Annotated in this window: 102 protein-coding genes and 4 tRNA genes; 34 read left to right on the top strand and 72 right to left on the bottom strand. The window is 59.2% G+C overall.

Features of this window, described 5'->3' with window-relative positions; all coding sequences use genetic code 11:
- Positions 1-91 precede the first annotated feature (91 nt).
- From eat to fic, 9 genes are all read left to right on the top strand, one after another.
- Complete coding sequence (gene eat, locus HYE77_RS14640) at positions 92-1540, top strand: ethanolamine permease (RefSeq protein ID WP_008436523.1); 1449 nt, start codon at positions 92-94, stop codon at positions 1538-1540.
- Between the two features lie 64 nt (positions 1541-1604).
- On the top strand, positions 1605-2999 hold the full coding sequence (locus HYE77_RS14645; RefSeq protein ID WP_177068918.1) for an ethanolamine ammonia-lyase subunit EutB: 1395 nt from the start codon (positions 1605-1607) through the stop codon (positions 2997-2999).
- On the top strand, positions 2996-3844 hold the full coding sequence (eutC, locus tag HYE77_RS14650) for an ethanolamine ammonia-lyase subunit EutC (protein ID WP_177068919.1): 849 nt from the start codon (positions 2996-2998) through the stop codon (positions 3842-3844). Before HYE77_RS14645 ends, eutC begins: the two co-directional genes overlap by 4 nt.
- Positions 3845-3936: 92 nt before the next feature.
- Positions 3937-4395, top strand: a complete 459-nt coding sequence (locus tag HYE77_RS14655; protein ID WP_003219389.1) for an N-acetyltransferase — start codon at positions 3937-3939, stop codon at positions 4393-4395.
- A 240-nt stretch (positions 4396-4635) separates the two neighbouring features.
- Positions 4636-5292, top strand: a complete 657-nt coding sequence (locus HYE77_RS14660) for a DedA family protein (protein ID WP_008436520.1) — start codon at positions 4636-4638, stop codon at positions 5290-5292.
- A 6-nt stretch (positions 5293-5298) separates the two neighbouring features.
- Positions 5299-6129 (top strand): zinc-dependent peptidase, encoded by an 831-nt coding sequence (locus HYE77_RS14665; protein WP_003219385.1) that lies wholly within the window; start codon positions 5299-5301, stop codon positions 6127-6129.
- A gap of 93 nt (positions 6130-6222) precedes the next feature.
- Complete coding sequence (ppa, locus tag HYE77_RS14670; RefSeq protein ID WP_003219382.1) at positions 6223-6750, top strand: inorganic diphosphatase; 528 nt, start codon at positions 6223-6225, stop codon at positions 6748-6750.
- Between the two features lie 214 nt (positions 6751-6964).
- On the top strand, positions 6965-7741 hold the full coding sequence (locus tag HYE77_RS14675; RefSeq protein WP_177021485.1) for an XRE family transcriptional regulator: 777 nt from the start codon (positions 6965-6967) through the stop codon (positions 7739-7741).
- A 506-nt stretch (positions 7742-8247) separates the two neighbouring features.
- A complete protein-coding gene (gene fic / locus HYE77_RS14680; protein ID WP_177068920.1) occupies positions 8248-9369 on the top strand; it encodes a protein adenylyltransferase Fic in 1122 nt (373 codons plus the stop codon).
- Positions 9370-9492: 123 nt separating this feature from the next.
- Here the strand turns inward: fic and HYE77_RS14685 are convergent, their stop codons facing one another.
- Positions 9493-9804: a DUF6124 family protein gene (locus tag HYE77_RS14685; RefSeq protein WP_003219377.1), complete on the bottom strand. Its 312-nt coding sequence runs from the start codon at positions 9802-9804 to the stop codon at positions 9493-9495.
- Positions 9805-10207: 403 nt separating this feature from the next.
- Here HYE77_RS14685 and HYE77_RS14690 point away from each other — a divergent pair, with 403 nt between their 5' ends.
- The 7 genes from HYE77_RS14690 to HYE77_RS14720 all read left to right on the top strand — a co-directional run bounded on the left by HYE77_RS14690 (position 10208) and on the right by HYE77_RS14720 (position 18001).
- Positions 10208-10852, top strand: a complete 645-nt coding sequence (locus HYE77_RS14690; protein ID WP_177068921.1) for an NAD(P)H-dependent oxidoreductase — start codon at positions 10208-10210, stop codon at positions 10850-10852.
- Positions 10791-11183 carry a MerR family transcriptional regulator gene (locus tag HYE77_RS14695; protein WP_177068922.1) on the top strand — a complete coding sequence of 131 codons (393 nt, stop codon included), beginning with the start codon at positions 10791-10793 and terminating at the stop codon, positions 11181-11183. The genes HYE77_RS14690 and HYE77_RS14695 overlap by 62 nt, the downstream gene beginning before the upstream one ends.
- Positions 11184-11599: 416 nt before the next feature.
- On the top strand, positions 11600-12739 hold the full coding sequence (locus tag HYE77_RS14700; RefSeq protein ID WP_177068923.1) for a Fic family protein: 1140 nt from the start codon (positions 11600-11602) through the stop codon (positions 12737-12739).
- A gap of 88 nt (positions 12740-12827) precedes the next feature.
- Positions 12828-13070: an exodeoxyribonuclease VII small subunit gene (locus HYE77_RS14705; protein ID WP_003209964.1), complete on the top strand. Its 243-nt coding sequence runs from the start codon at positions 12828-12830 to the stop codon at positions 13068-13070.
- Positions 13067-13954, top strand: coding sequence for a (2E,6E)-farnesyl diphosphate synthase (gene ispA, locus HYE77_RS14710; protein ID WP_008436503.1), 888 nt, complete (start codon positions 13067-13069; stop codon positions 13952-13954). Before HYE77_RS14705 ends, ispA begins: the two co-directional genes overlap by 4 nt.
- Positions 13955-14064: 110 nt before the next feature.
- The gene (gene dxs, locus HYE77_RS14715; RefSeq protein ID WP_177068924.1) at positions 14065-15963 is read left to right on the top strand and encodes a 1-deoxy-D-xylulose-5-phosphate synthase; all 1899 of its coding nucleotides are present in this window, start codon (positions 14065-14067) and stop codon (positions 15961-15963) included.
- Positions 15964-16105: 142 nt separating this feature from the next.
- Entirely contained in the window at positions 16106-18001 is a 1896-nt protein-coding gene (locus HYE77_RS14720; RefSeq protein WP_177068925.1) for a TonB-dependent receptor domain-containing protein, read from the top strand.
- Positions 18002-18108: 107 nt separating this feature from the next.
- On the opposite strand, the gene HYE77_RS14725 is transcribed toward HYE77_RS14720, so the two are convergent.
- The 10 genes from HYE77_RS14725 to nrdR all read right to left on the bottom strand — a co-directional run bounded on the left by HYE77_RS14725 (position 18109) and on the right by nrdR (position 25527).
- Complete coding sequence (locus tag HYE77_RS14725) at positions 18109-18906, bottom strand: cobalamin-binding protein (RefSeq protein WP_177068926.1); 798 nt, start codon at positions 18904-18906, stop codon at positions 18109-18111.
- A complete protein-coding gene (locus tag HYE77_RS14730) occupies positions 18906-19325 on the bottom strand; it encodes a nuclear FMR1 interacting 1 family protein (protein ID WP_003209980.1) in 420 nt (139 codons plus the stop codon). The genes HYE77_RS14725 and HYE77_RS14730 overlap by 1 nt, the downstream gene beginning before the upstream one ends.
- Positions 19322-19939, bottom strand: coding sequence for a GTP cyclohydrolase II (ribA, locus tag HYE77_RS14735; protein WP_003209983.1), 618 nt, complete (start codon positions 19937-19939; stop codon positions 19322-19324). The genes HYE77_RS14730 and ribA overlap by 4 nt, the downstream gene beginning before the upstream one ends.
- Positions 19940-20067: 128 nt before the next feature.
- Positions 20068-21021 carry a thiamine-phosphate kinase gene (gene thiL / locus HYE77_RS14740; protein WP_102605737.1) on the bottom strand — a complete coding sequence of 318 codons (954 nt, stop codon included), beginning with the start codon at positions 21019-21021 and terminating at the stop codon, positions 20068-20070.
- Between the two features lie 18 nt (positions 21022-21039).
- A complete protein-coding gene (gene nusB / locus HYE77_RS14745) occupies positions 21040-21540 on the bottom strand; it encodes a transcription antitermination factor NusB (protein ID WP_003209985.1) in 501 nt (166 codons plus the stop codon).
- A complete protein-coding gene (ribE, locus tag HYE77_RS14750) occupies positions 21537-22013 on the bottom strand; it encodes a 6,7-dimethyl-8-ribityllumazine synthase (protein ID WP_003209986.1) in 477 nt (158 codons plus the stop codon). Before ribE ends, nusB begins: the two co-directional genes overlap by 4 nt.
- Before the next feature lie 90 nt (positions 22014-22103).
- Entirely contained in the window at positions 22104-23195 is a 1092-nt protein-coding gene (gene ribBA / locus HYE77_RS14755; protein WP_003209987.1) for a bifunctional 3,4-dihydroxy-2-butanone-4-phosphate synthase/GTP cyclohydrolase II, read from the bottom strand.
- 16 nt (positions 23196-23211) lie between these two features.
- The gene (locus HYE77_RS14760) at positions 23212-23889 is read right to left on the bottom strand and encodes a riboflavin synthase (RefSeq protein WP_003209988.1); all 678 of its coding nucleotides are present in this window, start codon (positions 23887-23889) and stop codon (positions 23212-23214) included.
- A 34-nt stretch (positions 23890-23923) separates the two neighbouring features.
- Positions 23924-25060 (bottom strand): bifunctional diaminohydroxyphosphoribosylaminopyrimidine deaminase/5-amino-6-(5-phosphoribosylamino)uracil reductase RibD, encoded by a 1137-nt coding sequence (gene ribD, locus HYE77_RS14765; RefSeq protein ID WP_003209989.1) that lies wholly within the window; start codon positions 25058-25060, stop codon positions 23924-23926.
- Positions 25057-25527: a transcriptional regulator NrdR gene (gene nrdR, locus HYE77_RS14770; protein ID WP_003209990.1), complete on the bottom strand. Its 471-nt coding sequence runs from the start codon at positions 25525-25527 to the stop codon at positions 25057-25059. The genes ribD and nrdR overlap by 4 nt, the downstream gene beginning before the upstream one ends.
- 139 nt (positions 25528-25666) lie before the next feature.
- Between nrdR and HYE77_RS14775 the strand changes: the two genes are divergently transcribed.
- The 4 genes from HYE77_RS14775 to trxA all read left to right on the top strand — a co-directional run bounded on the left by HYE77_RS14775 (position 25667) and on the right by trxA (position 28654).
- On the top strand, positions 25667-26125 hold the full coding sequence (locus tag HYE77_RS14775; protein ID WP_003209991.1) for a YbaY family lipoprotein: 459 nt from the start codon (positions 25667-25669) through the stop codon (positions 26123-26125).
- Positions 26122-26775, top strand: coding sequence for a methyltransferase (locus tag HYE77_RS14780; protein WP_177068927.1), 654 nt, complete (start codon positions 26122-26124; stop codon positions 26773-26775). Before HYE77_RS14775 ends, HYE77_RS14780 begins: the two co-directional genes overlap by 4 nt.
- A 269-nt stretch (positions 26776-27044) precedes the next feature.
- Positions 27045-27749, top strand: coding sequence for an Abi family protein (locus HYE77_RS14785; RefSeq protein ID WP_177068928.1), 705 nt, complete (start codon positions 27045-27047; stop codon positions 27747-27749).
- 32 nt (positions 27750-27781) lie between these two features.
- Complete coding sequence (gene trxA / locus HYE77_RS14790) at positions 27782-28654, top strand: thioredoxin (RefSeq protein ID WP_003209995.1); 873 nt, start codon at positions 27782-27784, stop codon at positions 28652-28654.
- Between the two features lie 3 nt (positions 28655-28657).
- On the opposite strand, the gene HYE77_RS14795 is transcribed toward trxA, so the two are convergent.
- A complete protein-coding gene (locus tag HYE77_RS14795) occupies positions 28658-29005 on the bottom strand; it encodes a hypothetical protein (RefSeq protein ID WP_102369989.1) in 348 nt (115 codons plus the stop codon).
- Between the two features lie 135 nt (positions 29006-29140).
- Here HYE77_RS14795 and HYE77_RS14800 point away from each other — a divergent pair, with 135 nt between their 5' ends.
- From HYE77_RS14800 to HYE77_RS14820, 5 genes are all read left to right on the top strand, one after another.
- A complete protein-coding gene (locus HYE77_RS14800) occupies positions 29141-29752 on the top strand; it encodes a DUF2796 domain-containing protein (RefSeq protein WP_177068929.1) in 612 nt (203 codons plus the stop codon).
- A gap of 148 nt (positions 29753-29900) precedes the next feature.
- A complete protein-coding gene (locus tag HYE77_RS14805) occupies positions 29901-30611 on the top strand; it encodes an ABC transporter ATP-binding protein (RefSeq protein WP_177035949.1) in 711 nt (236 codons plus the stop codon).
- Position 30612: 1 nt separating this feature from the next.
- The gene (locus tag HYE77_RS14810) at positions 30613-31878 is read left to right on the top strand and encodes an ABC transporter permease (RefSeq protein WP_003210004.1); all 1266 of its coding nucleotides are present in this window, start codon (positions 30613-30615) and stop codon (positions 31876-31878) included.
- Between the two features lie 11 nt (positions 31879-31889).
- Complete coding sequence (locus HYE77_RS14815; protein ID WP_177068930.1) at positions 31890-32411, top strand: DUF3299 domain-containing protein; 522 nt, start codon at positions 31890-31892, stop codon at positions 32409-32411.
- Between the two features lie 96 nt (positions 32412-32507).
- Entirely contained in the window at positions 32508-33206 is a 699-nt protein-coding gene (locus HYE77_RS14820) for an OmpW family protein (protein WP_102369992.1), read from the top strand.
- Positions 33207-33304: 98 nt separating this feature from the next.
- Here HYE77_RS14820 and HYE77_RS14825 read toward each other — a convergent pair whose 3' ends face one another.
- The 4 genes from HYE77_RS14825 to HYE77_RS14840 form a co-directional block, all read right to left on the bottom strand.
- On the bottom strand, positions 33305-33667 hold the full coding sequence (locus tag HYE77_RS14825) for a response regulator (RefSeq protein WP_102605740.1): 363 nt from the start codon (positions 33665-33667) through the stop codon (positions 33305-33307).
- A gap of 24 nt (positions 33668-33691) precedes the next feature.
- On the bottom strand, positions 33692-35134 hold the full coding sequence (locus tag HYE77_RS14830) for an ATPase domain-containing protein (RefSeq protein WP_177068931.1): 1443 nt from the start codon (positions 35132-35134) through the stop codon (positions 33692-33694).
- Between the two features lie 90 nt (positions 35135-35224).
- Positions 35225-36349, bottom strand: coding sequence for an ATP-binding protein (locus tag HYE77_RS14835; RefSeq protein ID WP_177068932.1), 1125 nt, complete (start codon positions 36347-36349; stop codon positions 35225-35227).
- A gap of 243 nt (positions 36350-36592) precedes the next feature.
- Complete coding sequence (locus tag HYE77_RS14840; RefSeq protein ID WP_008436463.1) at positions 36593-37483, bottom strand: sugar nucleotide-binding protein; 891 nt, start codon at positions 37481-37483, stop codon at positions 36593-36595.
- Positions 37484-37906: 423 nt separating this feature from the next.
- Between HYE77_RS14840 and HYE77_RS14845 the strand changes: the two genes are divergently transcribed.
- Positions 37907-42187 (top strand): DEAD/DEAH box helicase, encoded by a 4281-nt coding sequence (locus HYE77_RS14845; RefSeq protein ID WP_177068933.1) that lies wholly within the window; start codon positions 37907-37909, stop codon positions 42185-42187.
- A gap of 131 nt (positions 42188-42318) precedes the next feature.
- Here HYE77_RS14845 and HYE77_RS14850 read toward each other — a convergent pair whose 3' ends face one another.
- Positions 42319-44433, bottom strand: coding sequence for a mechanosensitive ion channel family protein (locus HYE77_RS14850; RefSeq protein WP_177068934.1), 2115 nt, complete (start codon positions 44431-44433; stop codon positions 42319-42321).
- Between the two features lie 177 nt (positions 44434-44610).
- On the opposite strand from HYE77_RS14850, the gene HYE77_RS14855 reads away from it, so the two are divergent.
- The 5 genes from HYE77_RS14855 (at position 44611) to HYE77_RS14875 (ending at position 49979) form a co-directional block, all read left to right on the top strand.
- Positions 44611-45813 (top strand): MFS transporter, encoded by a 1203-nt coding sequence (locus HYE77_RS14855; RefSeq protein WP_177035943.1) that lies wholly within the window; start codon positions 44611-44613, stop codon positions 45811-45813.
- A 213-nt stretch (positions 45814-46026) separates the two neighbouring features.
- Positions 46027-46953 (top strand): DUF72 domain-containing protein, encoded by a 927-nt coding sequence (locus HYE77_RS14860; RefSeq protein ID WP_177020918.1) that lies wholly within the window; start codon positions 46027-46029, stop codon positions 46951-46953.
- Positions 46950-47726 (top strand): endonuclease/exonuclease/phosphatase family protein, encoded by a 777-nt coding sequence (locus HYE77_RS14865; protein ID WP_008436458.1) that lies wholly within the window; start codon positions 46950-46952, stop codon positions 47724-47726. Before HYE77_RS14860 ends, HYE77_RS14865 begins: the two co-directional genes overlap by 4 nt.
- Positions 47723-49021: a cardiolipin synthase ClsB gene (clsB, locus tag HYE77_RS14870; protein WP_003210028.1), complete on the top strand. Its 1299-nt coding sequence runs from the start codon at positions 47723-47725 to the stop codon at positions 49019-49021. The genes HYE77_RS14865 and clsB overlap by 4 nt, the downstream gene beginning before the upstream one ends.
- On the top strand, positions 48999-49979 hold the full coding sequence (locus tag HYE77_RS14875) for a lysylphosphatidylglycerol synthase domain-containing protein (protein ID WP_177021471.1): 981 nt from the start codon (positions 48999-49001) through the stop codon (positions 49977-49979). Before clsB ends, HYE77_RS14875 begins: the two co-directional genes overlap by 23 nt.
- Here the strand turns inward: HYE77_RS14875 and HYE77_RS14880 are convergent.
- From HYE77_RS14880 to HYE77_RS14890, 3 genes are all read right to left on the bottom strand, one after another.
- Positions 49966-50718: a S9 family peptidase gene (locus tag HYE77_RS14880; protein WP_003210032.1), complete on the bottom strand. Its 753-nt coding sequence runs from the start codon at positions 50716-50718 to the stop codon at positions 49966-49968. The genes HYE77_RS14875 and HYE77_RS14880 overlap by 14 nt on opposite strands.
- Positions 50708-51817, bottom strand: coding sequence for a DUF3182 family protein (locus HYE77_RS14885; protein ID WP_177066971.1), 1110 nt, complete (start codon positions 51815-51817; stop codon positions 50708-50710). Before HYE77_RS14885 ends, HYE77_RS14880 begins: the two co-directional genes overlap by 11 nt.
- A 171-nt stretch (positions 51818-51988) precedes the next feature.
- Positions 51989-52969 carry a GlxA family transcriptional regulator gene (locus HYE77_RS14890; protein WP_177068935.1) on the bottom strand — a complete coding sequence of 327 codons (981 nt, stop codon included), beginning with the start codon at positions 52967-52969 and terminating at the stop codon, positions 51989-51991.
- Between the two features lie 95 nt (positions 52970-53064).
- Between HYE77_RS14890 and HYE77_RS14895 the strand changes: the two genes are divergently transcribed.
- Entirely contained in the window at positions 53065-53616 is a 552-nt protein-coding gene (locus tag HYE77_RS14895; protein WP_177068936.1) for a cysteine hydrolase family protein, read from the top strand.
- Between the two features lie 11 nt (positions 53617-53627).
- On the opposite strand, the gene tam is transcribed toward HYE77_RS14895, so the two are convergent.
- A complete protein-coding gene (tam, locus tag HYE77_RS14900; RefSeq protein ID WP_177068937.1) occupies positions 53628-54389 on the bottom strand; it encodes a trans-aconitate 2-methyltransferase in 762 nt (253 codons plus the stop codon).
- Positions 54390-54492: 103 nt separating this feature from the next.
- Here tam and HYE77_RS14905 point away from each other — a divergent pair, with 103 nt between their 5' ends.
- On the top strand, positions 54493-55401 hold the full coding sequence (locus tag HYE77_RS14905) for a LysR family transcriptional regulator (protein ID WP_177008886.1): 909 nt from the start codon (positions 54493-54495) through the stop codon (positions 55399-55401).
- Between the two features lie 91 nt (positions 55402-55492).
- On the opposite strand, the gene HYE77_RS14910 is transcribed toward HYE77_RS14905, so the two are convergent.
- Positions 55493-56011, bottom strand: a complete 519-nt coding sequence (locus HYE77_RS14910; RefSeq protein ID WP_003210042.1) for a single-stranded DNA-binding protein — start codon at positions 56009-56011, stop codon at positions 55493-55495.
- Between the two features lie 9 nt (positions 56012-56020).
- Positions 56021-57415, bottom strand: a complete 1395-nt coding sequence (locus HYE77_RS14915; RefSeq protein ID WP_177068938.1) for an MFS transporter — start codon at positions 57413-57415, stop codon at positions 56021-56023.
- 178 nt (positions 57416-57593) lie between these two features.
- Here HYE77_RS14915 and uvrA point away from each other — a divergent pair, with 178 nt between their 5' ends.
- The gene (gene uvrA, locus HYE77_RS14920) at positions 57594-60428 is read left to right on the top strand and encodes an excinuclease ABC subunit UvrA (RefSeq protein WP_003210046.1); all 2835 of its coding nucleotides are present in this window, start codon (positions 57594-57596) and stop codon (positions 60426-60428) included.
- 68 nt (positions 60429-60496) lie between these two features.
- Here uvrA and bfr read toward each other — a convergent pair whose 3' ends face one another.
- The 49 genes from bfr to birA all read right to left on the bottom strand — a co-directional run bounded on the left by bfr (position 60497) and on the right by birA (position 95914).
- A complete protein-coding gene (gene bfr, locus HYE77_RS14925; RefSeq protein WP_003210048.1) occupies positions 60497-60961 on the bottom strand; it encodes a bacterioferritin in 465 nt (154 codons plus the stop codon).
- A 155-nt stretch (positions 60962-61116) separates the two neighbouring features.
- Positions 61117-62565, bottom strand: a complete 1449-nt coding sequence (locus HYE77_RS14930; protein WP_008436430.1) for a catalase — start codon at positions 62563-62565, stop codon at positions 61117-61119.
- Positions 62566-62812: 247 nt separating this feature from the next.
- Positions 62813-63199 carry a 50S ribosomal protein L17 gene (gene rplQ, locus HYE77_RS14935; protein WP_003210053.1) on the bottom strand — a complete coding sequence of 129 codons (387 nt, stop codon included), beginning with the start codon at positions 63197-63199 and terminating at the stop codon, positions 62813-62815.
- Positions 63200-63240: 41 nt separating this feature from the next.
- Positions 63241-64242 (bottom strand): DNA-directed RNA polymerase subunit alpha, encoded by a 1002-nt coding sequence (gene rpoA, locus HYE77_RS14940; protein ID WP_003176403.1) that lies wholly within the window; start codon positions 64240-64242, stop codon positions 63241-63243.
- 22 nt (positions 64243-64264) lie between these two features.
- Complete coding sequence (rpsD, locus tag HYE77_RS14945; RefSeq protein WP_003210056.1) at positions 64265-64885, bottom strand: 30S ribosomal protein S4; 621 nt, start codon at positions 64883-64885, stop codon at positions 64265-64267.
- Between the two features lie 18 nt (positions 64886-64903).
- A complete protein-coding gene (rpsK, locus tag HYE77_RS14950) occupies positions 64904-65293 on the bottom strand; it encodes a 30S ribosomal protein S11 (RefSeq protein WP_002555466.1) in 390 nt (129 codons plus the stop codon).
- Positions 65294-65323: 30 nt separating this feature from the next.
- On the bottom strand, positions 65324-65680 hold the full coding sequence (gene rpsM, locus HYE77_RS14955; RefSeq protein ID WP_003210063.1) for a 30S ribosomal protein S13: 357 nt from the start codon (positions 65678-65680) through the stop codon (positions 65324-65326).
- Positions 65681-65809: 129 nt separating this feature from the next.
- On the bottom strand, positions 65810-65926 hold the full coding sequence (rpmJ, locus tag HYE77_RS14960; RefSeq protein ID WP_002555468.1) for a 50S ribosomal protein L36: 117 nt from the start codon (positions 65924-65926) through the stop codon (positions 65810-65812).
- Positions 65927-65953: 27 nt separating this feature from the next.
- Complete coding sequence (gene secY / locus HYE77_RS14965) at positions 65954-67282, bottom strand: preprotein translocase subunit SecY (RefSeq protein WP_003210064.1); 1329 nt, start codon at positions 67280-67282, stop codon at positions 65954-65956.
- Positions 67283-67720 (bottom strand): 50S ribosomal protein L15, encoded by a 438-nt coding sequence (gene rplO / locus HYE77_RS14970; RefSeq protein ID WP_003210066.1) that lies wholly within the window; start codon positions 67718-67720, stop codon positions 67283-67285.
- Positions 67721-67724: 4 nt separating this feature from the next.
- Positions 67725-67901 (bottom strand): 50S ribosomal protein L30, encoded by a 177-nt coding sequence (gene rpmD / locus HYE77_RS14975; protein ID WP_003186033.1) that lies wholly within the window; start codon positions 67899-67901, stop codon positions 67725-67727.
- A 2-nt stretch (positions 67902-67903) separates the two neighbouring features.
- Complete coding sequence (gene rpsE / locus HYE77_RS14980; protein WP_003186035.1) at positions 67904-68404, bottom strand: 30S ribosomal protein S5; 501 nt, start codon at positions 68402-68404, stop codon at positions 67904-67906.
- 3 nt (positions 68405-68407) lie between these two features.
- Positions 68408-68758, bottom strand: coding sequence for a 50S ribosomal protein L18 (gene rplR, locus HYE77_RS14985; RefSeq protein ID WP_003186037.1), 351 nt, complete (start codon positions 68756-68758; stop codon positions 68408-68410).
- A 10-nt stretch (positions 68759-68768) separates the two neighbouring features.
- Positions 68769-69302 carry a 50S ribosomal protein L6 gene (gene rplF, locus HYE77_RS14990; protein ID WP_003176412.1) on the bottom strand — a complete coding sequence of 178 codons (534 nt, stop codon included), beginning with the start codon at positions 69300-69302 and terminating at the stop codon, positions 68769-68771.
- Between the two features lie 12 nt (positions 69303-69314).
- The gene (gene rpsH, locus HYE77_RS14995; protein WP_003186040.1) at positions 69315-69707 is read right to left on the bottom strand and encodes a 30S ribosomal protein S8; all 393 of its coding nucleotides are present in this window, start codon (positions 69705-69707) and stop codon (positions 69315-69317) included.
- Positions 69708-69915: 208 nt separating this feature from the next.
- Positions 69916-70221: a 30S ribosomal protein S14 gene (gene rpsN, locus HYE77_RS15000; protein WP_003176414.1), complete on the bottom strand. Its 306-nt coding sequence runs from the start codon at positions 70219-70221 to the stop codon at positions 69916-69918.
- Positions 70222-70234: 13 nt separating this feature from the next.
- On the bottom strand, positions 70235-70774 hold the full coding sequence (gene rplE / locus HYE77_RS15005; RefSeq protein ID WP_003210069.1) for a 50S ribosomal protein L5: 540 nt from the start codon (positions 70772-70774) through the stop codon (positions 70235-70237).
- 20 nt (positions 70775-70794) lie between these two features.
- Positions 70795-71109: a 50S ribosomal protein L24 gene (rplX, locus tag HYE77_RS15010; RefSeq protein WP_003210072.1), complete on the bottom strand. Its 315-nt coding sequence runs from the start codon at positions 71107-71109 to the stop codon at positions 70795-70797.
- 11 nt (positions 71110-71120) lie between these two features.
- Positions 71121-71489, bottom strand: a complete 369-nt coding sequence (gene rplN, locus HYE77_RS15015; RefSeq protein WP_002555479.1) for a 50S ribosomal protein L14 — start codon at positions 71487-71489, stop codon at positions 71121-71123.
- Positions 71490-71512: 23 nt separating this feature from the next.
- Positions 71513-71779 carry a 30S ribosomal protein S17 gene (gene rpsQ, locus HYE77_RS15020; protein WP_003176419.1) on the bottom strand — a complete coding sequence of 89 codons (267 nt, stop codon included), beginning with the start codon at positions 71777-71779 and terminating at the stop codon, positions 71513-71515.
- 2 nt (positions 71780-71781) lie between these two features.
- Complete coding sequence (gene rpmC, locus HYE77_RS15025; protein WP_002555481.1) at positions 71782-71973, bottom strand: 50S ribosomal protein L29; 192 nt, start codon at positions 71971-71973, stop codon at positions 71782-71784.
- Positions 71973-72386: a 50S ribosomal protein L16 gene (gene rplP, locus HYE77_RS15030; protein ID WP_003210075.1), complete on the bottom strand. Its 414-nt coding sequence runs from the start codon at positions 72384-72386 to the stop codon at positions 71973-71975. Before rplP ends, rpmC begins: the two co-directional genes overlap by 1 nt.
- Before the next feature lie 12 nt (positions 72387-72398).
- Positions 72399-73085 (bottom strand): 30S ribosomal protein S3, encoded by a 687-nt coding sequence (rpsC, locus tag HYE77_RS15035; protein WP_003176422.1) that lies wholly within the window; start codon positions 73083-73085, stop codon positions 72399-72401.
- A 13-nt stretch (positions 73086-73098) separates the two neighbouring features.
- Positions 73099-73431 carry a 50S ribosomal protein L22 gene (gene rplV / locus HYE77_RS15040; RefSeq protein WP_003210077.1) on the bottom strand — a complete coding sequence of 111 codons (333 nt, stop codon included), beginning with the start codon at positions 73429-73431 and terminating at the stop codon, positions 73099-73101.
- A 13-nt stretch (positions 73432-73444) separates the two neighbouring features.
- Positions 73445-73720 (bottom strand): 30S ribosomal protein S19, encoded by a 276-nt coding sequence (gene rpsS, locus HYE77_RS15045; protein WP_002555486.1) that lies wholly within the window; start codon positions 73718-73720, stop codon positions 73445-73447.
- Between the two features lie 16 nt (positions 73721-73736).
- A complete protein-coding gene (rplB, locus tag HYE77_RS15050; RefSeq protein ID WP_003210080.1) occupies positions 73737-74561 on the bottom strand; it encodes a 50S ribosomal protein L2 in 825 nt (274 codons plus the stop codon).
- 14 nt (positions 74562-74575) lie between these two features.
- Positions 74576-74875, bottom strand: coding sequence for a 50S ribosomal protein L23 (gene rplW / locus HYE77_RS15055; RefSeq protein ID WP_002555488.1), 300 nt, complete (start codon positions 74873-74875; stop codon positions 74576-74578).
- Positions 74872-75474: a 50S ribosomal protein L4 gene (gene rplD, locus HYE77_RS15060; RefSeq protein ID WP_003210082.1), complete on the bottom strand. Its 603-nt coding sequence runs from the start codon at positions 75472-75474 to the stop codon at positions 74872-74874. The genes rplW and rplD overlap by 4 nt, the downstream gene beginning before the upstream one ends.
- A 12-nt stretch (positions 75475-75486) precedes the next feature.
- Positions 75487-76122 carry a 50S ribosomal protein L3 gene (rplC, locus tag HYE77_RS15065; RefSeq protein WP_003194649.1) on the bottom strand — a complete coding sequence of 212 codons (636 nt, stop codon included), beginning with the start codon at positions 76120-76122 and terminating at the stop codon, positions 75487-75489.
- An 81-nt stretch (positions 76123-76203) separates the two neighbouring features.
- Positions 76204-76515, bottom strand: a complete 312-nt coding sequence (gene rpsJ, locus HYE77_RS15070; RefSeq protein ID WP_003210084.1) for a 30S ribosomal protein S10 — start codon at positions 76513-76515, stop codon at positions 76204-76206.
- A gap of 141 nt (positions 76516-76656) precedes the next feature.
- Entirely contained in the window at positions 76657-77850 is a 1194-nt protein-coding gene (tuf, locus tag HYE77_RS15075; protein ID WP_003210085.1) for an elongation factor Tu, read from the bottom strand.
- Positions 77851-77880: 30 nt separating this feature from the next.
- The gene (fusA, locus tag HYE77_RS15080) at positions 77881-79986 is read right to left on the bottom strand and encodes an elongation factor G (protein ID WP_003210087.1); all 2106 of its coding nucleotides are present in this window, start codon (positions 79984-79986) and stop codon (positions 77881-77883) included.
- Positions 79987-80016: 30 nt separating this feature from the next.
- A complete protein-coding gene (rpsG, locus tag HYE77_RS15085; RefSeq protein WP_002555493.1) occupies positions 80017-80487 on the bottom strand; it encodes a 30S ribosomal protein S7 in 471 nt (156 codons plus the stop codon).
- Positions 80488-80605: 118 nt separating this feature from the next.
- Positions 80606-80977: a 30S ribosomal protein S12 gene (gene rpsL / locus HYE77_RS15090; RefSeq protein WP_002555494.1), complete on the bottom strand. Its 372-nt coding sequence runs from the start codon at positions 80975-80977 to the stop codon at positions 80606-80608.
- Between the two features lie 216 nt (positions 80978-81193).
- A complete protein-coding gene (rpoC, locus tag HYE77_RS15095; protein ID WP_003210090.1) occupies positions 81194-85393 on the bottom strand; it encodes a DNA-directed RNA polymerase subunit beta' in 4200 nt (1399 codons plus the stop codon).
- A gap of 64 nt (positions 85394-85457) precedes the next feature.
- Positions 85458-89531 (bottom strand): DNA-directed RNA polymerase subunit beta, encoded by a 4074-nt coding sequence (gene rpoB / locus HYE77_RS15100; protein ID WP_008436421.1) that lies wholly within the window; start codon positions 89529-89531, stop codon positions 85458-85460.
- Between the two features lie 220 nt (positions 89532-89751).
- Complete coding sequence (rplL, locus tag HYE77_RS15105) at positions 89752-90117, bottom strand: 50S ribosomal protein L7/L12 (protein ID WP_003210093.1); 366 nt, start codon at positions 90115-90117, stop codon at positions 89752-89754.
- A gap of 78 nt (positions 90118-90195) precedes the next feature.
- The gene (rplJ, locus tag HYE77_RS15110) at positions 90196-90696 is read right to left on the bottom strand and encodes a 50S ribosomal protein L10 (RefSeq protein ID WP_003210095.1); all 501 of its coding nucleotides are present in this window, start codon (positions 90694-90696) and stop codon (positions 90196-90198) included.
- A 198-nt stretch (positions 90697-90894) separates the two neighbouring features.
- Entirely contained in the window at positions 90895-91590 is a 696-nt protein-coding gene (rplA, locus tag HYE77_RS15115) for a 50S ribosomal protein L1 (RefSeq protein WP_003176434.1), read from the bottom strand.
- Positions 91590-92021, bottom strand: coding sequence for a 50S ribosomal protein L11 (gene rplK, locus HYE77_RS15120; protein ID WP_003210097.1), 432 nt, complete (start codon positions 92019-92021; stop codon positions 91590-91592). The genes rplA and rplK overlap by 1 nt, the downstream gene beginning before the upstream one ends.
- A gap of 117 nt (positions 92022-92138) precedes the next feature.
- On the bottom strand, positions 92139-92672 hold the full coding sequence (gene nusG / locus HYE77_RS15125; protein WP_003176436.1) for a transcription termination/antitermination protein NusG: 534 nt from the start codon (positions 92670-92672) through the stop codon (positions 92139-92141).
- A gap of 9 nt (positions 92673-92681) precedes the next feature.
- The gene (secE, locus tag HYE77_RS15130) at positions 92682-93050 is read right to left on the bottom strand and encodes a preprotein translocase subunit SecE (protein ID WP_003210099.1); all 369 of its coding nucleotides are present in this window, start codon (positions 93048-93050) and stop codon (positions 92682-92684) included.
- Between the two features lie 45 nt (positions 93051-93095).
- Positions 93096-93171: transfer RNA gene (locus HYE77_RS15135), tRNA-Trp, on the bottom strand.
- 163 nt (positions 93172-93334) lie between these two features.
- A tRNA-Thr gene (locus HYE77_RS15140) sits at positions 93335-93410 on the bottom strand.
- A 26-nt stretch (positions 93411-93436) separates the two neighbouring features.
- Positions 93437-93510, bottom strand: a tRNA-Gly gene (locus HYE77_RS15145).
- A 23-nt stretch (positions 93511-93533) separates the two neighbouring features.
- Positions 93534-93618: transfer RNA gene (locus HYE77_RS15150), tRNA-Tyr, on the bottom strand.
- 143 nt (positions 93619-93761) lie between these two features.
- Complete coding sequence (locus tag HYE77_RS15155) at positions 93762-94208, bottom strand: hypothetical protein (protein ID WP_177068939.1); 447 nt, start codon at positions 94206-94208, stop codon at positions 93762-93764.
- Positions 94209-94215: 7 nt separating this feature from the next.
- Complete coding sequence (locus tag HYE77_RS15160) at positions 94216-94965, bottom strand: pantothenate kinase (protein WP_087692333.1); 750 nt, start codon at positions 94963-94965, stop codon at positions 94216-94218.
- Positions 94955-95914 carry a bifunctional biotin--[acetyl-CoA-carboxylase] ligase/biotin operon repressor BirA gene (gene birA, locus HYE77_RS15165; RefSeq protein WP_003210105.1) on the bottom strand — a complete coding sequence of 320 codons (960 nt, stop codon included), beginning with the start codon at positions 95912-95914 and terminating at the stop codon, positions 94955-94957. Before birA ends, HYE77_RS15160 begins: the two co-directional genes overlap by 11 nt.
- Positions 95915-96054 lie beyond the last annotated feature (140 nt).

Here is a 96054-nt window from a genome sequence, read left to right on the forward strand (position 1 = left end):
CCCGCTCCCACACTTGATCTTCACAAGACCTTGCTACTCATTCGGCTTACTTAAGTAAGCCGGGATAAAACAATAAGAAAGGGATTCCATCATGCCCAGCGAACCGAATGGCGCTCCGGCGTCCGGGTCTTCCGTCGACTTTGAAAAGGTCGGCACCGAATACTTCCAACAACGGGAACTGAAAAAAGGCGCTGCCGGCTGGGTACTATTAGTCGGTCTCGGGGTTGCCTACGTCATCTCCGGCGACTACGCCGGCTGGAACTTCGGCCTCGCCCAGGGTGGCTGGGGCGGTATGTTCCTCGCCACACTGCTGATGGCCACCATGTACCTGTGCATGTGTTTCTCCCTGGCCGAACTGTCTTCCATGATCCCTACCGCCGGCGGCGGCTACGGTTTTGCCCGCAGCGCGTTCGGCCCCTGGGGCGGGTTCCTCACCGGCACCGCGATCCTTATCGAATACGCCATCGCCCCCGCCGCCATCGCGGTGTTTATCGGCGCCTATTGCGAGTCGCTGTTCGGCATTGGCGGCTGGATGATCTACCTGGCGTTCTACATCATCTTTATCGGCATCCACATCTTCGGCGTGGGTGAAGCGCTGAAGCTGATGTTTGTGATTACCGCCGTCGCCGCGATTGCCCTGGGTGTGTTCCTGGTGTCGATGGTGCCGCACTTCAGTGTCGCCAACCTGCTGGACATCCCGGTGACCGAGGCCAAGGGCGCCAGCACTTTCCTGCCCTTCGGTTATGTCGGCGTGTGGGCGGCGATTCCCTATGCGATCTGGTTTTTCCTTGCGGTCGAAGGCGTGCCCCTGGCCGCCGAAGAAACCAAGAACCCCAAACGCGACCTGCCCCGCGGCCTGATCGGCGCCATTGTGGTGCTGACCAGCTTCGCCCTGCTGATTTTGGTGATCGCCCCCGGCGGTGCTGGCGCCTACGCGCTGATGGCATCGGGCAATCCCCTGGTGGAAGCCTTGTCCAAAGCCTACGGCGGCTCCACGTGGATGGGCCACTTCGTCAATCTGGTGGGCCTGGCCGGGCTGATCGCGAGCTTCTTCTCGATCATCTACGCCTACTCCCGGCAGATCTTCGCCCTCTCCCGCGCCGGATACCTGCCGCGCAAGCTGTCGCAGACCAACAAAAGCAAGGCACCGGTACTGGCCCTGGTGATCCCCGGCATCATCGGGTTCGGCCTGTCGCTGACCGGCCAAGGCGATTTGCTGATCCTGGTCGCCGTATTCGGCGCGACCATTTCCTACGTGCTGATGATGGCCGCGCACATCACCTTGCGCATCCGCCGCCCCAAAATGGACCGCCCTTACCGTACTCCGGGCGGCATCTTCACCTCGGGCGTCGCCCTGGTACTGGCCTGCATCGCTGTTGTGGCGGGCTTTCTGGTGGATCCGCGCGTGGTGATTGGCGCCGCGATCATCTATGGAGTATTAATTGCTTACTTTGCTTTCTACAGTCGGCATCACTTGGTAGCAGGCACGCCGGAAGAAGAATTTGCGGCGATCCAGGCCGCAGAGGCCGCCTTGCACTAACTGCCATAAACCTCGACGCGGGCGCTTTACTCACATTCAGCCCGCGTCGACAAGGAGACTCTGTATGGCAAGCTTTTCCCACGCGGTCGGTGCATTGACCTACCGCTTCGACAGCCTCAAGGACGTGATGGCCAAGGCCAGCCCGGCCCGCTCCGGGGATTTTTTGGCGGGTGTTGCCGCCCAGAACGATGGCGAGCGGGTCGCGGCGCAAATGGCCCTGGCCAACATTCCGTTGAAGCACTTTCTCGAAGAAGTGTTGATCCCGTACGAAAGCGACGAAGTCACCCGGCTGATTATCGACACCCACGATAAACAGGCGTTTTCCGTGGTCAGCCACCTGACCGTCGGGGGCTTGCGAGATTGGCTGCTCAGCGACGCGGCCGACGAACAGAGCCTGCGCGCCCTGGCGCCCGGGCTGACACCGGAAATGGCCGCCGCCGTGTCGAAGATCATGCGCGTGCAGGATCTGGTACTGGTGGCGCAGAAAATCCGCGTCGTCACACAGTTCCGCGGCACGATGGGCCTGCGCGGGCGCCTGTCCACCCGCCTGCAGCCCAACCATCCCACCGATGAGCCGGCCGGTATCGCCGCGAGCATTCTTGACGGCCTGCTCTACGGCAACGGCGACGCCATGATCGGCATCAACCCGGCCACCGACAGCATCGCCTCGATCTGCGCGATGCTGGAAATGCTCGACGCGATCATCCAGCGTTATGAAATCCCGACCCAGGCCTGCGTGCTGACCCACGTCACCACCTCCATCGAAGCCATCAACCGTGGCTTGCCGCTGGACCTGGTGTTCCAGTCGATCGCCGGCACCGAGGCGGCCAATGCCAGTTTCGGCATCAGCCTGAGCGTGCTGCAGGAAGGCTACGATGCGGGCCTGAGCCTGAACCGCGGCACCCTCGGGCAAAACCTGATGTATTTCGAAACCGGCCAGGGCAGCGCCTTGTCGGCCAACGCACACTTTGGCGTCGACCAGCAAACCTGCGAAACCCGCGCCTATGCCGTTGCCCGGCATTTCAAGCCGTTTTTGGTGAACACGGTCGTAGGATTTATCGGCCCCGAGTACCTGTACAACGGCAAGCAGATCATCCGCGCCGGCCTCGAAGACCACTTCTGCGGCAAGCTGCTGGGCGTGCCCATGGGGTGCGACATCTGCTACACCAACCATGCCGAAGCCGACCAGGACGACATGGACACCCTGCTCACCCTGCTGGGCGTGGCCGGGATCAACTTCATCATGGGCATCCCGGGCTCCGACGACATCATGCTCAACTACCAGACCACTTCATTTCACGACGCGCTGTACGCCCGCCAAACATTGGGTTTAAAGCCGGCACCGGAGTTTGAACAGTGGCTGGCGAAAATGGGCATCTTCACGCAAGCCGACGGCAAGGTGCACTTCGGCAACAGCCTGCCACCGGCATTCCGCCACGCCTTGGCGCAACTGGGATGAAGAAGGAACCGCCCGTGCACATCGACACCCCGAAAAACAACGTGGACAACCCGTGGCTTGAGCTGCGGCGCCTGACCCCGGCGCGGATTGCCCTGGGCCGCACCGGCACCAGCATGCCTACCGGCGCTCAGCTGGATTTCCAGTTCGCCCATGCCCAGGCCCGCGACGCGGTACACCTGCCGTTTGATCATGCAGGACTCAGCAGCCAATTGGCGGAGCGCGGCCGCGACAGCCTGTTGCTGCACAGCGCCGCCGTCGACCGCCACAGCTACTTGCAACGCCCGGACCTTGGGCGCCGCCTCAGTGATGAATCCGTCCAGGCCCTGCGGGACTATGCCGAAGCCAACCCCGGCGGCGTGGACCTGGCGGTGGTGGTGGCCGACGGCTTATCGGCCCTGGCGGTGCATAAACATACGTTGCCGTTTCTTACACGCATGGAGGAACAAACCCACGCTGAAGGCTGGTCGCTGTCACCGGTGATTCTGGTGGAGCAGGGCCGTGTCGCCGTCGCGGATGAAGTCGGCCAGTTGCTCGGGGCAAAAATGGTGGTGATCCTGATCGGCGAGCGGCCGGGGCTCAGCTCGCCGGACAGCCTGGGGCTGTATTTCACCTACAACCCCAAAGTCGGCCTCACTGACGCCTACCGCAACTGCATCTCCAATGTGCGCCTGGAAGGCTTGAGCTACGGCATGGCCGCTCACCGCCTGCTTTACTTGATGCGGGAGGCCTGTCGCCGGCAGTTGTCGGGGGTCAACCTCAAGGATGAAGCGCAGGTACAAACTCTCGAGTCGGATGATCCCGACCTGATGAAAGGAAACTTCCTGCTCAGCCCACCGAAGGACTGATCCCTGCACGATTGCGCTTTTTCTCTGCTTTAGGCAGCATCGAGACACGGCCGCTTGTGTGGTCATACCCCATTTGGAAGTTGAGGCCTGGCATGCGGATTACTCAAGCGACCCTGGAACACCTGGACCTGTTGACCCCGCTTTTCGTCAAATACCGCGAGTTTTACGGCGCGCTGCCGTTTCCTGATTCGAGCCGCGCCTTCCTGGAAAAACGCCTGCGCCGCAAGGAGTCCGTGATCTACCTGGCGCTGGCCGACGATGACGACAAGAAACTGCTCGGTTTCTGCCAGCTGTATCCAAGCTTTTCATCGTTGTCCCTCAAGCGGGTGTGGATCCTCAACGACATCTACGTCGCCGAAGACGCACGCCGGCAGTTGGTGGCCGACAACCTGATGCGTACCGCGAAGAAGATGGCCAAGGAAACTCAAGCCGTGCGCCTGCGTGTGTCCACCAGCAGTGACAACCAGGTGGCGCAGAAAACCTATGAGTCCATCGGTTTTCGGGAAGACACCGAGTTCAAGAACTACGTGCTTGCGATCAGCGATGACTGACAACTATTAACCAAACCTCATACATCTGTTGTGGGAGCCCCCTCCCACACTGACGCTGTGTCTACAATCAGATCGAAGTCGCGACATTCCCCGCTACAAAACCAGCACGCTTTTCACAACTCTATCCGTATAATGCGGACCTTTCAGGGTCGTAAGAATTACGCCACAACCTTGTAGCCCTTATTACCCGAAGCCTCCGCACAGGCCCGCTGAGCCAGGCCATTCACACAGGTGCCCTCCATGGATTTCAACCCGCTCGACCTTATCCTGCATCTCGACGTGTACCTCGACATGCTGGTGAGAAACTACGGAGTGTGGATCTACGCCATTCTGTTCCTGGTTATCTTTTGCGAAACCGGCCTGGTGGTCATGCCGTTTCTGCCGGGTGATTCCTTACTGTTCATCGCCGGCGCTGTTGCAGCGGGCGGCGGCATGGACCCGATATTGCTGGGCGGCCTGCTTATGCTCGCGGCCATCCTGGGTGACAGTACCAACTACGTGATCGGACGAACGGCCGGGGAACGCTTGTTCAGCAACCCCAACTCGAAGATCTTCCGCCGCGACTACCTGCAAAAAACCCACGACTTCTACGACAAGCACGGCGGCAAAACCGTGACCCTGGCGCGCTTCCTGCCGATCCTGCGCACGTTTGCGCCGTTCGTCGCCGGTATCGCGAAAATGCCTTACCCGCGCTTCTTCGGTTTCAGCGTGTTCGGCACCGTCCTCTGGGTCGGCGGCCTGGTAACCCTGGGCTACTTCTTCGGCAACGTGCCGTTCATCAAGAAAAACCTGTCGCTGCTGGTGGTGTTCATCATCCTGCTGTCGCTGGTACCGATGATCATCGGTGTGTTCCGCAGCCGCTTTGGCCGCAATTCCACCGAAGCCAAGCCGCAGTAACCTGCGATGTGGTCCCTCAGCGCCTGGCGTCGCCGGCGCCTGCTGGCCAAGCACCCGATTGCCGATGAAACGTGGCAGCGGGTGCGCCATCACCTGACGTTCCTCGACGGCATCACTGCCGAGCAAGACCAGTGGCTGCGGGAAGCCTGCGTGGTGTTCCTCGCCGAAAAACACCTCACCGCCCTGCCCGGCGTCGAACTGCACCAGGAACAGCGCCTGCTGCTCGCCGCCCAGGCACAGCTGCCGCTGATGAACCTTGGCGACCTCGACTGGTACCAGGGCTTCCACGAGATCGTGCTGTACCCCGACGACTTCCTCAGCCCGCAGCGCCATCGCGACGCCAGCGGCGTGGAGCACGAGTGGGACGGCGAGCACAGCGGCGAAGCCTGGCAACAGGGCCCGGTGATCCTTGCGTGGCCCGGCGTACTGGCCAGCGGCAACTGGGAAGGCTACAACCTGGTCATTCACGAACTGGCCCACAAGCTGGACATGCTCAACGGCGACGCCAACGGCCTGCCACCCCTGCACCACGACATGCGCGTGCAGGAATGGGCCAGCGTCATGCAAAGCGCCTTCGACGACCTCAACCGCCAGCTCGACCGCAACCCAGACGCAGAGACTGCCATCGACCCCTACGCCGCGGAAAACCCGGCCGAGTTCTTTGCCGTCACCAGCGAATATTTCTTCAGTGCCCCGGATTTACTGGTCAGCAGTTATCCACAGGTGTACGAGCAACTGAGCCACTTCTACCGTCAGGATCCCCTGGCGCGCCTGCACCAACTGCAGGCCGGCGACGTGCGGTATCAGACGGAACGCCAAGCGCCCTACGACGTCTGACGCATGGCATCGGCGTCAGAATATGCCTATAATCGCCGCCACTTTTAGGCCAATCCGGCCATGTTCCATGGCCAACTACGGGGGCAACGCCCAATGAGCTACAGCAAGATTCCGGCTGGCAAAGACCTGCCGAACGACATCTACGTCGCCATCGAGATTCCGGCCAACCACGCGCCGATCAAATACGAAATCGACAAAGACAGCGACTGCCTGTTCGTTGACCGTTTCATGGCCACCCCGATGTTCTACCCGGCCAACTACGGTTTCATCCCCAACACCCTGGCAGACGACGGTGACCCCCTCGACGTGCTGGTCGTGACCCCTTACCCGGTTACCCCAGGCTCGGTTATCCGCGCCCGCCCGGTCGGCATCCTGAACATGACTGACGACGGCGGCGGCGATGCCAAAGTTATCGCAGTACCACACGACAAGCTGTCCCAGCTGTATGTCGACGTGAAGGAATACACCGATCTGCCGCCACTGCTGCTGGAACAGATCAAACACTTCTTCGAGAACTACAAAGACCTCGAAAAAGGCAAATGGGTGAAGATCGATGGTTGGGGCAATGCAGACGCCGCCCGCGCCGAGATCCTGAAGTCGGTCGCTGCCTACAAAGGCTGATACCGCTATTCGCTCTGAAAAAGCCCCGATTAATCGGGGCTTTTTTTGTGGGAAAAACATAAACATCCGGCTACTTTAATAAACATATTTACAGCAATTGTTTAACTAGCTTAATCAACTAGCAGAATAGTCCTGCGATAAGGAAACACCTACATACAGCAACTCAACGCATGGTTTATTTGATCTGATTTTACGGCCAGTAAACTCTGCGTTTATGAATACATCAGGTGATCGCTTAAGAGCGCTATTACGGGAAGTTCATCTTTCCGCTTCCGACTTCGCCAAGAACCGCGATGTTACGCCTCAACACGTAAACAACTGGTTCAAACGCGGCGTCCCCATGGGCCGGCTCAACGAGTTCGCAGAATTGTTGTGCGTCACCAGCCGTTGGCTGCGCACAGGCGAAGGCCCCAAACATCCACCCGCCAACTACCTGCTGGAAGGATCCGATGCAGACACCTCCCACCGTATCGCCCGCGAGACCAGCGGCAACTACATCACCCACCCGGTCTCGGGCCCGGTAAAAATCGACGTGGAGATCCCCCTCCACCCCACCTTCACCTCGACCGAAAGCATCCGCCTCTCCCTGCACACCCTTGAAGCCATCGGTGTAAGCCCGGAGCGGGCACTCGGGGCCTACATGGTCGGCAACAGCATGATCGACATCATCCAGGACGGAAGCACCCTTGCCATCGACTGTGGTCGCAAACAGATCATCGATGGCGAAATCTACGCGGTAGAGCACGACGGAATGCTGCGGATCAAATACCTCTACAACCGTCCAGGAGGTGGCCTGCGGATGCGCAGCCACAACAGCGCCGAGCATCCGGACGAGTTTTTGACCTATGAGCAGCGGCATGAGCAGAACTTTGAGATTCTGGGTTGGGTGTTCTGGTGGGCGACACTGAATAACCGCCGCCCGCCGGTGCCGCTGGATGAGCATTTATTGGGCTACGAAGGCTCTAAATCGGATCCGGAGCTGGGAAATTGAGGCGAATGTGGGTATTATCCGCCGCACATTTGGCAGGGGGTTGGCGTGAAGCCGGTCCGCCCTGCCTGGCGATGCGGAGGAGTTCCCGCTGATGCCCCTTATCATCTGGGTGCGAGCCTGGGTGAACGATTTGAAGGCTGGTGAGGTTTACCAAAAATAAGCTGAACCAGTCCCCGAGAAGCCGGCCACAAGCCGGCTTTTTAATGCCTGGAAGAAATGCGCTACACCTGCCAGGCATCGAGCTATTTGAGAACGCGCCAACCGCTCCAAGGCACGCAAGCCGTCTTTTCCATCCTCAGGACATTCGCCTGATACGTCGCTAAAAGCCCGTTCCAAGAACACGTTTCGCATACCTGTCGTTACCAACGACATGACATCAAGACGTGTCGCAAAAATCAAAATATAGCGACACGTAGTGCACGCATGTTTACACTGACGCCACGAAAGGGCGCCCTGATGAGCCCCTCTTACCTTTAGACGGATAAGTCAAAGACCGAGCCCCATCCATGACCGCATCCCACCTTCCCTGGCAGGCTGACAAGCCCTACAACCAGCTTCCCACTTTGCCACCGGCAACTGTTCTGGAAACCCATGCAGTGCTCAAACGCTGCATTGAGGCCCGCACAGCCCTGGCCGAATTGAAGCAAGCGGCTGAGCTGATCCCTAACCAGACAATGCTGATCAACACCATTCCATTGCTGGAGGCCAAGGACAGCTCAGAGATCGAAAGTATCGTCACCACCACGGATTTGCTCTTTCAGCATGCTCAGGATGGGGATAGCCACGCAGACCCAGCGACCAAGGAAGCACTGCGCTACCGCAAAGCCCTGCAGAAAGGTTATCAATCGTTGGCCGACCGCCCACTCTCCACCGGTACTGCAGTCGAAATCTGCCGCACGCTTAAAGGCGTGAACATGGATATACGCCGGGTGCCAGGAGTCCAGCTAGCCAACGACCGAACCGGCGAGATCATCTATACCCCACCGGAAGGCGAAGATCGCTTACGTGACATGCTCGCCAACTGGGAGCGCTTCCTGCACAACGAGACCGACCTGGATCCATTAGTACGTATGGCGGTTAGTCACTATCAATTCGAAGCCATTCACCCATTCGCCGACGGCAATGGCCGTACCGGGCGAGTGCTCAACACCCTGTACCTGATCCAGGAAGGCCTGCTGAATCTACCGATTCTCTACCTTAGCCGTTACATCATTGCCCATAGAGCCGATTACTACCGCCTGTTGCTTGATGTCACTCGCAAACAAGCCTGGGAGCCTTGGCTGCTGTACATGCTCAGCGCTGTGGAAGAAACAGCACGCTGGACTTGTGCAAAAATTGCCGCTATTCGCAGCCTGTCCGAGCACACCACCCAGTTTGTTCGTGAGCAGTTGCCGAAAACCTATTCCCGCGAGCTGGTAGACGTCATTTTCGAACAGCCCTACTGCCGCATCAGCAACGTCGTCGACAAACAGATTGCCCAGCGTCAAGCAGCCTCCCGTTACCTCAAAGAACTAGTCGCCATCGGCGTTCTGCAAGAGGTTCAGGTTGGCAAGGAAAAGCTCTTCATCCATCCCAAGCTGATGCAGTTACTCACTCGCGACAACAACGACTTCAAGCCGTACGCCTGAGGGGAGAGCTTTACTCGATGACAATCGTCTGCCGGGATCTGCGCCCCTGAGCCGTGATGATTAGCATTTGGTCAGTAGGTTGCTGACCAAATGCATCGTTACCTCAGTGTCGGCTTAGGATCCTCACCTCGGCTGCAAACAGTCCAGCGCTCGATCCACCACCACCTTCGACATTTCCACCAAATGCATCACCGCCCGCTGTGCGCCATTCAGCGGCTCGGTCGACGCCTGGGCGGTTGCCACGGCGCAATGCAATAACTCGGCAGCATGGGCCAGGGCATCTTCGAAACTCAGTTCGTCATCGACGGTAAACGGGTTGGGTGAAGGCTGCGCGTCCGGCGCTTTGAGGTAGTGATCGATCACTCGACGCGAGGCATCAGTGTCGCGGAGTAAGGCTTTATGGAATGCGGGTGGATCGGGGGTAACTTTGACCATGGTAGAACTCCTAGCAGTGAGTTAAACCACTAACCTCTCGCGACTAAACGATCAGAAGGTGGCAGCTGTACGCAGGTTAGTCGACCGGCCGCTAGGCACCGGCGCACCCGAAGGTGCCCTGCGCACAGCCACCATAAAGTGCAGGCGATAAATACCTGGCTTTGAGATGGCGCTGTACGCCTAGCGTTGTCCGGGCGACTAAACCCGATCACTGAATATGCAGTGACGGAACGCAGACTAGTCGCGGGATTTTGCTGGCGCAAGCGCTTGGAATTCTCTAGGAAACGTCCTGCAAATGAAAGGGATCAGTCTTCCTGGCCATTCCCAATCACCGCCTCTTCTTGACTCTCCCCCTAAGGTCACACCTCACCCTGAACCCCCAACTTTCAGGATCCCCACCACCATGAGCCAACGCATCCTGGTCATCCTCGGCCACCCTTCCCGCACCAGCTTCTGCTCTGCCCTCACCGACACCTACATCACCTCGGCCAAAACCGCCGGTCACGAAGTGCGCGTCCTGCGCCTCGGCGACCTGACTTTCGATCCCATCCTGCACAACGGCTACAACCAAACCCAACCCCTGGAACCCGACCTGCTCAACGCCCAATCCGACATCCTGTGGGCCAATCACCTGACGTTTGTCTTCCCCATCTGGTGGGGTGGCATCCCGGCTTTGATGAAGGGCTTTATCGACCGAATTCTCCTGTCTGGTTTCGCCTTCAAATACCGCAAAGGCAAAGCCTTCCCCGACAAACTCCTGAAGGGCCGAACTGCGCATTTGCTGGTGACCCTGGACACGCCAGCGTGGTATTACAGGTGGTTCTACCGCATGCCCGCGCTGCATCAGATGCGCAAGACAACACTGGCGTTTTGTGGCATTCAGCCGATCAAGACGTTGCTGTTCGGGCCGGTGTTGGGCTCTACGCCAGCACAGCGGGAACAGTGGCTGAAACAGGCCGGCGCACTCTTTGGGAAAAGGACTTTTCATGTACATCGGCAAAGCCGCGCAACTGTCGGGCACAACCATCAAAGCGATTCGTCACTATGAAGCCATCGGCCTGTTGCCGCCGCCGCAGCGGGAAGGTCGTTATCGATTTTACTCCACGCAAAGTGTCGAACTGCTGACGTTCATCAAGTGCGCCCAGCAGTTGGGTTTCAAGCTCAAGGAGTTGCAGGTGATTCTGGTCGGGCATCCTGGTGATGGGTTGCCCTGGGAGCTGGCGGACAAGGCAATCACCAACAAAAAGCAGGAACTGATGAAGCAAATCGAAGCGCTGCAGAAGATGCACGGGGGATTGGTCGAATTTGAGGCCAGTCTCAAGGACGCTCAGGGTCAATGCAACGCACCACCGAAAACGCCACGGCCGTCAATGAGCTGAACCGCTGTTTTACGTAGTACCGGGCAGCGGCTCGGAACAGAAAAAGCTTCGCAAGTAATGGAGTGGTTTCCGGCCGCACTGGGAAAGGTCCACTTCGAGCGCGATTGGCAATGGCGTGCTGGCGGGAAGTTGGACCGCGATTACCGGCGTGTGGGACGCCATCAAGCAAGCGCAGGAGATCTTCAAGGACGCCGGCAAGCTGTTTGAAAGCCTGGGGGCGACAGCCAGCGAATCGATGGAGCTGGCGAGTACTGCGCCAAAGGTTATGGAACAGGCGATCCTGCTGGCCAGTGATGAGGCGGCGCTGTACCTGATGTGCGCATCTGGCTGGACAGTGAGCCGAATAGCTCACACAATCGGCTCACCAAATGAGCCGAATAAGCCTTCTATTCGGCTCACATACCGAGCATGCCTCTATGGATCACCCGAACTGGATCTGGCAACAACCGGACTGGCCGCACTTTCACTGGCAACCAGAGCGCCTTGCAGCGTTGTTGCGAGAGTGCACGCAGGCGCAAGGAAAGTTGCTGGGCATGCTCGGTTCGGTCAGCCAGGCCCAGAGCTCAGAGAATGAACTGGATGCGTTGCTGCAAAACATTCTGACCTCCTCGGCAATCGAGGGTGAGCAACTGAATGTGGGTTCCGTACGTTCCTCTTTGGCCCGACGCCTGGGCCTGGAGCAATTGCAAGACGGCTCAGTGAGCCGACGCAGTGAGGGTCTGGCTGACTTGATGCTGGACGCCACGCAACAGTTTGCTCAACCGTTTACCCTCACCCGTCTATTCAAATGGCATCGATGGTTGTTTCCCGCCGAGGAAGCCCGCTTTTCCACCCACGGCTTGAACGTAGGCGCGTTAAGGGGGGATGAGCCTATGCAGGTTGTATCGGGACGACTGGACCGACCCACTGTGAATTTCGAGGCCCCACCCCGCCAAGGACTGGAGCAGTCGCTGGACGATTTCATCGAATGGTTTGAAGCCAGTCGCCATCATGCGGCCCTTGACCCATTGCTGCGCGCAGGCCTGGCGCATTTCTGGTTCGTCACCCTGCATCCCTTCGATGATGGTAATGGTCGTCTGACGCGGGCGATTACCGACCTCGCGCTTGCCCAGGCAGAGCATCAAGCGATCCGCTTCTACGCGATGTCGGCGAGCATCCTTGAAGACCGGGCGGGCTATTACCGTGCACTGGAAACCAGTCAAAAGGCCACGCTGGATATCACCGATTGGCTTGAGTGGTTCCTGCAAACGCTGCTTCGTAGCTTGCAGCAGGCCATGGTGCGGATTGACCGGGTGCTGGGCAAAACCCGCTTCTGGCAGCAGCATCGGGACCACGCACTCAGCGCCGAACAGACCAAAGTCTTGAATCGCCTGCTCGACGGTGGCGAAAAGGGCTTTGAGCACGGGATCAGCGCCGCCCAGTATCAGGCAGTGGCCAAAGTGTCCAAGGCCACGGCGACCCGACATCTGGCCGATCTTCTGGAAAAAAACTGCCTGGTTCGGCTACCCGGCGGCGGCCGCAGCACCCGCTATCAAATCAACACTCAAGGCGATTGATTTTCAAGGCAAATCCCCCCACTCATTTGCCCCAATCCCCCATGTCTGCTAGTGTCGCGCCGGTTTACCGTCTACCGGAATAGCCGCCATGGCCCGCAAAAAAGTTGCACTCGATTTCGAACAATCCCTCGCCGACCTGCAAACCCTGGTCGAGCGTATGGAGAACGGCGAGTTGTCGCTGGAAGACTCGTTGACCGCATTCGAGCAAGGCATCGGTCTGACCCGCGACTGCCAGAGCGCCCTGGCGCAGGCGGAGCAGAAGGTCCAGGTGTTGCTGGAACGCGATGGGGAGTTGGCCGAAGAACCTTTCGATGCGGAACAGCCTGAATGATCGACGCTTATCAGGCCGGCAGCCAGGCCCGGGTCAATGCTGCGCTGGATCCGCTGTTTGTCGCGCCCAGCCCTGAGCTGAACCGCCTGTATGAGGCCATGCGCTACAGCGTGATGAACGGTGGCAAGCGCGTTCGCCCGTTGCTCGCCTATGCGGCCTGTGAAGCCCTCGGCGCCCAGGCGGAGGAAGCCAACGGCGCCGCCTGTGCGGTGGAGTTGATCCACGCTTACTCCCTGGTACACGACGATTTGCCGGCGATGGACGACGACGATCTGCGTCGCGGCCAACCCACTACCCATAAAGCCTTTGATGAAGCCTGCGCGATTCTCGCCGGTGACGGCCTGCAAAGCCTGGCGTTCAGCGCCCTGCTGGACCCGCGCCTGAGCAGCGTCAACGCCGAGATCCGTCTGCGCATGGTTACCGCGCTGGCGCTGGCCGCAGGGCCTGCCGGCATGGTCGGCGGCCAGGCGATTGACCTGGGCTCGGTCGGTTTGAAGCTCGATCAACAAGCCCTGGAATACATGCACCGCCACAAGACCGGCGCTCTGATCGAGGCCGCCGTGCACCTCGGCGCCCTGGCCAGTGGCCGTGCCGAAGCTGCGCAACTGGCGGCGCTGCAAACCTACGCGCGGGCCATCGGCCTGGCGTTCCAGGTGCAGGACGATATTCTCGACGTTGAAAGCGATACCGCGACCCTCGGCAAGCGCCAGGGTGCTGATATCGCACGGGACAAGCCGACTTATCCTTCGCTTCTCGGGCTGGAAGCCGCCAAGGCGTACGCCCTGGAGCTGCGGGACCAGGCCCTGGATGCCCTGCGACCTTTCGACGCGGCTGCCGAGCCACTGCGTGACCTGGCGCGGTATATCGTCGAACGTCGCCACTGACAACAGCGGCCTTTTCCACCGCATATCAGCCAAGTTCGGCGCTCTGCGTGGGCAGTTTGCGATGCTTGAGGTAAACTGCCGCCTCTTCTATACCTATAACGATTCGCCTGATGCCCACGACGTTTCAAGAGATTCCCCGCAAGCGCCCGGCCACGCCCCTGCTGGACCGTGCCAACACGCCAGCCGGCCTGCGCCGCCTGGGTGAAGCCGAGCTGGAAACCCTGGCCGATGAGTTGCGCCTGGAATTGCTCTACACGGTCGGCCAGACCGGTGGGCATTTCGGTGCCGGCCTGGGCGTCATCGAGCTGACCATTGCGCTGCATTACGTATTCGACACTCCGGACGACCGGCTGGTGTGGGACGTGGGTCATCAGGCCTATCCGCACAAGATTCTCACCGGACGCCGCGAGCGCATGGCCACACTGCGCCAGAAGGATGGCATCGCCGCCTTCCCGCGCCGCTCCGAGAGCGAGTACGACACCTTTGGCGTCGGCCACTCCAGCACCTCTATCAGTGCAGCGTTGGGCATGGCGATTGCCGCCCGCCTGCAAAACAGCGATCGCAAGGCGATTGCGGTGATCGGTGATGGCGCGTTGACCGCCGGCATGGCCTTCGAGGCGCTGAACCACGCGCCGGAAGTGGACGCCAACATGCTGGTGATCCTCAACGACAACGACATGTCGATCTCGCGCAATGTCGGTGGCCTGTCGAATTACCTGGCAAAAATCCTCTCCAGCCGCACTTACGCAAGCATGCGTGAAGGCAGCAAGAAGGTGCTCTCGCGTCTGCCCGGCGCGTGGGAAATTGCCCGTCGTACCGAAGAATATGCCAAGGGCATGCTGGTTCCCGGCACCCTGTTCGAAGAGCTGGGCTGGAACTACATCGGCCCGATCGACGGCCACGACCTGCCAACCCTGATCGCCACCCTGCGCAACATGCGTGACCTTAAAGGCCCGCAGTTCCTGCACATCGTCACCAAAAAAGGCAAAGGCTTCGCCCCGGCGGAAGTCGACCCGATTGGTTACCACGCGATCACCAAGCTTGAACCGCTGAACGCCCCGGCCGCCGCGCCGAAGAAGCCCAGCGGGCCAAAGTATTCCGGTGTGTTCGGCGAATGGCTGTGTGACATGGCCGCCGCCGACCCGCGCCTGGTGGGCATCACCCCGGCGATGAAGGAAGGTTCCGACCTGGTGGCGTTCAGCGAGCGTTTCCCGCTGCGCTATTTCGACGTGGCCATCGCCGAGCAACACGCGGTGACCTTCGCCGCGGGCATGGCCTGTGAAGGCGCCAAGCCGGTAGTCGCGATCTACTCTACGTTCCTGCAACGCGGTTATGACCAGTTGATTCATGACGTCGCGGTGCAGAACCTCGACGTGCTGTTCGCCATCGACCGTGCGGGCCTGGTGGGCGAAGACGGCCCGACCCATGCCGGCAGCTTCGACCTCTCGTACCTGCGCTGCATCCCCGGCATGCTGGTGATGACCCCGAGCGACGAGAACGAACTGCGCAAGATGCTCAGCACCGGCCACCTGTACAACGGCCCGGCGGCTGTGCGCTATCCGCGTGGGAATGGTCCGAATGCGGTGATCGAAAAGGACCTTGAGCCTATCGAAATCGGCAAGGGTATCGTCCGCCGCCAGGGCAGCGGCGTTGCCTTGCTGGTGTTCGGCGTGCAATTGGCTGAAGCCTTGAAAGTGGCCGAGAAGATCGACGCCACGGTGGTAGACATGCGTTTCGTCAAGCCACTGGACGAGGCCTTGGTGCGCGAGATCGCCGGCAGCCATGAGCTGCTGGTGACCCTCGAAGAAAACGCCGTCATGGGCGGCGCCGGTGCGGCAGTCAGTGAGTTCCTGGCACGGGAGAATATCCTCAAGTCGGTGCTGCACCTGGGCTTGCCGGATGTGTATGTCGAGCATGCCAAGCCGGCGCAGATGCTGGCCGAGTGCGGGCTGGATGAATCCGGGATTGAAGCTTCGGTTCGTCAGCGCATGGCCCTGCTGGGCCTGTAGAAACGCGATTAAAAATGTGCGAGCGGGCTTGCTCGCGAAAGCGCTGGGTCAGTCGACAGATGCATTGACTGACACTGCGCCTTCGCGAGCAAGCCCGCTCCCACATTTGTTTTATGCCAACTTCAAATGCTACGGACAGCCCATGAACCGCCTTCGCCTCGCCCTGCCCCTTCTGTTACTGCCCGCCACCGACCTGCTCGCCGACAGTTTCGAACGCGACCAAGCCCTCAAGCTGCCCGACATGGTGATCAGCGCCAACCGCCAGGTCCAGGCGCGCAACGACAGCAGCGCCGCCAACACCGTCTTCACCCGCGACGACATCGACCGCCTGCAACCCACCAGCGTGACCGACTTGCTCAGCCGCGTGCCCGGCGTGCAGGTTTCACAGGCCGGTGGCCGTGGCAGCCTGGCAAGCGTTTACATTCGTGGCACCAAGTCGGCCCAGAGCCTGGTGTTGGTCGACGGACAGCGCATCGGCAACTCGACTTCCGGCGACAGCAACCTGCAGCACCTGAACATCCAGCAGATCGAACGCGTGGAAGTCCTGCGTGGTTCGCGCTCGGTGATCTACGGCAGCGATGCGATTGGCGGGGTGATCCAGATTTTCACCCGGCGTGGTAACGAGTCCGGCCTGCAACCCCGCCTGCATGTGGGATTTGGTAGCAACCAGACGTGGGAACGCAGCCTGGGCTTGTCCGGCGGCGATGCGCAAACTCGCTTCAACCTCGGCGCCAGCCTGGATGACACGGCCGGAATCAATCGCACGTACGACTCCTATCCCAGCGACCGTGACCATGACGCCTATCGCAACCAGGCCATCAGTTTCAGCCTGAGCCATGCCTTCAACGATGACCTCGAAGCGGGTGTGAACGTGCTGGATAACCGCGGCAAAAGCGAATTCGACAACCCGTTCGGTCGCTTCGATTCGACCACCTTCCAAAGCTTCCAGCAAAAGCCCTACACCCACTTCACCGTGAGCAGTGTCAGCACCTATGTTGACGCGCGTATCAATGACACGTGGAAGTCCCGGCTGGAAGCGGGCCACAGCGAAAACCGCGAAGAAACCCGGGACAAGCTCAGCACCGAACGCAGCGTGTTCAACACTTACCGCAACTCACTGAACTGGCAGAACGACCTGACCCTCAATGAGCAGAACAGCCTGATCCTGGGCGGCGACTGGTACGAGGACCAGGTCAACAGCAGCACAGCGTTCGCCGAAGACAGTCGCTGGAATCGAGCGGCGTTTATCCAGCACCGTTTTCAAGCCCCGTCCTTTTCCACCGAACTGGGCCTGCGTCGCGACGATAACCAGCAGTTCGGCGGCCACAACAGCTGGAGCGGCACCTTCACCCTGCCGCTGAACCCGGACAATGATCTGTTGCTGAGCTACAGCGAAGGCTTCCGCGCGCCTACGTTCAACGACCTCTACTACCCGGACGAATTCGGCTTCAAAAACAGTAACCCGAACCTCAAGCCCGAGACATCGAAAAGCTACGAAGTGCAGTGGCGCAGCCAGCTCAGCGACAGCAGCCGACTGGAAGCCTCGCTGTACCGCACCGATATTCAGGATGCGATCGTGTTTGCCAGCAACGGCCCGCAAAACGTCAGCGCCGCACGCATCAACGGCTTCGAGGCGGCGCTCAAGCAAGAACTGTTCGGCTGGCAAAGCAGCCTCGCCGTTGCATTGATCGACCCACACGACCGCGACACCGGGCGCACACTGGCGCGTCGAGCCCGGCGCACCCTGAGCCTGGACCTGGATCGCCAATTCGATCAATTCGGCGTCGGCGCCAGCTGGCAAGCGGTCAGCAGCAGCTACGACGATGCGGCGAACCAGCAACGCCTGGGCGGGTATGGCTTGCTGGGGCTACGGGGCAGTTGGGCGGTGAACCATGAAGTCACGCTGGAAATGAAGCTCGATAACCTGCTGAACAAGGACTACAGCCGGGCGCTGTATCAGTATCAAGGCCAGCAATATGGCTATCGGGAAGAAGGCCGGGCACTGATGTTCGGGGTGACCTGGACGCCGGAACTCTAAGTCGTCTGCACCGGCCTCATCGCGGGCAAGCCCGGCTCCCACAGGGGACCGTGCTTATCCAGACGACTCGGTCAAATGTGGGAGCTGGCTTGCCTGCGATAGCGGTCTCACAGCCCCGGTGCAATCACCTGACACAACCGCGCCACCGCTTCCAGCATCTGTCCGCTGGGCCGTTCCAGGCCCTTGTCGGGCACCAGCAGCAAATGCCCGTTCGCTACCGCCGCCACCTGGGGCCAGGCCTTCCAGGCATCCAGCTGCGCTTGATCGCCCGCCAGAATCACCCCGGGATTACGCTGCAACACCGACTCAATGCTGACCTGCGGTGCCGGTAATTTCAGGTCATCGAACACATTGCGCGCGCCGCACACACTCAGCGCATCGCTGATGATCTGCCCGCCACCCACGGTGTACAGCGGCTGGTTCCACACCTGATAAAACACCCGCAACGGCTCGGCCCGGTGATAGCGCGAGCGCAATTCGGCCAAGCGCTGACGCAACTGCGCGGCCAATTGCCGGCCGGCGTCATCCCGCCCGAGTTGCCAGGCAATGGTTTCGACCTGTGAGGTGAGTTGTTCGAGGCTGTGGGGTTCGGCGACAAATACCGGGATGTTCAGGCGTTGCAGCTGTTCACGCTGGCCCGGGCCGACGCTGCCGGGCCAAAGCAGGATCAGGTCGGGCTTGAGGCTGAGCAGCCGCTCCATGTCCAACTGCCCGTAGTTGCCCACAGACGGCACGTTCGCCAACGCCTGTGGCCGCTCGCCGCCATCCAGCAAGCCCACCAGTAACTCGGCCGCACCCAGCTCAACGACGATTTCAGACAAGGAAGGCGCAAGGCTGACCACCCGCTCAACCGCCGCAGCCTGGGCCGCGACTGCCATCAACAACACCGCCAGCCAGACGCGCATCAACCCAACTGGCGCGGGATGCGGTAGAGGTAGAACAGCACCAGGGTCGACAATGCCAACAGAAACAGCGGCACCGCTTCCAGCCCGACAAACACTGCCAGCGCGCCGACCCAGGCCGGCAGTGCAGCCACCAGCAACGCCACACGACGGCGGGCCGCGAGGGTGATCCAGGCAGCCGGTTCTTCAGGGGTATCGAGGGCTTTGCCGGTGGCGATCAGCGCGTGTTTATAGCCGTGGAAGTAACGCAGGCTGACAAACATCGAGGCTACGCCGGCGATAAAAAACGGCATCGCCAGCACGGGCAGCAAGGGCTCGGCCTTGCCAAACACCAGGTTGATCACAAACAACGGCACCAACGCCAACGCCAGGTATTGCCACCAGTTAAACGACAGTCGCCGCTTGACCTGGCCGCGCGTCACGCCCGGTCGGCCTCGCCCTGGTGCTCGTTGCCCATCATGTGGTCGAGCTTGCTGGCCTTGGTGGCCAGGTAGAGCTTGTTGTGCGGGTTGTGGCCGGTGTGCAGCGGCACGCGCTCGGCGACGGTAATGCCCATGTCGGTCAAGGCTTTGACCTTGCGCGGGTTGTTGGTCATCAGCCGCAGGGATTTGACGCCCAGGTGCTGGAGCATCGGCAGGCAGATCCCATAGTCGCGCTGGTCAGCGGCAAAACCGAGGCGCTCGTTGGCTTCCACAGTGTCGGCGCCGCCATCTTGCAGCTCATAGGCGCGGATCTTGTTCAGCAGGCCAATGCCACGGCCTTCCTGACGCAGGTACAGCAACACGCCACGGCCTTCGCGGGCGATGGCCTGCAGGGCGGCTTCCAGTTGCGAGCCGCAGTCACAGCGCTGGCTGAACAGCGCATCGCCGGTCAGGCACTCGGAGTGCACGCGACCGAGGACCGGGGCACCGTCCGCCACGTCACCGAGGCTGAGAACAACGTGTTCGCGCCCGGTGGCTTCTTCAAGAAAGCCATTCATGGTGAACGTGGCAAAAGGGGTTGGCAGCTTGGAAGCGGCGACGAAAACGACGGGCACCTTGTGCTCCTGATTTCAGATTTCACAGGGGAGGGATTGTAACAGTAGGTTCCTACAGACGCTTAAGCTGAATTATCGCTGATAAAGATCAATAGGTTCGATTGGCCTTCAGCTTGGTTCTATGCCTTTCAGAAATGTTGATAGCCACGAATGGCCGGCGTGACGTCCTGGCCAGACGCATCCAGCAGGGTAACGCCCTGCCCCGCCTCGACCCGGCCGATTACATGCACCGGCACACCGGCGGCCAACAGCGGCGCCAGTTCGGCGGGCGGCAAGGTGAACGCCAGTACGTAGTCGTCCCCCCCGCTCAACGCGGCCACCCGGGCATCCGCTTCACCGACGAACGCCAGCAAGGCGGCGGACAATGGCAGTTTTTGCTGCTCGATCAACAAGCTGACAGCCGACGCCTTGGCGATATGCCCGCAATCAGCCAAAAGGCCGTCGGAAATATCCATGGCAGACGTGGCCTTGCCCCGCAACGCCAAGCCCAGCGCCAACTGCGGTTGCGGCGACCAGTAATGGGCCAGCAGTGGCTCGACGATAGCCGCCTCCGCCGTGCGCTGCCCCAGCACCAGCGGCAAGGCGCCCGCTGCGTTACCCAGCTCACCGCCCACACACAGCAAGTCGCCAGGCCGCGCGCCGCTGCGGGTCAAGGCCTGGCCCGCCGGCACCCGGCCAAACACGGTCATGGTCAGGCTCAGCGGCCCACGGGTGGTGTCGCCACCTACCAGAACCACGCCACAACCCTGCGCCATGGCGTTCAAGCCCTGGGCATAGCGTTGCAGCCAATCGGCATCAACCGTCGGGGTGGTGAGGGCAAGGGTAAACGCGAGGGGATTGGCGCCCATGGCCGCCAGATCGCTGACTGCTACGGCCAGCGAGCGCTGGCCGAGCAGAAACGGATCGCAGGGGTCGGCAAAATGCACGCCGGCCACCAGGGTATCGGTAGAAATCGCCAGCTGTTCCCCGGGAGGAACAGCCAGCAAGGCGCAGTCGTCGCCAATCCCCAGTGCAATGCCTTCGCCGCCCTGCGCACAGGGCGCGGCGGCGAAGTAGTTGCGGATCAGCTCAAACTCGCCCATTGCGTCAGCAAGCGCCAGTTAGCGCTTGTACGCCTTCACTTCGGCTTCACGCAGGCGCGGGGCCAGCTTGTCGAGCACGCCGTTGACGAACTTGTGACCGTCGGTGGAACCGTAGACTTTCGCCAGTTCGATCCCTTCGTTGATCACAACGCGGTAAGGCACGTCGACGCGCTTGAGCAGTTCCCAGGTGGACAGGCGCAGTACGGCCAGTTCAACCGGGTCCAGCTCTTCGATCGCCAGGTCCAGGCACGGCGTCAGTGCAGCGTCGATCTCCGCCAGGTTGGCCGGAACACCGTGCAGGATGTCGTGGAAGTAGCTGGCATCGGCCGCGCTGAAATCGTTGTCGACGCGAAACTGCGCCTCGATTTCGTTCAGCGAGGTTTTCGCCATGTGGCGCTGGTACAAAGCCTGGGTCGCGAGCTGGCGGGCCGAACGACGCTTTTCGCTTTTCGATGGCTTGCCGGCGTCTGCCGGGCGCGGGTCCTGGGGGTTGAACTGATCGCTGTCGTCGCTAATCACTTGGCCTCCAACTGCGCCAGCAGGCTGACCATTTCCAGGGCGGACAGGGCAGCTTCAGCACCTTTGTTGCCGGCCTTGGTGCCGGAACGCTCGATGGCTTGTTCGATGGAATCAACGGTCAGCACGCCAAAGGCGACCGGCACGCCGAACTCCATGGACACCTGGGCCAGGCCCTTGGTGCATTCGCCAGCCACGTATTCGAAGTGCGGAGTGCCGCCACGAATGACCGCGCCCAGGGCGATGATCGCCGCGTATTCACCCTGCTGTGCAACTTTCTGCGCAACCAGTGGAATTTCGAAGGCGCCAGGAGCGCGGATGATAGTGATGTCGCTTTCGCTCACACCGTGGCGAACCAGGGCATCCACGGCACCGCTTACCAGGCTTTCAACCACGAAGCTGTTGAAGCGGCCAACCACCAGGGCATAGCGGCCTTTGGGGGCGATGAAGGTACCTTCGATGGTCTTCAGGGTCATTCGACAAATCTCTTAAAGAGCCGGGACGCGCTTAGTGCGCGCCCCTCAGTGATATTTGAACCGCGAACAAGGGGCAAACAACGCCGGCCTTTATTCGGAGGGCACGTATTCTACTACTTCCAGGTCGAAACCGGATATGGCATTAAATTTCATTGGCGCACTCATCAGGCGCATTTTGCGCACGCCCAGGTCCCGCAGGATCTGCGAACCGGCCCCGACGATGCTGTAGGTGGTCGGTTTTTTCACCGGCGCGTGGTCGGCGGTTTCGCGGATATGCGCCAGCAGCACGTCGCCGTCCAGCGGATGGCCCAGCAGCAACACCACACCGCTGCCGGCCTCGGACACCGCGGACATCGCGGCCCGCAGGCTCCAGCGCCCCGGTTGCTTGACCATCAGCAGGTCCCGCAGCGGGTCCATGTTGTGCACCCGCACCAGGGTAGGCTCTTCAGCGCAGATGGTGCCCAGGGTCAGGGCCATGTGCACGTCGCCTTCCACGGAATCACGATAGGTCACCAGGTTGAACTGGCCCAGTTCGCTGTCCAGCGGCTGCTCGGCAATCCGCTGAACGGTACGTTCGTGGATCATCCGGTAGTGGATCAGGTCGGCAATGGTGCCGATCTTGATGTTGTGCAGCGCGGCAAATTCTTCCAGCTCGGCGCGACGGGACATGGTGCCGTCGTCGTTCATCACTTCGCAGATCACACCGCTCGGCTCGAAACCGGCCATGCGCGCCAGGTCGCAGGCCGCTTCGGTGTGGCCGGCGCGAGCCAGGGTGCCACCCGGCTGGGCCATCAGCGGGAAGATGTGGCCAGGGCTGACGATATCTTCGGCCTTGGCGTCTTTCGCGGCAGCGGCTTGTACGGTGCGGGCGCGGTCAGCAGCGGAGATACCGGTGGTGACACCGGTAGTGGCTTCGATGGACACGGTGAACTTGGTGCCAAACCCGGAACCATTGCGCGGCGCCATCAACGGCAGCTTCAGCAGCTCGCAGCGCTCGCGGCTCATCGGCATGCAGATCAGGCCACGGGCGTGCTTGGCCATGAAGTTGATGTGTTCCGGCTGGCAGCACTCGGCGGCCATGATCAGGTCGCCTTCGTTCTCGCGGTCTTCGTCATCCATGAGGATGACCATCTTGCCTTGGCGGATGTCTTCAACCAGTTCTTCGATGCTGTTGAGCGCCACGCGGCACCCCCTTGGGTCAGGATTTAAGGTAGCCGTTAGCGGCTAAAAAACTTTCAGTGATGTTCCCGGCGGGCCCTTGAAGAGAGTCAGACTCTGCGGCCTTATCGCCCAACAACAGGCGCTCCAGGTAACGGGCAAGCAAGTCCACTTCCAGGTTCACCCGGCGACCCGGCTGGTACGACGCCATGATGGTTTCGCTCAGGGTGTGGGGAATGATGGTCAGTTCAAATTCGGCGCCATTCACGGCGTTCACCGTCAGGCTCGTGCCGTCGACGGTGATCGAGCCTTTGTGGGCGATGTACTTGGCCAGCTCTTTCGGCGCGCGAATACGGAATTCCACGGCACGCGCGTTTTCGCTGCGAGCAACCACTTCGCCGACACCGTCGACGTGGCCGCTGACCAGGTGCCCACCGAGACGGGTGGTCGGGGTCAGGGCTTTTTCCAGGTTCACCGGGCTGCCGCTCTTGAGGTCGTTCATCGCGGTGCAGTCCAGGGTTTCCCGGCTGACATCGGCGGCAAAGCCGTTGCCAGGCAATTCGATGACGGTCAGGCATACACCGCTGACGGCGATGCTGTCGCCCAGTTTGACGTCGCTCAGGTCGAGCTTGCCGGTTTCAACCAGCAGGCGTACATCGCCGCCTTTTGGGGTCATTGCACGGATGCTGCCGATGGATTCGATAATGCCGGTGAACATGCCGTTCTCCTGAAGACGTGGCGCAGGCCGGGAATTATACGCTCGCTGATGGCAGAGGGATGGCAGTGACTCTCCAGTCATCGCCAACAGCGCGCATTTCAGTGATCTTGAGTTGGGGGGCGTCGGCCAGTTTCTCAAGCGGCCAGTCCAGCAAAGGCCGGGCGGCAGAGCCAAGAAACTTGCCGGCGACGAATATCACGTACTCGTCCACCAGCCCTTGCTGGGCGAAGGCACCCGCCAGGCTTGGGCCGGCTTCCACCAACACTTCGTTGACACCACGGGCCGCCAGGGCCACCAGCGCGGAACGCAGGTCGACCTGGCCGTCGACACCCGGCACCACCAGGCACTCGGGGCCTGTGGGGTACTGGTTGTCCGGCGTCACGCAGGTGATGACCAGCGCGGGGCCAGCCTTGAAGAACGGCGCATTCAGCGGCACCCGCAGGCGGCCGTCGATCAGCACACGCAGCGGCGGACGGGACATCGCCAGGGCGGTGGTTTCTTCATCCAGGCCCAGTTCGGCGGCGCGCACGGTCAGGCGAGCACCATCGGCCAGCACCGTGTCGGCGCCGGTCAGCACCACACTGGCCTGGGCACGCAGGCGCTGCACAGCGGCACGGGCGGCCGGGCCGGTGATCCATTGGCTTTCGCCGTTGGCCATCGCGGTGCGACCATCCAGGCTCATGGCCAACTTGACCCGCACAAACGGCAGGCCATGCTCCATGCGCTTGAGAAAGCCCGGGTTAAGCGCCCGCGCTTCGTTTTCCAGCAAGCCGCTGTGGGTCTCGATCCCGGCCTGGGCCAGGCGGCGCATGCCACGCCCGGCGACTTCCGGGTTCGGGTCCTGCATTGCCGCAACCACACGGGCCAGGCCGGCATTCACCAAGGCATCGGCGCACGGCGGCGTGTGCCCGTGGTGGCTGCACGGTTCAAGGGTCACGTAGGCGGTGGCGCCCCGAGCCTTGTCGCCCGCTGCCCGCAGGGCATGGACTTCCGCATGGGGTTCGCCGGTGCGCACGTGCCAGCCTTCGCCGACAACCTGCCCGTCACGCACGATCACGCAGCCAACCCGCGGGTTGGGGTGGGTGGTGTACAGGCCCTTGCGCGCCAGTTCCAGGGCACGGGCCATGTAATGGGCGTCGAGTACCGCTTGTTCTGCCGAAGGTGGGTTCATTCTTTTACCGGCTCACGGGCCAGGCGGTCGATCTCTTCGCGGAACTCGTTGAGGTCCTGGAAGCGTCGATACACCGAGGCGAAACGGATATAGGCGACTTCGTCGAGCTTTTGCAGCTCGCCCATCACCAGTTCTCCAACCACCAGGGATTTGACTTCGCGCTCGCCGGTGGCGCGCAGCTTGTGCTTGATATGCACCAGTGCCGCTTCCAGCCGCTCGACACTCACCGGGCGTTTTTCCAGGGCGCGCTGCATTCCGGCGCGCAGTTTTTCTTCGTCGAAAGGCTGGCGACTGCCGTCGGTCTTGATCAGACGTGGCAATACCAGTTCGGCGGTTTCGAAGGTGGTGAAACGTTCACCGCAGCCAGAGGCCAGGCATTCACGCCGGCGACGCACCTGTTCGCCCTCGGCGACCAGACGCGAGTCAATGACCTTGGTGTCGTTGGCACCGCAGAAGGGACAGTGCATGGTGGCAGGCAACAAAAAATGGGAGGGCCATGGTAGCGCATCCCTGTGGCAAGACAAGCCATAGCCTTTACGGTATATAGGCTGACTATTATGTTTCATATTTTTTAAGCCACGGATTTTGTCCTTTCTGGAGCCGTACATGCAGTTACGACCACTTGTTTTGCTCACGTTGCTCGGTTTTCTGGTCGCCTGCAGCAGCCATGCCCCAAAACCTGCGGCGCCGGCTCCGGCACCGCAACAAGAGAAAAAACTGCCGGGCGTGGAAGAAGATCTCGGCCCGTTGCCCGCCTATCAGCGTGAAGTCAGCGGCCAATTGAACGGTATACCGGCGGGTGCGGAAGTCGAACTGGCGCTGCTGGTGATCGACGACCGTTCGCGCCCGCAACAACTGCTCGCCAGCAGCGTGCTGATCGGCAACAACAAGCCCCTGGCCTTCCGCCTGCGCTTCAACCCGCAAGCGTTCCCGGCGGGCGGGCGCGTTGAATTGCGTGGTCGCGCCAGCCAGTCCGGCCAGTTGATCCTGCACCTGCCGCCGGTGCGCATCACCCAGGCGATCACCCAGACCACCGGGCCGCTGCAACTCGTTCCCGCACCATGACGCCACCGCTGGGCCTGCAACGCGCACTGAGCGAACTGATCGGCGACGCCAAACTGGTGCCCTGCCCGCTGCCGGGCACCGAGTTGTCGCTGTGGTTACTGGACGCCGACAACATGGACCGCGCCTTCAGCCCCGAAGAAACCCGGCGCATCCTGCATGAGCCGCCGTACTGGAGCTTTTGCTGGGCCAGTGGCCTGGCGCTGGCGCGATACCTGGCGGCCAACCCCGAGTGGGTCGCGGGTAAGCGGGTGCTGGATTTCGGCGCAGGTTCGGGTGTTGCCGGGATTGCCGCGGTAAAGGCCGGAGCGCTGGAAGTGGTGGCGTGCGACCTGGATCCGCTGGCCCTGGCTGCCTGCCGGGCGAATGCCGAACTCAACGGCGTAACACTGGGCTATTCAGAAGACTTCTTCACCGAAGCCGACCGGTTTGACCTGATCCTGGTCGCCGATGTGCTGTACGACCGGGCGAACCTGCCGCTGCTGGATCAATTCCTGACACGCGGCCGCGAAGCGCTGGTCGCCGATTCCCGGGTTCGGGACTTCCAGCACCCGGAGTATCAGCGCCTGGGTATCCTCGACGCCCTGACACTGCCCGACCTGGCCGAGCCGTGGGAGTTTCGCAAGGTGAGCCTGTACCATTCGCAGCGATAGTCGCGCCTATCAAACCCGCAAATCTCCAGTAACAGATGGGCTAAGACAGTCTTCAGCGTAGCGTGGAAAATGGCCGCCTCTCGCACGCAACCTGGACGACCCAACGGTATGCCAACCCCCCAATTTGCATCCGTCGCCTCTTGCTCAAAAAGCTTGCAAACATCACCGCTACTGCCTAGTCTTTGCCGCAATACACCCGCCATGCCTCTGGTCGCGCAAGTGACTAAGCACAAATTGTGCGGGTTTTTTATGCCTGGCTTTTTTTGGGCATGAGAACGTTCGACAAACCTGCCATTGATGTCCCCTCCCAGATAGAACTGCTCAAACAACGTGGTTTGCTCATTCAAGATGAAGCCCGTGCGCAGTGTTTCTTGCAGTCCGTCAGTTTTTTCCGATTGAGCCCCTACATGCGCCCTTTTCAGCAATCGGGGGATGTCGATCATCGATTTCGCGATGGCACAGGTTTTCGTCAGCTAACTCGACTCTACGACTTTGACCGCAGGCTTCGATTGTTGAGCATGGATGCCATTGAACGCGTGGAAATAGCGACCCGCTCAATGATCAGTAACCATATGGGGCCCAACTATGGCAGCCATTGGTATACCGATATCGGCATTTTTCAACAGGCATTTGACCACCAACGCCTACTTGCAACATTGCAGTCCAAGCAATGTGCCGCTATCCGAGACTATGAGCGCGAATGCCTGCGAATAGATCGGTTGCAAGCCGAAAGCGGTCGCAAAGCCCATCTCAAACGCCAGAGAGCAAAAGAGAGTTACGCCCGACACTACCCCACCAACTACGACCAACCACCACTCATGCCCGGCTGGGCAATGCTGGAAGAACTCACACTCGGCGACCTGTCGCACTCAAAGCGATGGGTTTTCCTCAAGACTGGTACCAGGACCCTTTCTGGCATCCTGTACGCGCTTAATCGCGGCATAGCTTCCGGTCGCCTCCTCCAGTCTTTATAGTTGCCCCATTCCTGCTTTCTTCGAGATTCCCCATGAGTGAGCCCACGCCGTACATCTTCGATGCCACCACCGCCACCTTCGATCAGGCGGTGATCCAGAACTCCTTCGAAAAACCCGTGCTGGTGGATTTCTGGGCCGAGTGGTGCGCGCCGTGCAAGGCGTTGATGCCGATGCTCGCGCAGATTGCCGAGAGTTATCAGGGTGAGTTGCTGCTGGCCAAGGTCGATTGCGATGCCGAGCCGGACGTGGTCTCGCGCTTTGGCATTCGCAGCCTGCCGACCGTGGTGCTGTTCAAGGATGGCCAGCCAGTGGATGGGTTTGCCGGTGCGCAGCCTGAATCCGCCGTGCGCGCGATGCTGGAGCCCCATGTGCAGATGCCACCACCGGCGGCTGCCGATCCACTGGAGCAGGCCCAGGCGCTGTTTGCCGAAGGCCGTATCACCGACGCCGAGGCCGTGCTGGTCACCCTGCTTGGCGAAGACAACACCAACGCCGCCGCGCTGATCCTGTACGCACGCTGCCTGGCCGAGCGCGGTGAACTGGGCGAAGCGCAAACCGTGCTCGACGCCGTCAAGAGCGATGATCACAAGGCCGCACTGGCCGGCGCCAAGGCGCAGATCACTTTCCTGCGCCAGGCCGCCGACCTGCCGGACGCCGCAGACCTGAAAGCCCGCCTGGCGCAAAACCCGCAGGATGACGAGGCGGTGTACCAACTGGCCGTGCAACAACTGGCGCGCCAGCAATACGACGCCGCGCTGGATGGCTTACTCAAGCTGTTCATCCGCAACCGCAGCTACAGCGAAGGCCTGCCCCACAAGACGCTGCTGCAGGTGTTCGAACTGCTCGGCAACGATCACCCGCTGGTCACCGTATACCGCCGCAAGCTGTTCGCCGCGCTTTACTGATCGTTACTCGATCCAACTGTACAGCGGCGTATCCCCGCCGCTGGCCACCTTGACCTTGGCGCTATGGCGCAGGCGCACCAGCAGGCGCTTGCCCGCCGAGGCGCTGCCGGCCAGGCCTTCCAGCTGATCAAGCAATTCCAGGCCGTTGAGTTGCCCGGCCTTGCGCAGCAAATCCTGGGCGGCCTGCCACAGGCTCTCGTCCAGGTTACCCGCGGCCGGCGCCACCACGGGCTCGGCACTCGGCGGTTTGCTGGCCTGCAACTGCGCGCCCAGCCGGGCCCAGTCGCCGTCATCCAGCTCCAGGGTCAAGTCCACCGGCAGGTCACCGACGGTTCCACGAATTCTCAACATCGCACTTACTCCCGCACTTTTCTGACGAGCATGCTCCCACGCGTCTTGCGCTACGCCAAGCGGGCGGTCAAACTCCTAGCAAAATTGTTATAAGATCACATAACAAAACTTTCATCTTTGTCCGGGAGCTCCACCATGCGCCGTTTGCTGCTCGCTTTGCCGTTTGCCCTGTTGCCACTGGCCATCGCCCACGCTGCCGACGAGCACGACCATGATCACGAGCACGGCAGCCTCGGTGCCCACGAACACGGCGTGGGTCGCCTCAATGCGGTGCTCGACGGCCAGGCCCTGGAGCTGGAACTGGACAGCCCGGCGATGAACCTGGTGGGCTTCGAACACCTCGCTACAACGTCCGCCGACAAAGCCAAGGTCGCCGCTGCCCGCAAACAACTTGAACAACCTTTGGTGCTGTTCAGCCTGCCCAAGGCCGCCGGTTGCGTGATCAGCACCCAGGAACTGAACAGCCCGCTGTTCGGCGACAAGCCTGAAGCCGACCACGATGAAGACGATGACGACCACGCCACCGATGGCAAAGGCGCCGCCGCCCACGAACATCACCACGACCACAGCGAAATCCACGCTCACTACCAGTTCACTTGCGCCACGCCGACCGCGCTGAGCAACCTCGACCTGACCCAGGTGTTCAAGACCTTCCCCGCCACCCAGAAAATTCAGGTACAACTCATTGGCCCGAGCGGCCAGCAGGGTGTGGAAGCGACGGCCACAGCAGCCACCCTGAAATTCTGATGTAAACACCACACTGTAGGAGCTGGCTTGCCTGCGATGCAGACGCCGCGGTGCTCCAGAAACACCGCGGTGATGCCATCGCAGGCAAGCCAGCTCCTACAGTTGATCGGTGTCATCATCCAAATCGAGCCAGACCACTGACCTCCCTATGACCCAAGCACTTATCGAACTGTCTGACCTGGGCTTCAATTGGCCCGGTCACCCACAGTTGCTGGACATCCCCACGTTCCGCCTGGAGCCGGGGGAAACCCTGTTCCTCAAGGGCCCCAGCGGCAGTGGCAAGACCACCCTGCTCGGCCTGTTGGGCGGTGTGCAAAAGCCCAGCCGGGGCAGCATCCGCCTACTGGGCCAGGAACTGACCGAACTCTCGGCCGGCGCCCGCGACCGTTTCCGGGTCGACCACACCGGCTACATCTTCCAGCAGTTCAACCTGTTGCCGTTTCTCTCGGTGCGCGAGAACGTCGAGTTGCCCTGCCACTTTTCACCGTTACGGGCACAGCGGGCAATCCAGCGTCACGGCAGCGTCGACCAGGCTGCCGCGACCTTGCTCGCCCACCTGGGCCTGAAGGACAAGAGCCTGCTGGAGCGCCGCGCCGACTCCCTGTCCATCGGCCAACAACAACGGGTGGCCGCTGCCCGTGCGCTGATCGGCCAGCCGGAGCTGGTGATCGCCGACGAGCCGACCTCGGCCCTGGACTACGACGCCCGGGAAGCCTTCATTCAGTTGCTGTTCGCCGAATGCCGCGAAGCAGGCGCCAGCCTGTTGTTCGTCAGCCATGACCAGAGCCTGGCGCCGCTGTTCGACCGCAACCTGTCGCTGGCCGAACTCAATCGCGCCGCCACGCCCGCAGAGGTTTGAGATGTATTTGTTTCGACTAGCCATGGCCAGCCTGGCTAACCGCCGCTTTACCGCGATCCTCACCGCCTTCGCCATCGCCCTGTCGGTGTGCCTGTTGCTGGCGGTGGAACGGGTACGCACCGAAGCCCGCGCCAGCTTCGCCAGCACCATCAGCGGCACCGACCTGATCGTCGGCGCGCGCTCCGGCTCGGTGAATTTGCTGCTGTATTCAGTGTTCCGCATCGGCAACGCCACCAACAACATTCGCTGGGACAGCTACGAGCACTTCGCGGCCAACCCGCAGGTAAAATGGGCGATCCCGATTTCCCTTGGCGACTCCCACCGTGGCTACCGCGTGATGGGCACCAACGAATCCTATTTCGAACACTACCAATACGGCCGCCGGCAGAACCTGGAACTGGCCAGCGGCCGCGCCTTCGCCACCGATCCATTCGAAGTGGTGCTCGGCGCCGAAGTGGCCGACGCGCTGCATTACAAGCTCGGCGACAAGCTGGTGCTGGCCCACGGCGTGGCGGTGGTCAGCCTGGTCAAGCACGATGACAAGCCGTTCACCGTGGTCGGCATTCTCAAGCGCACCGGCACTCCGGTGGACCGCACACTGCATATCAGCCTCGGCGGCATGGAAGCGATTCACATCGACTGGCACAACGGCGTGCCGGCCCAGGGCAAAGGCCGGATCAGCGCCGACCAGGCTCGCAACATGGACCTGACGCCACAAGCCATCACCGCGTTCATGCTCGGTTTGAACAACAAGATTTCCACCTTCGCCCTGCAACGGGAGATCAACGAGTTCCGTGGCGAGCCGATGCTGGCGATCCTGCCGGGCGTGGCGCTGCAAGAGCTGTGGAGCATGATGGGCACGGCTGAAAAAGCGCTGTTCGTGATCTCGCTGTTCGTGGTGCTGACCGGCTTGATCGGCATGCTCACCGCGATCCTCACCAGCCTCAACGAGCGCCGCCGGGAAATGGCAATCCTGCGTTCAGTGGGCGCGCGGCCCTGGCATATTGCGACCTTGCTGATCTTCGAAGCCTTCGCCCTGGCATTGTCGGGCGTGATCGCCGGCGTCGGGCTGCTGTATGTGTGCATCGCCGCGTCGCGCGGGTATTTGCAGGCCAACTACGGCCTGGACCTGCCGCTGTCGTTGCCGAGCGAATATGAATGGACTTTGTTGGGCGGTATTCTCGTCGCAGCCCTGCTGATGGGCAGCGTGCCGGCCTGGCGCGCCTATCGGCAATCGTTGGCCGACGGCCTGTCGATACGTTTATGAGGAAGCTGTTGATGCGTCGCGTCGTGCTCGCACTGTTACTGCTGGCGGCCCTGCCCGTGTGGGCTGAAGACCAGCCCAAGGACCTGTCGTGGCAGGAGATGATCCCGCCGGACGCGCCGCCGGAAATCCCCAACATGAAACCGCTGCACGACTTGTCGGGCATGGCCGATGCGTTGTCGGTGGAGTCAGCGCCGGCCGCCAAGCAGGACCTGCCCAACGCGCCGGTCGTACAAAGCCTGGACGGCAAGCACATCCGCCTGCCGGGTTATATCGTGCCGCTGGAAGTCAGCGAGGAAGGCCGCACCACGGAGTTCCTGCTGGTGCCGTATTTCGGCGCCTGCATTCACGTGCCGCCACCGCCGTCGAACCAGATCGTGCATGTCAAAAGCGAAGTCGGCGTGAAGCTCGACGAGTTGTATCAGCCGTACTGGATCGAAGGCCAGATGCAGGTCAAACCGTCCAGCAGTGAACTGGCCGATGCCGGCTACCAGATGGATGCCGACAAGATCTATGTGTACGAGTTGCAGGAATAACCCGTGATTGCGCTTTCATTGAGCTGAGTCAAAAGCTCGAACGTTACGATCTTTACCATTGGACACAAGCAATTAATAACGTCCTTTGGAGCTCCCATGAACAAGTCCCTGCTCGGCGCGTCGCTTGTCGCGCTCGCCCTCGTCGCCCCTGTTGCCCACGCTCACGAAGCGGGTGACATCCTGATTCGCGCCGGTGCCATCACCGTCAACCCGAAAGCGGACAGCAGCAGTGTCAAGGTTGACCAGGGCCCGCTGGCCGGGACCAACCTGGGCGGCAAGGCGACCATGAGCAGCGACACCCAGCTGGGCTTGAACTTCGCCTACATGTTTACCAGCCACTGGGGTATCGAACTGCTGGCGGCCACACCGTTCGAACATGATGTGAAGATCAAGAACACCGCCCTGGGCGCTGCCAACGGCAAGCTCGGTACGCTGAAACACCTGCCACCGACCCTGAGCGTCGTGTACTACCCGCTGGACAGCAAGTCGGTATTCCAACCGTACATCGGCGCCGGTATCAACTACACCTGGATCTACGACGAGCACGTCGGCAGCCGCGCCGAGCAGGCCGGCTTCAGCAACTTCAAGGCGGAAAACTCCTGGGGTTGGGCCGCGCAGATCGGTGCGGACTACATGATCAACGACAAGTGGATGATCAACGCCCAGGCGCGCTACATCGACATCAGCACCAAGGCCACCGTGGATAACAACGCCCTGGGCCAGGGCACTCGGGCCAAGGTCAATGTGGATGTTGACCCGATGGTGTACATGGTCGGTATTGGCTACAAGTTCTAGGTTCTACCCAAGGCCCTGTTGTACAGGGCCTTTTTTGTGAGGTTTCCCCTGGAGGCAAGCGCCAATCAGAGGCCAGGCACACGCCCGTGTGCTGCGAATCAGGCGTCAGCCAGGAGCTGGTGCACTTCAGCTATGACCAAGTCAATGTTGAACGGCTTTTTCAACACCGCATTGAACAAGTCCGACCGCTCCATACCAATATGTGCCTGGGCTCCGCTGATCAGAATGATGGGCAAGTGTTTGACTGCCGGCAGAGCACGAACCGCTTCGGCAAACTCCTGGCCATCCATGACCGGCATCATGAAGTCGGTGATGATCAACGCTGGCCGCTCGCGCTCCAGGACCTCGAGTGCTTTCTGGCCATTGCTCGCTTTTACGACCATGTACCCCTCATCCTCCAGCGCATAGCCGAGAATGTCAGCGATCAAATACTCGTCGTCGACGACCAGGATGGTGGTCATGTCAATTCAACCCGAATCAGAGACTTAGGACGTTGAGCCCGGCAGCGAAGAATCATTAGGGACAGCCAATGCATTTCTTGATGCCTTCTTCAGGTCAACGCCGTTTTCATGGATTACCACTTCAAGAAGCGAAGGATCGTAGAAGCTATCTCGTACCTTAAGAATCGAAAGCATTCTTCTTAGTTCAGATTGAATCTCGAAGAAACGCATCAGCAGCAGGTTATCGACAATACTGGACAGGTCCGGAGTCGGAGAACTGACCTCCGAACCAAAAACGTCACGCATCTCCCATGAGGCAAATACCGTTACGCCACGGGCACGAAGCTCGCTCATCAGGGCGCTGTAGAAATCAGTGATACGTGCCGGGTTTGTCGACACTCGGGTCATGCCGCTCAAGCTGTCGATGAACAGGCGCTTGATGCCCTTTTCCTCAACTATTTTCAGCAGACGTGCGCCGAGACCGTCGAGCAGGCCTTCTGTCGTGGGTTGCCAGGCAAGACTCAGCGCACCACTTTCTTCCATACCCTTGATATCAATACCCAGCGATTGGCCTTTGAGGCGTAACCGCTGCGGGCTTTCATAAAAACCGAAATGCAGGCCCGGCGCTTCCACTGTCGACTCTGCGAGAAACCTGAGCCCCAATGTGGTTTTCCCGACGCCGGAAGGCCCCATGACGAGGGTAACGGAGGAACTGTGCAGGCCACCGCCGATGATGGCGTCCAGCGAACCGATGCCGCTGGTGATACGCGTCAGATCAGCACTGTCAGGTAAAGACGGATGGCTGTAGAGGCTTTCCAGACGCGGATAAACCACCAGGCCATCGTCGGTGATTTCACACTCGTGCAATCCGGTCAGTGCACCACTGCCCCGAGTCTTGCGCAATTGAATACGGCGCACTGAACGGCTGCCGTGAAGCTCTTCACCCATCTCGATCACACCATCAACCATGGTGTGCTCAGGACTGCCGTCGTCCAACCGGGAACTGGTGAGAAACAGCACCGTACAACCGGCGAACGCAGCGTGCCCTTGCAGCTCGGAAATGAATTTCTTGGTGTCGATGGGCGAGTCAGCCTTGGAGCGTGCATTGAGCAAGCCGTCGACCACTAACACGGTGGCCTTCTGGCGACTGATCTCACGCCGAAGCAGCTTGACCACTTCATCGAGACCGTCGTTCTCAAGGGTGTCAAATGCACTGACGAACTGAATTTCGGCCCCCACCCGGGAAACATCAAAGAAGTTCAGGGTCGAGAGGAACTGAAATAAACGGTCGTGGGACTCGGCCAGCAACGTGGCCACCAGTACTCGGCCCCCGTTGCGCGCATGATTGAATCCCAGTTGATTGGCGAGGATGGTTTTACCCGATCCTGGGCGCCCCTGGATAATGTAGGAGGCACCTGCGACTAGCCCGCCCTTGAGCAGAGCATCCAGCCCTTCTATTCCGCTTTGAAGGCGATTTAGCTTTTCCACAATGCAACCCTGATGTGAACAACAGGCTCTTGAGCCGAAGGTTTACGATGCTAACTCCATTTGTGCAATCGGGCTATCCACTCATCCCGTTCAAGCGCGGGGCAAATAAAGCGTGAACGTACTTCCCTGCCCCAGACGACTCTCGACCCTGACCTCTCCCCCCGACTGTTTGGCAAAACCCAATACCTGGCTGAGCCCCAACCCGGTTCCCTGGCCGTTGCCTTTGGTGGAGAAAAACGGTTCAAAGATTCTGTCGAGGTTGAGCGGTGCGATACCCGAACCATTGTCTGTGATGGAGACGGCAACGTAACTTCCGTTCATAAGGGCATGACCATTGGACGCAGGGATAAGGTCCATCGACTCAACACGGATGACCACCTCACCGTGATCAGGCATGGCGTCTCGGGCATTCATGAGCATATTGAGAATGGCGGTTTCAAACTGTTCTGGGTCAACGTGAACAACGCAGGGGGCTGCTGTGGACTCAATGCGTACGTGGATGCCTGTGCCAACCCGCAAAGCAATCGTATCGGCCATGGCCAACGTGCTTGAATTGACGTCCAGCGGTGCGGGATGGAGGGTTTGCCTGCGAGCGAAGGACAGCAATTGGCTGGTGAAGTGAGAACCACGCTTTACCGCCTCGGAAATGGCTTGCACCAGGCGCAGCCGCCGCTCTTCCGATACTGACGGACGCGTCAAAAGATCTGCTGAAGAACGGATCACCGTCAGCAGGTTGTTAAAGTCATGAGCCACGCGGCCCGTTATCCGCCCCAGCGCTTCCATGTTTTGCGACTGCAGTAACTGCTCCTGGGTCGCATCCTGAACGGTTCCCGTCATCGCGACGGGCTGACCGTCATCGGCGTAACGGGCTCTGGCGCACACGTGCAGCCAGCGAGTTTCACCGTGGGGCGTGACGATCCGGTAGTGAACGTCGTAGGCGCAGCGTTGAGCGATCGAGCGATCCCATGCGTCAGCCACTCGGCCTCTGTCTTCGGGGTGCACCAGGCGCTGCATGTGTTCATAACTGAACGGTATCTGTGGTTCGAGTCCGAAGTTGAGGCGGCAAGTGGCCGAGGTCTTCAGCTCGCCCGTCGTCAAATCCAGGCGCCATATACCAAGCCCGGCGGCACTCAAAGCGAACTGCAGGTCGTGCGCTTCCTCATACACATCATCGTGAGGCGGCGGCGAACCATTCACCGGAGAGTTTGTTGCCATGATGGGTGGGGCTCCTCTTTTAGGCTGCCCATGGCTGGATGGGCGAAGTCTTCTTCTGAATGCAGACTTTTGCTTTTGCTGAACGAGCCGTAAGCACAATCAATCCCTATTGGCATGGATGACCGGGCGCACCAAAGGTTTCAAATTTTTCGTATGCCGTGGCGCATCCGACTTGCCAACACATATCACTTTTAACCGTTCGCGCACCGCCACAAAAAAAGGCGCCTGTTTCAGGCGCCTTTTTTATGTTTGACCGTGTCGATAGAACCGGTCGAGCAACGCCGGCAGCCCGGCCCGCCATGCCCGTGGCTTGATGCCGAAGGTGTGGAGGATTTTCTTGCAGGCCAGCACCGCGTGTTGCGGCTCGTCGGCTGCATCCGGACGGGCGGCGTGGGCCTGGGCGGTCGGCGCTTCCACGGCCAGCGGGTGGAAGTTGCGCGCTTCGGTCAGGATCGCCTGCCCCAGCGCCAGCGGGGTAGTCGCTTCGTGGCCGGCGTAGTGGTAGGTGCCCCACAACGGCGCGGCGCAATCGAGTTGCTTGAGCACCGAAATGATCACCCGCGCGGCATCGTCCACCGGCGTCGGGTTGCCCCGGCGGTCGTCGGCCATCAGCAGTTCGTCAGGTTTTTCGGCACGGGCCAGGAAGCGCCCGAGGGTGCCGTCGACGCTGTCATCCAGCAGCCAGCCGAAACGCAACAGCACGTGCTGCGGGCAGGTGGCGCGTACGCTCTGCTCGATGCGCCACAACGCTTGGCCTCGCAGGCCCAAGGGCACGGGTTCGTCTTTTTCGCTGTAGGCGGTGGCGCGGGAGCCATCGAACACCCGGTAGCTGGACGGTTGCAGCAGGGTGATGCTGTGGTGCTGGCACAGTTCAGCCAGGCGCTCGATCGCATATTCCTGGGCGGCCAGGCGTGTCTCGCTGACCGTCTCCGCCTGAAACCAGTCGAAGTAATAGGCGAGATTGATCAAGGCATCGGGACGGGTGTCGTCGAGCAGTTGCGTGAGGCTCGCGGCATCCCAGCCGTCTTGGGGCGGGCGCGGGGCGAGGAAACCGATGTCTTCCTCCGCACCGAGGCGAATCAGCGCCTGCCCGAGGGCATTCCCGCCGCCCAGTAACATAAGGCGCATTCGCATAGATTGAGCAGGCCCGGTCTGTTTGGAACGATGGTTATTATCGACAGGCTTGTGAGCCATGCCGTTGGCATTTGCCAGAATCGTTGCATTTTGCGGGTTTGTAGCGCAACCGTCACTTATAAAGTGCGCCGCCGATTGCGGCCGGGGGGTTTAGGTAGAGAGAGCCTTTTTATGGCCAGGGAGCATGCAGTGGCCAGGGAGCATGCAGTGGCCAGGGGCCTTGCAGTGGTCAGCGAGCTTGCTGTGGCCAGGGAGCTTCTTGTGGCGAGGGAGCTTGCTCCCGCTGGAGTGCGCAGCGCTCCCGCTTTTTTGGGGCCGCTACGCAGCCAGCGGGAGCAAGCTCCCTCGCCACAGCAAGATCCCTCACCACAGGGAATGCATCCCGGGGTTGCAAGTTGCCGGGGCCGGCCGCATAAATTGGGGATGAACCTTCCTGAATCAACGGACACGGTCTTGAACGGTTTCCACCCCGCCGTCAGCACCTGGTTCCGCAGCACGTTCCCGTCGGTGACCGCCGCCCAGGCCCAGGCGTGGCCGCTGATCCGCCAGCGCCGCTCCACACTGATCGCCGCACCCACCGGCTCCGGCAAGACCCTGACTGCCTTTCTCGCGGTGCTGGACGATCTCGTGCACCAAGGCCTGGCCAATGGCGGCCAACTGCCAGACCAAACGCTGGTGGTCTACGTCTCGCCCCTGAAGGCTCTTTCCAACGACATCCAGATCAACCTGCAAACCCCGCTGGCCGGCATCACCGAGCACTTGCAGCGCCTCGGCCTGCCACCGCTGGCGATCCGCACCGCCGTGCGTACCGGCGACACCCCGCAGAAAGACCGCGCCCTGATGCGCAAGCACCCGCCGCACATCCTGGTCACCACCCCGGAATCGCTCTACGTGCTGCTCGGCTCAGATTCCGGCCGGCAGATGCTTGCCAGCACCCGCACGGTGATCGTCGATGAGATCCACGCCATCGCCGCCAGCAAGCGCGGCAGCCACATGGCCCTGACACTGGAGCGCCTGCAGGGTTTGTGCAGCGAACCGCTGACCCGCATCGGCCTGTCGGCCACGCAAAAGCCCATCGAGGCGGTGTCGCGCTTTCTGGTGGGCACCGGCCGGCCTTGCGAGATCGTCGATATCGGCCACGCACGCCCACGGGACCTGGATATCGAAGTGCCGCCGGTGCCGCTGTCGGCCGTCATGGCCAACGACGTGTGGGAGCTGGTCTACGACCGCCTCGCCGAACTGGCCAGGCAACACCGCACCACGCTGATTTTCGTCAACACCCGGCGCCTGGCCGAACGCCTGGCCCGGCACTTGAGCGAGCGCCTGGGCAAAACCGCCGTCGCCGCCCACCACGGCAGCCTCGCGAAGGAAATGCGCCTGGACGCCGAACAACGGCTCAAGGCCGGTGAACTGCAGGTGTTGATCGCCACTGCGTCGCTGGAACTGGGGATCGATATCGGCGATGTCGACCTGGTGTGCCAGATCGGCTCGCCCGGCTCGATCAACGGTTTTCTGCAACGGGTCGGACGCTCCGGGCATCAGGTTGGCGGCACGCCCAAGGGCCGGTTGTTCGCCACCACCCGTGACGACCTGATCGAATGCGCCGCCCTCCTCGACTGCGTGCGCCGGGGCGAGCTGGACACCTTGCTGATCCCGGTTGCGCCGCTGGATGTGCTGGCCCAGCAGATCATCGCCGAAGTCAGCTGCCAGGAATGGCAGGAACAGGCCCTGCTCACGCTGATCCGCCGCGCCGCGCCCTACGCCGAGCTGGATGAGCGTCACTATCAGGCACTGCTGCAAATGCTCGCCGAAGGCTACAACGGGCGCCAGGGCCTGCGCAGCGCCTACCTGCACCGCGACGCCATCACCCGCACCCTGCGTGGTCGGCGGGGCGCCAAGCTCACCGCCGTGACCAGCGGCGGCACCATCCCCGACAACGCCGACTACAGCGTGCTGCTTGAGCCGCAAAGCCTGAACATCGGCAGCGTCAACGAAGACTTCGCGGTGGAAAGCATCGCCGGGGATATCTTCCAGCTGGGCAACACCTCCTACCGCATCCTGCGAGTGGAGCCCGGCAAGGTGCGGGTCGAGGATGCCCACGGCCAGCCGCCGACCATTCCGTTCTGGCTCGGCGAAGCACCGGGGCGCAGTGCCGAGTTGTCGTTTGCCGTGGCGCGTTTTCAGGGGCAACTGGACGCGCTGCTGGGCGCCACGCCGGGTAACCTGCAACCGGCGCTCGATTGGCTCACCGGCACCCTCGGCCTGAACCTGGCCAGCGCCGAACAACTGCTGGATTACCTGGCGCGGGCGCGGCTGGCGCTGAGCGCGCTGCCGTCCCAGGACACGTTGATCATGGAACGGTTTTTCGACGAGTCCGGCGGCACCCAATTGATCATCCACACGCCGTTCGGCAGTCGCATCAACCGCGCCTGGGGCCTGGCGCTGCGCAAGCGGTTTTGCCGCACCTTCAACTTCGAACTGCAAGCCGCCGCCAGCGAGGATGCGATCGTGTTGTCGCTGTCCACCAGTCACAGCTTTGAGCTGGATGAGGTGTGGCGCTACCTGAACAGCAACACGGCCGAGCACATCCTGATCCAGGCGGTACTGGATGCACCGCTGTTCGGCGTGCGCTGGCGCTGGAATGCCGGGGTGGCCCTGGCGTTGCCGCGCTACACCGGTGGGCGCAAGGTGGCGCCGCAGATCCAGCGCATGAAGAGTGAAGACCTGATCGCCAGTGTGTTCCCCGACCAGATCGCTTGCCTGGAAAACCTCGCCGGCGAGCGCGAAGTGCCCGAGCATCCGCTGGTGGAGCAAACCCTCGACGACTGCCTGCACGAAGCCATGGACAGCGAAGGCTGGCTGGCCCTGTTGCGGCGCATGGAGCGCGGCGAAATCCGCCTGATCAGCCGTGATCTGCCGGCGCCGTCGCCACTGGCAGCAGAGATTCTCAGCGCCCGCCCCTACACCTTTCTCGACGACGCTCCGCTGGAGGAGCGCCGCACCCAGGCCGTGCTCAACCGGCGCTGGAGCGATCCGCAAAGCATTGATGACCTTGGCGCGCTGGATGCCGAAGCGATTGCCGGTGTGTGCGAGGAAGCCTGGCCGGCGCCCAATGGCCTGGACGAGATGCATGAAGCGCTGATGAGTTTGGCGTGCATTGCCGAATCCGAGGTCACGGCGCAGTGGGCCGAATGGCTGCAAGCCCTGGCCGACGGTGGGCGCGCCAGCCGATTGCAGATTGGTGCTAATCAAGCCGTTTGGGTCGCCCTGGAGCGCTTGAGCTGTTTAACGGCGATCTACCCGAATGACCTGCCGCTGTTGCCAGGTTTCGATGAGCCCTGGACCTTCGATGAAGCCTTGGTGGAAGTGCTGCGGGCGCGCCTGAGCGGTTATGGCCCATTGACGCTGATCGAGATCGCCGCGCCCCTGGCCTTGCCGGTGGCCGACGTATCACAGGCACTCGCGCGGCTGGAGAGCGAAGGCTACGTGCTGCGCGGCCGTTTCAGCCCCGGCGCCAGCGCCGAACAATGGTGCGAACGCCACCTGCTGGCGCGCATTCACCGCTACACGGTCAAGCGCCTGCGCCGGGAAATCGAGCCGGTGGCGTTGCAGGATTTCATGCGTTTTCTGTTCGACTGGCAGCACCTGTCGAACGGTACCCGCGGCCAGGGCAGCGCGGTGTTGCCGCAGATCGTCGCGCAGTTGGAAGGGTACGCCGCAGCCACTTCGGCCTGGGACAGCGATTTGCTCAGCGCACGAATCAAGGATTACGCGCCCCACTGGCTGGACGATTTGTGCCGCAGCGGCAAAGTGGTGTGGACGCGCCTGAGCAACAAGGCCGGCGCGACGGCCCTGCGCAGCACGCCAGTGGTGCTGTTGCCCCGCAGCCAGGTGCCATTGTGGAGTGGACTGACCGAAGCGCCGGACAGCACCGAGCTGTCGCCCAAGGCACAGAAAGTCCATCAGGCGCTGCGGGAAAACGGCGCGCTGTTTTTCGATGAATTGATCCACGAAGCCCATCTGCTGCGCAGCGAACTGGAAACCGCGTTGCAGGAACTGGTGGGCGCGGGGCTGGCGAACGCCGACAGTTTTGCCGGCCTGCGCGCCCTGACCACGCCGGCGAGCAAACGTCAGGCCCGCAGCAGTCGGCGCGGGCGTGGCGCGTTTGTCGGCGGGATGGACGATGCCGGGCGTTGGGCCCTGGTACGGCGGGCGCCGGTGGCGGACGGCACACGTCCGGGGGCTCACTCGGCCGAGACGCTGGAGCATGTGGCGATGACCTTGCTGCGCCGCTACGGGGTGGTGTTCTGGCGCCTGCTGGAGCGCGAGGCGGACTGGCTGCCCAGTTGGCGGGAATTGCTGCGTACGTTCCACCGGCTGGAGGCCCGGGGCGAGATTCGGGGCGGGCGGTTTGTGAGTGGTTTGGCGGGGGAACAGTTTGCGTTGCCGGAAGCGATTCCGCTGCTGCGGGAAGTTCGGCGGCGGCCTCACGATGGCAGCTTGATTGCCGTGTGTGGGGCGGATCCGCTGAACCTGGTCGGTACGCTGCTGCCGGGTAGCAAGGTGCCGGCGTTGAGCGGTAATCGGCTGGTGTACCGGAATGGTTTGCCGGCGGCGGTGGAGATTGCCGGCAAGCAGCAGGTGTTGCTGGAGTTGAATCAGCAGGAGGCCGGGTTGGTGCGGGAAAAACTGATCAGGCGCTGACTTGTGCAGCGCCCGTAATGACGCCTTCGCGAGCAAGCCCGCTCCCACTTTCAATCCGGTTCCGCCCTTGGAATGCGGTCGAATGTGGGAGCGGGCTTGCTCGCGAAGAGGCCGGCGGCCTCAACACAAAACTATTGGGTTCTAGGCTGCTCGGTATGCACCACCGACGAAGGCACTTCTTCCTCCGGCTCATCCACCTGCTGCCCGACCCGCTGCGGCAGCATCACCTGCTGTGGATAAGTTTGCGCGAAGTGAACAAAGGCACAGTTATCCACAAGCTTTTTCAAGCGCTGGTTAAACGCGCGGCTCACCGCATATTGCCCGCCCGACACCGTGCGGAACTGCGCCGTCAGCACCACGCCGTTGAGGTCCATCTTGTCGACGCCAAATACCTCCAGCGGCCCTTGCAGGTTGTACTTGAGGAACACGTCGTCGCGGATCGACTGTCCCGCCTCGCGAATCAGCTCCACGGCCTTGTCGACATCGGTGTCGTAGGTGAACTGCACCGAGAAGAACGCATAGGCGAATTGCCGCGATTGGTTGGTGACGGCCTTGATCTGCCCGAACGGCACCGAATGCACAAACCCCTTGCCGTCCCGCAGGCGCAGGGTGCGGATGGTCAGCCCCTCCACGGTGCCGGCGTGGCCGGAGTCGAGCACCACCCAATCGCCAATCGACAGGGTGTCTTCGATGATGATGAACAGCCCGGTGATTACATCCTGCACCAGTTGCTGGGAGCCAAAACCAATGGCCAGGCCCACCACCCCGGCACCCGCCAGCAGCGGTGCGACGTTGATCCCCAGGTTGGCCATGGTGGTGATCGCGCAGATCACCACCAGGACGATTTTCACTGCGTTGCGCAGCAGCGGCAGGATGGTTTTCACCCGCGTGCTGGGCTGGCGGCTGGAGCGTTTGTTGACCGGGGGTTTCAATGCTTCCTGAATCGCCGTGTCGAGCACCACCCAGAACAGCCAGGTCACCAGCAGGATCAAACCGATGCTGCTCAGGGAATCACTGATGGCCCGGCCCACGGAGTTGCGCTGGGCAAACTCAAACAGCGAAACGCCCCAGATACGCCCGAGGATTTCGATAAAGGCGATGGCCATCACGATGCGCAACAGCGCGTGCAGCAGGCTGAGGAAACGTTCCTTGTAGGCACTGCTGCGCTGCACCGCCACCGTGCTGCGGGACTGGAACAGGTGCTGCAACACCGTGCTGAGGAACACCGTGCCGATCAGCAGGATCGTGGTGAACAGCGCACAGCGCAGGGCTTTCTGGCTGTCGGCGCCGGCGCCGATCAGGTTGATCGCCGACACCAGCACCATCAGCAGGATCGGCCAATACCACAGGCCGGAAAACACCCGCAGGGATTGCTGCACCGCCGGGTGTTTCAGGCGCTGGGCCAGGGGCCGGTTGCGGATCAAATGCGCCACCGGACGGCGCAGGCGAATCACCAGCATGCCGAAGATCACCGAGGCAAACAGCCCGGTGAAGATCGCGACGCTGGCGGTGATATTGCCCCCCAGTTGACGGGCGATCTGTGGGCTGGTCAGCGCATCGCTGAGGGCGGCAAGGAAGCCGATCAGGAACAGCGGCTTGGGGCAGTAGTCCCGAATAATCTTCACCGCAGGGCGCTTGTGGCCGACGTTGAACATGACGATCACGCACAACAGGATCGAGGTGGAGAAAATGCCGCTGCTGGTGGCGTAGGCAAAACACAGCGCCAGCGCACGGCCCACCGAGGTGGGCAGGAAGTGGCTGACGTAGAGCGTCAATGGCAGGCAGATAAGCGCTGGTATCGTGTAGGGAATCAGGTAACCCAGCAACGCCTGGAGGCGCTGGCGAGGTGCGATATGCCGCTGCAGGCTCAGGCGCTTGACGATAAAGCGCCCCAGCAGGGTCAGCGCGGCGAACGCGCCGATCCACACCCCGGACAACAACAGGAAATCCCCGGCTACGCTCCACGAGGAACGTTCGGACGGCTGGTTGACCAGCTTGTCCACCTCATCCGCCGCCCGGTCGGCCCGCAGCCGCCAGGCGTCGACCAGGTTCTGGTTGAGGTCGAGTTTGTCCTGCACATCATCGATGCTGGAGCTGATGGCGCCGAGCAGGCCGCCTTCTACCAAAAGTTCCGGCTGGGCCGGGGCGGCAGGCGCTGGAGCCGCGGGGGCGGTGGCCGCTTGCAGCGCGCCGCTGCCGCAGAACAGCAGCGTGCCGAGCAGTAGCACAGTCTTTAAATTCAACAAAACACCGGGCTCCTTCAGAAGGGTCTGTAAGGAACTGACGGGTTTGACGCCTGATCGTTCCCCACGCGCGTCGATCCGTGCGCCCCAGGCAAATATCAAATGCCAATACCTGTCTTTTTCCGCACAAGCCGAACCCCGAGACTGCGCTCCTGATTGAAACACACCGGAGTTGCAGCCATGCCCATTGCCTTGCTCGCGCTGACCCTCAGCGCTTTTGCCATCGGGACGACCGAGTTCGTCATCGTTGGCCTGTTACCCACCATCGGCGCCGACCTGGGTGTCGACTTGCCGTCCGCCGGCCTGCTGGTCAGCCTCTACGCCCTGGGCGTGGCCATCGGCGCGCCGGTACTCACCGCCCTCACCGGCAAAGTGCCACGCAAACTGCTGTTGTTGTCGCTGATGGTGCTGTTCACCCTCGGCAACCTGCTGGCCTGGCAAGCGCCGAGTTATGAGTCCCTGGTACTGGCACGGATCGTCACCGGCCTGGCCCACGGGGTGTTCTTCTCGATTGGCTCCACCATCGCCACAAGCCTGGTGCCCAAGGAAAAAGCCGCCAGCGCGATTGCCATCATGTTTACCGGCCTGACCGTCGCATTGGTGACCGGTGTGCCACTGGGGACGTTTATCGGCCAGCACTTCGGCTGGCGCGAAACCTTCCTCGCCGTCTCGGCCCTGGGCTTGATCGCGTTTATCGGCAGCCTGCTCTACGTACCGAAAAACATCGCCCACAGCAAACCCGCGTCACTGTTGCAACAACTGCAAGTATTAAAACAACCACGGCTGCTGCTGGTGTACGCCATGACGGCGGTGGGTTACGGCGGCTCGTTCATCGCGTTCACCTACCTGGCGCCGATCCTTCAGGACATCTCCGGCTTCAGCGCCGGCACCGTCAGCCTGGTGTTGCTGGTGTATGGCATCTCGGTGGCCATCGGTAATATCTGGGGCGGCAAGCTGGCCGACAAACGCGGCCCGATCAGCGCCCTGAAAATCATCTTTGCCCTGCTCGCTGCCGTGTTGTTTGTGCTGACCTTCACCGCGGGTAATCCGTGGCTGGCCCTGGCCACTGTGCTGGTGTGGGGCGCGGTCGCTTTCGGCAACGTGCCGGGCTTGCAGGTGTATGTGGTGCGCCAGGCGGAACATCACACGCCGAATGCGGTGGACGTGGCCTCGGGCCTGAACATCGCGGCGTTCAACCTGGGGATTGCCGGTGGCGCGTGGGCCGGCGGCATGATCGTCGCCCACATGGGCTTGATCCACACGGCGTGGATTGGCGGCTCGGTGGTGTTGGTGGCCTTGGCGCTGACGGCCTGGAGCGGGCGCCTTGACCGGCTGGGGCCGGTGTATGCCGAAAGTTCGACCCGGGTGGTTGGCGGGCACTGATCCCGCAGCGATAAAGAACCCAATGTGGGAGCGGGCTTGCTCGCGAAAGCGGTGTGTCAGTCAACAGAGATATCGACTGACCCACCGTCTTCGCGAGCAAGCCCGCTCCCACATTTTGAGAGGTGCCGTCTGTAGGACCATCGAAACTTTCTCCCGATCCTCACAGTCATCCAAAAACGGAGGTCACCACACAGTTAACCCACGGGAGTCATCATGGCCGCGATTCATATCGGCATTTCCGGCTGGCGCTACACGCCCTGGCGGGGGGATTTCTACCCCGAGGGCCTGACCCAGAAGCGCGAGCTGCAGTTTGCCTCACGGGCGGTCAACAGCATCGAGATCAACGGCTCGTTCTACGCGCTGCAAACACCCAAGCGCTACGCCGAGTGGTATGGCGACACACCTGAAGGGTTTGTGTTCAGCGTCAAGGCGCCGCGCTATATCACGCATATCCTGCGGCTGCGGGAGGTGCACAAGCCGATGGCGAATTTCTTCGCCTCCGGGGTGCTGGAACTCAAGGAAAAGCTCGGGCCGATCCTCTGGCAGTTCCCGCCCAGTTTCAAATTCGACCCGCCGTTGTTTGAAGCCTTTCTCGCCGAATTACCCACCACTACCCAGCAGGCCGCCGCCCTCGCCCGCGAGCATGAGCCGCGCCTGAACGGCAAGGCGAGCCTGCAAGCCCACGGTAAAAAGCCGCTGCGCCATGCGGTGGAGATTCGCCACAAGAGTTTCGCCGTGCCGGAGTTTGTCGAGATGCTCGACAAGCACGGCGTGGCCCTGGTGGTGGCGGACACAGCCGGCAAGTGGCCGTACCTGGAAGACGTCACGGCCAACTTTGTGTACCTGCGCCTGCATGGGGACAAAGCGCTGTATGCCAGCGGCTATACGTCCGAAGCGCTCAAGCGCTGGGGCGATCGCATCGAACGCTGGAGCCACGGCAAACAACCCGCCGATGCACAGTTGATCGACCCGAAGCACAAACCCCGCGCCCGCAAGCAGCGCGAGGTGTTTTGCTACTTCGATAACGACATCAAGGTGCGCGCGCCCTTCGACGCGCGCCAATTACTGCAGCGTTTTGGCCTGGATCAGGCACTGGCCACCGAACCCGGCAAGTTGCCGGACACGGGGGTGCTGTCATGACCCATCCGGAACTGATGCCAACCACGCCCAGCGAAACCATCACCCGCTTCAGGGTGCTGACGGTCAATACCCACAAGGGCTTCACCGCGCTCAACCGGCGCTTCATCCTGCCCGAGTTGCGCGAGGCGATCCGCAGCGTGGCCGCCGACGTGGTGTTCCTCCAGGAAATCCACGGCACCCACGAGCGCCATCCCAAGCGCTACAGCAACTGGCCGAGCATGCCGCAGTACGAGTTCCTCGCCGACAGTATCTGGCCGCAATACGCCTACGGTCGCAACGCGGTGTATCCCCATGGCGACCACGGTAATGCGTTGCTGTCGAAATTCCAGATCATCCGCTACGACAATCTCGACATCTCCCAGAGCGGGCACGAAAGTCGCGGGCTGCTGCATTGCGTGCTGCGCTTGCCGGGCAACGTGCAGGACGTGCATGCCATCTGCGTGCACCTGGGGCTGCGGGAAGTCCATCGCCAGCAGCAACTGCGCCTGATCGCGCAGCGGGTCGCCGAGATTCCCGCCGACGCGCCGGTGATTGTCGCCGGTGATTTCAATGACTGGCGCCAGCGCGCCGATCTCGCCCACTGCGGGCTGCGGGAAGTGTTTATCGAAACCCACGGCAAGCCGGCCCGCACCTTCCCGGCGCGCCTGCCGCTGCTGCCGCTGGACCGCATCTATGTGCGCAACCTCAAGGTGCATCAGCCCCAAGTCCTGACCAGCCGCCCGTGGTCACACTTGTCGGACCATGCGCCGCTGTCGGTGGAGATCGAGTTATGAACAGCGCACCACTGGAAAAGGTCGCGGTGGAACACATCGCGACCGACCAACCGCCGGACGATGCCGTGGCCCGGGACCTGGATTACGGCTGGCAGAGCGGTAACCAGATCGAGTTGCTGGAGAACGGCGAGGCCTACTTTCCCAAAGTGTTCGAGGCGATGCGCCAGGCCCAGCGGGAGATCTTGCTGGAGACGTTTATCCTTTTCGAAGACAAGGTCGGCCACGAGCTCAAAGGCATTTTGATCGAGGCGGCGCAGCGTGGCGTCAAGGTCGTCGCCAGCCTCGATGGCTTTGGTTGTGGCGAGCTGACACCGGGGTTTCTCAGCGAATTGAGCCAGGCCGGCGTGACCGTGCAGATGTTCGACCCGGCGAGCAAGACATTGGGTTTTCGCACCAACTGGTTTCGCCGCCTGCACCGCAAGATTGTGGTGGTGGATGCCAGTGTGGCGTTTATCGGCGGGATCAATTTCTCGGCGGATCACCTGGGGGATTTCGGTCCCGAGGCCAAGCAGGATTATGCCGTGCAGGTGCAGGGCCCGGCAGTCGCCGACCTGCATCATTTCGCCCTCGCACAAAGTGGCCGGCGTGTGCGCAAGCGGCGCGGCTGGCGGCGCGAGCAACGCCCGTCGCCATGGGCTGCCGGCGAAGGCGACGGCCTGGTACGGCTGATCTACCGGGACAATCTGCAACACCGTACCGATATCGAAGAGGCCTACCTGCACGCCCTGCGCAAGGCCGAGCGGCGGGTGGTGATCGCCAACGCCTATTTCTTTCCCGGCTACCGCCTGCTGCGGGAAATTCGTAATGCCGCGCGGCGCGGCGTGCACGTGCAGTTGATCATGCAGGGCCAGCCGGATGTGCTGCTGGCCAAGCTGGCGGCACGCATGCTCTATGACTATTTGCTCAAGGAAGGCGTGGTGATCCACGAGTACTGCCAGCGTCCGTTGCACGGCAAGGTGGCGCTGGTGGATGAAGAGTGGAGCACGGTGGGTTCGAGCAATCTCGACCCGTTGAGCCTGTCACTGAACCTGGAGGCGAATGTGCTGGTTCGTGATCGTGCCTTCAACCAGCAGTTGTTCGAGCGCCTGGAATATCTGAGCCAGAACCACTGCAAGACCATGCCGGAAAACCGCGCGCCTCGCGGCTGGTTCTGGCGGGTGACCGTAGGTTTCGTGGTGTTCCATGTGCTGCGGCATTTTCCGTCGTGGACCGGCTGGTTGCCGGCCCACAAGCCGAGGTTGAAACCCTTCGTTCTTGAGGAGCGTGCGGATCATGACCCAAGCTCGCATCGCTGAAGAAAGCGCTCGCCCCGGCTTCTTGAAACGCTGGAAAAAACCGCTGACGGTGGTGTTTTTCCTGGTGCTGATCGTGTTGTTCACCCTGCTCGCCCGGCGTATCGACTGGAGCGAAGTGCTCGACACCCTGGGCGACTTCAAGCTGCGCACGCTGCTCATCGCGGGTGCGCTGACCCTGTGCAGTTTCCTGGTGTATTCGTGCTTCGACCTGATCGGCCGCACCTACATCCGCCAGCCGTTGGGCTGGAAGCAGATTTTGCCGGTGGGCATCATCAGCTATGCGTTCAACCTCAACCTGAGCGCGTGGGTAGGTGGCATCGCCATGCGCTATCGGTTGTATTCCCGACTCGGGGTGAGCAGCGGGAACATCGCGAAGATCCTCGGCTTGAGCCTGGCCACCAACTGGTTCGGCTACATGGCGATCGCCGGCGCGGTATTCAGCAGCGGGCTGGTGACATTGCCGCCGGGGTGGAAGCTCAGCAGCGGTGCGTTGCAAGGCGTCGGCGTGCTGTTGGTACTGGCGAGCCTGGGTTACCTGCTGGCCTGTCGCTTGTCGAAAAAGCGCGCATGGTCGATACGCGGGATTGAAATCAGCCTGCCGTCGCTGCGCATGGCAGTGTTGCAGTTGGCGCTCGGCGCGCTGAACTGGTCGCTGATGGCAGCAGTGATTTTTACCCTGCTGCCCAAGCAGCTGGATTACCCCGTGGTGCTCGGGGTGTTGCTGATCAGCAGCATTGCCGGGGTGGTCACGCATATCCCGGCAGGGCTGGGTGTGCTGGAGGCAGTGTTCATTGCCTTGCTGCAGCACGAAGCGTCCCGCGGCAGTCTGCTCGCGGGGCTGATCGCCTACCGCGCGATCTACTTCATCCTGCCCCTGCTGGTGGCCCTGGTGATGTACCTCGCGGTCGAAGCCAAGGCCAAGGCATTGCGCGTGAAGAAAACGCCTACGACTGGATGATGCTCAAGCGCTCGCCCACCACCATCTCGGTAATCCAGTCCACCAGGATCGAGGTGTAGGCCTGCTGGGAAACCGGATCACTCAGGGAATGATCCGCACCGTCGATAATCCGGTGAGTCAGCGAATGCGTCTGCTGGCAGGCGGCGCGGTAGCTCATGATGGTGGCATGGGGCACGTGGTCGTCGGTCTCCGACTCCACGATCAACACATCACCGGTAAACGCCGCGCATGCATGCAGGGCGCGATTGGTTTCGGCGTGCACAAAGGTGCCGCGATAATCCATCAGGTCGGCCTTGTCCAGGTCGCGCTTGGGCTTGAGCCATTCCTGGTCGCGGTACAGCGCCGGCACCCGCAAAGCCAGCCAGCGCACGGGGCGCAGCGAAGTGAGGATGGCGGCCAGGTAACCGCCGTAGCTGGTGCCCACCACTGCCACCGCCGAGGTGTCGATGGCCGGGTGTGACAACAGGCGGTCGTAGGCCGCGAGCAGGTCGCGCAGGTTGTCTTCGCGGGTGACGCGGGATAACGGAATGCCGTTGCCGGCATGGCCGCGCAGGTCGAATGTAAGGCATACACAACCGAGCCCGGCGATACCCTTGGCGCGTTCCAGGTCACGCTCCTGGCTCCCGCCCCAGCCGTGCACAAACAACACCCCCGGTACTTTCGATTTGGGACTGAGGAAGGTCCCGCTCATCTGTTCGTCGTCGATATCAATGGCAATGGTTTCGCTTCTAGCCGTCATAGGATTTGACCGTCACGTACTTGAGAAGAAAGTCGCTGTTTTCTGCCGGGCCCCGGTACACCTCGATCGCGTCAGCGGGCAGTGGCTGGTCGACGTAGGTTTCTACCGACGAGACATAAATCGCCCGCAGCCCGGGATTGTTGACGAAGCTTTGCAGCGCCGCGACTTCCGCGCTGCTGGCCCCGCCCATGCGCCAGGACTGCTCGAGCACGCCGCTGCGGCGTTGGCCGTCGCTGTCCAGGCCCTGGGCGATGTCGTAATTGCGCCGCGAGGCGTAGAACCCGGGATAGGCCTCATCCGCCGCGTTATCGAAGACCTGCGCTTGCTGGATGGCCAGGCGCACGTCAGCGGGCAGGTCGAGCTTGAGCAGGTCTTCGTAGTAGCCCTGAACCACCAACAGGTTGGAACCACCATAGACCTCTTCGCCCTGCCCGTCCCGGGTCAGGTATTGATCGCCGCAGTAGCTGATGACGTGATCGCCGATAAAGCTCTGGCCGACACTGTGGGTGACCACGTCACTCAGGTCCTGCTCCAGCACCACGCCGTCGCTGAACAATTGCGCCGCATCAGGGCGCGCGAGGATGGCGTCGAACTCGTCGAGGCTGCGGATCACTTCCTGGCCGCGACCGGCGCAGGCATGCACGGGCTTGAGACGGATCGGGCCGGTGTACAGCAAATGGGTCGCCGCCGGCCGCGCATCTTCCAGGGCGTGCACACTCAACCCATCCAGCACCACATTGCGGATGCGCTCGGAAAACAGCGGCGACCAGCCTTCGGGCGCAACCGCGTTTTTATTCAGCAAACCGTGGCTGATGGCCTTGGTGCAGATGAAATCGTGATCGACGTAGCCGCCCCACAAATCCTCAGGGCCTTTGACGCCGAATTGCCGCGCCTGGGCCGCGCCGACCAGCGTCTGAGTGGGCAATAGATAGAGGTCGCGCCCACTGTGCTGCTCAGGGTTATAGCTGCCGCCATATTTGAGCCCGAGGACGTGCGCCAGCCAACGGGCCAGGGCGCGGTTGGTCTCCACTTCGTGCAATGGCGCTTGCGGACGGATTGAATGCGCCACCACGATTTTTTTGCGATTTGTCGGGGTCATGCGTCCCCCTTGGCTCTGCTGCCATGTGTGTAAGGAAACGGTAGCAGGGATCAAGCCAAGGCGGCGTTTGTCTAAACGCGCGGGGAATCAATCAGTTGCGGGAAAAGCGATAGCACTTGGCCTGTTTTATTCTGCACGATGTGATCCCGGTGTCGCGGTTTTCTGCACGATTCAGGCTTGTGCCTTAGAGGGCGTCACGCCGAAACGGCTGCGGTAATCACTTGGCGCCAGCCCGGTGATTTTCTTGAAGGTGGCGCGGAAGGCGCCGGGGTCCTGATACCCCACGGTCCAGGCGATGTGATCAATGGTGCCGTTGGTGAACTCGAGCATCTGGCGCGCCTTGCCGACACGCAGGTGCTGGCAATATTCGGTGGGTTTCAAACCGGTGGCGGCGCGGAACCGTCGCAGGAAGGTGCGTTCCTCAAGTCCCGCCTCCTGCGCCATGGCAGCCAACGAAACATCCACCGCACCGCTGGCCTGCAGCCAATGTTGCACCTTGAGAATCGCAGCGTCGCCATGGGCAAGGATCGGCGCAAAGTTACTGCCGCACTCACTGGCGCTGTCACTGTGTTCGATCACCAGGAAACGCGCGGTGCTGGCAGCGATGCTCGGGCCGAGCAAACGGTCCACCAGGCGCAGGCCCAATTCGGACCAGGCCATGAGGCCGGCGGTGGTGATCAAGTCGCCGTCGTCGACGATGGGTTTGTCGGCTTCCAGGCGAATCGCCGGATAACGGGCGGCGAAGGTTTTCGCCGACGTCCAGTGCGTGGTGGCGCTGCGACCGTCCAACAGGCCGCTTTCCGCCATCAGGATCGAACCTACGCACACCCCGCCCAGAATGGTCCCGGAGCGATGTTGCTGGCGCAGCCAATCCAGCAATTCGGCGGACGCCTGGCCCTCGGAAAAGCCGGCAATGGAGGGTGGAATCAGCAAGGCCGTCAACCTATCCCCGCTACCGGGCTGGCTGTCGAATACGCGGGTCGGCGCACCACCTGTTTCAGCCTGCCAATGGCTGATGCGCAGGGACGGCAGTTGCTCGGACTGATGCTCGGTCGCAATCCGGTTGGCGACCGCGAACAGGTCGGTCAAGCCATGCACGGCGGCCATTTGCGCACCGCTGTAGATCAGCACGCCGAGCTCGACGATCGCCATTGTCAGTTTTCCCTCTGTTATTGTCGGTGCGGCCAATCCCCAGGCGTCACGCCAGCCAGGATACTGGACGCATCAACCCTCACAAGGAAACCAACATGGCCAAGCAAGCGCTCATCCTAATCGATATCCAGAACGACTACTTCCCCCAGGGCAAGTGGCCGCTAGACGGAGTGGACGCGGCGGCAGACAAGGCGCAACAAGTGCTACAGGCATTTCGCCAGGCAGGCGATACGGTGATTCACGTACGCCACGAATTCACCTCCGACGATGCCCCCTTCTTCACCCCGGGTTCGGCAGGTGCCCACCTGCACCCCAAGGTGCTGAACCAGGCCGACGAGCCCGTGGTGCTCAAGCATTTCGTCAATGCGTTCCGCGAAACCAACCTGCGGGCCCTGCTGGAACAACGCAGCATCACCGAACTGGTGGTGGTGGGCAGCATGAGCCATATGTGCATCGACGGCGTGGTGCGCGCCGCGTCGGACCTGGGCTACAGCGTGACCGTGATCCACGATGCCTGCGCCACGCGGGACCTGGAATTCAATGGCAGCGTCGTGCCGGCAGCCCAGGTGCATGCGGCGTTTATGTCGTCGCTGGGGTTTGCTTATGCGAGCGTGGTATCGGCGGAACAGTTCTTGTCCGCCGATTGACCTCTCCGCGCTTACCGGGTAGCGATGATGAACAGGCGCGGAAACGGCAGCAACACAGTGCCATCGGCCAGCGCTGGATAAGCCTTGGTGATCCGCGCCAGGTACTCGTCGAGGAAGGCGTTCCTTTCTGACTCGGTCAGGGGCGCCAGGAATGGACGCAACGCCGAACCCTTGAACCACTCCACCACCGCGGCGGAACCTGCCAGCGGATGGTGGTAAGTGGTGCGCCATACATCCACGGTGGAACAGTGTTGGCTCAGCAACTCAAAGTAGTAGCTCGCGGTATGGCGTTCATTGTGTTTGACGCTGCCGATTTTTGCGGCCCACGGGCCGTCCGCCGCGACTTCCCGCGCCAGCTTGTGGGCCGGCTCGTCAAGATTGTCGGGCGTCTGCACCGCCAGGGTGCCGCCGGGAGTCAGTTGATTGACTAAATGCGGATACAGCGTGGCGTGATCAGGCAGCCATTGCAGCGATGCATTGGCGAGGATGACGTCGAATTTCTGCACAGGGTTCCAGGCGCCGATATCAGCCAATTCGAAGTTCAACGCGGGCAGGCGCTTGCGGGCGTCCACCAGCATGTCATCGGAACTGTCCATGCCGGTGACCAATGCCTGCGGAAAGCGATCAGCCAGGACTTCAGTCGAATTGCCCGGGCCGCAACCCAGGTCGACAGCGGTACGCACGTCACCCTCAGAGATGGCCGCTACCAGATCCCGGACGGGACGAGTGCGCTGTTGTTCGAACATCGAGTATTGCTTGGCTGACCAGGTCATTGCGGCATTCCTTCTTCTGTGAGGAGTGAGGACAGCCTAAATCTTGTGATCCATGAGAACAAATGCCACGATTGATCATCTCCCATACCTGAAAAGTATTCCTATGCTGGAGCTCAGGCAGCTCAGGGCCTTCGTCGCGATTGCCGAAGAAGGCTATATCACCCGCGCGGCAGAACGACTGGGCATGCAGCAACCGCCGCTGACCCGCCTGTTGCAAAGTCTTGAAGCCGAGTTGGGTGTGGTGCTGATGGAGCGCCTGCCACGAGGCGTGCGCCCGACCACTGCGGGGCTGGCCTTGCTGGAAGAGGCGCGGCATATCTTGGCCAGCGTCGATGGTGTGGCCGACATTGTGCGCCGCGCTGCCCGAGGTGAACGCGGACGCCTGGCGATTGGTTTCACCAGCTCTGCCGCCTTGCATCCGTTTGTGCCCAGCGTACTGCGCCTGTTTCGGGAAACCTTTGTCGGCGTTTCAGTGGTACTGGAAGAAGCCGGTACCGGTGAACTGCTGGACGCGTTGCTGCACGAAAAGCTCGACGCGGCGTTCATTCGCTCGCCGCTGAGCGGGACGCAGGCGTTGCAGGACCAGCCAATTCTGGTAGAGCCAATGTTGCTGGCGCTGCCTACCGATCATCCACTGGCTATCAACCCGTCGACGCCGCTGCCATTGGCGGCATTGGCCACCGAGGCGTTTGTGCTGTATCGCCGCCGGGTAGGGCTTGGGTTGTATGACGCGATTCTGGTGGCGTGTCGAGAAGCGGGTTTCAGCCCGCAGGTTGTACAAGAGGCGCCGCGCATGACGGCGACGTTGAGCCTGGTGGCTGCGGGGCTTGGGGTTTCGATTGTGCCTGCCTCAATGCAACGGTTGCGGGGCGACGGGATTGTTTATCGCGAGCTTTCGGAGTGCCGGAGCCTGGTGGCGCCGTTGCACTTGGCTACCCGGGTAGGTGATACGTCGTCGGTATTGGAGAGGTTTCGGGAGTTGGTGGTGAGCGCCGCTTCCACTGACGTTTAGCGGATTGCCGTGTCCGCAATGAAAAACCCCCGGGGCCAAGGCCACCGGGGGTTTTCTGGTGTTACGCGACAGTTCGGGGTCTCAAGCGACCTTAGAACGGAATATCGTCATCAAAGCTGTCGAAGTCGGCTGCCGGCTGAGGAGCGGCCTGCTGTGGCGCTGGACGCGACTCACGCTGTGGCTGCTGGGTTGGCTGCGGACGGGACTGCTGCTGTGGACGCGGTGCCGAGTTGGACATGCCGCCCTGGCCCTGTTGGTCGCCCTGTGGACGGCCGCCCAGCAGTTGCATGGTGCCTTGCATGTCGACCACGATTTCAGTGGTGTAACGCTTGATGCCGTCTTTTTCCCACTCGCGGGTTTGCAGCTTGCCTTCGATGTAGACCTGCGAACCTTTGCGCAGGTATTCACCGGCGATCTCTGCAACCTTGCCGAACATCGACACACGGTGCCATTCGGTTTTCTCGACCTTCTGGCCGGTTTGCTTGTCGGTCCACTGCTCGCTGGTCGCCAGACTCAGGTTGGTCACGGCGTTACCGTTCGGCAAGTAGCGAACTTCGGGATCCTGGCCGCATGTACCGACCAATATGACTTTGTTAACCCCACGGGCCATAACGTTCTCCTAGGCTGGGCGCGCTGTCGGCACTGGGTTGACCAGTTGCTCGAGCGTCGCGCGATCCAATAATTCGGTGTCCAATTTGATGTAGATGGCGGCTTCTTCAGTAACAACCACAGCATCCGTAACCCCAACAACGGCCTTAAGGCGCTCGACCAGACCGGCTTCGCGGATCGCTTCGGGCGATAACGGCAAGCGCAGGCTCGTCACATAGGGAGGTTCGCGCATGGTAACAGCAAAGGCTAGCCAGAGGGCAGCCAGACCTGCGCATCCCAGGAACACAACCGACAAACCGCCATGCTGGAACATCCAGCCGCCCATGATCCCGCCCAGTGCAGAACCGAGGAACTGGCTGGTGGAATACACGCCCATCGCCGTGCCTTTGCCGCCGGCCGGTGAAACCTTACTGATCAGCGAAGGCAGTGAAGCCTCCAGCAGGTTGAACGCGGTGAAGAACACCACCGTGCCGATCACCAGCGCCCGCAGGCTGTCGCCGAACTGCCAGAAGAATAGCTCAGTGAGCATCAGTGTCGCGACGGCGCCCAACAGAACTTGTTTCATTTTGCGTTTCTTCTCGCCGTAGATGATGAACGGGATCATGGCGAAGAACGAAATCAGCAGCGCGGTGAGATAGACCCACCAGTGCTGCTCCTTGGGCAACCCGGCTTTTTGCACCAGGGCCAGGGGCAAGGCGACGAAGCTGCACATCAGCATCGCGTGTAATACGAAGATACCCAAATCCAAGCGCAACAGGTCCGGGTGCTTGAGTGTCGGCAGCAATGCCTGCTTGGCGACGCCCGACTCACGGTGCTGCAACGGCCCCGTGGAATGCGGAACCATGAAGGCGACAATCACGATGCCGAACAGCGCCATGCCACCGGTGGCCAGGAACAGACCGTGCAAGCCGAACGCGCGGGTCAGCAGCGGGCCGACTACCATCGCCACGGCGAACGAAAGACCGATGGTCATGCCGATCATCGCCATGGCCTTGGTACGGTGTTGTTCGCGGGTCAGGTCGGAGAGCAGTGCCATGACGGCGGCGGAAATCGCGCCGGCGCCTTGCAGGACGCGTCCGGCGATCACGCCCCAGATAGAGTCGGCATTGGCCGCAAGCACACTGCCCAGGGCGAAGACGATCAGGCCGAGGTAGATCACCGGCCGGCGGCCGATGCGGTCGGAAATGACGCCGAACGGAATCTGAAACAGCGCCTGGGTCAGGCCATAGGCGCCAATCGCCAGGCCGATCAGGGCCGGGGTCGCTCCTGCGAGATCCATTCCATAGGTCGCCAGCACCGGCAACACCATAAACATGCCAAGCATACGGAATGCGAACACCAGGGCCAGACCGCTTGCTGCGCGGGTCTCGCTGCCACTCATGCGTTCGCTGTGGGGATCGTGCATGGATAAACCTCGTGTGAACCGGCGGCGATTCTACCAGTCCCATCGATTGAGAGGGTATATGCGGCGGTTTGCCGCGCAGCTTTCATGTAAGGCTGCACCCGGCACTTTGACAGTGTATATTCATCCAGTCTTTAGCCGTATACTCCTGCATTATTTACGCCCGCCGTGCGAGGCCATCTTGGACAAGATCCTGATTCGTGGGGCTCGAACCCACAACCTGAAGAACATCGACCTGACCCTGCCACGGGACAAACTGATCGTCATCACCGGCTTGTCCGGGTCCGGCAAGTCGTCCCTGGCGTTTGACACGCTGTACGCCGAAGGCCAGCGCCGCTACGTGGAATCCCTGTCGGCCTATGCCCGCCAGTTCCTGTCGATGATGGAAAAGCCCGACGTCGACACCATTGAAGGCCTGTCGCCTGCGATTTCCATCGAACAGAAATCCACCTCCCACAACCCGCGTTCCACCGTGGGCACCATCACCGAGATCTACGACTACCTGCGCCTGCTGTATGCCCGCGTGGGTATTCCCCGCTGCCCGGACCACGACATTCCCCTGGAAGCCCAGACCGTCAGCCAGATGGTCGACCTGGTGCTGGCCCAGCCGGAGGGCGCCAAGCTGATGCTGCTGGCACCGGTGATTCGCGAGCGCAAGGGTGAACACCTTTCGGTCTTTGAAGAACTGCGTGCCCAGGGTTTCGTGCGTGCCCGCATCAACGGCAAGCTCTACGAGCTGGACGAAGCGCCGAAGCTGGATAAACAGAAAAAGCACTCGATTGATGTGGTCGTCGACCGTTTCAAGGTGCGTGCCGATTTGCAGCAGCGCCTGGCGGAGTCTTTCGAAACCGCGCTGAAGCTGGCAGACGGCATTGCCCTGGTAGCACCGATGGACGACGAGCCCGGGGAAGAAATCATCTTCTCCGCGCGCTTCGCCTGCCCGATCTGCGGCCATGCCATCAGCGAGCTGGAACCGAAGCTGTTTTCCTTCAACAACCCGGCCGGCGCTTGCCCGACCTGTGATGGCCTGGGGGTTAAGCAATTCTTCGACATCAAGCGCCTGGTCAACGGTGACCTCACACTGGCGGAGGGTGCGATACGTGGCTGGGACAGGCGTAACGTCTATTACTTCCAGATGCTGGGGTCGTTGGCTTCGCACTACAAGTTCAGCCTGGAAGTGCCGTTCAACGAACTGCCCGCCGAACAGCAGAAATTCATCCTGCATGGCAGCGGTTCGCAGAACGTCGACTTCAAGTATTTGAATGACCGTGGCGATATCGTCAAACGCTCGCACCCGTTCGAAGGCATCGTGCCGAACCTGGAGCGGCGCTACCGCGAGACGGAGTCCGCCAGCGTGCGCGAGGAGCTGGCCAAGTTCCTCAGCACCCAGCCTTGCCCGGATTGCCGTGGCACACGCCTGCGCCGTGAGGCGCGGCATGTGTGGGTTGGCGAGAAGACCCTGCCGGCAGTGACCAACCTGCCGATTGGCGATGCCTGCGAATACTTCGGCACGCTGAAACTGACGGGCCGCCGCGGGGAAATTGCCGACAAGATCCTCAAGGAGATTCGTGAACGGCTGCAGTTCCTGGTCAACGTGGGCCTGGACTACCTGTCGCTGGACCGCAGTGCCGACACGCTTTCCGGCGGTGAAGCCCAGCGGATTCGCTTGGCCAGCCAGATCGGTGCCGGCCTGGTGGGCGTGTTGTACATCCTCGATGAACCGTCGATTGGATTGCATCAACGGGACAACGACCGCTTGCTGGGCACGCTGAAGCACCTGCGGGACATCGGCAATACGGTGATCGTGGTCGAGCACGATGAAGACGCGATTCGCCTGGCCGATTATGTGGTCGATATCGGCCCGGGAGCGGGTGTTCACGGTGGGCATATTGTCGCCGAGGGCACGCCGGCTGAAGTGATGGCGCATCCTGACTCGCTGACCGGTAAGTACCTGTCGGGTCGCGTGAAGATCGCCGTGCCGGCCAAACGCACCCCGCGCAACAAGAAGATGGCACTGCACCTCAAGGGCGCGCGCGGCAACAACCTGCGCAATGTCGACCTGGAGATCCCGCTGGGCCTGCTGACCTGTGTGACCGGTGTATCCGGTTCGGGCAAATCAACGCTGATCAACAACACGCTGTTCCCGTTGAGTGCCACTGCACTGAACGGCGCGACCACCCTGGAAGCCGCCGCTCACGACAGCATCAAGGGCCTGGAACACCTGGACAAGGTGGTCGATATCGACCAAAGCCCGATTGGCCGCACACCGCGCTCCAACCCGGCGACCTACACCGGGCTGTTCACGCCGATTCGCGAGCTGTTCGCCGGCGTGCCGGAATCGCGCTCCCGTGGCTACGGGCCTGGCCGGTTCTCGTTCAACGTCAAGGGCGGCCGCTGCGAAGCGTGCCAGGGCGATGGCTTGATCAAGGTGGAGATGCACTTCCTGCCGGACATCTACGTGCCGTGCGACGTGTGCAAGAGCAAGCGCTACAACCGCGAAACCCTGGAGATCAAGTACAAGGGCAAGAGCATCCACGAAACCCTCGAGATGACGATCGAGGAAGCGCGGGTGTTCTTCGACGCGGTACCGGCCCTGGCGCGCAAGCTGCAGACACTGATGGATGTTGGCCTGTCGTACATCAAGCTGGGTCAGTCGGCGACGACGCTGTCGGGTGGCGAGGCCCAGCGGGTCAAGCTGTCTCGCGAGCTGTCCAAGCGTGATACCGGCAAGACGCTGTACATCCTCGACGAGCCGACCACAGGCCTGCACTTCGCGGATATCCAGCAATTGCTGGATGTGCTGCATCGCCTGCGTGACCACGGCAACACGGTGGTAGTGATCGAGCACAATCTGGATGTGATCAAGACCGCCGACTGGCTGGTGGACCTGGGGCCGGAAGGCGGTTCCAAAGGTGGGCAGATCATTGCGGTCGGCACACCGGAGCAAGTCTCGGAGATGAAGCAGTCTCACACCGGCTTCTACCTCAAGCCTCTGCTGGCTCGCGACAAGGACTGATTGTTCAGCCCCACGAAAAAGCCCCTGTCACCGTGTAAGTGACAGGGGCTTTTTTGTAGCTGGAGGAATCAGAACTGCGATTGCAGGTAATTCTCCAGGCCAATCAGCTTGATCAGGCCCAACTGCTTTTCCAGCCAGTAGGTGTGATCTTCTTCGGTGTCATTCAACTGCACCCGCAGGATTTCCCGCGTGACGTAGTCGTTGTGCTGCTCGCAGAGCTCAATGCCCTTGCAGAGCGCGGCACGGACCTTGTACTCAAGGCGCAAGTCGCTGGCGAGCATCTCAGGCACCGTGGTGCCGGTATCCAGGTCGTCGGGACGCATACGGGGCGTGCCTTCGAGCATCAGGATACGGCGCATCAGTGCGTCGGCGTGCTGTGCCTCTTCTTCCATTTCATGGTTGATACGCTCGTAGAGCTCGGTAAAGCCCCAGTCTTCGTACATCCGCGAGTGAATGAAATATTGGTCACGAGCTGCCAGTTCGCCCGTCAGCAACGTGTTGAGGTAATCGATTACGTCGGGGTGACCTTGCATCGCCCTACATCTCCCTGCTTGAAAGTCTGTAGTTTGAACCATGATGACCCGGAGGTCACGGGACCAACGGCAGAAAAGTGAAGATTTCCGGTGAAAAGTAGCTTAAATAACGCAAAAACCGCCCAAATGAGGGCGGTTCTGCTTATCGTTTAGAGTCAGTTAAGCGATACACCCAGTGCAGATGCGATCCCTTCTCCATAAGCCGGGTCGGCCTTGAAGAAGTACTGCAACTGGCGCTGCACCACGTCGCTGGAAACACCCGCCATTGCGCCGGCGATATTGTTGATCAGCAGGGCTTTCTGCTCATCGTTCATCAGGCGGAACAGCGCACCGGCATGGCTGTAGTAGTCGGTATCTTCGCGGTGATCGTAACGATCAGCCGCACCGCTCAGGGCCAAGGCTGGCTCGGCGTACTGAGGAGCCTGCTTCGGCGCATCGGCGTAGCTGTTTGGCTCGTAATTGGGGGCCGCACCACCATTGGAGCCGAATGCCATCGAACCATCACGCTGGTAGCTGTTGACTGGGCTGCGTGGCGCATTCACCGGCAGTTGCTGGTGATTGGTACCTACGCGGTAGCGATGGGCATCGGCGTAAGCGAACACGCGCCCTTGCAGCATGCGGTCTGGCGACAGGCCAACACCCGGGACCATGTTGCTTGGACCGAAAGCCGCCTGTTCAACTTCAGCGAAGTAGTTCAGCGGGTTGCGGTTCAGTTCCAGCTCACCCACTTCGATCAGCGGGAACTCTTTCTGCGACCAGGTCTTGGTCACGTCGAACGGGTTTTCGTAGTGAGCGTTGGCCTGGGCCTCAGTCATGATCTGAATGCACACGCGCCATTTCGGGAAGTCACCACGCTCAATAGCACCGAACAGATCGCGCTGAGCGTAATCAGGGTCGGTACCGGCCAGGCGTGCAGCGTCAGCCGGCGCCAGGTTCTTGATACCTTGCTTGGTCTTGTAGTGCCACTTCACCCAGTGGCGCTCGCCTTTGGCGTTAATCAAGCTGTAGGTGTGACTGCCGAAGCCGTGCATGTGACGGTAGCCGTCCGGGATGCCACGGTCCGAAAACAGGATGGTGACCTGGTGCAGCGCCTCAGGGGAGTGCGACCAGAAGTCCCACATCATCTGTGCACTTTTCAGGTTGCTTTGCGGCAGGCGCTTTTGGGTGTGGATAAAGTCGGGAAACTTCAGCGGGTCGCGGATGAAGAACACCGGGGTGTTGTTACCAACGATGTCCCAGTTGCCTTCTTCGGTGTAGAACTTCAACGCGAAACCACGCGGGTCGCGCTCAGTATCAGCCGAACCACGCTCGCCACCCACCGTGGAGAAGCGCAGGAAAGTCGGAGTTTGCTTGCCCACAGAATCGAAGAGCTTGGCGCTGGTGTACTGCGTGATGTCTTGAGTGACGGTGAAGGTACCGTAAGCGCCCGAGCCTTTGGCGTGTACACGACGCTCAGGAATGTTTTCACGGTTGAAGTGAGCGAGCTTCTCGATCAGGTGAAAGTCGTCGAGCAGCAGCGGGCCGCGTGGGCCGGCGGAACGGGAATTCTGGTTATCCGCGACAGGTGCGCCGCTGGCGGTAGTAAGGGTTTTATTCTGGCTCATGCTCAATCTTCCTCAGGTCAGTCTTGGAACTGCCGGCTAATCGGCTTGGAGCGATTATTGATCAGGAAGATGACACCATCAAATTTATTAAATCATACCCACCGATAGAAATTAACTAACGATCCATCCGAACGGATATCAGAAGTAGCTGCACGGGCTGAACGTGTATTCGCTCGAGGTAATTCCAGTTTTCAACGCGCACAAAAAACCGGGCACTAGGCCCGGTTCTTCGTTACCGACTGACGTCTTACTCAGCGGATACAGCTTCACCGCCAACTGGACGATCGATCAGCTCAACGTACGCCATAGGCGCGTTGTCACCAGCGCGGAAACCGCACTTGAGGATGCGCAGGTAGCCACCCTCACGGGTAGCGTAACGCTTGCCCAGGTCGTTGAAGAGCTTACCAACGATAGCTTTCGAACGAGTACGGTCGAAAGCCAGACGGCGGTTAGCCAGGCTGTCTGTCTTGGCCAAAGTAATCAGCGGCTCAGCAACGCGACGCAGTTCTTTAGCTTTCGGCAGTGTAGTTTTGATCAGCTCGTGCTCGAACAGCGACACCGCCATGTTCTGGAACATAGCCTTACGGTGCGAGCTGGTACGGCTCAGGTGACGACCACTTTTACGATGACGCATGGTTCATTCCTTACCAAACTCACGTTCGGTGATTACGACGATCAGGCAGTCGCCTTGTCGTCCTTCTTAAGACTTGCAGGCGGCCAGTTGTCGAGGCGCATGCCGAGGGACAGACCGCGGGAGGCCAGAACGTCCTTGATTTCAGTCAAGGATTTCTTGCCCAGGTTCGGAGTCTTCAACAGTTCTACTTCGGTGCGCTGAATCAGATCACCGATGTAGTAAATGTTTTCCGCCTTAAGGCAGTTAGCCGAACGTACAGTCAGTTCCAGATCGTCAACCGGGCGAAGCAGGATCGGATCGATCTCGTCTTCCTGCTCGATTACCACTGGTTCGCTGTCACCCTTGAGGTCGACGAACGCAGCCAACTGCTGTTGCAGAATGGTTGCAGCGCGGCGGATAGCCTCTTCAGGATCCAGAGTACCGTTGGTTTCCAGATCAATAACCAGCTTGTCCAGGTTAGTACGCTGTTCGACACGGGCGTTTTCCACCACGTATGCGATACGGCGAACCGGGCTGAACGAAGAGTCGAGCTGCAAGCGACCAATGCTGCGGCTTTCGTCTTCATCGCTCTGACGCGAGTCGGCCGGTTCATAACCACGACCACGAGCTACGGTGAGCTTCATGTTCAGGGCGCCGTTAGACGCCAGGTTAGCGATTACGTGATCGGGATTAACGATCTCGACATCATGATCCAGCTGAATATCGGCAGCGGTAACCACCCCCGAACCCTTCTTCGACAAGGTCAGCGTAACTTCGTCACGGCCGTGCAGCTTGATAGCCAGACCTTTAAGGTTCAACAGGATTTCAATTACGTCTTCCTGTACACCTTCGATGGCGCTGTACTCGTGGAGCACACCGTCAATCTCGGCCTCGACTACTGCACAGCCGGGCATTGAGGACAACAGGATGCGGCGCAGCGCGTTGCCCAGGGTGTGGCCAAAACCACGCTCGAGAGGCTCGAGAGTGATCTTGGCGCGGGTTGGACTGACAACCTGCACATCAATGTGACGGGGTGTCAGGAACTCATTTACCGAAATCTGCATGGATGCACCTATTTTCTAGCCCTTACTTGGAGTAGAGCTCGACAATCAGGCTTTCGTTGATGTCGGCGGACAGATCACTGCGAGCAGGAACGTTCTTGAAAACGCCCGACTTCTTCTCAGTGTCTACTTCTACCCATTCTACGCGGCCACGTTGGGCACACAGATCGAGAGCTTGGACAATGCGAAGTTGATTTTTTGCTTTCTCGCGAATCGCGACCACGTCACCAGCACGAACCTGGTACGACGGGACGTTAACGGTTTGGCCGTTTACGCTGACGGATTTGTGCGATACCAGCTGACGGGATTCGGCACGAGTCGAACCAAAGCCCATACGGTATACAACGTTGTCCAGACGGCATTCGAGCAGTTGCAGCAGGTTTTCACCGGTTGCACCTTTCTTGCCAGCAGCTTCTTTGTAGTAGCCGCTGAACTGACGCTCGAGAACGCCGTAGATACGACGGACCTTCTGCTTTTCACGCAGTTGGGTGCCGTAGTCGGACTGGCGACCGCGGCGTTGGCCGTGGATACCAGGTGCTGCTTCAATGTTGCACTTCGATTCGATCGCGCGCACGCCGCTCTTCAGAAAGAGATCGGTGCCTTCACGACGAGCGAGTTTGCATTTTGGACCAATGTAACGAGCCATTCTTTACAATCTCCTGGATTACACGCGGCGCTTCTTCGGCGGACGGCACCCGTTGTGCGGGATTGGCGTCACGTCGGTGATGCTGGCGATCTTATAGCCACAGCCGTTCAATGCACGGACAGCAGACTCACGACCTGGACCTGGACCTTTGACGTTGACGTCGAGGTTTTTCAGGCCATATTCCAGCGCAGCTTGACCAGCACGTTCAGCAGCTACTTGAGCAGCAAACGGGGTGGACTTGCGGGAACCGCGGAAACCCGAACCACCGGAGGTAGCCCAAGAAAGCGCGTTACCTTGACGGTCGGTGATGGTCACGATTGTGTTGTTAAAAGATGCATGGATGTGGGCGATGCCATCAACCACTGTCTTTTTAACTTTTTTACGAGGACGAGCAGCAGGTTTTGCCATGATTAATTTCCTGTCGATTCGCGTGGGCGATTACTTGCGGATCGGCTTACGCGGACCTTTACGGGTACGCGCGTTAGTCTTGGTACGCTGACCGCGTACTGGAAGACCACGACGATGACGCAGACCACGGTAGCAACCGAGGTCCATCAAACGCTTGATTTTCATGTTGATTTCGCGACGCAGGTCACCTTCAGTGGTGAACTTCGCCACTTCGCCACGCAACAGCTCAATCTGCTCGTCGCTCAGATCCTTGATCTTTGCGGCTGGGTTTACCCCAGTGTCTGCGCAAATTTTCTGCGCAGTAGTGCGACCAACACCATAGATGTAGGTCAGCGAGATAACAGTGTGCTTGTTATCTGGAATGTTAACGCCTGCAATACGGGCCATTCAGTGGGACTCCAATTGACAGCTACCTACGCCCCGGAAGCCAAGAAATAGGGCGCGAGATAATATCGCTGTAATAACAAATAATCAACCCGGCAGCGCACTAGCTGCCGGGCTTCAAGCGGATCACACTCAGCCTTGGCGCTGTTTGTGACGCGGTTCCGCGCTGCAAATTACTCGAACAACACCTTCGCGGCGAATAATCTTGCAGTTACGGCACAGCTTTTTCACCGATGCACGAACTTTCATCACCAACTCCTCGAACCTTATGGGTACTCAGCGCAACATGCCGCTGCCGTAACCCTTCAGGTTGGCTTTCTTCATCAGGGATTCGTACTGGTGCGAAACGAGGTGCGATTGTACTTGGGACATGAAGTCCATCACAACCACGACGACGATCAGCAACGAGGTCCCGCCAAGGTAGAACGGAACGTTTGCTGCAACCACCAGGAACTGGGGCAACAGGCAGACGGCCGTCATATATAGAGCACCGAACATGGTCAAGCGAGTCAGAACGCCATCAATGTAGCGCGCAGACTGCTCACCTGGACGAATACCCGGAATAAAGGCACCGGACTTCTTCAGGTTTTCCGCTACGTCTTTCGGATTGAACATCAACGCCGTATAGAAGAAGCAGAAGAAAATAATCCCTGCACTAAACAGCAGAATATTCAACGGCTGACCAGGAGCGATCGACTGCGAGATGTCCTGCAACCAGCCCATACCTTCAGACTGACCGAACCAGGCACCCAACGAAGCCGGAAACAGCAAAATGCTGCTCGCGAAAATGGCAGGAATAACCCCGGCCATGTTCACTTTCAGCGGCAGGTGGCTGGTCTGCGCGGCAAAGACCTTGCGGCCCTGCTGACGCTTGGCGTAGTGAACAGCAATACGACGCTGGCCACGCTCAATGAACACCACAAAACCGATAATCGCTACTGCCAACAAACCGATGGCAACCAGGGCGAAGATATTGATATCACCCTGACGTGCAGACTCGAAAGACTGCCCAATCGCTCTCGGAAGACCGGCAACGATACCTGCGAAAATCAACATCGAGATACCGTTACCAACACCACGCTCAGTAATCTGCTCACCCAGCCACATCATGAACATCGCACCAGCCACAAATGTGGATACCGCGACGAAATGGAAGCCAAAGTCACCAGTGAACGCAACACCCTGCCCGGCCAGGCCAACGGACATGCCGATAGCCTGAACCAGGGCGAGGATGACAGTGCCGTAGCGGGTGTACTGGCTTATCTTGCGACGGCCAGCTTCACCTTCCTTCTTCAACTGCTCCAACTGCGGACTGACGGCGGTCATCAGTTGCATGATGATCGATGCCGAGATGTACGGCATGATCCCCAGTGCAAAGATGCTCATCCGTTCCAGCGCGCCGCCGGAAAACATGTTGAACAAGCTAAGAATGGTCCCCTCATTCTGTCGAAACAGGTCTGCGAGTCGGTCCGGGTTGATACCTGGAACCGGGATGTGTGCGCCTATTCGGTAGACGATAATCGCCAGGAACAGAAAACGCAGACGAGCCCAAAGTTCAGACATACCGCCTTTGCCGAGCGCTGAGAGAGCACCTTGCTTAGCCATTTATTCCTCGAACTTGCCGCCAGCTGCTTCGATAGCCGAACGCGCACCTTTGGTGGCGCCGATTCCCTTGCCGATAGTGACAGCGCGAGTCACTTCACCGGACAGCATGATTTTCACACGCTGTACGTTGACGTTGATCACGTTGGCATCTTTCAGGGTCTGCACGGTAACGATGTCGCCTTCCACTTTGGCCAGCTCGGACAGACGCACTTCTGCGCGGTCCATGGCTTTCAGGGAAACGAAACCGAACTTCGGCAGGCGACGATGCAGCGGCTGTTGACCGCCTTCAAAGCCTGGAGCGATGGTGCCACCGGAGCGGGAGGACTGACCTTTGTGGCCACGGCCACCGGTCTTGCCCAAACCACTACCGATACCACGGCCCGGACGATGCTTTTCGCGACGGGAACCCGGCGCTGGACTCAGATCATTGAGTTTCATCGAATTAACCCTCGACACGCAGCATGTAGTAAGCCTTGTTGATCATCCCGCGATTCTCGGGAGTATCAAGTACTTCTACAGTGTGACCGATGCGACGCAGACCCAAACCCTTAACGCACAATTTGTGGTTAGGGATGCGGCCGGTCATGCTTTTGATCAGCGTTACTTTAACGGTAGCCATGATCAGAAGATCTCCTTGACGCTTTTGCCACGCTTGGCGGCAATGGATTCAGGAGACTGCATTGCTTTCAAACCCTTGAAAGTGGCGTGAACCACGTTTACCGGGTTAGTCGAGCCGTAGCACTTGGCCAGAACGTTCTGAACGCCAGCAACTTCGAGGACAGCACGCATAGCGCCGCCAGCGATGATACCGGTACCTTCAGAGGCAGGCTGCATGTACACCTTCGAAGCGCCGTGAGCGGACTTCATTGCGTACTGCAGAGTAGTGCCGTTCAGATCAACTTGGATCATGTTGCGACGAGCAGCTTCCATTGCCTTCTGGATCGCAGCAGGCACTTCACGTGACTTGCCACGGCCGAAGCCAACACGCCCTTTACCATCACCAACCACGGTCAACGCGGTGAAAGTGAAGATACGGCCGCCTTTAACGGTTTTGGCTACGCGGTTAACTTGAACCAGCTTCTCAATGTAGCCTTCGTCGCGCTTTTGGTCGTTATTTGACATAACTTAGAACTCCAGCCCAGCTTCACGAGCAGCATCAGCCAGCGCTTTCACGCGGCCGTGGTACTTGAAGCCAGAGCGGTCGAAAGCCACTTGCGAGACGCCGGCGGCCTTAGCACGCGTAGCGACCAGCTGGCCAACCTTAGTGGCCGCGTCGATGTTGCCAGTGGCACCATCACGCAGTTCTTTATCCAAAGTCGAGGCGCTTGCCAGGACTTTGTTGCCGTCGGCCGAGATGACCTGGGCGTAGATGTGCTGCGACGAGCGGAACACGCAGAGACGCACGACTTCGAGTTCGTGCATTTTCAGGCGTGCTTTGCGAGCGCGACGCAGTCGAGTAACTTTTTTGTCGGTCATTTGCTATGCCCTACTTCTTCTTGGCTTCTTTACGACGGACGACTTCGTCCGCGTAGCGCACACCTTTGCCTTTGTACGGCTCTGGTGGACGGAAGTCGCGGATCTCAGCGGCCACCTGACCTACCAGCTGCTTATCAATACCCTTGATCAGGATATCGGTTTGGCTAGGGGTCTCAGCGGTGATGCCTTCCGGCAGTTCGTAATCCACTGGGTGCGAGAAGCCAAGGGCCAGGTTCAGAACCGTGCCTTTTGCTTGCGCTTTGTAACCAACACCGACCAGCTGGAGCTTGCGCTCGAAGCCTTGGCTTACGCCTTGGACCATGTTGTTTACCAACGCACGAGTGGTACCGGCCATTGCGCGAGTTTGTTGATCGCCATTGCGAGCAGCGAAACGCAGCTCACCAGCTTCTTCAACGATCTCAACGGACGAATGGATGTTCAGTTCCAGAGTGCCCTTGGCACCCTTCACCGAAAGCTGTTGGCCTGCGAATTTTACTTCGACACCGGCTGGCAGCTTAACGGGGTTCTTAGCGACGCGTGACATGCTTATCCCCCCTTAGAACACAGTGCAAAGAACTTCGCCGCCGACACCGGCAGCGCGCGCAGCACGATCCGTCATCACACCTTTGTTGGTGGAGACGATAGACACACCGAGACCGCCACGAACTTTTGGCAGATCATCAACGGACTTGTACTGACGCAGGCCTGGACGGCTAACGCGCTTCACTTCTTCGATGACCGGACGGCCTTCGAAGTACTTCAGCTCGATGGACAGCAGTGGTTTGATTTCGCTGCTGATCTGATAACCCGCAATGTAGCCTTCGTCTTTCAGGACTTTGGCAACAGCAACCTTCAACGTGGAAGATGGCATGCTTACGACGGACTTTTCAGCCATCTGGGCATTACGGATACGAGTTAGCATGTCCGCTAACGGGTCCTGCATACTCATGGCTAGACGCTCCTAATACAAAAAAATTAGCCTTGCGGCCATTACGTGTCGCCGAGAATCTCCGAGCACAAAACACACGGGCTCAGGCGAGCCGCGTATTTTAGACACACTCCGGAAATGAAACAAGCCCCAAAAGGGGCTTGTTCCAGATTCTAGGCCACCGGTGGTCAGTATCTTGCGATCCTGGCCACCGAGACTTCGAACGTACTTACCAGCTGGCTTTAACCAGACCTGGTACGTCACCACGCATTGCCGCTTCACGCAGTTTGTTACGGCCGAGGCCGAACTTGCGGTAAACGCCGTGTGGACGACCGGTCAGGCGGCAGCGGTTACGCATGCGCGAAGCGCTTGCGTCACGTGGCTGCTTCTGCAGAGCAACTGTAGCTTCCCAACGCGCTTCTGGACTTGCGTTCAGATCAACGATGATTGCTTTCAGTGCTGCACGCTTCTTGGCGTACTTGGCAACCGTGAGCTGACGCTTCAGCTCGCGGTTTTTCATGCTCATCTTGGCCATGGTCCTACTCCAATCAGTTGCGGAACGGGAATTTGAACGCACGCAGCAGAGCGCGGCCTTCATCATCGTTCTTGGCAGTGGTGGTCAGGGTGATGTCCAGACCGCGGAGAGCATCGATCTTGTCGTAGTCGATTTCCGGGAAGATGATCTGCTCTTTAACGCCCATGCTGTAGTTACCACGACCATCGAAGGACTTGGCATTCAGGCCGCGGAAGTCGCGGACCCGAGGCAGGGAGATCGAAAGCAGACGATCCAGGAATTCGTACATACGCTCACGGCGCAGAGTCACTTTGACGCCGATCGGCCATCCTTCACGGACTTTAAAGCCAGCGATGGATTTACGAGCGTAGGTCACAACGACTTTTTGGCCGGTGATCTTTTCCAGGTCAGCAACAGCGTGCTCGATGACTTTTTTGTCGCCGATCGCTTCGCCCAGACCCATGTTCAGGGTGATTTTGGTAACGCGCGGAACTTCCATCACGTTCGAAAGCTTAAGTTCTTCCTTAAGTTTCGGTGCGATTTCCTTCCGGTAAATCTCTTTTAGTCGTGCCATGGTCTTCTACCTAGCAGTGTTCAAGCATCAACCGCTTTTTGGGTCGACTTGAAGACACGAATTTTCTTACCTTCTTCTACTTTGAAACCAACGCGGTCAGCCTTGTTGGTTTCGCCGTTGAAGATGGCGACGTTAGAAGCGTGCAGTGGCGCTTCTTTCTCGACGATACCGCCTTGTACGCCCGACATCGGGTTAGGCTTGGTATGACGCTTGACCAGGTTCAGACCACTAACGACCAGACGGTCATCAGCAAGAACCTTCAGCACCTTACCGCGCTTACCTTTGTCTTTGCCGGCGATCACGATGATCTCGTCGTCACGACGAATCTTTTGCATGTCGGATCTCCTTACAGCACTTCTGGGGCGAGCGAGACGATCTTCATGAACTTCTCAGTACGAAGTTCACGGGTCACTGGCCCAAAGATACGGGTGCCGATCGGCTCTTGCTTGTTGTTCAGAAGAACAGCAGCGTTGCCATCAAAGCGGATAATGGAGCCATCTGCACGGCGTACGCCGTGACGAGTGCGGACTACAACAGCAGTCATCACTTGGCCTTTTTTCACTTTACCGCGAGGAATTGCTTCCTTCACGGTAACTTTGATGATGTCACCGATACCAGCGTAACGACGATGGGAGCCACCCAGCACCTTGATGCACATAACGCGGCGTGCGCCGCTGTTATCGGCCACATCGAGCATGGATTGAGTCTGAATCATATAATTTCTCCGACCCCTAGTCCTTAGACTTCCACAGCGCGTTCGAGAACATCAACCAGGGCCCAAGACTTGGTCTTGGCCAACGGACGAGTTTCACGAATAGTGACTTTGTCGCCGATGTGGCACTGGTTGGTTTCGTCGTGCGCGTGCAGCTTAGTCGAACGCTTAACGTATTTACCGTAGATCGGGTGCTTAACGCGACGCTCGATCAAAACGGTGATGGTTTTGTCCATCTTGTCGCTGACAACACGGCCAGTCAGCGTACGGACAGTCTTTTCGGCTTCAGCCATGATCACTTACCTGCCTGCTGGTTGAGCACAGTCTTCACGCGAGCAATGTCACGCTTAACTTGCGAGAGCAGATGAGACTGCCCCAACTGGCCAGTTGCTTTCTGCATACGCAGATTGAACTGGTCGCGCAGCAGGCCGAGCAGTTGCTCGTTCAGCTGCTGTGCGGATTTTTCACGAAGTTCATTCGCTTTCATCACATCACCGTCCGTTTAACAAAGGAGGTGGCGAGCGGCAGCTTTGCAGCAGCCAGGGCGAAAGCCTCACGCGCCAGCTCTTCAGTAACACCCTCGATTTCATACAGGACTTTGCCTGGCTGAATCTGGGCAACCCAATATTCCACGTTACCCTTACCTTTACCCATCCGAACTTCGAGGGGCTTTTTGGAGATAGGCTTGTCCGGGAATACACGGATCCAGATCTTGCCGCCACGTTTAACGTGACGGGTCAGTGCACGACGCGCTGACTCGATCTGACGAGCGGTGAGACGACCACGAGCTACAGACTTCAGCGCATATTCGCCGAAGCTGACTTTGCTACCGCGCTGAGCCAGACCACGGTTGTGGCCTGTCATCTGCTTGCGGAACTTCGTACGCTTTGGTTGCAACATTTGGCGTACCCCTTACTTAGCAGCTTTTTTACGAGGCGCTGGTGCTTGTGGTTTCAGTTCTTCTTGGCGACCACCAATTACTTCGCCTTTGAAGATCCAAACCTTTACACCGATCACACCGTAGGTGGTGTGAGCTTCGTAGTTGGCATAGTCGATGTCGGCACGCAGGGTGTGCAGTGGCACACGACCTTCGCGATACCATTCAGTACGTGCGATTTCAGCACCGCCGAGACGACCGCTCACTTGGATTTTGATGCCTTTGGCACCAATGCGCATGGCGTTCTGTACTGCGCGCTTCATAGCGCGACGGAACATAACGCGACGCTCCAGCTGCTGAGCTACGCTCTGCGCAACCAGCATACCGTCGAGCTCCGGCTTGCGGATCTCTTCGATATTGATGTGCACAGGCACACCCATTTGCTTGGTCAGGTCCTGACGCAGTTTCTCAACATCTTCACCTTTCTTCCCGATAACGATACCTGGACGAGCGGTGTGGATGGTGATACGTGCAGTTTGAGCAGGACGATGGATATCGATACGGCTCACGGACGCGCTTTTTAGTTTGTCTTGGAGATACTCACGCACCTTCAGATCAGCGAACAAGTAGTCCGCATAAGTCCGACCGTCTGCGTACCAGACGGAGGTGTGCTCCTTGACGATTCCCAGGCGAATGCCAATGGGATGTACTTTCTGACCCATCTCTTCGACTCCGTTACTTGTCAGCAACCTTGACAGTGATATGGCAAGACCGCTTGACGATGCGATCAGCTCGGCCTTTGGCACGAGGCATGATGCGCTTCAGCGAACGCCCTTCGTTGACGAAAACGGTGCTGACCTTCAGGTCATCAACGTCTGCGCCTTCGTTGTGCTCGGCGTTGGCTACGGCCGACTCCAGCACTTTCTTGATGATCTCGGCGGCTTTCTTACTGCTGAAAGCCAACAGGTTGAGCGCTTCGCCCACCTTCTTCCCGCGGATCTGGTCGGCGACCAAGCGGGCTTTCTGGGCGGAGATTCGAGCGCCCGACAACTTAGCGGCTACTTCCATCGTTCCTTACCCCTTAACGCTTGGCTTTCTTGTCTGCCACGTGCCCACGATATGTGCGGGTACCGGCAAACTCGCCTAGTTTGTGGCCGACCATGTCTTCGTTCACGAGAACTGGAACATGTTGACGACCGTTATGCACTGCAATGGTCAGACCGACCATTTGTGGCAGGATCATCGAACGACGCGACCAGGTTTTCACCGGTTTGCGATCGTTCTTTTCCGCCGCCACTTCGATCTTCTTCAGTAGGTGAAGATCAATAAAAGGACCTTTTTTCAGAGAACGTGGCACTGTCGTATCCCTCTATTTACTTGCGACGACGGACGATCATTTTGTCGGTACGCTTATTACCACGAGTCTTCGCGCCCTTAGTCGGGAAGCCCCATGGCGATACCGGATGACGACCACCAGAGGTACGACCTTCACCACCACCGTGTGGGTGGTCAACCGGGTTCATGGCAACACCACGAACGGTTGGGCGAACGCCACGCCAGCGTTTGGCACCAGCTTTACCCAGCGAACGCAGGCTGTGCTCGGAGTTCGAGACTTCGCCCAGGGTCGCACGGCATTCAGCCAATACTTTACGCATTTCACCAGAGCGCAGACGCAGGGTCACGTAGACACCTTCACGAGCGATCAGCTGAGCCGAAGCACCAGCGGAACGAGCGATTTGCGCGCCTTTACCCGGCTTCAATTCGATGCCGTGTACGGTGCTACCAACTGGAATGTTGCGCAGTTGCAGAGCGTTGCCCGGCTTGATCGGTGCCAAAGCACCTGCGATCAGCTGGTCACCAGCACTCACGCCTTTAGGGGCGATGATGTAGCGACGCTCGCCATCTGCGTACAGCAGCAGAGCGATGTGAGCAGTACGGTTTGGATCGTATTCGATACGCTCGACAGTGGCAGCGATGCCATCTTTGTCGTTGCGACGGAAGTCGACCAGACGATAATGCTGCTTATGGCCACCACCGATGTGACGAGTGGTAATACGACCATTGTTGTTACGACCACCAGTCTTCGATTTCTTCTCGAGCAGCGGTGCGTGAGGAGCGCCTTTATGCAGCTCCTGGTTGACCACCTTGACCACAAAACGGCGGCCAGGGGAAGTCGGTTTGCATTTAACGATTGCCATGATGCACCCCTTCCTTACTCAGCACTGCTGCTGAAATCGAGATCTTGGCCTGGCTGAAGGGAGATAACTGCCTTCTTCCAGTCATTACGCTTGCCCAGACCGCGAGCAGTGCGCTTGCTCTTACCCAGAACATTCAGGGTAGTAACACGCTCTACTTTCACGCTGAACAGGCTTTCGACGGCCTTCTTGATTTCCAGCTTGGTTGCGTCAGTTGCAACCTTGAAAACGAACTGGCCTTTCTTGTCAGCCAGAACCGTAGCCTTTTCGGAAACGTGCGGGCCAAGCAGAACTTTAAATACGCGTTCCTGGTTCATCCCAGCAGCTCCTCGAATTTCTTCACGGCCGACACGGTGATCAACACCTTGTCGTATGCGATCAGACTAACTGGATCGGAACCTTGCACGTCACGTACATCAACGTGTGGCAGGTTGCGAGCAGCCAGGTACAGGTTCTGATCAACAGCTTCAGACACGATCAGGACGTCAGTCAGGCCCATGCCGTTCAGCTTGTTCAGCAGATCTTTGGTTTTCGGCGCTTCAACAGCGAAGTCCTGAACCACGACCAGACGATCAGTACGCACGAGTTCAGCAAGGATGGAGCGCAGTGCTGCGCGATACATCTTCTTGTTGAGCTTCTGGGTGTGATCCTGTGGACGTGCTGCGAAAGTGGTACCGCCGCCACGCCAGATTGGGCTACGGATAGTACCGGCACGAGCGCGGCCAGTACCTTTCTGACGCCAAGGGCGCTTACCGCCACCACGAACGTCGGAACGGGTCTTTTGCTGCTTGCTACCTTGACGGCCGCCGGCCATGTAGGCCACGACTGCTTGGTGAACCAGCGTCTCGTTGAATTCGCCGCCAAATGTCAGTTCGGAAACTTCGATCGCTTGAGCGTCATTTACGTTTAATTGCATGTCAGCTTCCCCTTAACCGCGAGCCTTGGCCGCTGGACGTACAACCAGGTTGCCGCCAGTAGCGCCAGGAACAGCACCCTTGACCAACAACAGATTGCGTTCAGCGTCGACGCGCACTACTTCGAGGGACTGCACGGTCACGCGCTCAGCGCCCATATGACCGGACATTTTTTTGCCCTTGAATACACGACCAGGAGTCTGGCACTGGCCAATAGAGCCCGGGACGCGGTGGGAAACGGAGTTACCGTGAGTGTTGTCTTGGCCACGGAAATTCCAACGCTTGATCGTACCCTGGAAGCCTTTACCCTTGGACTGACCGGTTACATCAACCAGTTGACCAGCGGCGAAGATTTCAGCGTTGATCAGATCGCCAGCCTGGTAGTCGCCGTCTTCAAGACGGAACTCCATGACAGTACGACCAGCTGCAACGTTTGCTTTAGCGAAGTGACCTGCTTGAGCAGCAGTCACACGCGAAGCACGACGCTCGCCGACAGTGACTTGCACTGCACGATAGCCATCGGTTTCTTCAGTTTTAAACTGGGTGACGCGATTCGGTTCGATCTCAATGACCGTGACCGGAATGGAGACACCTTCTTCGGTGAAAATACGGGTCATACCGCATTTACGACCGACTACACCAATAGTCATGTTGTAAACCTCATGAGTGTACGGGGCTTTCACCCGCTATGGCCGCCCATTTCAGAGCGTTACACGACTAAGACCCAAGTCTTAGCCGAGGCTGATCTGTACTTCCACACCGGCCGCCAGATCAAGCTTCATAAGTGCATCAACGGTTTTATCCGTTGGCAGGACGATGTCCAGCACGCGCTTATGAGTACGGATCTCGTACTGGTCACGCGCGTCTTTGTTGACGTGCGGGGAGACCAGAACGGTGAACCGCTCTTTACGGGTAGGCAGTGGAATTGGACCACGCACTTGAGCACCAGTACGTTTCGCGGTTTCCACGATTTCCTGGGTGGATTGGTCGATCAGTTTGTGGTCAAAAGCCTTCAACCTGATACGAATTTGCTGATTTGCCATTGGATTTCAGACTCCGGCTGCTATTCCCAGCGAGCGCAACACGCCCGTTAAAAGGAGGCGCAATTCTATAGACGCCCCATATGGGTGTCAACTCAATAAAAAAGCCCCCGCTGAGCGGGGGCTTTTTCAAGTCATCACTTATTAAGCGATGATTTTGGCTACGACGCCAGCGCCGACGGTACGACCGCCTTCACGGATAGCGAAACGCAGACCATCTTCCATTGCGATGGTTTTGATCAGGGTGACAACCATTTTGATGTTGTCGCCTGGCATTACCATTTCAACGCCTTCCGGCAGTTCGCAGTTACCGGTCACGTCAGTGGTCCGGAAGTAGAACTGTGGACGGTAGCCTTTGAAGAACGGAGTGTGACGACCGCCTTCTTCTTTGCTCAACACGTACACTTCAGCTTCGAAGGTAGTGTGCGGCTTAACCGAACCTGGCTTGACCAGAACCTGGCCACGCTCAACGTCGTCACGCTTGGTACCACGCAGCAGAACGCCGCAGTTCTCGCCTGCACGACCTTCGTCGAGCAGTTTACGGAACATTTCAACACCGGTGCAGGTGGTGACGGTAGTGTCACGCAGACCAACGATTTCCAGTGGATCTTGAACCTTAACGATACCGCGCTCGATACGACCAGTCACAACAGTACCACGACCGGAGATCGAGAATACGTCTTCGATTGGCATCAGGAACGGCTTGTCGATAACACGAACTGGATCTGGGATGTAGCTGTCCAGAGTCTCAACCAGTTTACGAACGGCAGTGGTGCCCATTTCGTTGTCGTCAAGACCGTCCAGAGCCATACGAGCAGAACCGATGATGATCGGAGTGTCGTCGCCCGGGAAGTCGTAAGTGCTCAGCAGATCGCGCACTTCCATCTCAACCAGTTCCAGCAGCTCAGCGTCGTCTACCAGGTCAGCCTTGTTCAGGAAAACCACGATGTACGGAACGCCTACCTGACGGGACAGCAGGATGTGCTCACGGGTTTGTGGCATCGGACCATCAGCGGCCGAGCAAACCAGGATCGCGCCGTCCATCTGGGCAGCACCGGTGATCATGTTCTTCACATAGTCAGCGTGACCTGGGCAGTCAACGTGAGCGTAGTGACGGATCAGCGAGTTGTACTCAACGTGCGCGGTGTTGATGGTGATACCACGAGCTTTTTCTTCTGGTGCGCTGTCGATCTTGTCGAAGTCAACACGAGCCGAACCGAAAACTTCGGAGCAGACGCGAGTCAGAGCAGCGGTCAGAGTGGTTTTACCGTGGTCAACGTGGCCGATAGTGCCAACGTTTACGTGCGGTAGGGAACGATCAAATTTTTCTTTAGCCACGACAATTAACTCCTTGCCTAAAGGACTGAATCAGCCTTGTTTTTTGGATACAGTTTCAGCGATGTGCGCCGGAGCTGTGTTGTATTTTTTGAATTCCATAGAGTAGCTTGCGCGACCCTGAGACATGGAACGAACGTCGGTCGCATAACCGAACATCTCGCCCAACGGAACCTCGGCACGAATCACCTTGCCGGAAACCGTATCTTCCATACCCAAGATCATGCCGCGACGACGGTTAAGGTCGCCCATCACGTCACCCATGTAGTCTTCAGGCGTAACGACTTCTACTGCCATGATTGGCTCAAGCAACTCACCACCGCCCTTCTGGGCCAGTTGCTTGGTAGCCATGGAAGCAGCCACCTTAAACGCCATCTCGTTGGAGTCGACGTCGTGGTAAGAACCGTCAAAAACGGTCGCCTTCAGGCCGATGAGCGGATAGCCGGCAACAACACCGTTCTTCATCTGCTCTTCGATACCCTTCTGGATAGCCGGGATGTATTCCTTAGGAACAACACCGCCCACTACTTCGTTCACGAATTGCAGACCTTCCTGACCTTCATCAGCAGGAGCAAAACGGATCCAGCAATGGCCGAACTGGCCACGACCGCCGGACTGACGAACGAATTTGCCTTCGATTTCGCAGTTCTTCGTGATGCGCTCACGATAGGAAACCTGAGGCTTACCGATGTTGGCTTCGACGTTGAACTCACGGCGCATCCGGTCAACCAGGATGTCCAGGTGAAGCTCGCCCATGCCGGAGATGATCGTTTGACCAGTCTCTTCATCAGTCTTGACGCGGAAAGATGGATCTTCCTGAGCAAGCTTGCCCAGAGCGATACCCATTTTTTCCTGGTCATCCTTGGTCTTAGGCTCAACGGCAACCGAAATAACCGGCTCCGGGAAGTCCATGCGAACCAGGATGATTGGCTTGGCAGCGTCGCACAAGGTCTCACCAGTGGTGACGTCCTTCATGCCGATCAGGGCCGCGATGTCACCAGCGCGTACTTCCTTGATCTCTTCACGGGCGTTTGCGTGCATTTGCACCATACGACCCACACGCTCTTTCTTGCCTTTAACCGAGTTGATCACGCCGTCGCCGGAGGCCAACACGCCCGAGTAAACGCGGACGAAGGTCAAAGTACCCACGAATGGGTCAGTAGCGATCTTGAACGCCAGAGCCGAGAACGGCTCGCTGTCATCGGCGTGACGCTCCATCTCTTCTTCCTCGTTATCAGGGTTGGTACCCTTGATAGCAGGAATGTCGGTTGGAGCAGGCAGGTAGTCGATAACGGCGTCGAGAACCAGGGGAACACCCTTGTTCTTGAAGGAAGAACCGCAAACAGCCAGAACGATCTCACCAGCGATAGTACGCTGACGCAGAGCGGCCTTGATTTCCACGTTGGTGAGTTCTTCACCTTCGAGGTACTTGTTCATCAGCTCTTCGCTGGCTTCGGCAGCAGCCTCAACCATGTTGTTACGCCACTCGTCAGCCAGCTCCTGCAGTTCTGCAGGGATAGGCTTACGAACAGGAACCATGCCTTTGTCAGCGTCATTCCAGTAAACAGCTTCCATGTTGATCAGATCGATCTGACCCTGGAAGTTGTCTTCGGAACCGATAGCCAACTGGATTGGCACCGGAGTGTGACCCAGACGCTGTTTGATCTGACCGATCACGCGCAGGAAGTTGGCACCAGCACGGTCCATCTTGTTTACGTAAACAAGACGTGGAACGCCGTACTTGTTGGCCTGACGCCATACGGTTTCCGACTGAGGCTCAACACCCGAAGTACCGCAGAACACAACGACAGCGCCGTCGAGTACGCGCAGGGAACGCTCAACTTCAATGGTGAAGTCTACGTGGCCCGGGGTATCGATTACGTTGAAGCGGTGCTCGTCCTTGTACTGCTTCTCGGAACCTTTCCAGAAGGCGGTAATAGCAGCAGAAGTAATGGTAATACCACGCTCCTGCTCCTGAACCATCCAGTCTGTGGTCGCGGCGCCGTCATGCACCTCGCCCATTTTGTGACTTTTGCCGGTGTAAAACAGTACGCGCTCGGTGGTGGTGGTTTTACCAGCATCCACGTGAGCAACGATACCGATGTTACGGTAGCGGCTAATCGGAGTAGTACGAGCCATAAAGCCCTCGCAAAATTAGTGAAGCTAGAATTAGAAGCGGTAGTGCGAGAAAGCTTTGTTGGCTTCAGCCATACGGTGCACGTCTTCACGCTTCTTAACAGCAGCACCTTTACCTTCAGCAGCGTCCAACAGTTCGCCAGCCAAACGCAGGGCCATAGACTTCTCGCCGCGCTTACGGGCGAAGTCTACCAACCAGCGCATTGCCAAAGCGTTACGACGGGACGGGCGAACTTCAACCGGAACCTGGTAAGTAGCACCGCCTACACGGCGCGACTTCACTTCGACCAGCGGAGCGATGGCGTCGAGAGCTTTCTCGAAGATTTCCAGGGGGTCGCTGTTCTTGCGTTCTTTAACCTTTTCCAGCGCGCCATAAACGATACGCTCGGCAACGGCTTTCTTGCCGCTTTCCATTACGTGGTTCATGAACTTGGCCAGGATTTGGCTTCCGTATTTTGGATCGTCAAGCACTTCGCGCTTGGCTGCTACGCGTCTTCTTGGCATGGATAAGCCCTCAAACGGTCTTCAGGTTCGCTCGGAATCGGTGCCCTTTCGGGACGCCTCCGACCTTACTCTTATCGACTCAGAAAATAAGATGATTCAGTTTTACAAAAAGCCGCTACTACTTAGGCTTCTTGGTACCGTACTTCGAACGACCCTGGTTACGACCTTTAACGCCGGAAGTATCCAAGGAGCCGCGTACGGTGTGGTAACGAACACCTGGCAAGTCTTTTACACGACCGCCGCGGATCAGTACCACGCTGTGCTCTTGCAGGTTGTGACCTTCACCGCCGATGTACGAGGAAACCTCGAAACCGTTGGTCAGGCGCACACGGCATACTTTACGCAGTGCCGAGTTAGGTTTTTTCGGCGTAGTGGTATACACGCGAGTGCATACGCCACGACGTTGCGGGCAGTTCTGCAGCGCAGGCACGTCGGATTTCTCGACGATACGCTTACGCGGCTGACGTACCAGCTGGTTGATAGTTGCCATCTACTAGCTCCACTGTTGTCTTGCGACGCTATTGTCTTGCAAGAAAAGCAAAATGGCAGGAACGAATTCCCGCCAAATTTAGGGGTACAAGAGTCTAAAGAGGATCTTGTCCCCAGTCAAGGCAAGGCCCCGACCTCCCCTTCCATCGAACCGGGACAAATCTGTCTCGATCCGACGAACGGGGCTGCCAGGGCCCGGTCTTATTTACCGCAGAACTCAGTTACCGCTTGAGTTCAGCGCTTCGGTCAGTGCAGCTTCCACTTCACTGGCGCTTACGCGCAACGGCTTGTCGAGTTCACGGCGACGCTTACGCTCGCTGTGGTAGGCCAAACCGGTACCGGCCGGGATCAGACGACCCACAACCACGTTTTCTTTCAGGCCGCGCAGGTAATCGCGCTTGCCGGTTACCGCTGCTTCGGTCAGTACGCGAGTGGTCTCCTGGAAGGAGGCCGCCGAGATGAACGACTCAGTGGACAACGACGCCTTGGTGATACCCAGCAACACACGAGTGAACTTGGAAACGAATTTCTCGTCGTTCGCCAGGCGCTCGTTCTCTACCAGTACGTGAGTCAGTTCCATCTGGTCGCCCTTGATGAAACTCGAATCGCCGGATTCAGCGATTTCAACTTTACGCAGCATCTGACGCAGGATGGTCTCGATGTGCTTATCGTTGATCTTCACGCCTTGCAGACGGTAAACGTCCTGGATCTCGTTAACGATGTACTTGGCCAGCGCACTCACACCCAGCAGACGCAGGATGTCGTGTGGATCGCTCGGGCCGTCGGAGATAACTTCGCCGCGGTTTACCTGTTCGCCTTCGAAGACGTTCAGGTGACGCCACTTCGGAATCAGCTCTTCGTACGGATCGCTACCGTCGTTCGGGGTGATAACCAGGCGGCGCTTGCCCTTGGTCTCTTTACCGAACGCGATGGTGCCGCTGACTTCAGCCAGAATCGACGCTTCTTTCGGACGACGAGCTTCGAACAAGTCGGCAACACGCGGCAGACCACCGGTGATGTCACGGGTCTTCGAAGTTTCTTGCGGGATACGAGCGATAACATCACCGATCGCGATCTTCGCACCATCCGCAACACCGACCAGGGCGTTGGCTGGCAGGAAGTACTGAGCGATAACGTCAGTGCCTGGCAGCAACAGATCCTTGCCGTTGTCATCAACCATCTTCACGGCAGGACGGATATCTTTGCCTGCAGCTGGACGGTCTTTGGCGTCGAGTACTTCAATGTTGGTCATACCGGTCAATTCGTCAGTCTGACGCTTGATCGTGATGCCTTCTTCCATGCCCACGTAGGTCACGGTACCTTTCATTTCGGTAACGATTGGGTGAGTGTGCGGATCCCACTTGGCCACGATTGCGCCAGCGTCGACCTTGTCACCTTCTTTAACCGAAATCACAGCACCGTACGGCAGCTTGTAACGCTCACGCTCACGACCGTAGTCATCAGCGATTGCCAGCTCACCGGAGCGGGACACAGCAACCAGGTGGCCATCCACTCGCTCAACGTGCTTCAGGTTGTGCAGACGGACGGTACCGCCATTCTTCACCTGAACGCTGTCGGCTGCGGAGGTCCGGCTTGCCGCACCACCGATGTGGAACGTACGCATGGTCAGCTGGGTACCCGGCTCACCGATGGACTGGGCAGCGATAACGCCGACCGCTTCACCGATGTTCACCTGGTGACCACGAGCCAAGTCACGGCCGTAGCACTTGGCGCAAATGCCGTAGCGGGTTTCGCAGCTGATCGGCGAGCGAACAATCACTTCGTCGATGCTGTTGAGTTCGATGAACTCGACCCACTTCTCGTCTACCAGGGTGCCGGCAGGAACGATGACTTCCTCGGTACCTGGCTTGAATACGTCACGGGCGATTACTCGACCCAGTACGCGCTCACCCAACGGTTCTACAACGTCGCCGCCTTCGATGTGCGGAGTCATCAGCAGACCGTGTTCGGTGCCGCAGTCAACTTCAGTCACAACCAAGTCTTGCGCAACGTCTACCAGACGACGAGTCAGGTAACCGGAGTTAGCGGTTTTCAACGCGGTATCCGCCAGACCTTTACGAGCACCGTGAGTCGAGATGAAGTACTGAAGTACGCTCAAACCTTCACGGAAGTTCGCAGTAATCGGCGTTTCGATGATGGAACCGTCCGGCTTGGCCATCAGGCCACGCATACCGGCGAGCTGACGGATCTGCGCAGCAGAACCCCGTGCGCCCGAGTCGGCCATCATGTACATCGAGTTGAACGACTCTTGATCGACTTCCACGCCATGACGGTCGATAACACGCTCTTTCGAGAGGTTCGACATCATCGCCTTCGACACTTCGTCGTTGGCCTTGGACCAAAGGTCGATCACTTTGTTGTACTTCTCGCCCTGGGTTACCAGGCCGGAGGCGTACTGGCTTTCGATCTCTTTCACTTCATCGGTGGCAGCACCGATGATGGCGGCTTTCTCGTCCGGGATAACGAAGTCGTTAACACCGATGGAAACGCCGGAAATGGTCGAATAAGCAAAACCGGTGTACATCAACTGGTCAGCGAAGATAACGGTCTCTTTCAAACCAACCACGCGGTAGCACTGGTTGATCAGCTTGGAGATCGCCTTTTTCTTCATTGGCTGGTTGACCACGTCGTACGACAGGCCAGGTGGAACAACCTGGAACAGCAGCGCACGGCCGACAGTGGTGTCGACGATACGGGTGTTCTTGACGCTGCCACCGTCACGATCGTTGATGGTTTCGTGGATGCGGACTTTAACCTTGGCGTGCAGTGCGGCTTCGCCGGCACGGAACACACGGTCAACTTCCTGCAGATCCGCGAACACACGACCTTCGCCCTTGGCGTTGATCGCTTCACGAGTCATGTAGTACAGACCCAATACAACGTCCTGCGACGGAACGATGATTGGCTCACCGTTGGCTGGCGACAGAATGTTGTTGGTCGACATCATCAACGCACGCGCTTCCAGCTGGGCTTCCAGCGTCAGCGGTACGTGCACGGCCATTTGGTCGCCGTCGAAGTCGGCGTTGTACGCAGCACAGACCAGCGGGTGCAGCTGGATAGCCTTACCTTCGATCAGTACTGGTTCAAACGCCTGGATACCCAGACGGTGAAGGGTCGGTGCACGGTTGAGGAGAACCGGGTGTTCACGGATCACTTCAGCGAGAACGTCCCAAACCTCTGGCAGCTCGCGCTCGACCATTTTCTTGGCAGCTTTGATGGTGGTCGCGAGACCACGCATTTCCAGCTTGCCGAAAATGAACGGCTTGAACAGCTCGAGAGCCATCTTCTTCGGCAGACCGCACTGGTGCAGACGCAGGGTCGGGCCTACGGTAATTACCGAACGACCGGAGTAGTCAACACGCTTACCGAGCAAGTTCTGACGGAAACGACCCTGCTTACCCTTGATCATGTCAGCCAGGGATTTCAGAGGACGCTTGTTCGAACCGGTGATAGCGCGGCCACGACGACCGTTGTCGAGCAGGGCATCGACAGCTTCCTGCAACATACGCTTTTCGTTGCGCACGATGATGTCCGGAGCGGACAGGTCGAGCAGACGCTTCAAGCGGTTGTTACGGTTGATCACGCGACGGTACAGGTCGTTGAGGTCGGAAGTCGCGAAGCGACCACCATCCAACGGCACCAGCGGACGCAGGTCTGGCGGCAGAACCGGCAGAACGGTCAGCACCATCCACTCTGGCAAGTTGCCGGAACCCTGGAAGGCTTCCATCAACTTCAGACGCTTGGACAGTTTCTTGATCTTGGTTTCGGAGTTGGTTTGCGGAATTTCTTCACGCAGACGGCCAATCTCGTGTTCCAGGTCGATAGCGTGCAGCAGTTCGCGGACAGCTTCGGCACCCATGCGGGCATCGAAATCGTCGCCGAACTCTTCCAGCGCTTCGAAGTACTGCTCGTCGTTCAGCAGCTGACCCTTTTCAAGGGTGGTCATGCCTGGATCGATAACGACATAGCTCTCGAAGTAGAGAACGCGCTCGATATCACGCAGGGTCATGTCCATCAGCAAGCCGATACGGGACGGCAATGATTTCAGGAACCAGATGTGGGCAACCGGCGAAGCCAGCTCGATGTGCGCCATGCGCTCACGACGAACCTTGGCCAGTGCAACTTCAACGCCGCACTTCTCGCAGATCACACCACGGTGCTTCAAGCGCTTGTACTTACCGCACAGGCACTCGTAATCCTTTACCGGGCCAAAGATCTTGGCGCAGAACAGGCCGTCACGCTCTGGTTTGAACGTACGGTAGTTGATGGTTTCCGGCTTTTTAACTTCACCGAACGACCACGAACGGATCATCTCAGGCGATGCCAACCCAATACGGATGGCGTCGAACTCTTCGACTTGACCCTGGTTTTTCAGCAAATTCAGTAGGTCTTTCAAGGCCTTTCCTCCTGGCGGAGCAGAGAGCGGGCTAAACAGCCCCGCTCTCGATTCGCGTCACGTGTTATTCGGTTTCCAGATCGATATCGATGCCGAGGGAACGAATTTCTTTGATCAACACGTTGAAAGACTCGGGCATGCCCGGCTCCATACGGTGATCGCCGTCCACGATGTTTTTGTACATCTTGGTCCGACCGTTCACATCGTCCGACTTCACTGTGAGCATTTCTTGCAGAGTGTAAGCAGCACCGTATGCTTCCAGTGCCCAGACCTCCATCTCCCCGAAACGCTGACCACCGAACTGAGCCTTACCACCCAGCGGCTGCTGGGTAACCAGGCTGTACGAACCGGTAGAACGAGCGTGCATCTTGTCGTCTACCAAGTGGTTCAGCTTCAGCATGTACATGTAGCCAACAGTAACCGGGCGCTCAAACTTGTTGCCGGTACGGCCGTCGAACAGCTGCATCTGGCCGCTTTCTGGCAGGTCTGCCAGTTTCAACATGGCCTTGATTTCGCTTTCCTTGGCACCGTCGAACACCGGGGTAGCCATTGGAACGCCGCCGCGCAGGTTCTTCGCCAGATCCAGGATTTCCTGGTCGGAGAAGGTGTCCAGCTCTTCGTTGCGACCGCCGATCTCGTTGTAGATCTCGTGCAGGAACTTACGCAGGTCTGCGACCTTGCGCTGCTCTTCGATCATACGGTTGATCTTCTCGCCCAGACCTTTGGCCGCGAGGCCCAGGTGGGTTTCAAGGATCTGACCAACGTTCATACGCGAAGGTACGCCCAACGGGTTGAGGACGACGTCTACCGGGGTGCCATTGGCATCGTGCGGCATGTCTTCAACCGGCATGATCACGGAGACCACACCTTTGTTACCGTGACGACCGGCCATCTTGTCGCCCGGCTGGATGCGGCGACGGATTGCCAGGTAAACCTTGACGATTTTCAGCACGCCTGGAGCCAGGTCATCGCCCTGCTGCAGTTTGCGCTTCTTGTCTTCGAACTTGTCGTCCAGCAGACGGCGACGATCGACGATGTAGGCCTGGGCCTTCTCGAGCTGCTCGTTCAGAGCATCTTCAGCCATGCGCAGTTTGAACCACTGCCCGTGCTCAAGACCGTCGAGTACTTCGTCGGTGATGTCCTGACCTTTCTTCAGACCTGCGCCGCCTTCAGCCTTGTGGCCTACCAGGGCGGAACGCAGACGTTCGAAGGTCGCGCCTTCAACGATACGGAACTCTTCGTTCAGATCCTTGCGGATCTCGTCGAGTTGGGTCTTCTCGATGGACAGCGCACGAGCATCACGCTCAACGCCGTCACGGGTGAAGACCTGTACGTCGATGACAGTGCCCTTGGTACCGGTAGGTACACGCAGGGAAGTGTCTTTAACGTCGCTGGCTTTTTCACCGAAGATGGCACGCAACAGCTTCTCTTCCGGAGTCAGTTGGGTCTCGCCTTTCGGAGTGACCTTACCTACCAGAATGTCGCCTGCGCCAACTTCAGCACCTACGTAAACGATACCGGCTTCGTCCAGCTTGTTCAGTGCAGCTTCACCCACGTTCGGGATGTCTGCAGTGATTTCCTCTGGCCCAAGCTTGGTGTCACGCGCCACACAGGTCAGTTCCTGAATGTGGATCGTGGTGAAGCGATCTTCCTGAACCACACGCTCGGACAGGCAGATGGAGTCTTCGAAGTTGTAACCGTTCCAGGCCATGAACGCGATGCGCATGTTCTGACCCAGTGCCAGCTCACCCATATCGGTGGACGGACCGTCTGCCATGATGTCGCTGCGCTGAACCCGATCACCCTTGCTGACCAGCGGACGCTGGTTGATGCAGGTGTTCTGGTTGGAGCGGGTGTATTTGGTCAGGTTGTAGATGTCGACACCGGCTTCGCCAGTTTCAACTTCGTCATCGGCAACACGAACCACGATACGGCTGGCATCAACGGAGTCGATCACGCCGCCACGACGAGCCACGACGCAAACGCCGGAGTCACGGGCTACGTTACGCTCCATGCCGGTACCTACCAGCGGCTTGTCAGCGCGCAGGGTCGGTACAGCTTGACGCTGCATGTTGGAACCCATCAACGCACGGTTGGCGTCATCGTGTTCCAGGAACGGGATCAGCGACGCTGCAACCGAAACTACCTGCTTCGGCGATACGTCCATCAAGGTGACGTCTTCCGGCGCCTTGACGGTGAACTCGTTCAAGTGACGAACAGCTACCAGCTCGTCGATCAGCATTTTCTTGTCGTTCATCGTGGCCGAAGCCTGAGCGATCACGTGATCAGCTTCTTCGATGGCGGACAGGAACACGATCTCGTCGGTGACCAGTGCGTCTTTCACCACGCGGTACGGGCTCTCGAGGAAGCCGTACTGGTTGGTGCGCGCATAGGCAGCCAGGGAGTTGATCAGGCCGATGTTCGGACCTTCCGGCGTTTCAATCGGGCATACACGACCGTAGTGAGTCGGGTGTACGTCACGGACTTCAAAGCCTGCACGCTCACGAGTCAGACCGCCCGGGCCCAGTGCGGAAACACGGCGCTTGTGGGTGATCTCGGAGAGCGGGTTGTTCTGGTCCATGAACTGCGAGAGCTGGCTGGAACCGAAGAACTCTTTCACCGCCGCAGCCACTGGCTTGGCGTTGATCAGGTCTTGCGGCATCAGGCCTTCGCTTTCGGCCATCGACAGACGCTCTTTGACCGCACGCTCAACACGTACCAGGCCAACGCGGAACTGGTTCTCGGCCATTTCGCCTACGCAGCGAACACGACGGTTACCCAGGTGGTCGATGTCATCGACGATGCCTTTGCCGTTACGGATGTCGACCAGGGTCTTCAGTACCGCGACGATGTCTTCCTTGCACAGCACGCCCGAACCTTCGATCTCGGTACGACCGATACGACGGTTGAACTTCATCCGGCCGACCGCAGACAGGTCATAGCGCTCAGGGCTGAAGAACAGGTTGTTGAACAGGGTCTCGGCAGCGTCTTTGGTTGGTGGCTCGCCAGGACGCATCATGCGATAGATCTCGACCAGCGCTTCCAATTGGTTGCTGGTGGAGTCGATCTTCAGGGTGTCGGAGACGAACGGGCCGCAGTCGATGTCATTGGTGTACAGGGTCTCGATGCGAACAACCTGGGACTTGGCGATTTTCGCCAGGATCTCGGTGTTCAGCTCGGTGTTGCATTCAGCCAGGATTTCGCCGGTGGCCGGGTGCACGATGACCTTGGCGGTGGTGCGACCCAGGACGTAGTCCAGAGGCACTTCCAGCGTCTTGATACCGGCTTTTTCGATCTGGTTGATGTGGCGCGCGGTAATACGACGGCCGGCTTCAACGATGACCTTGCCTTTGTCGTCCTGGATGTCCAGAACGGCAATCTCACCACGCAGGCGCTGAGGCACCAACTCCAGGCTGAGGGTTTCGCCGCTCAGGTGGAATACGTTAGTGGTGTAGAAAGCGTCCAGCACTTGCTCAGTGGTATAGCCGAGCGCGCGCAGCAGTACCGAGGCCGGCAGCTTGCGACGACGGTCGATACGCACGAACACGCAGTCTTTCGGGTCGAACTCGAAGTCCAACCACGAACCGCGGTACGGAATGATCCGCGCGGAGTACAGGAGCTTGCCGGAGCTGTGCGTCTTGCCGCGGTCGTGGTCAAAGAACACGCCCGGGGAACGGTGCAGCTGGGAAACGATAACGCGCTCGGTACCGTTGATAACGAAGGTACCGTTCTCAGTCATCAGGGGGATTTCACCCATGTAGACTTCTTGCTCTTTGATGTCCTTGATCGCTTTGTTCGACGACTCTTTGTCGAAGATGATCAGACGGACTTTTACCCGCAAAGGTACGGCGTACGTAACACCGCGCAACACGCATTCTTTGACATCAAATGCCGGTTCGCCCAGGCGATAACCGACGTACTCCAGCGCAGCATTGCCGGAGTAGCTGATGATCGGGAAAACGGATTTGAAGGCCGCATGCAGGCCCACGTCGCGGAACTGATCTTTGGTCGCTCCCGCCTGCAAGAATTCACGATACGAATCCAGCTGGATAGCCAGAAGGTACGGGACATCCATGACGTCCGGCAACTTGCTAAAGTCCTTGCGGATACGTTTTTTCTCAGTATATGAGTAAGCCATCAGCGTTCCCCAGCTTGGTCACCTGCTTGTTTGGCCCCTCCCGACGGGAGCAGCCAGAAAATCTTGCAAACCCCATGGTTTGCGCCACCGCATCGGGTGGTTACAGCGCGTTATAGGCGACGACCGAGTCGATTGCCAATAACGGAAAAAGGCCGGTGGCAAGAGCCACCAGCCATCAGCCTTCAGCTTAACGCTTGGGCTGGAGACGCAAGGTCGATGCTTACTTCAGCTCGACTTTAGCGCCTGCTTCTTCCAGCACTGCTTTAGCTTTGTCAGCTGCGTCTTTCGACACTGCTTCCAGAACCTGGGCAGGGGCGCCGTCAACTACTGCCTTGGCTTCTTTCAGGCCCAGACCGGTCAGTTCACGTACTGCCTTGATCACGTTTACTTTCTTCTCGCCAGCTTCCAGCAGCATGACGTTGAATTCGGTTTGCTCTTCAGCAGCAACAGCGGCAACAGCTGGGCCAGCCGAAGCAGCGGCAGCGGAAACACCGAATTTTTCTTCGAAAGCTTTGATCAGCTCAACAACCTGCAGAACCGACATTTCAGCTACGGCGTTGAGGATATCGTCTTGGGAGATAGACATTGCTGTAATTCCTGAATTGGGGGACGGCCTACGCGGCCATCGAAATAAACAAAAATACGCGAGAGGAGATGCTCAGCCTTAGGCTGCGGCAGCTTCTTTTTGCTCGCGAACTGCGGCCAGAGTACGAGCCAACTTGCTGGTAGCGCCTTGAATCACGCTCATCAGCTGAGAAATAGCTTCGTTACGGGTCGGCAGTGTTGCCAGTACGTCGATTTGGTTAGCTGCGAGGAACTTGCCCTCGAACGCAGCTGCCTTGATCTCGAACTTATCCTGACCCTTGGCGAATTCCTTGAACAACCGGGCAGCAGCGCCAGGATGTTCCTTGGAGAACGCAATCAGGGTCGGGCCAGTGAACACGTCGTTGAGGACACTGTATTCAGTGTCAGCAACAGCGCGCTTGAGCAGGGTGTTACGTACAACACGTACGTATACGCCAGCTTCACGAGCCTCTTTACGGAGTCCGGTCATAGCGCTTACTGTCACACCACGGGCATCAGCCACGACAGCGGACAGAGCAGCTTTGGCAGCCTCGTTGACTTCAGCGACGATGGCCTTCTTGTCTTCGAGATTAATTGCCACGGGTTTAACTCCTGCTTGTTACCGTTTCATCTGGCCTGGGCCGGATGTCGTTTTGGTGTCTGATTCGGTAAGGAACCGGGAGCACCATCTGCGTAGGCTTGTGGTTTAAGACTTGCGTCGCCTACGGTCTTGGATAGCCCCCGCCAGGCAGGGACCCCAATCTTTCAATTGGCGCAATTACTTGCGCCAATTTGTGTCTTATACGTCCAGCGAGCCTTGGTCGATGACCAGACCTGGGCCCATAGTGGTGCTCAGGGTAACGCGCTTGACGTAGATACCTTTCGAGGAAGCTGGCTTGATACGCTTCAGATCAGCGATCAGGGCTTCAACGTTTTCCTTCAGCTTGACGGCATCAAAGCCGACTTTGCCAACGGAGGTGTGAATGATGCCGTTTTTGTCGGTGCGATAACGAACCTGACCAGCCTTGGCGTTTTTAACCGCGGTAGCTACGTCTGGAGTCACGGTGCCGACTTTAGGGTTAGGCATCAGACCACGTGGACCAAGGATCTGACCCAGCTGACCTACAACGCGCATTGCATCCGGGGAAGCAATTACGACGTCATAGTTCAGGTCGCCGCCTTTCATTTCGGCAGCCAGGTCGTCCATGCCAACGCGATCGGCGCCGGCGGCCAGAGCAGCTTCAGCTGCTGGGCCTTGGGTGAAGACAGCTACACGTACGGTCTTGCCAGTACCGTGTGGCAGCACAGTAGCGCTACGAACGACCTGGTCGGATTTACGTGGGTCAACGCCCAGGTTTACAGCAACGTCAACAGACTCGCTGAACTTGACAGTCGACAGCTCGGTCAGCAGAGCAGCAGCGTCTACAAAATTGTAGGACTTGCCCGCTTCGATTTTGCCGGCGATAGCCTTTTGGCGCTTGGTCAGCTTAGCCATTACACACCCTCCACGTTAAGGCCCATGCTACGAGCAGAACCGGCGATGGTACGCACGGCTGCATCCATATCAGCTGCAGTCAGATCCGCGTTTTTGGTTTTCGCGATTTCTTCCAGCTGAGCACGGGTCACGGTGCCAACCTTAACGGTGTTAGGACGAGCGGAACCGCTAGTCAGACCAGCAGCTTTCTTCAACAGAACCGAAGCCGGGGTCGACTTGGTTTCGAAGGTGAAGCTACGGTCGCTGTATACAGTGATGATCACTGGAGTCGGCAGACCTGGCTCAATACCCTGAGTACGGGCGTTGAAGGCCTTGCAGAATTCCATGATGTTCACGCCGTGCTGACCCAGAGCTGGACCAACAGGTGGGCTTGGGTTGGCCTGAGCGGCCTTCACTTGCAGCTTGATGTAAGCGGTAATCTTCTTGGCCATGAGGCACTCCAATTACGGGTTCGAACGCCTCGAAAGGCTCCCCGGTTACTTGCGCGTTTATCCCAGTGACGACAAAACCCCACAGCCTAAGGCTGCGGGGTTGGGATGCTTGCTCAGCTAGACTTTTTCGACCTGGCTGAACTCTAGCTCTACCGGAGTAGAGCGACCGAAAATGAGCACTGCCACTTGGATCCGGCTCTTTTCGTAGTTAACTTCTTCGACGGTGCCGTTAAAATCAGCGAACGGACCATCTGTGACACGAACAACCTCACCCGGCTCGAACAACGTCTTCGGCTTGGGCTTGTCGCTACCATCAGCAACGCGACGCAGAATTGCTTCTGCTTCTTTGTCAGTGATCGGAGCAGGCTTATCAGCGGTACCGCCGATGAAACCCATGACGCGAGGAGTGTCCTTGACCAAGTGCCAAGTACCCTCATTCATGTCCATTTGAACCAGCACGTAGCCAGGGAAGAACTTACGTTCGCTTTTGCGTTTCTGGCCATTACGCATTTCAACCACTTCTTCAGTGGGAACCAGAATTTCGCCGAAGCCATCTTCCATGCCTGCCAGCTTTACGCGCTCTAGCAAAGAGCGCATGACATGCTTCTCGTAACCCGAGTAAGCATGCACAACGTACCAACGCTTAGCCACGGGACACCCTTAGCCAACAATCAAGGAAACAAGCCAGCCGAGCAGGGAATCAAGCCCCCACAACAGCAACGCCATAACCAGAACAACAGCCACCACGATCAACGTGGTCTGCGTGGTTTCTTGGCGAGTCGGCCAAACGACTTTACGGATCTCGGTACGAGCTTCCTTCACCAGGACCGCAAACGACTTGCCTTTTGCAGTCTGCAGGCCAACAAAGGCAGCAACAGCAGCAAGGGCGAGCAATGCGAGGACACGGTACAGGATTGGCGACCCAGAGTAGTACTGGTTGCCAACAACGCCTACAACCACAACAGCGACTACTACAAGCCACTTGAGCAGATCGAAGCGAGAGCCTTGAGCTTCAGCCTTAGGAGTCATCTATGAAGATCCTGTGAAAAGAAAGCCAGACACACCAAGTGAATCTGGCAGGTCAGGAGGGAATCGAACCCCCAACCTACGGTTTTGGAGACCGTCGCTCTGCCAATTGAGCTACTGACCTAAAACAAAATCAGGCCGACAATTATGCCGATCTGAAAAAGACTTTACAACAACAAACCCCTGCAGACCTGAAACCCACCCAAACAAAACAGCGAGAGAGGGCATATTCAACCGGATGTAGCTGTTAAAACAAAGGCAGATATTTTCATATCTGCCTTGTTATATGGAGCTCTTGAGCGGATTTGAACCGCTGACCTCACCCTTACCAAGGGTGTGCTCTACCAACTGAGCTACAAGAGCGAAACAACTTGCACAACCTGCAAACTTGGAGCGGGTAGCGGGAATCGAACCCGCATCATCAGCTTGGAAGGCTGAGGTTCTACCACTAAACTATACCCGCGGAGCTTGCAGCTCACGCTAAAATGGTGGAGGGGGAAGGATTCGAACCTTCGAAGTCGTAGACGTCAGATTTACAGTCTGATCCCTTTGGCCGCTCGGGAACCCCTCCTAAGCGAGCCGGCATTCTACATCATGCCAGCCTTCTGTCAAGCATTTTCTCATTAAAAAATATGAGGTTAGCTGCGTTGACCTTCGCTTCGCCCTGTCGACCTAGAAGGTCTTCACTGCGAAGCGGGCGCCATTCTATGCAAACTATTCGAAGGTTGCAATGCCTTCGCACGGCATTATTTTATGTTTTAACTCATTGAATTCATTAACAAGGTTTTCAAAGGGCAGATCATCGGCCAGACGCCTGCTTTCAGGGGCCACTCGCAGCCAATATCCCGACGCATCAGGCAGGTTCAGAGACTGCAGCCTGACCTTGATATCCAGGCTGGTGAGGCGCTGCTCAACGGACTGAGCCTCTTTCTGATCAGGCAAACCGCCGATATACAAGCACGTCGCCTGCGCATCAGGCGCTTTTGCCCTGTCTCGCCGAACCATCGCATCAGCCGATTCGCTCAACAGGCGGATATCTTGCTGAGAACCACGATAGAGAGCCAAAGGCGTGACATCTTTAGCGCGCAGAGGGGCCTCCTGCTGATGCCAGATGTAATAGAAGACATTGAGGACCAGCAAAAGCAGAAACAGCCAACGCATAAAAACCTCAGGACAAAGGGCACGCCATCGCCAAGCCAACAAAAACCAGATCAGGGACAAGCCTACCGTGAGGCACAGCGTCAGCCACGAGCTCAGCGTCCCCACCGGTAAGGAAGACGGTAAAATCGCTCCCCCAATAGCTTCGGGCCAACTCCAGCTGGGTCAACACAAACCCCCTCAGCATGAGCGTACAGCCGCGCTCTACCGCCTCCACAGTTGTGCGCCCTGGAGACAGCGCCTCAAGAGCCCGTTCAGCGGCGATATCGTCATAGCGTATTTTGCGGGTATGTGTTCGAAGCTGATTACGCATCAGCGGCATCCCCGGACAAATGAAACCGCCGAGATGCTCACCGTCTGCGGAAATGAAGTCTGCTGTTGCGGCAGTGCCAAAATCTAGCACCAGGCACGCGCCCGACGCCAGCTGAAACCCACCCAGCATCGCGAGCCAACGATCCAGTCCCAGGCGCTCGAAATCTTCGTACCCGTTCCGCACCCCACCCATCTGCCTCGCCGAAGCAGCACACAGCACCTTGACGCCAAATGCCTCGACCAGGGTAGCGACCAGTTGACTCGTCTCATCCGAAGCGCGAACACTCACCAGCCGGCAGTCTTTTAACGCGAGCCCCGTGAGCGCGAACAGGCTGTCGATCAGCGAGGCATCCGACCCAACGACACCTTCGGCAAAGATACGAGCCTTATCCGACTCAAGTACCCGCCATTTGATAAAGCTATTCCCACAGTCGAGCTCAAGAATCATCACGCAACCTCAGGCTTAGCTCACCACCGCTATATACTTTCTCAACACCATCCACGCTCAACCGTAATGCACCTTGCCCATCGACCCCCAGCACCACGCCGTCAATCTGGTTCACGCCCGCGATGAGCGATACAGGCCGGCCCTGCCATAAATGGCTTTGCTCCCACTCACCCTGGATTGCCGAAAAGCCAGATGCCTGGTGACGCTCAAGATAAGCCTGCAGCTGCACTCCAAGACGCGCTACCAGGTAGTTGCGATCAACAGCACTGCCGCTCTCCAACTGTACGGAGCTCCATTGCTGATCGACCTCATCCGCCTTCTGCATGTTCACGTTGATGCCGATACCAATAACGACGTGACAGACGTCAGCGGGATCCCCGACCAGTTCCAGGAGAATTCCGGCGATCTTTTTCTGCCCGACCAAAACGTCATTTGGCCACTTCAACCCTGCACCACGAACACCTGCGTCGCGCAGCGCCTGCATAACTGCAAGTCCGACCACCAGGCTTAGCCCTTCCAACTGACGCATGCCGCCTTCGATCCGCATCACAAGGCTGTAGTAGACGTTTTGAGCGAAAGGACTGACCCACTTTCGTCCGCGCCTTCCCCTGCCTGCAGTTTGCTGTTCTGAAAGCACAAGAAATGGCGCAGTGCGACCCGATTCAATCAGCCGCAATGCCTCGGCATTGGTAGAGTCAATGGAGTCAGAGATATGAACAGGCCATGCAGGAACAGGTACATGCCGAGCTATTTCATCGGCACTTAACAGTATCAGGGGCGCAGCCAACTGATACCCCCTGCCCCGCACTTTATGGATAGGTAGACCCAATTCCGCCTCGAGATGCTGAAGCTGCTTCCATACAGCACTGCGACTGACACCCAAGGCAGCACCGAGCGCCTCCCCGGAGTGGAATCGACCATCTTTTAGAAGTTTCAACAACGTCAGCATGCAGGTCTCGCCTCACAATGAGGCACGCATGATAGCCATGCATTAGGCCATTGCATAGAAAGGCAGGACGTTAGCATTGAAGATGCTTGAAATTCGACCACCCAAATTTTCCGACCGCGCAAAACAAAACCCCTGACTGC

The organism is Pseudomonas sp. IPO3774 (genome assembly GCF_013386835.1).
Lineage (GTDB): Bacteria > Pseudomonadota > Gammaproteobacteria > Pseudomonadales > Pseudomonadaceae > Aquipseudomonas.

Bases quoted from the DNA above. Each gene is read 5' to 3' on its own strand.
- HYE77_RS14865 (WP_008436458.1), top strand. From the start codon at position 46,950: ATGACCCATCCGGAACTGATGCCAACCACGCCCAGCGAAACCATCACC.
- rplF (WP_003176412.1), bottom strand. From the start codon at position 69,302: ATGTCACGCGTCGCTAAGAACCCCGTTAAGCTGCCAGCCGGTGTCGAA.
- rpsM (WP_003210063.1), bottom strand. From the start codon at position 65,680: ATGGCCCGTATTGCAGGCGTTAACATTCCAGATAACAAGCACACTGTT.
- HYE77_RS14930 (WP_008436430.1), bottom strand. From the start codon at position 62,565: ATGAGCCAGAATAAAACCCTTACTACCGCCAGCGGCGCACCTGTCGCG.
- eutC (WP_177068919.1), top strand. From the start codon at position 2,996: ATGAAGAAGGAACCGCCCGTGCACATCGACACCCCGAAAAACAACGTG.
- fusA (WP_003210087.1), bottom strand. From the start codon at position 79,986: ATGGCTCGTACTACTCCGATTAGCCGCTACCGTAACATCGGTATCGTT.
- HYE77_RS14875 (WP_177021471.1), top strand. From the start codon at position 48,999: ATGACCCAAGCTCGCATCGCTGAAGAAAGCGCTCGCCCCGGCTTCTTG.
- rplR (WP_003186037.1), bottom strand. From the start codon at position 68,758: ATGACCGACAAAAAAGTTACTCGACTGCGTCGCGCTCGCAAAGCACGC.
- rplX (WP_003210072.1), bottom strand. From the start codon at position 71,109: ATGCAAAAGATTCGTCGTGACGACGAGATCATCGTGATCGCCGGCAAA.
- HYE77_RS14660 (WP_008436520.1), top strand. From the start codon at position 4,636: ATGGATTTCAACCCGCTCGACCTTATCCTGCATCTCGACGTGTACCTC.
- rplD (WP_003210082.1), bottom strand. From the start codon at position 75,474: ATGCAATTAAACGTAAATGACGCTCAAGCGATCGAAGTTTCCGAACTG.
- eat (WP_008436523.1), top strand. From the start codon at position 92: ATGCCCAGCGAACCGAATGGCGCTCCGGCGTCCGGGTCTTCCGTCGAC.
- HYE77_RS14645 (WP_177068918.1), top strand. From the start codon at position 1,605: ATGGCAAGCTTTTCCCACGCGGTCGGTGCATTGACCTACCGCTTCGAC.
- HYE77_RS14690 (WP_177068921.1), top strand. From the start codon at position 10,208: ATGAGCCAACGCATCCTGGTCATCCTCGGCCACCCTTCCCGCACCAGC.
- ribD (WP_003209989.1), bottom strand. From the start codon at position 25,060: ATGAACCCACCTTCGGCAGAACAAGCGGTACTCGACGCCCATTACATG.
- HYE77_RS14800 (WP_177068929.1), top strand. From the start codon at position 29,141: ATGCGCCGTTTGCTGCTCGCTTTGCCGTTTGCCCTGTTGCCACTGGCC.
- rpmD (WP_003186033.1), bottom strand. From the start codon at position 67,901: ATGGCTACCGTTAAAGTAACGCTGATCAAAAGCATGACCGGCCGCATC.
- HYE77_RS14890 (WP_177068935.1), bottom strand. From the start codon at position 52,969: ATGGCGATCGTCGAGCTCGGCGTGCTGATCTACAGCGGTGCGCAAATG.
- HYE77_RS14700 (WP_177068923.1), top strand. From the start codon at position 11,600: ATGGATCACCCGAACTGGATCTGGCAACAACCGGACTGGCCGCACTTT.
- thiL (WP_102605737.1), bottom strand. From the start codon at position 21,021: ATGGGCGAGTTTGAGCTGATCCGCAACTACTTCGCCGCCGCGCCCTGT.
- rplK (WP_003210097.1), bottom strand. From the start codon at position 92,021: ATGGCCAAGAAGATTACCGCTTACATCAAGCTGCAAGTGAAGGCCGCT.
- bfr (WP_003210048.1), bottom strand. From the start codon at position 60,961: ATGCAAGGTCACCCCGACGTAATCGATTACCTCAACACGTTGCTGACG.
- rpmJ (WP_002555468.1), bottom strand. From the start codon at position 65,926: ATGAAAGTTCGTGCATCGGTGAAAAAGCTGTGCCGTAACTGCAAGATT.
- HYE77_RS14655 (WP_003219389.1), top strand. From the start codon at position 3,937: ATGCGGATTACTCAAGCGACCCTGGAACACCTGGACCTGTTGACCCCG.
- HYE77_RS14880 (WP_003210032.1), bottom strand. From the start codon at position 50,718: ATGACGGCTAGAAGCGAAACCATTGCCATTGATATCGACGACGAACAG.
- rplA (WP_003176434.1), bottom strand. From the start codon at position 91,590: ATGGCTAAGCTGACCAAGCGCCAAAAGGCTATCGCCGGCAAAATCGAA.
- HYE77_RS14760 (WP_003209988.1), bottom strand. From the start codon at position 23,889: ATGTTCACCGGCATTATCGAATCCATCGGCAGCATCCGTGCAATGACC.
- ppa (WP_003219382.1), top strand. From the start codon at position 6,223: ATGAGCTACAGCAAGATTCCGGCTGGCAAAGACCTGCCGAACGACATC.
- rplC (WP_003194649.1), bottom strand. From the start codon at position 76,122: ATGACTATTGGTGTAGTCGGTCGTAAATGCGGTATGACCCGTATTTTC.
- HYE77_RS14840 (WP_008436463.1), bottom strand. From the start codon at position 37,483: ATGCGAATGCGCCTTATGTTACTGGGCGGCGGGAATGCCCTCGGGCAG.
- HYE77_RS14815 (WP_177068930.1), top strand. From the start codon at position 31,890: ATGCGTCGCGTCGTGCTCGCACTGTTACTGCTGGCGGCCCTGCCCGTG.
- rplW (WP_002555488.1), bottom strand. From the start codon at position 74,875: ATGAACCAGGAACGCGTATTTAAAGTTCTGCTTGGCCCGCACGTTTCC.
- rpsL (WP_002555494.1), bottom strand. From the start codon at position 80,977: ATGGCAACTATCAACCAGCTGGTACGTCAGCCGCGTAAGCGTATCGTC.
- HYE77_RS14695 (WP_177068922.1), top strand. From the start codon at position 10,791: ATGTACATCGGCAAAGCCGCGCAACTGTCGGGCACAACCATCAAAGCG.
- ispA (WP_008436503.1), top strand. From the start codon at position 13,067: ATGATCGACGCTTATCAGGCCGGCAGCCAGGCCCGGGTCAATGCTGCG.
- rpoA (WP_003176403.1), bottom strand. From the start codon at position 64,242: ATGCAGATTTCGGTAAATGAGTTCCTGACACCCCGTCACATTGATGTG.
- HYE77_RS14905 (WP_177008886.1), top strand. From the start codon at position 54,493: ATGCTGGAGCTCAGGCAGCTCAGGGCCTTCGTCGCGATTGCCGAAGAA.
- fic (WP_177068920.1), top strand. From the start codon at position 8,248: ATGACCGCATCCCACCTTCCCTGGCAGGCTGACAAGCCCTACAACCAG.
- HYE77_RS14915 (WP_177068938.1), bottom strand. From the start codon at position 57,415: ATGCACGATCCCCACAGCGAACGCATGAGTGGCAGCGAGACCCGCGCA.
- HYE77_RS15155 (WP_177068939.1), bottom strand. From the start codon at position 94,208: ATGCGTTGGCTGTTTCTGCTTTTGCTGGTCCTCAATGTCTTCTATTAC.
- rpsK (WP_002555466.1), bottom strand. From the start codon at position 65,293: ATGGCAAAACCTGCTGCTCGTCCTCGTAAAAAAGTTAAAAAGACAGTG.
- rplL (WP_003210093.1), bottom strand. From the start codon at position 90,117: ATGTCTATCTCCCAAGACGATATCCTCAACGCCGTAGCTGAAATGTCG.
- nrdR (WP_003209990.1), bottom strand. From the start codon at position 25,527: ATGCACTGTCCCTTCTGCGGTGCCAACGACACCAAGGTCATTGACTCG.
- rpoB (WP_008436421.1), bottom strand. From the start codon at position 89,531: ATGGCTTACTCATATACTGAGAAAAAACGTATCCGCAAGGACTTTAGC.
- rpsE (WP_003186035.1), bottom strand. From the start codon at position 68,404: ATGTCAAATAACGACCAAAAGCGCGACGAAGGCTACATTGAGAAGCTG.
- ribE (WP_003209986.1), bottom strand. From the start codon at position 22,013: ATGACCCTGAAGACCATCGAAGGTACCTTCATCGCCCCCAAAGGCCGC.
- HYE77_RS14685 (WP_003219377.1), bottom strand. From the start codon at position 9,804: ATGGTCAAAGTTACCCCCGATCCACCCGCATTCCATAAAGCCTTACTC.
- secY (WP_003210064.1), bottom strand. From the start codon at position 67,282: ATGGCTAAGCAAGGTGCTCTCTCAGCGCTCGGCAAAGGCGGTATGTCT.
- HYE77_RS14675 (WP_177021485.1), top strand. From the start codon at position 6,965: ATGAATACATCAGGTGATCGCTTAAGAGCGCTATTACGGGAAGTTCAT.
- HYE77_RS14820 (WP_102369992.1), top strand. From the start codon at position 32,508: ATGAACAAGTCCCTGCTCGGCGCGTCGCTTGTCGCGCTCGCCCTCGTC.
- rplB (WP_003210080.1), bottom strand. From the start codon at position 74,561: ATGGCAATCGTTAAATGCAAACCGACTTCCCCTGGCCGCCGTTTTGTG.
- clsB (WP_003210028.1), top strand. From the start codon at position 47,723: ATGAACAGCGCACCACTGGAAAAGGTCGCGGTGGAACACATCGCGACC.
- HYE77_RS14910 (WP_003210042.1), bottom strand. From the start codon at position 56,011: ATGGCCCGTGGGGTTAACAAAGTCATATTGGTCGGTACATGCGGCCAG.
- HYE77_RS14780 (WP_177068927.1), top strand. From the start codon at position 26,122: ATGACGCCACCGCTGGGCCTGCAACGCGCACTGAGCGAACTGATCGGC.
- trxA (WP_003209995.1), top strand. From the start codon at position 27,782: ATGAGTGAGCCCACGCCGTACATCTTCGATGCCACCACCGCCACCTTC.
- HYE77_RS14785 (WP_177068928.1), top strand. From the start codon at position 27,045: ATGAGAACGTTCGACAAACCTGCCATTGATGTCCCCTCCCAGATAGAA.
- rplE (WP_003210069.1), bottom strand. From the start codon at position 70,774: ATGGCACGACTAAAAGAGATTTACCGGAAGGAAATCGCACCGAAACTT.
- HYE77_RS14720 (WP_177068925.1), top strand. From the start codon at position 16,106: ATGAACCGCCTTCGCCTCGCCCTGCCCCTTCTGTTACTGCCCGCCACC.
- HYE77_RS14845 (WP_177068933.1), top strand. From the start codon at position 37,907: ATGAACCTTCCTGAATCAACGGACACGGTCTTGAACGGTTTCCACCCC.
- rplN (WP_002555479.1), bottom strand. From the start codon at position 71,489: ATGATTCAGACTCAATCCATGCTCGATGTGGCCGATAACAGCGGCGCA.
- rpsG (WP_002555493.1), bottom strand. From the start codon at position 80,487: ATGCCAAGAAGACGCGTAGCAGCCAAGCGCGAAGTGCTTGACGATCCA.
- tam (WP_177068937.1), bottom strand. From the start codon at position 54,389: ATGACCTGGTCAGCCAAGCAATACTCGATGTTCGAACAACAGCGCACT.
- HYE77_RS14855 (WP_177035943.1), top strand. From the start codon at position 44,611: ATGCCCATTGCCTTGCTCGCGCTGACCCTCAGCGCTTTTGCCATCGGG.
- secE (WP_003210099.1), bottom strand. From the start codon at position 93,050: ATGACTCCTAAGGCTGAAGCTCAAGGCTCTCGCTTCGATCTGCTCAAG.
- rplQ (WP_003210053.1), bottom strand. From the start codon at position 63,199: ATGCGTCATCGTAAAAGTGGTCGTCACCTGAGCCGTACCAGCTCGCAC.
- rpsD (WP_003210056.1), bottom strand. From the start codon at position 64,885: ATGGCTCGTTACATTGGTCCAAAATGCAAACTCGCTCGTCGTGAAGGC.
- HYE77_RS15160 (WP_087692333.1), bottom strand. From the start codon at position 94,965: ATGATTCTTGAGCTCGACTGTGGGAATAGCTTTATCAAATGGCGGGTA.
- rpsJ (WP_003210084.1), bottom strand. From the start codon at position 76,515: ATGGCAAATCAGCAAATTCGTATCAGGTTGAAGGCTTTTGACCACAAA.
- HYE77_RS14805 (WP_177035949.1), top strand. From the start codon at position 29,901: ATGACCCAAGCACTTATCGAACTGTCTGACCTGGGCTTCAATTGGCCC.
- HYE77_RS14825 (WP_102605740.1), bottom strand. From the start codon at position 33,667: ATGACCACCATCCTGGTCGTCGACGACGAGTATTTGATCGCTGACATT.
- rpsC (WP_003176422.1), bottom strand. From the start codon at position 73,085: ATGGGTCAGAAAGTACATCCCATTGGCATTCGCCTGGGAATCGTCAAG.
- HYE77_RS14665 (WP_003219385.1), top strand. From the start codon at position 5,299: ATGTGGTCCCTCAGCGCCTGGCGTCGCCGGCGCCTGCTGGCCAAGCAC.
- birA (WP_003210105.1), bottom strand. From the start codon at position 95,914: ATGCTGACGTTGTTGAAACTTCTAAAAGATGGTCGATTCCACTCCGGG.
- HYE77_RS14705 (WP_003209964.1), top strand. From the start codon at position 12,828: ATGGCCCGCAAAAAAGTTGCACTCGATTTCGAACAATCCCTCGCCGAC.
- HYE77_RS14835 (WP_177068932.1), bottom strand. From the start codon at position 36,349: ATGGCAACAAACTCTCCGGTGAATGGTTCGCCGCCGCCTCACGATGAT.
- HYE77_RS14725 (WP_177068926.1), bottom strand. From the start codon at position 18,906: ATGCGCGTCTGGCTGGCGGTGTTGTTGATGGCAGTCGCGGCCCAGGCT.
- rpsH (WP_003186040.1), bottom strand. From the start codon at position 69,707: ATGAGTATGCAGGACCCGTTAGCGGACATGCTAACTCGTATCCGTAAT.
- dxs (WP_177068924.1), top strand. From the start codon at position 14,065: ATGCCCACGACGTTTCAAGAGATTCCCCGCAAGCGCCCGGCCACGCCC.
- HYE77_RS14795 (WP_102369989.1), bottom strand. From the start codon at position 29,005: ATGTTGAGAATTCGTGGAACCGTCGGTGACCTGCCGGTGGACTTGACC.
- HYE77_RS14885 (WP_177066971.1), bottom strand. From the start codon at position 51,817: ATGACCCCGACAAATCGCAAAAAAATCGTGGTGGCGCATTCAATCCGT.
- HYE77_RS14775 (WP_003209991.1), top strand. From the start codon at position 25,667: ATGCAGTTACGACCACTTGTTTTGCTCACGTTGCTCGGTTTTCTGGTC.
- HYE77_RS14860 (WP_177020918.1), top strand. From the start codon at position 46,027: ATGGCCGCGATTCATATCGGCATTTCCGGCTGGCGCTACACGCCCTGG.
- rplP (WP_003210075.1), bottom strand. From the start codon at position 72,386: ATGTTGCAACCAAAGCGTACGAAGTTCCGCAAGCAGATGACAGGCCAC.
- rplV (WP_003210077.1), bottom strand. From the start codon at position 73,431: ATGGAAGTAGCCGCTAAGTTGTCGGGCGCTCGAATCTCCGCCCAGAAA.
- rpsQ (WP_003176419.1), bottom strand. From the start codon at position 71,779: ATGGCTGAAGCCGAAAAGACTGTCCGTACGCTGACTGGCCGTGTTGTC.
- HYE77_RS14895 (WP_177068936.1), top strand. From the start codon at position 53,065: ATGGCCAAGCAAGCGCTCATCCTAATCGATATCCAGAACGACTACTTC.
- rplO (WP_003210066.1), bottom strand. From the start codon at position 67,720: ATGAAACTCAATGATCTGAGTCCAGCGCCGGGTTCCCGTCGCGAAAAG.
- HYE77_RS14810 (WP_003210004.1), top strand. From the start codon at position 30,613: ATGTATTTGTTTCGACTAGCCATGGCCAGCCTGGCTAACCGCCGCTTT.
- rpsN (WP_003176414.1), bottom strand. From the start codon at position 70,221: ATGGCCAAGATGAGCATGAAAAACCGCGAGCTGAAGCGTCAGCTCACG.
- rpmC (WP_002555481.1), bottom strand. From the start codon at position 71,973: ATGAAAGCGAATGAACTTCGTGAAAAATCCGCACAGCAGCTGAACGAG.